General features: G+C 73.1%; 100 protein-coding genes and 2 pseudogenes. 64 read left to right on the forward strand and 38 right to left on the reverse strand.

Translation table 11 applies throughout. The features are described 5' to 3' along the window. Window positions 1-232: 232 nt before the first annotated feature. The 11 genes from IEV65_RS15485 to IEV65_RS00055 form a co-directional block, all read right to left on the reverse strand. Window positions 233-1,114 carry a M56 family metallopeptidase gene (locus tag IEV65_RS15485; protein ID WP_229734742.1) on the reverse strand — a complete coding sequence of 294 codons (882 nt, stop codon included), beginning with the start codon at window positions 1,112-1,114 and terminating at the stop codon, window positions 233-235. A 7-nt stretch (window positions 1,115-1,121) separates the two neighbouring features. Then, on the reverse strand, window positions 1,122-1,508 hold the full coding sequence (locus IEV65_RS00010) for a BlaI/MecI/CopY family transcriptional regulator (protein ID WP_188427592.1): 387 nt from the start codon (window positions 1,506-1,508) through the stop codon (window positions 1,122-1,124). A 51-nt stretch (window positions 1,509-1,559) separates the two neighbouring features. Beyond that, complete coding sequence (gene galE / locus IEV65_RS00015) at window positions 1,560-2,579, reverse strand: UDP-glucose 4-epimerase GalE (protein WP_188427593.1); 1,020 nt, start codon at window positions 2,577-2,579, stop codon at window positions 1,560-1,562. A gap of 35 nt (window positions 2,580-2,614) precedes the next feature. Then, window positions 2,615-2,914 carry a DivIVA domain-containing protein gene (locus IEV65_RS00020; protein WP_188427594.1) on the reverse strand — a complete coding sequence of 100 codons (300 nt, stop codon included), beginning with the start codon at window positions 2,912-2,914 and terminating at the stop codon, window positions 2,615-2,617. Window positions 2,915-2,961: 47 nt separating this feature from the next. Next, entirely contained in the window at window positions 2,962-3,672 is a 711-nt protein-coding gene (locus IEV65_RS00025; protein WP_188427595.1) for an ABC transporter ATP-binding protein, read from the reverse strand. After that, window positions 3,669-4,679, reverse strand: a complete 1,011-nt coding sequence (locus IEV65_RS00030) for an ABC transporter ATP-binding protein (protein WP_188427596.1) — start codon at window positions 4,677-4,679, stop codon at window positions 3,669-3,671. The genes IEV65_RS00025 and IEV65_RS00030 overlap by 4 nt, the downstream gene beginning before the upstream one ends. Continuing rightward, a complete protein-coding gene (locus IEV65_RS00035) occupies window positions 4,676-7,462 on the reverse strand; it encodes an FtsX-like permease family protein (RefSeq protein ID WP_188427597.1) in 2,787 nt (928 codons plus the stop codon). Before IEV65_RS00035 ends, IEV65_RS00030 begins: the two co-directional genes overlap by 4 nt. After that, complete coding sequence (locus IEV65_RS00040) at window positions 7,459-11,064, reverse strand: FtsX-like permease family protein (protein WP_188427598.1); 3,606 nt, start codon at window positions 11,062-11,064, stop codon at window positions 7,459-7,461. The genes IEV65_RS00035 and IEV65_RS00040 overlap by 4 nt, the downstream gene beginning before the upstream one ends. Before the next feature lie 378 nt (window positions 11,065-11,442). Next, a complete protein-coding gene (gene paaK / locus IEV65_RS00045; protein ID WP_188427599.1) occupies window positions 11,443-12,759 on the reverse strand; it encodes a phenylacetate--CoA ligase PaaK in 1,317 nt (438 codons plus the stop codon). Window positions 12,760-12,931: 172 nt separating this feature from the next. Further along, complete coding sequence (gene paaI / locus IEV65_RS00050; RefSeq protein WP_229734744.1) at window positions 12,932-13,405, reverse strand: hydroxyphenylacetyl-CoA thioesterase PaaI; 474 nt, start codon at window positions 13,403-13,405, stop codon at window positions 12,932-12,934. Beyond that, window positions 13,402-14,661, reverse strand: coding sequence for a 3-hydroxyacyl-CoA dehydrogenase NAD-binding domain-containing protein (locus IEV65_RS00055; protein WP_188427600.1), 1,260 nt, complete (start codon window positions 14,659-14,661; stop codon window positions 13,402-13,404). The genes paaI and IEV65_RS00055 overlap by 4 nt, the downstream gene beginning before the upstream one ends. A gap of 422 nt (window positions 14,662-15,083) precedes the next feature. Here IEV65_RS00055 and IEV65_RS00060 point away from each other — a divergent pair, with 422 nt between their 5' ends. The 8 genes from IEV65_RS00060 (at window position 15,084) to IEV65_RS00095 (ending at window position 26,272) form a co-directional block, all read left to right on the forward strand. After that, window positions 15,084-16,169 carry a hypothetical protein gene (locus tag IEV65_RS00060; RefSeq protein WP_188427601.1) on the forward strand — a complete coding sequence of 362 codons (1,086 nt, stop codon included), beginning with the start codon at window positions 15,084-15,086 and terminating at the stop codon, window positions 16,167-16,169. 261 nt (window positions 16,170-16,430) lie between these two features. After that, window positions 16,431-18,131, forward strand: coding sequence for an ABC-F family ATP-binding cassette domain-containing protein (locus IEV65_RS00065; RefSeq protein WP_188427602.1), 1,701 nt, complete (start codon window positions 16,431-16,433; stop codon window positions 18,129-18,131). Between the two features lie 43 nt (window positions 18,132-18,174). Next, window positions 18,175-19,878, forward strand: coding sequence for a phenylacetic acid degradation protein PaaN (gene paaN / locus IEV65_RS00070; protein ID WP_188427603.1), 1,704 nt, complete (start codon window positions 18,175-18,177; stop codon window positions 19,876-19,878). Between the two features lie 19 nt (window positions 19,879-19,897). Continuing rightward, entirely contained in the window at window positions 19,898-20,737 is an 840-nt protein-coding gene (locus IEV65_RS15490; RefSeq protein ID WP_229734745.1) for an NUDIX hydrolase, read from the forward strand. Between the two features lie 47 nt (window positions 20,738-20,784). Then, complete coding sequence (locus IEV65_RS00080) at window positions 20,785-22,494, forward strand: substrate-binding domain-containing protein (protein ID WP_188427604.1); 1,710 nt, start codon at window positions 20,785-20,787, stop codon at window positions 22,492-22,494. A 56-nt stretch (window positions 22,495-22,550) separates the two neighbouring features. Further along, window positions 22,551-23,273 carry a purine-nucleoside phosphorylase gene (deoD, locus tag IEV65_RS00085; RefSeq protein ID WP_188427605.1) on the forward strand — a complete coding sequence of 241 codons (723 nt, stop codon included), beginning with the start codon at window positions 22,551-22,553 and terminating at the stop codon, window positions 23,271-23,273. Between the two features lie 25 nt (window positions 23,274-23,298). Further along, window positions 23,299-24,327 (forward strand): alpha/beta fold hydrolase, encoded by a 1,029-nt coding sequence (locus tag IEV65_RS00090; protein WP_188427606.1) that lies wholly within the window; start codon window positions 23,299-23,301, stop codon window positions 24,325-24,327. 4 nt (window positions 24,328-24,331) lie between these two features. Next, window positions 24,332-26,272 carry a glycosyltransferase family A protein gene (locus IEV65_RS00095; RefSeq protein ID WP_188427607.1) on the forward strand — a complete coding sequence of 647 codons (1,941 nt, stop codon included), beginning with the start codon at window positions 24,332-24,334 and terminating at the stop codon, window positions 26,270-26,272. Here IEV65_RS00095 and IEV65_RS00100 read toward each other — a convergent pair. Further along, window positions 26,269-27,576, reverse strand: coding sequence for a PQQ-dependent sugar dehydrogenase (locus tag IEV65_RS00100; RefSeq protein ID WP_188427608.1), 1,308 nt, complete (start codon window positions 27,574-27,576; stop codon window positions 26,269-26,271). The genes IEV65_RS00095 and IEV65_RS00100 overlap by 4 nt on opposite strands. A 218-nt stretch (window positions 27,577-27,794) precedes the next feature. Here IEV65_RS00100 and IEV65_RS15985 point away from each other — a divergent pair. Further along, window positions 27,795-28,391 (forward strand): annotated as a pseudogene (locus IEV65_RS15985) (DUF8692 domain-containing protein); the annotation flags it as partial. 38 nt (window positions 28,392-28,429) lie between these two features. On the opposite strand, the gene IEV65_RS15865 reads toward IEV65_RS15985, so the two are convergent. Beyond that, window positions 28,430-30,874: an AAA family ATPase gene (locus IEV65_RS15865; RefSeq protein ID WP_188429305.1), complete on the reverse strand. Its 2,445-nt coding sequence runs from the start codon at window positions 30,872-30,874 to the stop codon at window positions 28,430-28,432. Window positions 30,875-30,981: 107 nt separating this feature from the next. Between IEV65_RS15865 and IEV65_RS00110 the strand changes: the two genes are divergently transcribed. After that, on the forward strand, window positions 30,982-31,512 hold the full coding sequence (locus tag IEV65_RS00110; RefSeq protein ID WP_188427609.1) for an NADPH-dependent FMN reductase: 531 nt from the start codon (window positions 30,982-30,984) through the stop codon (window positions 31,510-31,512). Window positions 31,513-31,543: 31 nt separating this feature from the next. Beyond that, window positions 31,544-32,185 carry an alpha/beta fold hydrolase gene (locus IEV65_RS00115; RefSeq protein ID WP_188427610.1) on the forward strand — a complete coding sequence of 214 codons (642 nt, stop codon included), beginning with the start codon at window positions 31,544-31,546 and terminating at the stop codon, window positions 32,183-32,185. A gap of 124 nt (window positions 32,186-32,309) precedes the next feature. On the opposite strand, the gene IEV65_RS00120 is transcribed toward IEV65_RS00115, so the two are convergent. Next, the gene (locus IEV65_RS00120) at window positions 32,310-33,095 is read right to left on the reverse strand and encodes a crotonase/enoyl-CoA hydratase family protein (protein ID WP_188427611.1); all 786 of its coding nucleotides are present in this window, start codon (window positions 33,093-33,095) and stop codon (window positions 32,310-32,312) included. 47 nt (window positions 33,096-33,142) lie between these two features. Here IEV65_RS00120 and IEV65_RS00125 point away from each other — a divergent pair, with 47 nt between their 5' ends. Further along, entirely contained in the window at window positions 33,143-35,041 is a 1,899-nt protein-coding gene (locus tag IEV65_RS00125; protein ID WP_229734747.1) for a potassium transporter Kup, read from the forward strand. Window positions 35,042-35,072: 31 nt separating this feature from the next. Here IEV65_RS00125 and IEV65_RS00130 read toward each other — a convergent pair whose 3' ends face one another. Further along, a complete protein-coding gene (locus tag IEV65_RS00130) occupies window positions 35,073-36,002 on the reverse strand; it encodes a type IV toxin-antitoxin system AbiEi family antitoxin domain-containing protein (RefSeq protein WP_188427612.1) in 930 nt (309 codons plus the stop codon). 186 nt (window positions 36,003-36,188) lie between these two features. Between IEV65_RS00130 and IEV65_RS00135 the strand changes: the two genes are divergently transcribed. After that, entirely contained in the window at window positions 36,189-38,570 is a 2,382-nt protein-coding gene (locus IEV65_RS00135) for an ATP-binding cassette domain-containing protein (RefSeq protein ID WP_229734748.1), read from the forward strand. Between the two features lie 6 nt (window positions 38,571-38,576). Here IEV65_RS00135 and IEV65_RS00140 read toward each other — a convergent pair whose 3' ends face one another. Beyond that, window positions 38,577-38,930 carry a hypothetical protein gene (locus tag IEV65_RS00140; protein ID WP_188427614.1) on the reverse strand — a complete coding sequence of 118 codons (354 nt, stop codon included), beginning with the start codon at window positions 38,928-38,930 and terminating at the stop codon, window positions 38,577-38,579. Between the two features lie 91 nt (window positions 38,931-39,021). Between IEV65_RS00140 and IEV65_RS00145 the strand changes: the two genes are divergently transcribed. Beyond that, entirely contained in the window at window positions 39,022-39,624 is a 603-nt protein-coding gene (locus IEV65_RS00145; RefSeq protein WP_188427615.1) for a nucleosidase, read from the forward strand. Window positions 39,625-39,640: 16 nt separating this feature from the next. Here the strand turns inward: IEV65_RS00145 and IEV65_RS00150 are convergent, their stop codons facing one another. Beyond that, window positions 39,641-40,126 carry an SRPBCC family protein gene (locus IEV65_RS00150; RefSeq protein WP_188427616.1) on the reverse strand — a complete coding sequence of 162 codons (486 nt, stop codon included), beginning with the start codon at window positions 40,124-40,126 and terminating at the stop codon, window positions 39,641-39,643. Window positions 40,127-40,418: 292 nt separating this feature from the next. Here IEV65_RS00150 and dnaK point away from each other — a divergent pair, with 292 nt between their 5' ends. From dnaK to IEV65_RS00170, 4 genes are all read left to right on the forward strand, one after another. Continuing rightward, window positions 40,419-42,326 carry a molecular chaperone DnaK gene (gene dnaK, locus IEV65_RS00155; protein WP_188427617.1) on the forward strand — a complete coding sequence of 636 codons (1,908 nt, stop codon included), beginning with the start codon at window positions 40,419-40,421 and terminating at the stop codon, window positions 42,324-42,326. Continuing rightward, a complete protein-coding gene (locus IEV65_RS00160) occupies window positions 42,323-43,006 on the forward strand; it encodes a nucleotide exchange factor GrpE (protein WP_188427618.1) in 684 nt (227 codons plus the stop codon). Before dnaK ends, IEV65_RS00160 begins: the two co-directional genes overlap by 4 nt. A 208-nt stretch (window positions 43,007-43,214) precedes the next feature. After that, on the forward strand, window positions 43,215-44,231 hold the full coding sequence (locus IEV65_RS00165) for a DnaJ C-terminal domain-containing protein (protein ID WP_188427619.1): 1,017 nt from the start codon (window positions 43,215-43,217) through the stop codon (window positions 44,229-44,231). A 3-nt stretch (window positions 44,232-44,234) separates the two neighbouring features. Beyond that, the gene (locus tag IEV65_RS00170) at window positions 44,235-44,675 is read left to right on the forward strand and encodes a heat shock protein transcriptional repressor HspR (protein WP_188427620.1); all 441 of its coding nucleotides are present in this window, start codon (window positions 44,235-44,237) and stop codon (window positions 44,673-44,675) included. Between the two features lie 16 nt (window positions 44,676-44,691). On the opposite strand, the gene IEV65_RS00175 is transcribed toward IEV65_RS00170, so the two are convergent. From IEV65_RS00175 to IEV65_RS00185, 3 genes are read right to left on the reverse strand one after another with little or no spacing between them, the layout of a single operon-like run. After that, a complete protein-coding gene (locus IEV65_RS00175) occupies window positions 44,692-45,612 on the reverse strand; it encodes a phosphotransferase family protein (protein ID WP_188427621.1) in 921 nt (306 codons plus the stop codon). Between the two features lie 46 nt (window positions 45,613-45,658). Further along, window positions 45,659-46,480: an ABC transporter permease gene (locus tag IEV65_RS00180; protein ID WP_229734749.1), complete on the reverse strand. Its 822-nt coding sequence runs from the start codon at window positions 46,478-46,480 to the stop codon at window positions 45,659-45,661. Next, window positions 46,477-47,394: an ABC transporter ATP-binding protein gene (locus IEV65_RS00185; RefSeq protein ID WP_188427622.1), complete on the reverse strand. Its 918-nt coding sequence runs from the start codon at window positions 47,392-47,394 to the stop codon at window positions 46,477-46,479. Before IEV65_RS00185 ends, IEV65_RS00180 begins: the two co-directional genes overlap by 4 nt. 134 nt (window positions 47,395-47,528) lie before the next feature. On the opposite strand from IEV65_RS00185, the gene IEV65_RS00190 reads away from it, so the two are divergent. Both IEV65_RS00190 and IEV65_RS00195 read left to right on the forward strand, forming a co-directional pair. After that, complete coding sequence (locus tag IEV65_RS00190; RefSeq protein ID WP_188427623.1) at window positions 47,529-48,818, forward strand: sensor histidine kinase; 1,290 nt, start codon at window positions 47,529-47,531, stop codon at window positions 48,816-48,818. After that, window positions 48,815-49,504, forward strand: coding sequence for a response regulator (locus IEV65_RS00195; RefSeq protein ID WP_188427624.1), 690 nt, complete (start codon window positions 48,815-48,817; stop codon window positions 49,502-49,504). Before IEV65_RS00190 ends, IEV65_RS00195 begins: the two co-directional genes overlap by 4 nt. Before the next feature lie 25 nt (window positions 49,505-49,529). Here the strand turns inward: IEV65_RS00195 and IEV65_RS00200 are convergent, their stop codons facing one another. Beyond that, entirely contained in the window at window positions 49,530-50,516 is a 987-nt protein-coding gene (locus tag IEV65_RS00200; protein WP_188427625.1) for an NAD-dependent epimerase/dehydratase family protein, read from the reverse strand. A 75-nt stretch (window positions 50,517-50,591) separates the two neighbouring features. Here IEV65_RS00200 and IEV65_RS00205 point away from each other — a divergent pair, with 75 nt between their 5' ends. Further along, window positions 50,592-52,040, forward strand: coding sequence for a phytoene desaturase family protein (locus IEV65_RS00205; protein ID WP_229734750.1), 1,449 nt, complete (start codon window positions 50,592-50,594; stop codon window positions 52,038-52,040). A 19-nt stretch (window positions 52,041-52,059) separates the two neighbouring features. Then, window positions 52,060-52,500 carry an SRPBCC family protein gene (locus IEV65_RS00210; protein ID WP_188427627.1) on the forward strand — a complete coding sequence of 147 codons (441 nt, stop codon included), beginning with the start codon at window positions 52,060-52,062 and terminating at the stop codon, window positions 52,498-52,500. On the opposite strand, the gene IEV65_RS00215 is transcribed toward IEV65_RS00210, so the two are convergent. Further along, window positions 52,497-53,066 carry an SDR family NAD(P)-dependent oxidoreductase gene (locus IEV65_RS00215; protein ID WP_188427628.1) on the reverse strand — a complete coding sequence of 190 codons (570 nt, stop codon included), beginning with the start codon at window positions 53,064-53,066 and terminating at the stop codon, window positions 52,497-52,499. The two genes, IEV65_RS00210 and IEV65_RS00215, sit on opposite strands and share 4 nt — an antisense overlap. Then, complete coding sequence (locus IEV65_RS00220; RefSeq protein ID WP_229735023.1) at window positions 53,063-53,884, reverse strand: DUF72 domain-containing protein; 822 nt, start codon at window positions 53,882-53,884, stop codon at window positions 53,063-53,065. Before IEV65_RS00220 ends, IEV65_RS00215 begins: the two co-directional genes overlap by 4 nt. Window positions 53,885-53,977: 93 nt before the next feature. Between IEV65_RS00220 and IEV65_RS00225 the strand changes: the two genes are divergently transcribed. Next, window positions 53,978-55,153: an RtcB family protein gene (locus IEV65_RS00225; protein WP_188427630.1), complete on the forward strand. Its 1,176-nt coding sequence runs from the start codon at window positions 53,978-53,980 to the stop codon at window positions 55,151-55,153. Between the two features lie 86 nt (window positions 55,154-55,239). Here IEV65_RS00225 and IEV65_RS00230 read toward each other — a convergent pair whose 3' ends face one another. Next, the gene (locus IEV65_RS00230; RefSeq protein WP_188427631.1) at window positions 55,240-56,034 is read right to left on the reverse strand and encodes a zinc metalloprotease; all 795 of its coding nucleotides are present in this window, start codon (window positions 56,032-56,034) and stop codon (window positions 55,240-55,242) included. 498 nt (window positions 56,035-56,532) lie between these two features. On the opposite strand from IEV65_RS00230, the gene IEV65_RS00235 reads away from it, so the two are divergent. Further along, window positions 56,533-56,718: a hypothetical protein gene (locus tag IEV65_RS00235; protein ID WP_188427632.1), complete on the forward strand. Its 186-nt coding sequence runs from the start codon at window positions 56,533-56,535 to the stop codon at window positions 56,716-56,718. 99 nt (window positions 56,719-56,817) lie between these two features. Here IEV65_RS00235 and IEV65_RS00240 read toward each other — a convergent pair whose 3' ends face one another. Next, window positions 56,818-58,920 carry a hypothetical protein gene (locus IEV65_RS00240; protein WP_188427633.1) on the reverse strand — a complete coding sequence of 701 codons (2,103 nt, stop codon included), beginning with the start codon at window positions 58,918-58,920 and terminating at the stop codon, window positions 56,818-56,820. 369 nt (window positions 58,921-59,289) lie between these two features. Here IEV65_RS00240 and IEV65_RS00245 point away from each other — a divergent pair, with 369 nt between their 5' ends. The 3 genes from IEV65_RS00245 (at window position 59,290) to IEV65_RS00255 (ending at window position 61,444) form a co-directional block, all read left to right on the forward strand. Continuing rightward, the gene (locus tag IEV65_RS00245; protein WP_188427634.1) at window positions 59,290-59,490 is read left to right on the forward strand and encodes a hypothetical protein; all 201 of its coding nucleotides are present in this window, start codon (window positions 59,290-59,292) and stop codon (window positions 59,488-59,490) included. 69 nt (window positions 59,491-59,559) lie between these two features. Beyond that, the gene (locus IEV65_RS00250) at window positions 59,560-59,868 is read left to right on the forward strand and encodes a ribonuclease E inhibitor RraB (RefSeq protein ID WP_229734751.1); all 309 of its coding nucleotides are present in this window, start codon (window positions 59,560-59,562) and stop codon (window positions 59,866-59,868) included. A 19-nt stretch (window positions 59,869-59,887) separates the two neighbouring features. Beyond that, complete coding sequence (locus IEV65_RS00255; protein ID WP_188427635.1) at window positions 59,888-61,444, forward strand: CYTH and CHAD domain-containing protein; 1,557 nt, start codon at window positions 59,888-59,890, stop codon at window positions 61,442-61,444. 10 nt (window positions 61,445-61,454) lie between these two features. On the opposite strand, the gene IEV65_RS00260 is transcribed toward IEV65_RS00255, so the two are convergent. Continuing rightward, window positions 61,455-61,964, reverse strand: coding sequence for an O-acetyl-ADP-ribose deacetylase (locus tag IEV65_RS00260; RefSeq protein ID WP_188427636.1), 510 nt, complete (start codon window positions 61,962-61,964; stop codon window positions 61,455-61,457). A gap of 10 nt (window positions 61,965-61,974) precedes the next feature. On the opposite strand from IEV65_RS00260, the gene zupT reads away from it, so the two are divergent. The 11 genes from zupT to IEV65_RS00315 all read left to right on the forward strand — a co-directional run bounded on the left by zupT (window position 61,975) and on the right by IEV65_RS00315 (window position 75,606). After that, complete coding sequence (zupT, locus tag IEV65_RS00265) at window positions 61,975-62,898, forward strand: zinc transporter ZupT (RefSeq protein ID WP_188427637.1); 924 nt, start codon at window positions 61,975-61,977, stop codon at window positions 62,896-62,898. 101 nt (window positions 62,899-62,999) lie between these two features. Next, entirely contained in the window at window positions 63,000-65,558 is a 2,559-nt protein-coding gene (gene clpB, locus IEV65_RS00270) for an ATP-dependent chaperone ClpB (RefSeq protein ID WP_188427638.1), read from the forward strand. 213 nt (window positions 65,559-65,771) lie between these two features. Further along, window positions 65,772-66,917 (forward strand): phosphate ABC transporter substrate-binding protein PstS, encoded by a 1,146-nt coding sequence (pstS, locus tag IEV65_RS00275; RefSeq protein ID WP_188427639.1) that lies wholly within the window; start codon window positions 65,772-65,774, stop codon window positions 66,915-66,917. Between the two features lie 103 nt (window positions 66,918-67,020). Next, window positions 67,021-67,965: a phosphate ABC transporter permease subunit PstC gene (pstC, locus tag IEV65_RS00280; protein WP_188427640.1), complete on the forward strand. Its 945-nt coding sequence runs from the start codon at window positions 67,021-67,023 to the stop codon at window positions 67,963-67,965. Further along, the gene (pstA, locus tag IEV65_RS00285; RefSeq protein ID WP_188427641.1) at window positions 67,965-69,113 is read left to right on the forward strand and encodes a phosphate ABC transporter permease PstA; all 1,149 of its coding nucleotides are present in this window, start codon (window positions 67,965-67,967) and stop codon (window positions 69,111-69,113) included. Before pstC ends, pstA begins: the two co-directional genes overlap by 1 nt. Window positions 69,114-69,148: 35 nt before the next feature. Continuing rightward, window positions 69,149-69,928 (forward strand): phosphate ABC transporter ATP-binding protein PstB, encoded by a 780-nt coding sequence (pstB, locus tag IEV65_RS00290; protein WP_188427642.1) that lies wholly within the window; start codon window positions 69,149-69,151, stop codon window positions 69,926-69,928. Between the two features lie 156 nt (window positions 69,929-70,084). Then, window positions 70,085-70,795: an LppX_LprAFG lipoprotein gene (locus tag IEV65_RS00295; protein WP_188427643.1), complete on the forward strand. Its 711-nt coding sequence runs from the start codon at window positions 70,085-70,087 to the stop codon at window positions 70,793-70,795. A gap of 1 nt (window position 70,796) precedes the next feature. Further along, window positions 70,797-72,533 carry an MFS transporter gene (locus IEV65_RS00300; RefSeq protein ID WP_188427644.1) on the forward strand — a complete coding sequence of 579 codons (1,737 nt, stop codon included), beginning with the start codon at window positions 70,797-70,799 and terminating at the stop codon, window positions 72,531-72,533. A 45-nt stretch (window positions 72,534-72,578) separates the two neighbouring features. Beyond that, on the forward strand, window positions 72,579-73,820 hold the full coding sequence (locus IEV65_RS00305) for an MFS transporter (RefSeq protein WP_229734752.1): 1,242 nt from the start codon (window positions 72,579-72,581) through the stop codon (window positions 73,818-73,820). Next, the gene (locus IEV65_RS00310) at window positions 73,817-74,398 is read left to right on the forward strand and encodes an HhH-GPD-type base excision DNA repair protein (RefSeq protein ID WP_188427645.1); all 582 of its coding nucleotides are present in this window, start codon (window positions 73,817-73,819) and stop codon (window positions 74,396-74,398) included. The genes IEV65_RS00305 and IEV65_RS00310 overlap by 4 nt, the downstream gene beginning before the upstream one ends. A 68-nt stretch (window positions 74,399-74,466) precedes the next feature. After that, on the forward strand, window positions 74,467-75,606 hold the full coding sequence (locus IEV65_RS00315; RefSeq protein WP_188427646.1) for an MFS transporter: 1,140 nt from the start codon (window positions 74,467-74,469) through the stop codon (window positions 75,604-75,606). A gap of 261 nt (window positions 75,607-75,867) precedes the next feature. Here IEV65_RS00315 and IEV65_RS00320 read toward each other — a convergent pair whose 3' ends face one another. From IEV65_RS00320 to IEV65_RS00330, 3 genes are all read right to left on the reverse strand, one after another. Further along, window positions 75,868-76,824, reverse strand: a complete 957-nt coding sequence (locus IEV65_RS00320) for a DUF559 domain-containing protein (RefSeq protein ID WP_188427647.1) — start codon at window positions 76,822-76,824, stop codon at window positions 75,868-75,870. Window positions 76,825-77,041: 217 nt separating this feature from the next. After that, the gene (locus tag IEV65_RS00325; protein ID WP_188427648.1) at window positions 77,042-77,836 is read right to left on the reverse strand and encodes an exodeoxyribonuclease III; all 795 of its coding nucleotides are present in this window, start codon (window positions 77,834-77,836) and stop codon (window positions 77,042-77,044) included. Window positions 77,837-77,869: 33 nt separating this feature from the next. Next, entirely contained in the window at window positions 77,870-78,286 is a 417-nt protein-coding gene (locus IEV65_RS00330; protein ID WP_188427649.1) for an SRPBCC family protein, read from the reverse strand. A gap of 52 nt (window positions 78,287-78,338) precedes the next feature. Here IEV65_RS00330 and IEV65_RS00335 point away from each other — a divergent pair, with 52 nt between their 5' ends. From IEV65_RS00335 to pyrE, 3 genes are all read left to right on the forward strand, one after another. Then, window positions 78,339-79,136, forward strand: a complete 798-nt coding sequence (locus IEV65_RS00335) for a deoxyribonuclease IV (RefSeq protein ID WP_188427650.1) — start codon at window positions 78,339-78,341, stop codon at window positions 79,134-79,136. 1 nt (window position 79,137) lies between these two features. After that, complete coding sequence (locus tag IEV65_RS00340; protein ID WP_188427651.1) at window positions 79,138-79,911, forward strand: SDR family NAD(P)-dependent oxidoreductase; 774 nt, start codon at window positions 79,138-79,140, stop codon at window positions 79,909-79,911. Window positions 79,912-79,978: 67 nt separating this feature from the next. Beyond that, on the forward strand, window positions 79,979-80,524 hold the full coding sequence (gene pyrE / locus IEV65_RS00345; RefSeq protein WP_188427652.1) for an orotate phosphoribosyltransferase: 546 nt from the start codon (window positions 79,979-79,981) through the stop codon (window positions 80,522-80,524). Window positions 80,525-80,643: 119 nt separating this feature from the next. Here the strand turns inward: pyrE and IEV65_RS00350 are convergent, their stop codons facing one another. Beyond that, the gene (locus tag IEV65_RS00350) at window positions 80,644-82,035 is read right to left on the reverse strand and encodes a C40 family peptidase (RefSeq protein ID WP_188427653.1); all 1,392 of its coding nucleotides are present in this window, start codon (window positions 82,033-82,035) and stop codon (window positions 80,644-80,646) included. A gap of 366 nt (window positions 82,036-82,401) precedes the next feature. Next, window positions 82,402-83,583 (reverse strand): sunset domain-containing protein, encoded by a 1,182-nt coding sequence (locus IEV65_RS00355; RefSeq protein WP_188427654.1) that lies wholly within the window; start codon window positions 83,581-83,583, stop codon window positions 82,402-82,404. A gap of 218 nt (window positions 83,584-83,801) precedes the next feature. On the opposite strand from IEV65_RS00355, the gene IEV65_RS00360 reads away from it, so the two are divergent. The 7 genes from IEV65_RS00360 (at window position 83,802) to IEV65_RS00390 (ending at window position 89,521) form a co-directional block, all read left to right on the forward strand. Then, on the forward strand, window positions 83,802-84,401 hold the full coding sequence (locus tag IEV65_RS00360) for a DedA family protein (protein ID WP_229735025.1): 600 nt from the start codon (window positions 83,802-83,804) through the stop codon (window positions 84,399-84,401). Beyond that, window positions 84,398-85,021 carry a TrmH family RNA methyltransferase gene (locus tag IEV65_RS00365; protein WP_188427656.1) on the forward strand — a complete coding sequence of 208 codons (624 nt, stop codon included), beginning with the start codon at window positions 84,398-84,400 and terminating at the stop codon, window positions 85,019-85,021. Before IEV65_RS00360 ends, IEV65_RS00365 begins: the two co-directional genes overlap by 4 nt. A gap of 58 nt (window positions 85,022-85,079) precedes the next feature. Then, the gene (gene fbaA / locus IEV65_RS00370; protein ID WP_188427657.1) at window positions 85,080-86,108 is read left to right on the forward strand and encodes a class II fructose-bisphosphate aldolase; all 1,029 of its coding nucleotides are present in this window, start codon (window positions 85,080-85,082) and stop codon (window positions 86,106-86,108) included. Beyond that, the gene (locus tag IEV65_RS00375) at window positions 86,105-86,506 is read left to right on the forward strand and encodes a DUF3151 domain-containing protein (protein WP_188427658.1); all 402 of its coding nucleotides are present in this window, start codon (window positions 86,105-86,107) and stop codon (window positions 86,504-86,506) included. Before fbaA ends, IEV65_RS00375 begins: the two co-directional genes overlap by 4 nt. Window positions 86,507-86,674: 168 nt before the next feature. Continuing rightward, complete coding sequence (locus IEV65_RS00380) at window positions 86,675-87,664, forward strand: helix-turn-helix domain-containing protein (protein WP_188427659.1); 990 nt, start codon at window positions 86,675-86,677, stop codon at window positions 87,662-87,664. Between the two features lie 36 nt (window positions 87,665-87,700). Beyond that, window positions 87,701-88,993 carry an adenylosuccinate synthase gene (locus IEV65_RS00385; protein WP_188427660.1) on the forward strand — a complete coding sequence of 431 codons (1,293 nt, stop codon included), beginning with the start codon at window positions 87,701-87,703 and terminating at the stop codon, window positions 88,991-88,993. 6 nt (window positions 88,994-88,999) lie between these two features. Next, window positions 89,000-89,521: an SRPBCC family protein gene (locus tag IEV65_RS00390; protein ID WP_188427661.1), complete on the forward strand. Its 522-nt coding sequence runs from the start codon at window positions 89,000-89,002 to the stop codon at window positions 89,519-89,521. A gap of 80 nt (window positions 89,522-89,601) precedes the next feature. Here the strand turns inward: IEV65_RS00390 and IEV65_RS15870 are convergent. Both IEV65_RS15870 and IEV65_RS00400 read right to left on the reverse strand, forming a co-directional pair. Continuing rightward, a pseudogene (locus tag IEV65_RS15870) lies at window positions 89,602-89,955 on the reverse strand (YdeI/OmpD-associated family protein); the annotation flags it as partial. Further along, window positions 89,952-90,476, reverse strand: coding sequence for a pyridoxamine 5'-phosphate oxidase family protein (locus tag IEV65_RS00400; RefSeq protein ID WP_188427662.1), 525 nt, complete (start codon window positions 90,474-90,476; stop codon window positions 89,952-89,954). The gene IEV65_RS00400 and the pseudogene IEV65_RS15870, both read right to left, overlap by 4 nt. Before the next feature lie 71 nt (window positions 90,477-90,547). Here IEV65_RS00400 and IEV65_RS00405 point away from each other — a divergent pair, with 71 nt between their 5' ends. The 5 genes from IEV65_RS00405 (at window position 90,548) to IEV65_RS00425 (ending at window position 92,486) form a co-directional block, all read left to right on the forward strand. Next, window positions 90,548-90,781: a ribbon-helix-helix domain-containing protein gene (locus IEV65_RS00405; protein WP_188427663.1), complete on the forward strand. Its 234-nt coding sequence runs from the start codon at window positions 90,548-90,550 to the stop codon at window positions 90,779-90,781. A 2-nt stretch (window positions 90,782-90,783) separates the two neighbouring features. Further along, on the forward strand, window positions 90,784-91,104 hold the full coding sequence (locus IEV65_RS00410) for a type II toxin-antitoxin system PemK/MazF family toxin (protein ID WP_188427664.1): 321 nt from the start codon (window positions 90,784-90,786) through the stop codon (window positions 91,102-91,104). A 74-nt stretch (window positions 91,105-91,178) separates the two neighbouring features. Continuing rightward, a complete protein-coding gene (locus tag IEV65_RS00415) occupies window positions 91,179-91,625 on the forward strand; it encodes a helix-turn-helix transcriptional regulator (RefSeq protein ID WP_188427665.1) in 447 nt (148 codons plus the stop codon). A gap of 10 nt (window positions 91,626-91,635) precedes the next feature. Continuing rightward, on the forward strand, window positions 91,636-92,043 hold the full coding sequence (locus tag IEV65_RS00420; protein ID WP_188427666.1) for a VOC family protein: 408 nt from the start codon (window positions 91,636-91,638) through the stop codon (window positions 92,041-92,043). Window positions 92,044-92,057: 14 nt separating this feature from the next. Continuing rightward, on the forward strand, window positions 92,058-92,486 hold the full coding sequence (locus tag IEV65_RS00425) for an iron chaperone (RefSeq protein WP_188427667.1): 429 nt from the start codon (window positions 92,058-92,060) through the stop codon (window positions 92,484-92,486). 57 nt (window positions 92,487-92,543) lie between these two features. Here IEV65_RS00425 and purL read toward each other — a convergent pair whose 3' ends face one another. Next, a complete protein-coding gene (purL, locus tag IEV65_RS00430) occupies window positions 92,544-96,488 on the reverse strand; it encodes a phosphoribosylformylglycinamidine synthase (protein WP_188427668.1) in 3,945 nt (1,314 codons plus the stop codon). A 12-nt stretch (window positions 96,489-96,500) separates the two neighbouring features. Beyond that, a complete protein-coding gene (gene purD, locus IEV65_RS00435; protein WP_188427669.1) occupies window positions 96,501-98,759 on the reverse strand; it encodes a phosphoribosylamine--glycine ligase in 2,259 nt (752 codons plus the stop codon). Between the two features lie 313 nt (window positions 98,760-99,072). Between purD and IEV65_RS00440 the strand changes: the two genes are divergently transcribed. The 7 genes from IEV65_RS00440 (at window position 99,073) to IEV65_RS00470 (ending at window position 107,325) form a co-directional block, all read left to right on the forward strand. Further along, entirely contained in the window at window positions 99,073-100,113 is a 1,041-nt protein-coding gene (locus IEV65_RS00440) for a helix-turn-helix transcriptional regulator (RefSeq protein ID WP_188427670.1), read from the forward strand. Between the two features lie 147 nt (window positions 100,114-100,260). Further along, entirely contained in the window at window positions 100,261-102,534 is a 2,274-nt protein-coding gene (locus tag IEV65_RS00445) for a HelD family protein (RefSeq protein WP_188427671.1), read from the forward strand. Between the two features lie 60 nt (window positions 102,535-102,594). Further along, the gene (locus IEV65_RS00450; RefSeq protein ID WP_188427672.1) at window positions 102,595-104,751 is read left to right on the forward strand and encodes a DNA polymerase III subunit gamma and tau; all 2,157 of its coding nucleotides are present in this window, start codon (window positions 102,595-102,597) and stop codon (window positions 104,749-104,751) included. A 10-nt stretch (window positions 104,752-104,761) separates the two neighbouring features. Beyond that, entirely contained in the window at window positions 104,762-105,436 is a 675-nt protein-coding gene (locus IEV65_RS00455; RefSeq protein WP_188427673.1) for a lysophospholipid acyltransferase family protein, read from the forward strand. Beyond that, window positions 105,433-106,107 (forward strand): HAD-IA family hydrolase, encoded by a 675-nt coding sequence (locus IEV65_RS00460; protein WP_188427674.1) that lies wholly within the window; start codon window positions 105,433-105,435, stop codon window positions 106,105-106,107. The genes IEV65_RS00455 and IEV65_RS00460 overlap by 4 nt, the downstream gene beginning before the upstream one ends. 11 nt (window positions 106,108-106,118) lie before the next feature. After that, a complete protein-coding gene (gene recR / locus IEV65_RS00465; RefSeq protein ID WP_188427675.1) occupies window positions 106,119-106,739 on the forward strand; it encodes a recombination mediator RecR in 621 nt (206 codons plus the stop codon). 13 nt (window positions 106,740-106,752) lie between these two features. Then, window positions 106,753-107,325 (forward strand): DUF5063 domain-containing protein, encoded by a 573-nt coding sequence (locus tag IEV65_RS00470; RefSeq protein ID WP_188427676.1) that lies wholly within the window; start codon window positions 106,753-106,755, stop codon window positions 107,323-107,325. A gap of 21 nt (window positions 107,326-107,346) precedes the next feature. Here the strand turns inward: IEV65_RS00470 and IEV65_RS00475 are convergent, their stop codons facing one another. From IEV65_RS00475 to IEV65_RS00485, 3 genes are all read right to left on the reverse strand, one after another. Further along, entirely contained in the window at window positions 107,347-108,744 is a 1,398-nt protein-coding gene (locus tag IEV65_RS00475) for a sodium:proton antiporter (protein WP_188427677.1), read from the reverse strand. Window positions 108,745-108,867: 123 nt separating this feature from the next. Next, window positions 108,868-109,494, reverse strand: a complete 627-nt coding sequence (locus IEV65_RS00480) for a superoxide dismutase (protein WP_188427678.1) — start codon at window positions 109,492-109,494, stop codon at window positions 108,868-108,870. A 42-nt stretch (window positions 109,495-109,536) separates the two neighbouring features. Further along, window positions 109,537-110,451 carry a DMT family transporter gene (locus IEV65_RS00485; protein ID WP_188427679.1) on the reverse strand — a complete coding sequence of 305 codons (915 nt, stop codon included), beginning with the start codon at window positions 110,449-110,451 and terminating at the stop codon, window positions 109,537-109,539. A 72-nt stretch (window positions 110,452-110,523) separates the two neighbouring features. Between IEV65_RS00485 and IEV65_RS00490 the strand changes: the two genes are divergently transcribed. From IEV65_RS00490 to IEV65_RS00505, 4 genes are all read left to right on the forward strand, one after another. Beyond that, window positions 110,524-111,444 (forward strand): LysR family transcriptional regulator, encoded by a 921-nt coding sequence (locus tag IEV65_RS00490; RefSeq protein WP_188427680.1) that lies wholly within the window; start codon window positions 110,524-110,526, stop codon window positions 111,442-111,444. Between the two features lie 10 nt (window positions 111,445-111,454). Continuing rightward, complete coding sequence (locus IEV65_RS00495) at window positions 111,455-112,255, forward strand: SDR family NAD(P)-dependent oxidoreductase (protein ID WP_188427681.1); 801 nt, start codon at window positions 111,455-111,457, stop codon at window positions 112,253-112,255. A gap of 65 nt (window positions 112,256-112,320) precedes the next feature. Then, window positions 112,321-113,106: a methyltransferase domain-containing protein gene (locus IEV65_RS00500; protein WP_229734753.1), complete on the forward strand. Its 786-nt coding sequence runs from the start codon at window positions 112,321-112,323 to the stop codon at window positions 113,104-113,106. After that, a complete protein-coding gene (locus tag IEV65_RS00505) occupies window positions 113,103-114,776 on the forward strand; it encodes an FAD-dependent oxidoreductase (RefSeq protein WP_188427682.1) in 1,674 nt (557 codons plus the stop codon). The genes IEV65_RS00500 and IEV65_RS00505 overlap by 4 nt, the downstream gene beginning before the upstream one ends. Window positions 114,777-114,813 lie beyond the last annotated feature (37 nt).

Here is a 114,813-nt window from a genome sequence, read left to right on the forward strand (position 1 = left end):
ACCGCCTGACAACCCCTGCCGAAGGAGCACAGCGCTACACCACTACCCGGGACTTGACCCGCTACCGCCGAACCGGACGGGCGTTAGTGCCAACCGGACAGGCGTTAGTGCCAGAGGGCGGCAACAACGCCTGTCCGGTCGAGAGTGGGCGTGACCGGACAGGCGCTACGGCCGAACCGGACAGGCGTTTGTGCTCACGGAGCGGCAACAACGCCTGTCCGGTTGGGAGGGGTCAGCGCGCGGCGAGGCCCACGGCGGCGAGCGCGAAGGGCAGCGCGAGCGTGCCGGCGGAGACGACCGGCAGCCCGGCCCGCAACCAGAGCGAGGCCTCCGGCGCGGCGAGCGCGTCGAGGCGCCGCCGGACCTGCCGGTGAGTGGTGGGGGTGGCCATCGCGACCAGGGCCCGACCGACCGTGGGGGCACCGACCCGCGCCGCCGCGCCGCGGTCGGCCAGCAGCTCCCCGAGCAGCCGCACCTCCTCCAGCGCGGGCTGGGCCCGCAGCCGGGCGGGCACCGCCTCGTGGAGGACCTGGAAGAGCTCGAGCAGCAGGTCGTGGCGCTGCCGCAGGTGGGCGTGCTCGTGCTCGAGCACCGCGCCCAGCTCGTCGTCGCCGAGCCGCTCCAGGACGGCCCGGCTCACCACGATGCGGTCGTGCCGACCCGGGAGGCAGTATGCCGTGGGGCCCGGCTGGGGGAGCACGCTCACCTTCTCGCGACGCGGGTCGGCACCGGCGTCGGCGGGGCCGGCGCCTCGGCTGTCGACGAGCGTCAGGCGCTCGCCGACGAGGTCGACCCGGGTGCGCAGCTCGGAGCGCAGCCGACGCAGGTCGGTGCCGACGACGTGGCCCGACCACAGCAGGCGGCCCAGCATCAGCCCCGAGAGGCCGAGCGCGGCGAGCAGCAGGCGAGGGTGGTCGGTGCCGACGGTGAGCGCGGCGACGGGCGCGGCGAGCAGCGCGAAGGCGACGCCGGCCAGGCTGACCGACTGCCAGAGGAACAACCCCTGACCAGGGACGACACGCAGCGCCGTCCAGCGCGCGAGCAACTGGGGCGCAGCCAGGGTGAGCAGCAGGGCTCCGACGAGGAACCCGACGGTGACCAGCGCGCCGGTCACGCGGAGGTCAGGAGTGTCGGCGTTCGACCTCGGCCAGGGCGGCCCGCAGGTCGTCGAGCTCGGAGGGTGACGCGTCGTCGAGGAAGTGCATCATGGCCAGCCGACGGTCGGCCTGCACGCTGTCCAGCGTGTTGCGCAGGGCGGTGGCGGCGAGCACCTCGCGGGTCGAGGCCGCCGTGTAGCGCCACGCACGACCGTCGCGGGTGCGCTGGGCGATGCCCTTCTTGGCCAGCCGGTCGAGCACCGTCATGACGGTGGTGTAGGCGAGCTCCTTGTCCCCGTCGGTCTCCAGCTTGGCCATCACGTCGCGGACCGACAGGTCCGGGCCGTGGGACCAGAGGGTTTCCATGACGGCACGCTCGAGGTCGCCGAGAGAGTTGGTCCGCAGTCGCATAGCGTCCTAGTCTACGCTCGCCTGTCGTAGATGGACAAGAACCGGAGGTCGTCACGGGTAGCCGTCGGGGTTGGCCTGCTGCCACCGCCAGGTGTCGGCGCACATGTCGGCGACCGTGCGGGTGGTCCGCCAGCCCAGCTCCTCGGCCGCGAGCGAGGGGTCGGCGTAGGACTCCGCGACGTCGCCGGGGCGGCGCGCGACCACGGCATACGGGACGGACCTGCCGCTGGCCTCCTCGAAGGCCCGGACCAGTTCGAGCACCGAGGTGCCCCGGCCGGAGCCGAGGTTCCACACCGACAGGGGGCGGTCGTGCGTGGCGATCCACTCCAGCGCCGCGAGGTGTCCCGCGGCCAGGTCCTCGACGTGGATGTAGTCGCGCACGCCGGTGCCGTCGACGGTGTCGTAGTCGTCGCCGAAGACCGAGAGGCGCTCGCGACGGCCCACCGCGACCTGCGCGACATACGGCATGAGGTTGTTCGGGACGTCCGAGGGGTCCTCGCCGATCCGCCCGCTGGGGTGCGCCCCGACGGGGTTGAAGTAGCGCAGCAGCGCGACCCGCAGCTGGGGGTGCGCCGCCACGGCGTCGCGGAGGATCTGCTCGCTCATCACCTTGGTCCACCCGTAGGGGTTGGTGGCCGAGGTGGGCAGGTCCTCGGTCATCGGGACCGGGGCGCTCGCCCCGTAGACCGTCGCCGAGGAGGAGAAGACCAGGTGCGGTATGCCGTGGCGCACCATCGCGGCGACCACGGCCAGGGTGGCGTCGAGGTTGTTGCGGTAGTAGTCGACCGGTCGGGCCACGGACTCGCCCACGGCCTTGAACGCGGCGAAGTGGACGACCGCGTCGACCGGCGCGTCGGGCCCCGACAGGATGGCGTCGAGCGCGTCGTCCTGCGTGACGTCGACGGCGTGCACCGTGACCGGGCGGCCGGAGAGCTCCTCCAGCCGGCCGACCACGGACGGCTTGGCGTTGCTGAAGTCGTCGGCCACCACCACGTCGTGCCCCGCGGCGAGCAGCTGCAGCACCGTGTGTGAACCGATGTAGCCGGCGCCGCCGGTCACGAGGACACGCATGAGCGCCAGCCTAGGTCGTCGGTGCGGTCAGCGGGTCACTCGGCCTCGGGCGTCGGCTCCTGGCCGACGGCCTCGGAGAGCTGGTCCAGGTAGGCGTCGACCGGGCCCTCCTCGTAGCCCTTGGTCAGCAGGGTGCCGGTGAAGGTCACCTGGGCGATCTCCGGGGCCGGCTCGCCGGTGCGCACCGCCTCGAACACGTCCTCGATCAGGTCGTCGACCTGGTCGGTGGCATAGCCCCGGTGCACCCGCGTGGTGGGGAACTCCCCGGGGGTCGGCAGGTCGGTCTCGCTCACGCCCTCCGGCACCGGGACGGTGGGGATCTCGTGGTCACTCATGCGTCCATGGTCGCACCACAGCCGCCGGTGCGCCACAAAAGTGCAGGTCAGGCCGGGTCTCGGCGGCGCCCGTCGTGCAGCTCGACGACCTGGTCGGCGCGGCCGGTGAGGACCGGGTCGTGGGTGGAGACCACGGTCGCCACGCCCTGCCCGTGGGTGAGCGTGACGAGCAGGTCCATGATCGTCGCGGCGGTCTCGGAGTCCAGCTGTCCGGTCGGCTCGTCGGCGATGAGGATGTCGGGCCGGGAGACGAGCGCCCGGGCGATGCCGACCCGCTGCTGCTGGCCTCCGGACAGCTCGTAGGGCCGCTGCTTCGCGTGCCTCGCCAGCCCCACCAGCTCCAGCGCCTCCTCCACCCGCCTCGTCCGCTCTGCGGCGCCGACCCGCTGCAGCCTCAGGGGCACCTCGACGTTCTCTGCCGCGGACAGCACCGGCACCAGCCCGAAGCTCTGGAAGACGTAGCCGATCCGCTCCCGTCGCACCGCCAGCACCTCCCGCTCCGGCAGCGCCGACAGCACCCGACCGTCGTCGAGCAGCACCTCTCCGGAGGTGGGGCGGTCGAGCCCGCCGAGCAGGTTGAGCAGCGTGGTCTTGCCGGAGCCGGACGGGCCTCGGACCACCGTGAGCAGCCCGGCCGGGACCTCGAGGTCGACACCGGCCAGCGCGTGCACCTCGGCGGCGCCGGTCCCGAAGGTGCGGTGCAGGTCGCGGGCGGTGAGGACCGCCGTCGTCGTTGGGTATGACGCGTGCTGGCTCATCGTGTCTCCTCACCCTCCGCGCCGGTCAGGTGGTGGTCCTGGTCGTCGGGCCACACCTGCACGTGGCTGCTCTCCTTCGCGATCCGCACGCGGTCGTGCAGCCCGAGCTCCTCGACGTGCTGGCGCGGGAGCTGGATGCGGCCCGCGCGGTCGATCACGGTGTACTCCCTCGCCACCGTGCGCTCGACGCCGTCGGCGCCGACGACCTTCTGCCGCAGCACCTCGGTGGACGTGCGCCCGTCGCGGATCTGGACGGTGCGGCGGACATGGTCGGACACGGTGGGGTCGTGGGTGACGACGAGCACGGTCGTGCCCAGCTCGCCCGCGGCGGCCCGCATCGCCTCCAGGACCTGCTCGGAGGCCGCGTCGTCGAGCTCGCCGGTCGGCTCGTCCGCCAGCAGGACCGCGGGGGAGTTGGCCAGGGCGGTCGCGATCGCCACGCGCTGCTGCTGACCGCCGGAGAGCTGGGCGGGCCGCCGGTCGGCGCAGTCGGCCACGCCGAGCAGCTCCAGGAGCTCGGTGACGCGTCCCGTCCGCTCGCGCCGGCCGGTGATGACCATGGGGAGCGCGACGTTGTCGGCCGCGGAGAGGAACGGGAGCAGGTTGCGGGAGGTCTGCTGCCAGACGAAGCCCACGACGTGCCGCTGGTAGTCGACGCGCTGGGCGCGGCTCATCGTCAGCAGGTCGACGCCGGCGACCCGCGCCCGCCCGCCGGTCGGCCGGTCCAGCCCGGACAGGATGCCGAGCAGCGTGGACTTGCCCGAGCCCGAGGCACCCACGAGGGCGACCACGTCCCCGGGGTCGACGACGAGGTTGAGGCCCTGCAGGGCCTGCACCTCCACACCCTCGGTCGAGTAGATGCGCACGAGGTCCTCGCACCAGATGTCCGGTCCGGCGTGCTCGCGCACGGCACCGGTGAGCGACGACGTCCCTGCGGACGTGGGTGGGGACGTGGGTGCTGACGTGGGTGCCGACGTGGCTGCTGGCGTGGATGCGGTGGTGTTCATCGTTCCTCCCCGACGCGCAGCGCCTGCGCGAGGTTGGTGCGCCCGGCGAGCCAGGCGCTGACGGTGATGGCGAGCAGGACGGTCAGGACCACGGCGCCGAGGACGGCGCCGGTGAGCAGCGGGTCGACGGCCAGCTGCGGCTGGACCCGGCCCCCGGTGAGCCCGGTGAGGTCCAGCCCGCGGCTGAGGACCCACGAGACGGCGAGCCCGAGCAGGCCGCCGACCAGCAGCGACATGACGAGCATCGGCCCAAGCTCCCAGGCGGTGAGCGCGCGGGTCTGGCGGGGCTCCAGGCCGAGCGTCCGGAGCACCGCGAGCAGCCGCCCGCGCGCGTCCGTGCCCATGAGCTGGACCACGACGACGGCCAGCACGGTGAGCAGCCCGGTGAGGAGCGTGGCCCCGACGAACGCCCTGGTGAGCCCGACCACGACCGGTGAGGTGGTGAAGTCGTCCAGCTCGGCCTGGACGGTCGTCACGACGGCAGACCCGACGACCGCCTCCACCGACCGCGCCACCGTCTCCGGGTCCGCCCCCTCGGACACCGACAGGAGCGCGGTCCTGGCCAACGGGGTCGTGCGGCCTGCGGCCTCCCAGCGGGCCGCGTCCATGAGCACCCAGGCCCCGCCGGGGTCGAATCCGGGCACCGTGCGGAGGTGGCCCACCACCTCGACCTGCCCCACCGGGCGGAGGCTGCCCGGGCCGAGGGTCGCGGGAGTCTGGCCACCGGCGACGACGGGGAGGATGCCGGCGTCGGCATACAGGCTCGCAGGGGGTGCCAGGGGGAGGGAACCGGGAGGCAGCACCTGCTGGAGCTCGTGGTCGGCGAGCACGATCCGCACGGAGGTGCGTTCCTCCGCCGTCCCCAGCTCGACCGTGGTGCCGACGTCGCGGAGCCGGGCCACGTCCTCCACCCCGTCCACCTGCTCGAGCTGCGCGACCAGCTCGCCGGTGAAGACCGGCCCGCGCACCCGCACGTCGGCGCCGTTGGTCTCCCACGCGACCGCCTCGGCACCGCGGGTGACGGTCGTCAGCAGCACCGCGCTGACGAGGGCGATCGTGGTGCCGAGCACGACGGCCAGCGTGGGCACGAGGCCGGCGGTGGGGTCACGCAGCGCGCGGGCCGCCCCGAGGAAGGAGGTGAGACCCCGCCGCGACCGCAGCGTCCGGGTCAGCGTCCCCAGCGGCAGCGGGTAGAGGCGCAGCACCACCACGCACGCCGCCAGCGCCAGCAGCACCGGCGCGGCGGCGCCGAGCAGGTCGACGCCCGAGCCGGAGGCCGCGTCGCCGCGGGTGCCGCGGTCGAGCAGCCGCCACGTGGCCAGCGCGGCGAGGACCACGACGCCGACCTCGGCGACCCAGCGCCACCGGCTGCGGCTGCTCGCCGTCAGGTCGCGCCGCTCCTGCAGCAGCGAGGCGTCCTCGAGGGTGACGGCGAGGGCGAGCGCCGGGGCGGCGCCGACCACGGCGGTGACCAGCCACTCCCACCAGCGCGAGCCGCCGGGCAGGACCTGCACGGCCGCGAGGTGCCCGAGCAGCGCCGCCGGCACACCGAGCAGCGCTCCTTCAGCCGCGACGAGCCACCGCAGCTGCGTCGGCGAGGCACCGCGCGCCAGCACCAGGGCCAGCGTCGGGCGACGCCGCTGGACCACGAGCCGGGCCGCGAGCAGCGTGACCGCCACGGCGACCCCCAGCGGGCCGGCGGCCACGACGGCGAGCAGCGACGCGGTCGCTCGCTGCTGCCGGACCGTCTGGTCGAGCACGCCGGTGAGCCCGGTGGTGAAGGAGGGGATCTGGTCGCCCTCGAGGTAGCCGAGCGCCGGGTCGCCCTGTTCGACGAGCACGTGCTGCTCCGCGATCATCCCGGTGAGCTGGCGGCGCAGCAGCGTGGTGTCGAGACCGGCCGCGGAGACGCCTTCGACAGACACGGGGTACCAGACCTCGGTGCGCACCGACGTCGGCTGCCCGATGTAGCCGCGGCTGAGCGGGTTGAGGTAGGCCGTGACCGTGCCCATCTCGCCCTTGTTGGGGTCCGCGAGGACGCCCATCGTCGTGCCGTTGTCGACGTGCTGCCAGCGGGGGTCGTCGGGGTCCTTGGGGCGGTAGAGCCCGCTGATCCGCAGCGAGCCCGCGAGCTCGTCGCCCACCTCCCAGTGCATCTCCTCGGCCGCCTGGTCGAGCACCAGCACCGGGAGGAACTGCCCCATCGGCAGGTCGGGGCCGCGGCGGGCGGGGCTGCCGTCGGTGGCTGTGCCGCCGCCGCCCGGGCCGCCGGGCAGCGCGGAGGCCGGCCACTCGCCCGCGACGACGTCGACGAGGTCCTGGAGGTCCGGGTCGGCGTAGAGGGTGATCTGCGCCTCGTAGTAGCCGCTCTCCACCGACGGCACGTGGCCGAGCCGGGTCGTCCCGCGCGTGAACATCTGGGCCGGCGCGAGCAGCGAGCGCAGCGGCTCGGGCTGGTCGGCCCGGATGCGCTCGGCACCCTCACGGAAGGGGGCCCACGGGTCGTCGACCCGACCGGGGTCCTCCTCGGTCCCGACCGGCAGCTCGACCGTGGTGCCCCAGCCACCCGTGACGTCCCGCTGCTGCGCCGAGAGCTCGGACAGGTCCTGGGACAGCTGCCGGCCGTTGACGTCCTCGAGCGCGCGGGGCGCGGCGGTCAGGAGGAAGGACACCACGGCGACGAGCAGCGCCAGCCCCACGGAGACGACGGGGTCGGTGGCGAGCTGGCGCCACGCCATACCCGCTCCGGTATGCCGCTGCGCACCTCGGTGACGCCCGTTCACCGGATCTCCTCCCGGTAGTCGAGGTCCACGGCCTGCCGCGCGACGCGGGCGGCCTGGAGCAGGACGACGAGCAGGGCCACCACGGCGCCGGCGACCAGCAGGGCCGCCCAGGGGCCGGCCTCGAGGCGCAGCGGGGCCGGCAGCACGACCTGACCCGGCTGGGTCGTGGAGCGGGCCAGCTCGGTCACGACCATCCGGCTGACCAGCCAGCCGGCGCCGAGGCCGAGGGCGGTGGCGGCGAGGACGACGCCCCCGAGCTCGAGCGCGCGGGAACGCGCCTGGGCGCGCGGCGGCATACCGAGGGCGCGCAGGACCGCGACCTCGGCCCGGCGCGAGGACAGGAGGGTGGCGGCGACGGCGGCGACCCCGGTGGCGGCGAGCAGCACCGCTCCCGCCGAGGCGACCCAGAAGACCAGCCGGGCGGCGCTGGTGGCGTCGGTGACGCGGACGGTCCCCGGGCCGGCGACGGCGGAGACGTCCGGGCGGGCCGCGACCGCCTCGACCAGGGCCGCCGCTGGGGTGCCGTCGCCCGGCGTGGCCCAGACCTGCGTGGGGTAGGGCAGAGCGCGGTCCTCCTCCGCGAGGACGGCGGCCACGGCGTCGCGGTCGACCAGGGCGGCCTGAGGCGCGAGGGTGCCGGGCACGGCCGGCACCACGGCGGCCAGCCGGACCGGGAGGGTGAGGCCGAACGCCTTGACCTGGGCCGACTCCCCGACGGTGAGGTCGGCGGCGCGGGCGGCGGCCGGGGTGAGGGCCACCGGGATCTCGTCCTCCGGCTCGGTCCTCTCCGGCGTCCTGCCCTGCTCGCCGCGGGCAGGGAGTCCCTGGGGTTCGGTGTAGCTGAGGTCCGGGGCGACGGTGAGGGCCGGGGGCAGGTTCGTCCCGGAGATGCCCTCCAGGACCCAGGTGCGGCCGGTGACATCCAGCATCGGGGGCACATGGACGGAGCCGTCGAAGGTGAACACGTCACCGGTCCGCGGGTCGAAGACGGACCTGGGCCGGGTGCCGCCCTCGGCGCTGAGCTCGTCGGCCTCCCGCTGGGCCTCCTCGACGACGTCGGGCGGAGCCGCCTCGGTCGAGCCCCAGCCGCGGGTCGGGTCGCCGAAGAGCGCCGTGCCGTCGTCGGTGGTCGCCGCGAGGGTGGCGCGCACGCTCTGACGGACAGGGTCGCCCCGGTCGTCGCGGGCCAGCGGCAGCTCCAGGCGGACGTCCCGGACGACCAGGTCGGTGCCCTCGGGCAGGGTGAAGAGCACGGTGGCCGCGCCGCCCCCGTCCTGCGTCGGTGCCTCGGTGTAGGGGGCGTCGGCGGCCGGCGGCTCGACCGTGGCCCGGTCGACCTCGACGGTGGCGCCGTCGACGGTCTGGCGCTGCCCGGTCCGCGGGTCGACGAGGGTCAGCGAGACCTTCCAGTCCTGGGTAGGACCGCCCTCCTGGGCGTACCGGAGCCGCTCGTCGAGCATGCCGCGCGCTGTCGCCCGCGCCTCGTCCTCCGGCAGCGGCTCCGAGCCGGGGCCCAGCACGAGGTCGCCGGAGCCGTCCCCCGTGCCGGCCAGATCGTCGACCAGCGACTCGTAGGAGGCCTGGAGCTCCTGGAGCGCACTCGGGTCGACGGTGACGTCGATGTCCACGTCGACCTCGATCCGGGTGGTGCCGGGCGGCAGCGCCAGCCCGAGCGAGGCGTCGGGTGCCACGTCCAGGGCCCCGGTGGGGACCAGCGGTGCGGACCCGGCCGGCAGGTCGGGGGTGGTGACGACGCCGGCGAGCTGGTCGACCGGGGCGATCGTCAGCGGGAGGGACAGGTCGGCGAGCCGGGCGTCGTCGACGATCCACACCGGGGAGGTGCGCCCGACGCCGGGGACGTCCTCGAGGGTCTGCGCCGGCGGGCTGGCCGTGCCCGGCTCGGAGCTCTTCAGCGGCTCGACGAGCGTGGCCCGGACCGGTGCACCCTGGGCGACGGTCGCGAGGTTGTCGCGCAGGTGGGCGGAGGTGCCGGCGTAGAGCCCGGACAGGGTCGTGGCGCCGACGGCGAGCACGGTGAGGACGGCGGGCACGGCATACACGGGAAGGCGTCGCGAGACCTGGGCGGAGGCGAGGTGGCCAGCGGCGCTGCGGCCGGGCCGGGTGAGCAGCTCGATCAGCCGGCCCGCGGGGCCGAGCAGGGCCATGGCGAGCACTGCCGCCGCGGCCAGCAGGAGGGCGGGCGCGGCGCCCGCGACGAGGTCGGTGCCGAGGGTGCCGTCGGCGCGGGTGACGAGGGGAGAACCGTTGCGGCGCAGCTGCCACCACGCGACGGCCGCGGCGCCGAGGACGAGCACGACGGTGGCGAGGGCGGTCGCGGCGCGGGTGCGGCCGGACAGGTCGGCTCCGCCGGTGACCCCGCTGGAGACCCGCCTGGCCTGGGCGGCGGCGACGGCCGCGAGGACGAGCAGCACCGCGAGACCGGTCAGCGTGGCGACCCGGAGGACGACCGGTCCCTGGGCGTCGCCGGCCGGGACCGCCTGGAGGACCGCAAAGGCGACGAGGGCGCCGACGACCGTGCCGAGCAGGGTCACCGCCAGCGCCTCGGCCAGCGTGCTCGTCAGGAGCTGGGCGCGGGTGGCGCCGCGTGCCACCAGCAGCTGGGCCTGGGACTCCCGCGTGGTGGCGAGGAGGCGGGCGAGCTGGACGACGGCGAGGAGGGTGACCAGGACCAGCACCGAGAGCGGGATGACGCCCAGGGCCCGGGCGGTCGCGAGGTTGGTGGCGGCGGTGTCGGCCGTCGGGGCCAGGTCCCCGTCGACCGTGACGCCGCGCACGTCGACGGCGGGCACCTTGAGGGAGCCCTGCAGGCTCGCGGCGGCGGACGCCAGGTGGGCGAGGTCGTCGGGCTGGATCCGGCTGGTGTCGGGCTGCACCGTCCACCGCACGAACGGGGCGTCGATCAGCTGCGCGACCGAGCCGGGCCCTACCACGAGCGGACCCCGCTGCTCCTCGTCGGTGCCGGCGACGACGAGCGGGTCGCCGAACCAGTACGGATCGGCGGCGTCCTTCGGCCGCCATGTGCCGACGAGAGCGACCGGGGTGCCGGCCACCTGCAGGGTGTCGCCCACCGCCACGTCCCACGCGCGGGCGGTGCCGGCGTGGAGCATGCCCTCGACGGCGGTGTCGGAGCCGGTCCCGGCGTCGTCCGTCGGCCAGGTCCCCTCGACGACCTCCACGCGCCCCGCCGCCTGCGGGTCCTCCGGCTGGAGCGAGTCGCTGCCCATCACGACCAGACGTCCGTCGAGCGCGTCGCCGTCCGGCCCGGTGACCGGCCGGGGCTCGCTCACCAGGGTGCGCTGCACGCTCACGGGCGCAGGGTCGAAGGCCTGGGCGATCAGCCCGCGGGCGGTGCCGTCCTGCGCCGTCGGGTCGCCCGCGAGCCGGGTCTGCACCCGGATCCCGGCCTCGCTCGGCGGTCCACCGGTGAGCGCCTCGCGCGCGGCCGTGGTCGCCGCGGCGCCGGAGTAGCCCACGGTCCCGGCGAGGATGGCGGTGGTCGCGGTGACCAGAGCGAGCAGCGTCAGCAGCAGCCCCGTCGAGGCACGGGCACGCCGTCGTGCCCAGCCCCACCATGACGTCATGGCGCCGACCCTAGGCATACGGCCGGACACACCTCAACGCCCCGGTCAGGGACGTGACCGGATCGTGACCTCGGGGCTACTCCTGCGCAGCCCCGCGCATCTGCAGCGTGAGGTCTCCCGGCTGACGCCCGGAGCCGGCTGACGCCCTTGCCGGCTGACGCCGAGCCCGTGAGGTGGTCGTGAGACCGTCGGCCGCCGGGCGCTGCGGGAGTCGCTCACCAGAGACGCTACGGATCTGCGTCCTGTGGGGGTGCAGATCCGTAGGAAGCCGAGGGTCCCTCATCCGGCGGCCCACGACCCGGCGGCCCACGACCCGGCGGCCCACGACCGGGCGGCCCACGACCGGACGGCCCACGACAGGTACGTGCGGCGCCCCGGTCAGCCCTTCTCGCGCTGGTCCACGATGCGCCGCGCCTTGCCTACCGAGCGCTCGATCCCGCCCTCGCCGAGGATGACCACCTGGGCGCTCGTCCCGATGCGCGACTTGATCTGGTGCGAGACCTCGCGAGCGATCACGGCATACCTCCCGGGGTCGAGGCCGGGGACGGCCTCGCAGTTGACGGTGAGCTGGTCCATGCGGCCCGGCCGGGTGAGGATGCACTGGAAGTGGGGGGTGAGGCCCTCGACCTTGAGCACGATCTCCTCGATCTGGGTCGGGAAGACGTTGACGCCGCGTACGATCATCAGGTCGTCCGAGCGTCCGGTGATCTTGGCCAGCCGGCGCATCGAGGGGCGGCCCGTGCCGGGGAGCAGGCGCGTGAGGTCGCGGGTGCGGTAGCGCAGCACCGGCATCGCCTCGCGCGTCATCGCCGTGAGGACGAGCTCGCCCTCCTCCCCGTCGGCGACCGGCTCCTCGGTGATCGGGTCGATGATCTCGGGGTAGAAATGGTCCTCCCAGAGCGTGAGGCCGTCCTTGGTCTCCACGCACTCCTGCGCGACGCCCGGCCCCATCATCTCCGAGAGCCCGAAGATGTCGGTCGCGTGCATCTGGCACTCGGCCTCGATCTCCTCGCGCATGGCCTGCGTCCACGGCTCGGCGCCGAAGATGCCGATCTTCAGGGAGGTCTCGGAGGGGTCGAGCCCGAGCTCCTTGACGTGGTCGATCATCGCCAGGAAGTAGGACGGCGTCACCATGATCGCGTCCGGCCTGAAGTCTTGGATGAGCTGGATCTGCTTCTCGGTCTGGCCGCCGCTCATCGGGATGACGGTGCAGCCGAGGCGCTCGATGCCGTAGTGCGCGCCGAGCCCGCCGGTGAACAGGCCGTAGCCGTAGGCGTTGTGGACGATCTGCCCCGGGCGCACGCCGGCGGCGCGCAGCGACCGCGCGACGAGGTCGGCCCAGATCTCGATGTCCTGCCTGGTGTAGCCGACCACGGTGGGGCGGCCGGTGGTGCCGGAGCTCGCGTGGACGCGGACGCACTGCTCCCGTGGGACGGCGAACATCCCGAACGGGTAGTTGTCCCGCAGCGTGGCCTTGGTCGTGAACGGCAGCAGCCGGATGTCGTCGAGGCTGCGGATGTCGTCCGGGTGCACGCCGCGCGCGGCCATGTCGGTGCGGTAGTGCGGCACCCCCTCGTAGGCCCGCCGCACGCACGACTGCAGCCGGGTGAGCTGCTCGGCGCGCAGCTGGTCCACGGACCACCTCTCCGCGTCGTCGAAGAGCTCGGGCGCGGGGTCGATCTGCGGCAGTGACATCGGTGTCTCCTCGGGCATTCCGGCTGTGAGGGCAGGGTATGCCGCGCCGCGCCCGGGGTGCAGGGCGCGGGTCCCACGGCCCCGGTCGACCGCTCCGGTCCGCGTCCGGACTTAGAGCGGGAAGTCGTTCTTGCAGCGGGTTGCTACCCGCGCGAAGAACACGATCCGGCTCTCAGTTGCGACCGGCAGCCGGCAGCGAGCGGCTCTTCCCGCGAAACTCCGCGACCACCGCGCCGTCCGACTCGCGCGTCACGGTGACGTCGGTGATACCGCTGCGGCCGTAGGTGACCCGCTCCCGGGCGTCGGCCACCATGACGTCGTCGAGCCGACCGGCGGTGACGAAGGTGATCTCGCACCCGGCCGCGACCGTCAACCGCCCGGTCGCGTTGCAGGCCAGGGCGAAGGTCGAGTCGGCCAGCGTGAAGATGAAGCCGCCGTGCATGATGTCGTGCCCGTTGACCATCGACCCCACCACCCTCATCCGCGTGCGGGCGTGGCCGAGCGGCTGCGGGCCGGAGGTGTCCACGTCGACCTCGAGCAGCTCGATGCCCAGCCCGGCCGAGGCCCGGTCGTCGGCCCACATGGCGCGGACGTGGGTCAGGTCGGCCCCTTTGCCGGCGACCGTGGCGTCCGGGCCGGTGCTCACAGCGCCTCGCTCGGGCGGTAGCGGCCGCCGGGGTAGGCAGCGTCGAGCTCCTCGAGCTGAGCACGCACCGTCCCGCCGCCGATCTCAGCGAGCCACTCGAAGGGGCCCTTGGGGTAGTTGGTCCCGAGCTTCATCGCGGTGTCCACGTCCTCGGCGGTGGCCTCGCCACGGTGGACGAGGTCGACGCCCTCGTTGACGAGCATCGCGATCGTGCGCGCCACCGGGTCGCTGGCCACCGGGCCACCGACCAGCCGCGCCGCCAGGTCCTCGTCCGGCGTCGCGTCGAGAGGGGTGCCGGAGTCGTCATACCGGAAGACGCCGTGCCCGCTCTTGCGGCCGAGGCGGCCCTCGCGGACGAGGTCGCGCTGGTATGCCGTGGGCTCGTAGCGCGGGTCCTGCCCGGTCTGGTGCCAGACCGACTCGCCGACCGCGTAGTTGACGTCCTGTCCGATGAGATCGGTCAGCTCCATCGGGCCCATCCGGAAGCCGGCGCCGCGCAGGGCCAGGTCGACGGTCGCGGCGTCGACGATGCCGTCGGCGACCATCCGCTGCGCCTCGCCGTAGAAGGGCCGCGCGACGCGGTTGACGATGAAGCCGGGGGTCGAGGTGCAGCGGACCGGCGTCTTGCCCCAGCGGCGCACGAGGTCGGTCGCGGCGGCGAGGATGTCGGGGTCGGAGGCAGCGCCGTTGATCACCTCGACGAGCTTCATCAGGGCCGGCGGGTTGAAGAAGTGCAGGCCGAGGACGCGGCCGGGGTGCGCCAATGCCGGTGAGACCCCTCCGTGGAGCGCCGCGTCGTGCCCGGTGGTGGCCTCGCCGGAGATGGCGTCGATCGACAGGCTCGAGGTGTTGGTCGCGAGGACGGTCGTGGGTGCCTGGGCCTCCTCGAGCTGGCGGAAGATCGCCCGCTTGACGTCGATCTGCTCCACGACCGCCTCGATGACCAGACCGACGGGCGGCACGGTGGTCATGTCGCGGGTGGTGTGCGTGGTGATCCTCGCGAGCGTGGCGTCGGCGTCCTCGCGGGTCACCCTGCCCTTGCTGACGAGGGTGTCGAAGGTGCCGGCGAGCTTGGCCACGGCCCGGTCGGCGGCGCCGTCCTGGCTGTCGACGAGCACGACCGGGTGGCCTGCCTGGGCCGCGACCTGCGCGATCCCCGACCCCATCGCCCCGGCGCCGATGACGGCGACGGGCAGCTGGGCGGGGGCGGCGTCGAGGGCGGTGTGCGCCCCGGGAGTCTGCGTCGACTGCGTCATGCGGCCAACTCTGGCATGTCCCCGCGGGGCCCCCGCGCAGTGCCCGCCCACGGCAACCTGAGCCGCCCCGCCCGCCTGCGAGCCGCCCGCCTGCGAGCCGCTCGCCTGCCTCCCGCCCGCCTGCGAGCCGCTCGCCTGCGTCCCGCCCGCCTGCGAGCCGCCCCGCCCGCCTGCGAGCCGCCCCGCCCGCCTGCGAGCCGCCCGCCTGCGTCCCGCGAAGAGCGTCACGTGGAAGTCGGCACCCCTCCTGACTTCTGCGTGACGATCTCCGCGGGACGCCACGTCAGCGCCCGCCGCCTGTGGACGACGAAAGCGATGCGCCTCTCGGCCGTGCCACCGTGTTCGGGTCGTGCCACCGCGTCCAGGGTGTTCCCGAGTGTGTGGACGCGCGCAAGGCGCATCAGGTTGAGAAGGGGGAGAGTGTGGACGCAGGAGCGGCGGTCGAGGGTTGGCCGGCGGGGGCGGAGAGCGTGGAGGTAGGAGCGACGGTCGAGGGTCGGCAGGCGGGGGCAGAGGTGTCCTCGCCAGCCGAGCTGTCCCGACGAAGGGTGGGCCAACCCGCCTCGCGGGCGCGCCAGGTGCGCCGTCAGCAGATCGGCAGGGAGCTCGCGGACCGCCATGCCGGGATGGCGCGCCGCGCAGACCTGCTCGCTCGTGGCCTCACGGACCACGACATCACCGCCGAGGTCGGTCGCGGGGTCTGGCAGCGCGTGGGCGTGCACAGTCTGTGCATCGACGGACGTGCGCCGACCGGTGAGGGCCGGTTGTGGTGGGCGCTGTGGGAGTCCGGGCCGCGCGCCGTGCTGGACGGCGCCTCCGCCCTCATCGCCGCCGGCCTGCGCTCGTGGACCGAGGACCAGGTCCACGTCACCGTGCCGCGCAACGCGAGCTATCGCCGGCTGGCGGGCGTGCGTCATCACGTGCTCCGCGACGTGGGGGCCACGATCACCGTCGGGCTGAGGCGGACCAGGCCGGAGGTCGCCGCCGTCAGGGCCGCCGAGTGGGCCCGGTCGGACAGGGAGGCGGCGACGCTGCTGGCCATGACCGTCCAGCAGCGGCTGGTGGCGACGGCCGCGCTCCTCACGATGTGGGAGCGGGTCGGGCGCTCGCGCAGACGGACCGTCCTCGACGGGGTGATCAAGGACATCTGCGACGGGGCGCACTCCATCAACGAGCTGGACGTGGGCGGTGTCTGCCGCGCCGCTGGCCTCCCCGAACCCTCGAGGCAGGTCGTCCGCACCGGCCCAGGAGGGCGTGTCTACCTCGACCTGTTCTGGGACGACCTCGAGGTCCACGCGGAGATCCAGGGCGCGCACCACTTCGTCGGGCTCAAGGTGGTCGAGGACGCCGCGCGCCAGAACGACCTCGCCATCGCCAGCCGCGACCTCATCAGCCTGCAGATCCCGGTGATCGGGTGGCGGCTGCACCAGGACCGGTTCCTCCGGCAGATCGGCGCTGCGCTTGAGGAGGGGCGGCGGCGTAGGGCGGCGAGGGAGATGGGCGCATGAAGGATGGCGGCGTGCGGCGGGGGTGTTCGCACCGGGTTGATCAGCGCCCCGCTGGCTGACCGTCCCGCGAAGAGCGTCACGTGGAAGTCGGAACTGTTCCCGATTCTCGCGTGACGATCTTTGCGGGACGCCGGGACGCCGGGACGCCGGGACGCCGGGACGCCGGGACGCCGGGACGCCGGGACGCCCCGACAGGCGAGTCCTCTCCAGGAACACCCAAACTCGCTGGACTCGGCATACCCCTCCTGGCACCCTCACCCCGTGGGCCACGTCAACCTCGACCAGATCTCGTTCGTGCTGCCGGACGGGCGGCCGCTGCTGGACGAGGTCAGCTTCCGCGTCGGCGAGGGGGCGGTCGTCGCGCTCGTCGGCCCCAACGGCACCGGCAAGACGACCCTCCTGCGCATCGTCGCCGGGGACCTGGACCCGCACGGCGGCACCGTGAGCCGCTCCGGCGGCCTCGGCGTGATGCGGCAGTTCGTCGGCTCGGTCCGTGACGACTCCACCGTCCGCGACCTGCTCGTCTCCGTCGCGCCCGAGCGCATCGCCACCGCCGCGCGCGCCCTCGACGCCGCCGAGCTGGCGATGATGGAGGTCGACGACGAGCCGGCGCAGATGGCCTACGCCCAGGCGCTCGCCGACTGGGGCGACGTCGGCGGCTACGAGCAGGAGACCCGCTGGGACGAGGTCACCACCGCCGCGCTCGGTATGCCGTTCGACCGCGCCCAGTGGCGCGCCGTCGCCACCCTCTCCGGCGGCGAGCAGAAGCGGGTGGTCCTCGAGGCGCTGCTGCGCGGCCCCGAGGAGGTGCTCCTGCTCGACGAGCCGGACAACTATCTCGACGTGCCCGGCAAGCGCTGGCTCGAGGAGCAGCTGCGCGCCACGGTCAAGACCGTCCTGCTCGTCAGCCACGACCGCGAGCTCCTGAGCAACGCCGCCACCCGCGTCGTCACCCTCGAGCCGGGGGCGGCGGGCGCGAGCGCCTGGACCCACCCGGGCAGCTTCGCCACCTGGCACGAGGCCCGCGAGGAGCGCAACGCCCGCCTCGACGAGATGCTCAAGCGCTGGGAGGACGAGCACGCCAAGCTGCGCAAGCTCATGCTCATGTACAAGCAGAAGGCCGCCTACAACTCCGACATGGCGGCCCGCTACCAGGCGGCCCAGACCCGGTTGCGCCGCTTCGAGGAGGCCGGCCCGCCGGAGAAGGTCGCCCGCGAGCAGCAGGTCACGATGCGTCTCACGGGCGGCCGGACGGCCAAGCGGGCCGTGATCTGCGAGCGTCTCGAGCTGCTCCCGCCGGAGGAGGGCGACCCGCTCATGCGGCCCTTCGACCTCGAGGTCTGGTATGGCGAGCGCGTCGCCGTGCTCGGGTCCAACGGGTCGGGCAAGTCGCACTTCCTGCGCCTGCTGGCCGCAGGGGGCTCCGACCCGGACGTCGAGCACCAGCCGGTGGGCGACGCGCGACCGCCGGCGGTGCGGCATACCGGAGCGGCTCGACTGGGGTCGCGGGTGCGACCGGGGTGGTTCGCGCAGACCCACGAGGGCCACGGCTTCTCCGGCCGCACGCTGCTGGAGATCCTGCACCGCGGTGACGAGCACCGGCGCGGTCGCACGCGCGACGAGGCGTCCCGGGTGCTGGACCGTTACGAGCTGGCCCGGCAGGCGGAGCAGACCTTCGACACGCTCTCGGGCGGGCAGCAGGCGCGCTTCCAGATCCTCATGCTCGAGCTCTCGGGGGCGACGCTGCTCCTGCTCGACGAGCCGACCGACAACCTCGACCTCGACTCGGCGGAGGCGCTGGAGGAGGGGCTGCGGCGCTTCGAGGGCACGGTGGTCGCCGTCACCCACGACCGGTGGTTCGCCCGCGGCTTCGACAGGTTCCTGGTGTTCGGCGCGGACGGGGAGGTCTACGAGCCGGACGAGCCGGTCTGGGACGAGGAGCGGGTGCGGCGCCGTCGGTGAGCGGCGTGTCGTGAGCACCCCGGCCGCTGGCTAGGCTGGCGTCATGGCTGAGACTGCGACGACGCACCCCCTCCTCGAGACCCACCGCGAGACCCTGGAGGCTGCGACCACCGCGCTGCGTGAGCGCAGCTACTACAGCCGCTACCCCGAGTCGCCCAGCCCGCGCGTCTACGGCGAGGGTTCTTCCGAGCGCGGCCAGGCGGCCCACGAGGCCACGCTCAACAGCGACTTCGCGGCGCTCGCGGACCAGCCCTCCACCGGCCGCACGGTCGGCTCGGAGGTCAGCCCCTACGGTCCGCGGCTCGGCGTGCGCTACCCCGAGCTCGACGTGGCCGCCGCGGTCGCCGCCGCCCAGGCCGCACTCCCGGCCTGGCGCGACGCCGGCGCCGAGGTGCGCGCTGCCGTCTGCACCGAGATCGTCGAGCAGATCAACGCCCGCTCCCACGAGATGGCGCACGCGGTCATGCACACCAGCGGCCAGCCGTTCGTCATGTCCTTCCAGGCCGGCGGCCCGCACGCCCAGGACCGCGCGCTCGAGGCGATCACCGCGGCGCTGGAGGAGCAGCGGCGCATCCCGGCCTCGGTCACCTGGGAGAAGCCGGCCAAGGGCGAGCCCGTCCGGATGCAGAAGGACTACCGCGTGGTCCCGCGCGGCCTCGCGCTCGTCATCGGCTGCAACACCTTCCCCACCTGGAACGCCTACCCGGGCATCTTCGCCAGCCTCGCCACCGGCAACCCGGTCATCGTCAAGCCCCACCCGCGCGCCGTGCTGCCGCTGGCCCTGACCGTCTCGATCGCCCGGGACGTGCTCGCGGAGGCCGGCTTCGACCGGGCGCTGGTCCAGCTCGCGGCGGAGGACGACGGCGGCACCCTCGCCAAGGACCTCGCCCTCGACCCGGCCGTGAAGATCATCGACTACACCGGCGGTCCCGGCTTCGGCCACTGGCTGGAGACCGAGGGCGCCGCCGCCGGCAAGCTCGTCTACACCGAGAAGGCCGGCCTCAACAGCGTCGTCGTCGACTCCACCGACGACCTCAGGGGGATGCTCGGCAACCTGGCCTTCTCCTTCTCCCTCTACTCCGGCCAGATGTGCACCGCCCCGCAGAACGTCTACGTCCCGCAGGAGGGCGTGGAGACGGACGAGGGCCACCTGTCCGCCGACGAGTTCGCGGGCCGGCTCGCGGACGCGATCACCCGCTTCACCGCCGACGACGCGCGCGCGGTGGAGATCCTCGGCGCCACGGTCAACGACGACGTCCGCGGCCGCGCGACGGACGTCCCCGGCCTGGCCTCCCGCCTCGGGGGCGAGGTCGTGCTCGACTCGCGCGCCGTGTCGCACGCCGTCTACCCGGACGCCGTCGTCCGCACCCCCGCCCTCGTGGCGGTCGACGCGGAGAACACCGACGCCTACACCCAGGAGTGCTTCGGGCCGGTCGCCTTCGTCGTGCGCACCGACGACACCGCGGAGTCGCTGAGGGTCTTCGCGCAGACCGTCCGGGAGCACGGCGGCATGACCGCCGCGGTCTACTCCACCGACGAGGACGTCCTCGAGGCCGCCCGCGACGCGGCGGCCGAGGCCGGCGTCGCGCTCTCGGAGAACCTCACCGGACCGGTCTTCGTCAACCAGACCGCCGCGTTCTCCGACCTGCACGGCACCGGCGCCAACCCGGCCGCCAACGCCGCCTACGCCGACGCGGCCTTCGTGGCCAACCGGTTCCGCGTCATCACCAGCCGCCGGCACGTCTGAGGTCGGGCGGAGGTCCGGTATGCCGTCGCGCTCGCCGGGCGGGCCCGGCACCGTCGAGGTGGTGCCGGGTGTCGTCGCGCTCACCGGCCTGGCCGGACTCCCGCCGGAGGAGGCCGAGGCGGTCGCCCGCGTCACGGCCCTCGTGGAGGAGGCCTTTGTCGCTGGTCACCACCGCGTGGAGGCCGAGGTGGAGCCCGACGACCGGCGGCTGCGACGGGTCCTCCAGCGCAGCGGGCTGCGACCGGAGGGCGTCAGCCGGGGGCGCGGCCCGCGGGAGACGGGCGATGGGGGTGGCGGTGGGGGCGGCGCGGCATACCGGGACCTGCTGCGCCTGGCCAGGCTCGTCGACGACCCCGAGCCGGGGACGCCGGCGGCGTTCCTGGCCATGCTCGACGCGACGCTGCCGCTGAAGCGGGTCATCGTCCAGGGCCTGGTCCACGACGGCGTCGGACGGCTGCTGCTCTGCGAGCTGACCTACAAGAAGGAGTGGGACCTCGTCGGCGGCGTCGCCGAGCCCGCCGAGTCCCCGGTCGAGTCGCTGGCGCGCGAGGTGCGGGAGGAGCTGGGTGTCGAGCTGCCGGTCGGCGACCTGATCGGCGTCGACTGGCTGCCGCCCTACCGGCAGTGGCGCGACGCCCTCCTGCTGGTCTTCGACCTCGGCGTGCACCCGGACCTGGCCGAGCGCGCCGTGCTGCAGCGCTCCGAGCTCGCGGACCTGCGGTGGTGCACGGTCGAGGAGGCGGAGGGCCGGGTCGCGCCCTACGTCCACCGGCTGCTCGCCTCCCTCCGCGAGGCGCACGAGACGGCACCTGGGCACGTTCTCTTCCTCGAGGACGGGCTGCCCCGCGCCGCTCGCTGACCGGAACGCGGCTCGGAGATCGCGGCGTCGTGCGCTAGGTTGCCCCCGTGGCAAAGCACGCCGCCCCCTCCACCGTGGGATGGGGCCAGAGGATCCTCATGGGGCTCGTCGCCCTGCTCGTCGTCGTCGCCGGCTACGGCGCCTACACCCTGCTCGCCGGAGACGCGCCCGACGACGGCGCTCCCGGCACGGCCGCCGGCCAGGACGACCAACCCGCCCCCAGCTCCGACGACGGCGCCAAGGCTGAGGGCGACGTCGCCTGCGGCCGCGTGACCGTCTGGTCCGCGCCCGAGCTGCTGCCGGCCGTGTCGGCCGCCGCCGAGCGGGCCCACGACGACTGCTTCACCTACTCGGTGGTGACCCGCGGCACCGCCGTCGCGCAGGCGGCGGTGGAGCGCGGGGAGCTGCCCGATGCCTGGATCCCGAGCTCGTCGGCCTGGCCGACGCTCGCCGCCACCGGCGGCGCGGAGGTGACGGTCGGGGAGGTGCTCGCCTCCTCGCCGGTCATGCTCGCCAGCACCCCGGAGACCGTGCAGGCCATGGCAGGCCTGGGCATCGACGCCGGGTCGACGTGGCCCGAGGTGCTCGAGATCTACCAGGAGCTGCTGGCCTCCGGCGACGCGCCGGTCGACCTGCGGGTGGGTGACCCGCGCGTGGACGCCGCCTCGTTGGCGCTGGTGAACACCGTGTCCGGCGCCGTCGGCGGCGTGGACGACCCCGAGAGCCCCGTGCGTGACCTCCTCGTCGTGCTCGCGCAGAACGCCGTCCAGGGCGACGTCGCCTCCGCGGTGCGCTCGGTCCCGAGCACGCTGGTGCCCCTCACCGAGCAGCAGCTGGCCGACGCCGCCGAGAAGGGGCTGGCGCTGCAGGGTATGCCGCTGGAGTCCGGCGCGGTGCAGGTGCCCTTCGTCCGGGGCCGCGAGGCGGTGTCCTCCGACGCGGTGGACGCGCTCGAGCAGCAGCTGCTCTCCGAGGCCGGGCGGGCCGACCTGGCCGCCCTCGGCCTGCGTCCCGGTGCTGACGGCGCGGCCCCCGGCGTGACCGGCGTCCCGGAGAACCTCACCACCGCCGGCGCCGAGGTCGACCCGGCCGAGATCGCCGCCGTCGCCGAGACGTGGTCGGTCATCGCCCCGGAGTCGCGGATCCTCACCCTCATCGACATCTCCGGGTCGATGGAGGCCGAGATCGGCCGGTCGACCCGCATCGACCTCACGCGTGAGGCCGCCCAGACCGCGCTGTCCGTCATCCCCGGCCAGACCGAGATCGGGCTGTGGTACTTCTCGACCGCCCTGGACCGCAGCAAGGACTACCGCGCGGTGGTGCCCCTGCGGCCGCTCGACGAGGAGATCCGCGGCGTCACCCAGCGCGACCTGCTGATGACCGAGACCGCCAGCCTCGGTCTCGACATCCTCGAGGGCGACACGGGTCTGCACGACTCCCTCTGGGCCGGCTACAAGTACATGCGCGACAACGCCGAGCCCGGCTCGATCAGCTCGGTGCTGCTGCTCACCGACGGGATCAACGACGACTCCACCGGGGGCCTGTCCGCCGACGAGGTCGTCGACCTCCTCGAGAAGGCGCGGGACACCGAGGCCGGCGCCCCGGTGACGGTCGTGCTCATCGGTGTCGGGCCGGACGTGGACGAGGGCGCCCTCCAGCGGCTCGCCGAGGCCGCGGGTGGCGAGGCGATGGTCATCCGTGACCCCCGCGAGCTGCCGCAGGTCTTCGTCGACGTCGTCGCCAGCCGCGCCCAGTAGCGTGCGGTAGCGGGCAGGAGCGGGAGCGGCGCGCGCACGGCATACCCTTGACCTCCGTGAGCACGCACATCGCCGCCGAGCCCGGCCAGATCGCCCCCCGAGTCCTCCTCCCCGGAGACCCCCTGCGCGCCCGGTGGATCGCCGAGAACTTCCTCGAGGGTGCGCAGTGCTACTCCGAGGTGCGCGGCATGCTCGGCTTCACCGGCACCTACCGCGGCGAGCGCGTCTCCGTGCAGGGGACGGGTATGGGGCAGCCGTCCGCCTCGATCTACTGCAACGAGCTGATCCGCGAGTATGACGTGCAGCAGCTCGTGCGGGTGGGCTCCTGCGGCGCGCTGAGCGAGCGCCTGGCGGTGCGCGACGTGGTCATCGCCCAGGCCGCCGCGACCGACAGCTCGATGAACACCATCCGCTTCCAGGGCTACCACTACCCGGCGGTCGCCGACTTCGGGCTGCTGCGCAGCGCCGTCGAGGCCGCCGAGCAGGCGGGTGCCCGGCACCTGGTCGGCACCGTCTTCAGCTCGGACAGCTTCTACCACGCCCGCCCCGAGCTGACCCAGAAGGTCGTGGAGTACGGCGTCGTCGCGGTCGAGATGGAGGCCGCGGAGATCTACACGCTGGCCGCGCTGCACGGGCGGCAGGCGCTCGGCGTCATGACGGTCTCCGACCACATCCTCACCGGCGAGGAGACCACCGCCCAGGAGCGGGAGCAGACCTTCGGCGACATGGTCACGGTCGCGCTCGAGGCGATGCTGGCCACGCCCCTGCCCACCGCCTGAGGCCCCGACCTGGCAGGATCCGGGCATGAGCATCGTGACCCGGCGCGTCCGGACCGCCCGCCTCGACACCTTCGTCCGTGAGGCGGGCGACCCCGCCAGCCCGGTCCTGCTCCTCGTGCACGGCAACGTCAGCTCCTCGGTGTTCTTCGAGGAGCTGATGGAGGACCTGTCGGCTGACTTCCGCCTCGTCGCGCCCGACTACCGCGGCTACGGCGACTCCGAGCGCGCGACGATCGACGCGACGCGGGGGATGGCCGACTTCTCCGACGACCTCGCGGCGCTGCTGGACGCGCTCGGCGTGGAGGGGCCGGTCGACGTCCTCGGCTGGTCCGCCGGCGGCAACATCGCGCTCCAGCTGGCCATCGACCATCCCGACCGGGTCCGGCGCCTGGTGCTGGAGGCGCCGGGCAGCCCCTACGGCTTCGGCGGCACCACCGGCGAGGACGGGCGACCCGTCGCGGACGACTTCGCCGGCTCCGGCGGCGGCACCGCCAACCCGGAGTTCTGCCGGGCGCTCGCCGAGGGCGACCGGGGCGACGGCCCGACCAGCCCGCGGTTCACCCTGCGCACCTTCTACGTGCGGCCCGGCTTCACCTTCCCGGCCGAGGTGGAGGAGAAGTATGTCGACGGCATGCTCGCGATGAAGGTCGGCGACGACGTCTACCCCGGCGACCTCACGTCGTCGCCGAACTGGCCGGGGGTGGCCCCCGGCACGACGGGCACCAACAACGCGCTCTCGCCGAAGTATCTCGACCAGTCCGGCTTCGCCGACCTCGACCCGGTGCCGCCCGTGCTGTGGATCCGCGGCGCGGACGACCAGATCGTCTCCGACACCTCGATGTTCGACCTGGCTCAGCTCGGCCGGCTCGGGGTCGTGCCCGGCTACCCCGGGGAGGACGTCTGCCCGACCCAGCCGATGGTCTCCCAGATGCGGGCCGTGCTGACCGCGGCCGGCGGTGAGGTGACCGAGACCGTCTACGAGGAGTGCGGCCACAGCCCGCACCTGGAGCACCCCGAGCGCTTCGCCGCCGACGTGCGCGCCTTCCTGCGCTGACCGGATGACGCTGCAGCCGACCACGTCGCGACCGACGCCGCCGCCTCCCACGCCGGCCCTGGCGCGCGCCTGCCTCCCGCCGGGCCGCACCGCCGAGCAGCTGCTGGCCGTCGCCCTCCGCAGCCGCCACGACGCGGCGCTCGGGGCGCTCGCGGACGCGGCCGCCGTGGGGCGCGGCCCGGCCCAGCTGGTCCCGCGCCTGGGCGAGGGTCTGGCGCTGCCCGCCCGCGCCTTGGTCCCCGGCGGCACGCTGCCGTTCACCGTCGCCCTCGCGACCGCGTGGGCGGGGGCGGCGCGCTCCGCGGAGGAGCTGGTCGCTGCCGTCGAGGTCTACCGCCAGGTGCTGCAGGCCCACGGCCCCCGCGGGCTGCGACGGCTCGAGCAGCGGCACTACCTGCAGGCCGCCTTCCTGGCCGGACGCCACGACCTCGTGCGCGCGGGGCTGTCCTCCCTCGACGGGGTGAGCGCCGACGTGACCGCGGGGCTGCGCGCGGACCTGGCCGACCCCCATCTCGACGCGGCTCTCCCGGTCACCGACCGGCAGCCCGCGGAGCACGACGCGTGGGTGGGGCTGTTCGGTGCCCGCTTCCGCGCGCGGGGGCTGGCCGGGCCGCTCGTCGACCCGACGGAGGAGACCCCCTTCGACGGGCTGCAGCTGCCGCCCGGCCGCTCGGTGGACGGCCCGCTCGTCACCGTGGTCATGCCGGCCTGGCGCCCGGGCCGCGGCCTGGTCACCTCGGTGCGCTCGGTGCTGGCCCAGACCCACGGCCACCTCGAGGTCCTGCTGGTCGACGACGCGTCGGGCCCGGACTTCGACCCCGTCTTCGAGGAGTGCGCGGCGCTCGACGCGCGGGTGCGCCTGATCCGTCAGCCGGTCAACGGCGGGTCCTACCTCGCTCGCAACACCGCGCTCGGCCACGCTCGCGGATCCCTCGTCACCACCCAGGACGCCGACGACTGGTCGCACCCGGAGCGGATCGCCGAGCAGGTGGCGCTGCTCGCCGAGCACCCCGAGGCGGCCGCGAGCCGCAGCGTCGCGATCCGCTGCCGCCCCGACCTGACCCGCCAGTGGTTCGGCTACCGCCCCGAGCGGATGAACGCCAGCTCGCTCCTCGTCCGCCGCGAGGTCCTCGACCGGACCGGTCCCTTCGACAGCATCCGCAAGGGCGCGGACTCCGAGCTCCACGAGCGGCTGCGCCTCGTCGGCGGTGTGGTGGACGTCGTCAAGCCCCTGGCGGTGACGCGCCTCGCGGGCGGCTCGCTGTCCCGCGCCGACTTCAGCTGGGGCTGGCACCACCCCGACCGGGTCCTCTTCCGCAGCTCCTTCCGCGACTGGCACCGGCGCCTGGCCGAGGGTGAGGACAGCCTGCCGCTGCTCCGGGAGGGCCGTCGCCCGTATGCCGTGCCGCGCTCGTTCGTCCGCGCCCTGCCGGGTGCGGACGAGGCGCCGCGCACGGCATACCCGCTGGTGCTGCTCGCCGACGCGGCCGACCCGCTGCCGGCCGCCGCCGGCGTGACCCTGGAGGCGCTGGCCACCGGGCAGGAACGCCTCGCGGTGCTCGCGCGGGAGGACCTCACGCGGGCGCGGGCCGAGCAGGCCGACCACGCCGCCGAGCTGCTGCGCGCCGCCCGGGAGTCCCGCGTCGACCTGCTCACCGACCCCGACGACGTGCGGGCCGCCACCCTGCTCGTGCTCGAGCCGGGGCTGCTCGCGCTCCCGGCCCGGCCGCTGCCGGCCCTGCGCGCGGACCGGGTCGTGGTGGCCGCCGTGCCGCCCGGTCCGGGGGAGCCGCCGCGCGATCTCGAGGCCGCCGGTGACACCGCCCGGGAGCTGTCGGGGCGGGCGCCGCTGTGGGTCGCGCGGACGCGGGCCGAGCAGGAGGCCTGGCGCTCGGACGGCTGGGAGCTGCCGCTCCTGGCGGACCTGCTCGCCGTGGTCTCCTAGCCGCGCGGCGCCACGCGCAGCAGCACGTCAGCGCCGTCGCCGTTGGACGTCGTCACCCACAGCACGCCGTCGTCGTCGAGCGTCAGCGAGCGCAGCCGACCGTAGCGGCCCTCCAGCTCGGCCACCCTGGCCTCGTCGACCACCCGGGTGCCGTCGAGGGTCAGCACCGTCACCCCGCTGCCCTTGAGCTCGGCCACCGCCAGCGCGCCGTCCCAGGCGCCCCAGGCGGGACCGTCGAGGAAGACCGCCCCGCTCGTGGCGCGGGTCGGCGCACCGCTGGACCACGCCGCCTCCACCGCGTCGGGGAACGCGTCGAGGTCGGTCATCGGCACCGACTCGTCGTAGCCGGGCTCGGGGTCCCACCCGTAGTTGGCCCCCGGCCGGAGCAGGTTGACCTCGTCGTCGACGTCCGGCCCGTGCTCGACCGCCCACACCTCCTCGGTCCCGGGCCGCAGCGCCAGGCCCTGCACGTTGCGGTGGCCGTACGTCAGGATCCGCGGGTCCGCGCCGGCCACGTGCCCGCCCGGTCGCGCAGGCGTGCCGTCCGGGCGCACGGCGAGCACCTTGCCGCCGAGCGAGCCCAGGTCCTGGGGGTTGCCGCCCTGGGCGGCGTCCCCGGTGCCGACGAGGAGGGTGCCGTCGTCGAGGAGGAGCAGCCGGCACCCGCTGTGCCGCCCCGAGCTGAGGGGTACGCCGTCGACCACCACCCTCTCCACCCGTGCCCTCGTCGCCGCCTCGTCGAGCCGGACCGCCACGACGCGCACGTCCGGCGGCTGGTCTGCGGGCCGGGCGGCGTGGCAGGCGTAGACGGTGCCGTCCTGCTCGAAGGCCGGCGACACCGCGAGCCCCATGAGCCCGGCCTCGCTGCCCACGAAGAGGTCAGGCAGGTCCAGGTCCACCTCCCGTACCCTGCCGCGCGCGTCGGGGTCGTCTCCGTCAGGGGGACCGACCGCGAGCAGGCGGCCGCCTCGCTCACCCACCAGCGCGGTGCCGTCCGGCAGCAGCTGCACGTCCCACGGAAGGGACAGGCCCTCGGCGACGACCTCGACGGCGAGGGCCGGGACGTCCTCCGACGGGGGCGTGGTGGGAGGCGCGGTCGTTGGCGGCGCGTCGGTGGAGGCGTCAGCCGGGGCGCTGCGGCTGGCATCGCCGCCCGCATCCCCCGCAGCCCCGCTGCTCGTGCGCACCGGCGACCCGCTGCTCGGGTCGTCCGGAAGGCCAGCCTGGCTGCAGGCCCCGAGCGCCACCGCCGCGGCGATCAGGGCGGTGACCGCGGTGGGACGCAGCGGTGACGAGCGCCTCATACCTGCCACTGTAGGGCGGCCGGCTCGCACGGGCCCCGACGACGCCGAGGCCCGCCCCCCACTGACTGCGGGAAACCGTTCTTCGCGCGGGTAGCAACCCGCTGCAAGAGCAGCTTCCCGCGTCAAGATGAGCGTCCGCTGCGGGAGCGCCCCTCCCGCTTCCGGTGCGGACTGCGCGGCGTTCGGTCGGGGAGCCCGGCAGCACTTACGATCAGCGGATGGTGGTGGACGGTGCGGTTCTCCGCCGGTGGACGACGACGCTGCTCGTCGTCACCGGCGCCCTGGCGGCGATCTCGTTGCTGCTGCAGCTCACGCTGGCCGAGACGCGCTGGGACGACCTCGCCACCTATCTCGACGTCAGCTCCGAGCACGGCCTCGCGGCCTGGTGGAACGCCGGCCTGCTGGCGCTCGTCGGCGCGGCCGCGCTGGTCAGCGCGGGTCTGACCGGCAGCCGCGGCCGCCGCTGGGGGTGGGCGGTGGTGGGTGCGGTCGCCCTCCTGATGAGCCTCGACGAGGCCACCCGGCTGCACGAGCGCACGGCCCACCTCGTGACCAGCAACCCGCTGCCGACCTTCACCTGGCTGATGGTGGGGATCCCCCTGGCGGCCGGTCTCGTGGGCGTGCTGACGCTGGCCACCCGCACGCTGTCGCCGCAGATGCGCCGCTGGCTCGGCCTCGCGCTCGCGGTCTACCTGCTGGGGGCGCTCGGCATGGAGGCGTTGAGCGGCTACTTCTGGCGGCAGGGTGCCGTCGGGACCTTCGAGGTGGTGAGCACCCTCGAGGAGGCCCTCGAGATGGTCGCCTGCGTGTATGCCGTCCACGTCATCGTGAGGTCGTGGCTGCCGCTGCGGGTTCAGGTGCGCGCGCCCGCGGCGACCACCCGACCGCCCGCGCCGCCGGCCCCGGGACCCATCTCCACGACGGTGTCCGCGGTCGACAGCGCCACGGGGTCGTGCTCGGCCAGCACGACCGTGTGACCCGCGTCGACGAGCGCGTGCAGCTGCCGCAGCAGCCGGTGCACGTCGGCCGGGTGCAGCCCGCTCGTCGGCTCGTCCATGACGTAGAGCGTCGGCGCCCGCCGCTCCTTCTGCAGCTCGGTCGCCAGCTTGATCCGCTGCGCCTCACCGCCTGACAGCTCGGTGGCCGGCTGGCCCAGCGTGAGATATCCCAGCCCCAGCGACTCCAGCGCGGCGAGGGCCCGCCGCGGTGCCGGGAGCTCCGCGAGGACCTCCCGCGCCTGGGACACGGTGAGCCGCAGCAGGTCGGCGACCGTCCGGGCCACCCCGTCCGCGCCGGTCCAGCGCACCTCCAGCGTCTCGGGCGCGAAGCGGTCGCCGTGGCAGTCAGGGCACACCGAGTAGGTGCCGGGCAGGAACAGCAGCTCGACCGAGACGGCGCCCTCGCCCTGACAGGTGGGACACCTCCCGGCGGCGGTGTTGAAGCTGAACCGGCCCGCGCCGAACCGGCGCGCACGGGCCTCGGGCGTGGCGGCATACACGGTGCGGACCTGGTCCCAGAGGCCCGTGTAGGTCGCGAGCGTCGAGCGCGGCGAGCGCCCGATCGGCTTCTGCGTGATCCGCACCACCCTGTTCGGTATGCCGTGCCCGCTCGCCTCCGCCCGCGCCGTGCCCACCGGGGCCGTCTCGTCGTCGCCGTCGGCGTCGTCCTCCACCTCCGGCTCGTCCTCGACGGCGGCCAGGCGCTCGCCGACGACGTCGTGGACCGCGTCGAGCAGGCTGGTCTTGCCGGACCCGGACACGCCGGTGACGACGGTGAGCGCGCCGAGGGGCAGGTCGAGGTCGACGTCACGGACCGTGTGCCGGGTCAGCCCGCGCAGCGAGAGGACACCGGTCCCCTCGCGGGGGGAAGCCGACCGCACCTCGTCGACGTGGACGGGCCGGTGGAGGTAGCCCGCAGTGACGGAGTCCTGCGCGGAGGCCAGGCCGTCGAGGTCGCCCGACCACAGCACCCGACCGCCCTCGGAGCCGGCGCCCGGGCCGACGTCGACCACCCAGTCGCAGCCGGCCACGACCGCCATGTCGTGCTCGACGACCACCACGGTGTTGCCCGCGGCGACCAGCCCACGGAGCAGCCGCAGCAGCCGCTCGGTGTCCCGGGGGTGCAGCCCGGCCGACGGCTCGTCGAGCACGTAGACCACGCCGAACAGCCCGGAGCGGAGGGCGGTCGCCAGGCGCAGCCGCTGCAGCTCACCGGAGGAGACGCTCGTCGACGGGCGGCCCAGGGCCAGGTGCCCCAGGCCCAGGTCGGCCATGAGGGAGAGCCGGCCGACGAGGTCCTCCAGCAGGACGCGCTCGGCCTCGGCGCGGGCGTTCGGCCCGCCCGCGTCCTCCGTGGTGGTCAGTGCGGTCAGCGCGGTCAGCCGGGGCCGCATCCGGGTGAGCAGGTCGTCGACGGCCAGGGCCGAGGCCTCGTCGATCGCGAGCCCGTCCCAGGTGACCGCCAGCGCGTCCCGGCCCAGACGCCGGCCGCCGCAGACCTCGCAGGGGTGCGTCTCGACATACCTGAGGGCGCGACGGCGCTGGGTGGCCGACCGCGTCTCGGCGAGGGTGCGCAGGACGTAGCGGGAGGCGGAGGAGAAGGTGCCCTGGTAGGGGCGGTGGATGCGCTCGGGGTCGCGCGTGGGGACGACGGTGACGACGGGCTGCTCCTCGGTGAAGAGGATCCACTCGCGCGTGGCCGCGGGCAGCTCGCGCCAGGGCAGGTCGACGTCGTGGCCCAGCGTGGCGACGATGTCGCGGTAGTTCTTGCCGAGCCACGCCCCGGGCCACGCGGCGACCGCGCCCTCGGCGATCGAGAGCGTGTCGTCCGGCACCATCGAGGCCTCGGTCGGCACGTGCCGCACGCCGAGACCGCCGCACGCGGGGCACGCGCCCACCGCGGTGTTGGGGGAGAAGTGGTCCGAGTCCAGCGGCGTGGCCCCCGGCGGGTAGTCGCCGCACCGGGACCAGAGCATCCGCAGGGTGCTGCCGGCCGTCGTGACGGTGCCGACGGACGAGCGTGACGACAGACCTCCGCCGCGCCCCTGCTCCAGGGCGACGGTCGGCGGGAGCCCGGTGACGTCGCGGACCCGGGGGTCGACGGCGGCGTGGATGAGGCGGCGCGCGAAGGGGGCCACCGAGTCGAGGTAGCGGCGCTGGGCCTCCCCGTGGATCGTGCCGAACGCCAGGCTCGACTTCCCCGAGCCCGAGACGCCGGTCACGGCCACGAGCGCGTCCCGGGGCAGGTCGACGTCGACGTCGCGCAGGTTGTGCAGCCGGGCACCGCGGACGCGGATCATCGGGTCGGTCACCGGTCGAGGTTAGCGGGGCGAGGTGGGCGGGGCGGGGGACTGTGCCGTGCGTCACAGACGGAATAGTTGAATCGTCAATCGTCATTGTCCGTGTCATGAAGATCGGAGTCATCGTCAGCAGCACCCGTCCCCAGCGCATCGGCCCCAAGGTCGCCGAGTGGGTCGTCAGCAACGCCCCCGAGGGGGTGGAGGCCGAGCTCGTGGACCTCGCCGAGGTCGACCTGCCCTTCCTCGCCGACCCGGAGCCGCCGGCCAAGGGCGCCTACTCCGAGCCCACGACGATCGCCTGGGCCGAGACGGTGAGCAGCTACGACGCGCTGATCATGACGGTGCCGGAGTACAACGCCAGCTTCCCGGCCACGCTCAAGAACGCCATCGACACCCTCTACGCCGAGTGGCGGGACAAGCCGATCGGCACCGTGAGCTACGGCTGGGGCGGCGGCGCGCGCTCCGCCGGCCAGCTCGTCGCCGTGCTCGAGCACCTCAAGGCCGCGCCGGTCGAGGGCCCGAAGCTGACCTTCACCGAGCACCTCACCCCCGAGGGCCAGATCCTCGAGGCCGCCGACGAGGCTGAGCTGGAGGCGCTCTACGCCGAGCTCGGCGCCAAGGTCCCCGCCACCGTCTGAGACCGGTCACCGCACGGCATACCCTCACGGGGTGACCGCGACCGCCACGCCCCTCGTCCTGCTCCACGCGCCCGGCCAGGCGCCGATGGCCTGGGAGGACGTGGTCGTGCCGCTCTACGGGAGCCGGCGGCTGCTCACTCCGTGGGTGCCCGGGCTCAAGCCGACCGACCGTCGGCCGCTGCCGCTGCCCGACGCCGCCGCTGCGCTGGACCAGCAGCTCATGCTCGAGGGGCTGCAGGCTGTCGACGTATGCGGTGTCGGGCTGGGCGCGATGGTGGCCGCGCAGCTGGCGGCCGACCACCCGGACCGCGTGCGGAGGCTGGTCCTCGTGGGCGGCCAGGTGCGACCGTCGCGCACGGCCCTTCGGCTGCAGGCCGGCATGGTCCGGCTGATGCCGCAGTCCCGGCTGGCCGACTCGGGCGTCAGCAAGGACCGGCTCCTCGAGGCGCTCGCCGCCGCCCGTGACCTCGACCTGTCGGCCGCGCTGCCCCGGGTGGTCGCGCCCACGCTGGTGGTCGTGGGCGCCCGGGACCGCGCCGGTCAGCTGGGCGCGCGGGCGCTCGAGCAGGCGATCGCCGGCGCCCGGCTGCGCGTGGTCGAGGGAGCCGGCCCCATGGTCAACGAGGACGCGCCCGCGGCGCTCGTGCAGGTCCTGCGCGACTTCCTCGACTGACCGACCGGACAGGCGTTCCTGCCGCACCGGACAGGCGTTCCTGCCGGACCGGACAGGCGTTCCTGACCGACCGGACAGGCGTTCCTGACCGACCGGACAGGCGTTCCTGCCGGGCCGGACAGGCTCAGCGGCCGGGGAGCCCGCTGCGGTCGAGCCGCCGGAGCAGGCCCAGCTGGGCCCGCCGCTCGCGCGCGAAGGCCCGGTGGGCCGAGCCCCGCGCGGCTCCGTCCAGCAGCCGCTTCGCCGAGGCGAGAGCACCCCGGTCATGCGCCACGAGCTGGCTGACGAGCTCGTCCGTGACCCCGTGCGCCGCCGCCAGGTCACCAGCGACGCGCGTCACCAGCCCCAGGCGGTGCGCCTCGGTCCCGTCGACCGTCCGGGCCGTCAGCGTCAGGTCCTTGGCGACGTCCAGGCCCACCACCTCGGTCAGCGTCCGGGTGCCGCTCATGTCCGGGACCAGGCCCCACCGCGCCTCTCGCACCGACCACTGGGCGTCCGCGGTCGACACCCGAAGGTCGGCCCCGAGGGCCAGCTGCAGTCCGGCACCCAGGCAGTGGCCGTGCACGACCGCGATCACCGGCACCGGGAGCCGCCGCCACGCCCAGCCGACCTCCTGGAAGGTGTTGGTCGACGGCCAGGGCCACGGCCGCGGCACGAACCGGGTCGCGATGCCGCGCGGATCGCCGAGCGCCGCGCGCAGGTCGAGCCCGGCGCAGAAGGCGTCGCCCTCGCCCGACAGCACCACCACACGCACCGAACGGTCCCGCCTGACCAGCCGCGCCGCGGAGACCAGCTCGTCGATCATCGCCAGCGTGAGGGCGTTGAGCTTGTCGGGACGGCTCAACCGCACCCGCGCCACCCCCGCGACGACGGAGGTGGTCACGGTCGGGGCGGAGGTGAGCGACGTCATACCGCGTAGGGTCGCACGGCGAGGAAGCGGGCGTACTCTGGACGATCGTGACTTCTGCACGACCGCGTGCCGCGGGCTCGGCGGCACCGCTGGTGCTCGGGGCCCTGGGTGTCGTCTTCGGCGACATCGGCACCAGCCCCCTGTATGCCGTCCAGACCGTCTTCGCCCTCGACGACGGCCTGGTCCGCCCGACCGTCGACAACGTCTACGGCGTGATCTCGATGCTGTTCTGGTCCGTCTGCCTGATCGTGGCCGTCAAGTACCTCAACTTCATCCTCCGCGCCGACAACGAGGGTGAGGGCGGCGTCATGGCGCTCGCCCACCTGACCGCCCGGAGCGTCCGCGCCGGCGGTCGGCGCCACCGGATCGTGCTCATCCTGGGCGTCTTCGGCGGGTCGCTGTTCTTCGGCGACAGCCTGATCACCCCCGCGATCTCGGTCCTGTCCGCCGTCGAGGGCCTGGAGGTCGCGGCGCCGGGCACGAGCGAGGCCGTGGTGCCGATCGCGGCGACCATCATCGCGGCGCTCTTCGCGGTGCAGCGGTTCGGGACCCATCACGTCGGGCGCTTCTTCGGGCCGGTGATGGTGCTGTGGTTCGTGACGCTCGCCACCCTCGGAGTGACCCACATCGTGCAGGAGCCCGCGGTGCTCACGGCGCTCTCGCCGCACCACGGGGCGCTGTTCGTGTGGCAGCACCCGCTGGTGGCCTTCGTCGCGATGGGGGCCATCGTCCTCGCGATCACCGGGGCCGAGGCCATCTATGCCGACATGGGCCACTTCGGGCGGATCCCGATCATGTGGGCCTGGTTCGCGCTGGTCTTCCCCAGCCTCACCCTGAACTACCTGGGCCAGGCGCAGCTCATCCTGCGCGACAGCCACGAGATCGCCAACCCCTTCTTCCACCTCGCCCCCACCTGGGCGCAGCTGCCGCTGGTGATCCTGGCGACGATGGCCACGATCATCGCCAGCCAGGCCGTGATCTCCGGCGCCTACTCGGTCGCTCGCCAGGCCGAGCGCCTGGGCTTCCTGCCGCGGCTCACGGTGCGCCAGACGAGCGAGGAGGAGGGCGGCCAGATCTACATCCCGAGCGTCAACTGGCTGCTCTTCGCCGGCGTCATGCTGCTCCTGCTGACCTTCCGCGCGTCCGAGCGTCTGGCCACGGCCTACGGCGTCGCGGTCACCACCGACCTGCTGCTCACCACCACCCTCTTCTGCGTGTATGCCTTCACTGCCCTCCGGTGGAGGGCGTGGCAGGTGGCGCTGTTCGGGCTGGTCTTCGGGTCGGTGGAGCTCGCGTTCTTCAGCGCCAACATCGCCAAGGTGCTGCACGGCGGCTGGCTCCCGCTCGTCGTCGCGCTGGGGGTTGCCACGGTCATGACCACGTGGGCGCGCGGGCGCGACCTGGTCACGGCGCGTCGGCACAAGCTCGAAGGGCCGCTCTCGGAGTTCCTGGACATGGTGCACAACGACGCCAAGATCCTGCGGGTCCCGGGCACCGCGATATTCCTCCACCCCAACAAGGCCACCACGCCGCTCGCGCTGCGGGAGAACGTGCAGTTCAACCACGTCATCCACGACGAGGTGTTCATCGTCACGACGGAGAGCGTCAACGTGCCGCACGTGTCCGCTGCGGAGCGGGTCGTCGTGGACGACCTCGGCGACCCGTACGACCACGTCACCCACGTCACGCTGCGCTACGGCTTCTCCGACACCCAGGACGTGCCCGCCGGGCTGGCCGTGGCGCGCGACGAGGGTCTGGGCATCGACCTCTCCGGCGCGACGTACTTCCTGTCCCGGATCACCATCCACCGCAGCGAACGTCCGGGCATGGGCCAGCTGCGCAAGAAGCTCTTCGCGATGCTCGCCCGCAACGCGGCTGACCCGACGCAGTACTTCCGCCTGCCCATCGGCCGTACGGTGATCACCGGCGCTCGCGTCAACTTCTGAACCGGTCGTGAGTAGCCCTGAGTGTGCCGTCTCAGCCGGCGAGGCGAGTCGTGAGGGCTGCTGCTCGGATCTTGGCGTGGATGCGTTCCGGCCGGAAGAGGTCTGCCCACTCGATGCGGGCGACGCCGTAGCCGAGAGCGCGGATCTGGTCCTCGCGGCGCTTCTCTGACACCAGGGCCAGCTTGCCGTCCGATCCCTCGTACTTGCAGGCTCCGTCCATCTCGACGACCACCCCGAGCGTGGGGAGGTAGAAATCGACGCGACAGGTCCACCCGTCCAGGTCGATCGGGTGCTGCTCGACGAAGGGCAGTCGCAGGGACAGGAGAGCGAGCCGCAGCAGCGACTCCGCCGGTGACTCGGCCAGGGAGGAGGCGACCTGCACCACATGTCGGGCCCGACCCACGCCGGGCACGTGGGCCAGTCGCATCAGCCACTCGGTGAGCTCGTCACGGGTGGTGAGCCCCTGGTGGAGGGCAGCGTCCGCCGCCATGACCCCCGACCGTGCCCCGGCGAGCAGGGCTGTGCCGAGGACCGCCAGCGCGGGGATGACCGCCGCGATCGACCCGACCTCGCCGAACGCGTCGGGATCAGGAGAACGATGGAGGGTGAACGTCGACCGGCGCCTCGTGTTGGCTCGGGACCGGGTGTGGGACACATGGAGGACGGAGAGCGCCTCACGGAGCACCGGTAGACCGTGAAGGACTGCCGCGCTGTGGTGGCTCGCGGCGACGGAGCCGCCCTTGCCCAGCACCAGGGCTGAGACCCGCAGCTTGTGGGCCTCCTCGGGGGTTGCCTCGGCCAGGAGGGCAGCCTCGAGGTAGACGCCGTTGGCGACGCTCACGAGAGCGCCCCGCGCGACCATCGTCCGGAGGTCGTTGTGGCTCAGTCCGAGCCGTAGGGCGGCCTTGGTCGAGAGCACGCCCTGGTAGCTGTCGAGGTGGCTGCGTACGCGCGGGTCCATGCCCGTCAGTGTGTGGTCCACCCGCGTTCCGCGCGGTCGTGCTGCGGCCACCCTGTGGACAAGCGCGGACTCGCGACCTCTTTTGCTCCTGTGGGTCGGATGCATCCGACGCACATCAGAGAAGCCGGTCGCGAGTCGCGATCCGGACGTGGGGGCCTGTCGGGCGGGGAGGGTATGTTCACGCGGGTGAGCAGCGCACGGCATACCGCAGACAGCCACGACCTCATCCGCGTCCAGGGGGCTCGGGAGAACAACCTCAAGGACGTGAGCGTGGAGCTGCCCAAGCGGCGGCTGACCGCCTTCACCGGGGTGTCGGGGTCCGGCAAGAGCTCGCTGGTCTTCGCCACCATCGCCGCCGAGTCGCAGCGGATGATCAACGAGACCTACTCGACGTTCGTGCAGGGCTTCATGCCGACGCTGGCCCGGCCGGACGTCGACCACCTCGAGGGTCTGACGACCGCGATCATCGTCGACCAGGAGCGGATGGGCGCCAACATCCGCTCCACCGTGGGGACGGCGACCGACGTCAACGCGATGTTGCGGATCCTCTTCAGCCGGCTCGGCGAGCCGCACATCGGCGGCGCCAAGGCGTTCTCGTTCAACGTCGCCTCGATCTCCGGCGCGGGCGCGGTGACCGTGACCAAGCACGGGGAGGAGGTCAAGGAGCGCCGGGAGTTCAGCATCCAGGGCGGCATGTGCCCGCGCTGCGAGGGCACCGGCAACGTCACCGACTTCGACTACACCGCCATCTACGACGAGGAGAAGTCGCTGCGCGAGGGCGCGCTCACGATCCCCGGCTACAGCATGGAGGGCTGGTACGGCCGCATCTTCATGGGCAGCGGCTTCTTCGACCCGGACAAGCCCATCAAGCGCTACACGAAGAAGGAGCGCGCCGACCTGCTCTTCAAGGAGCCGACCAAGATCAAGGTCGACGGGATCAACATCACCTACGAGGGCGTCATACCCCGCATCCAGAAGTCGATGCTGTCCAAGGACCGCGAGGCGATGCAGCCGCACATCCGCGCCTTCGTCGACCGCGCGGTGACCTTCGCGCCCTGCCCGGACTGCGACGGCACCCGGCTGAACGAGGCCGCCCGCTCCTCGAAGATCCGTGGCATCTCCATCGCCGACGCCTGCCGGATGCAGATCAGCGACCTGGCCCAGTGGGTCGCAGGGCTCGACGAGCCCTCGGTGGCGCCCCTGCTGCAGGGCCTGCGGGAGACCCTGGACTCGTTCGTGGAGATCGGGCTGGGCTACCTCTCGCTCGACCGGCCGGCGGGCACGCTGTCCGGCGGCGAGGCGCAGCGCACCAAGATGATCCGGCACCTCGGGTCGTCGCTGACCGACGTCACCTACGTCTTCGACGAGCCCTCGATCGGGCTGCACCCGCACGACATACAGCGCATGAACACCCTGCTGCAGCGGCTGCGCGACAAGGGCAACACGGTCCTCGTCGTCGAGCACAAGCCGGAGATGATCGCGGTGGCCGACCACGTCGTGGACCTCGGCCCCGGCGCCGGAACGGGTGGGGGCGAGGTGGTCTACGAGGGGACGGTCGAGGGGCTGCGCTCCAGCGGCACCCTCACCGGGCGCCACCTCGACGACCGCGCCCGCCTCAAGGAGGAGGTGCGCACGCCCACGGGCGCGCTTGAGATCCGCGGCGCGTCCGCCAACAACCTGCGCGACGTGGACGTCGACGTGCCCACAGGCGTGCTCGTCGCGGTGACCGGGGTCGCTGGCAGCGGCAAGAGCTCGCTCATCCACGGCTCGCTGGCGCGGACCGACGGCGTGGTCGTCATCGACCAGGCCGCGATCAAGGGGTCGCGCCGCTCCAACCCGGCGACCTACACCGGCCTCCTCGAGCCGATCCGCAAGGCCTTCGCCAAGGCCAACGGCGTCAAGCCGGCGCTGTTCAGCCCCAACTCCGAGGGCGCCTGCCCGACCTGCAACGGCGCAGGCGTGGTCTACCTCGACCTGGCGATGATGGCCGGCGTCGCCACCACCTGCGACGAGTGCGAGGGCCGCCGCTTCCAGGCCTCGGTGCTGGAGTACACCTTCGGCGGCAAGGACATCGCCGAGGTCCTGGCCATGCCGGTCGCCGAGGCGGAGGACTTCTTCGCCGAGGGCGAGGCCCGCATCCCCGCGGCGCACAAGATCCTGGTTCGGCTCGAGGACGTCGGGCTCGGCTACGTCACCCTCGGCCAGCCGCTGACGACCCTCTCCGGCGGCGAGCGGCAGCGGCTCAAGCTGGCGGCGCAGATGGGTGAGAAGGGCGAGGTCTACATCCTCGACGAGCCGACCACCGGCCTGCACCTCGCCGACGTCGAGAACCTGCTCGGCCTGCTCGACCGCCTGGTCGACGGCGGCCGGTCCGTCGTCGTCATCGAGCACCACCAGGCCGTCATGGCCCATGCCGACTGGATCATCGACCTCGGCCCCGGGGCCGGCCATGACGGCGGCCGTGTCGTCTTCGAGGGCACCCCCGCCGAGCTGGTGGCGTCGCGCTCCACCCTGACCGGCCAGCACCTCGCGGAGTATGTCGCCGCCGCGCCGGTCGCGCAGGCCTGACCGGTCTCAGCCGGCGGAGGAGACCAGGGTGGCCGAGCCCAACCGCGAGCCGTCCTCGGCGAGACAGGTGATCGTGTAGGTCCCGGTCGAGGTGTCGAACTCGCCCTGACCCACGAAGGGCTCGGCGTCCTCGCGCCCCGGGCCGGTGACCTCCACCGACCCCGGCCCCACGACCGCGATCCCGTGCGTGCCGTTCTCCACCGTGGCGAGGTTGAGCCGGCAGCCGTCCACGACCACTTCGATGGGCGCGACGGAAGGATCGACGGGAAGGTCACCCAGGCATCCGGAGAGGAGGACCGCGGCGCCGACGGCCACCAGGCCCAGCCCTGCCCCGCGGACGCGTCGTCGCAGGTCAGCCATGTTCGGTCCCTCTCTCGTAGGTCCTGGACGAAACCTACTCCTGCGCGAGGTGCTTGTGGGCGCCTGCGCGACCGCGGGATAGCGTCCCGGTATGCAGCTCGCCGGCACCGTGACCCCGTCCTCCACCCTCATCGTGGTAGCCCTCGAGCAGGAGGCGCGTCACTTCGTGGTCGAGCACCCGGTGCTGGTCACGGGCGTGGGCAAGGTCCGTGCGGCTGTCGCGGTGGCGCGCCTTCTGGCGTCCGGGCCCGCACCCGCCCAGATCGTCAACGTCGGCACCGCCGGGGGTCTGCGCGGGGGCGTCGAGGGCACCCACGAGATCTGCCGGGTCGTCCAGCACGACTTCGACCACGAGGGTGTGCTCGCGGTGACCGGCCGCAGCGACGGCCCTCCGGTCGACCTGCCCGTCCGTGCGGAGCCGGGCCTCGTGCTGGCCACGGGCGACAGGTTCGTCGCCGGGGGCGAGGAGCGGGCGCGGGTCGCCCGGGTCGCTGACCTTGTCGACATGGAGGGGTATGCCGTGGCCGCGGCCGCTCGCGCGGCCGGGGTGCCGGTGCGGCTGGTGAAGCACGTGTCGGACACCGCCGACGAGGAGGCGGCCAGGACCTGGGTAGAGGGCGTCGACGCGTGCGCGCGGCTCCTGGCGGAGTGGGTGCACGAGCACCTGCCGGCCGACCGAGACCAGAAGAGGTAGGGCAGCAGGTGCCGGGTCAGCCGGCGTCGCGCTCCACGATCTCCTTGATCACGGCGAGCGTGCTGGGGATGCTGGCATGGGCCGACTCCGTGCGGCGCGCCAGCACCGCGGCGGCCTCGTCGCCGTACTTGTCGGCATACATCCCGTGGAGTGCCGGCAGCACCTCCCACGCGTGGGTGAGCACCGTGCCGGACCCGTCCTCGGCGGGTCGCATCAGGTAGCTCCACCGCACGTAGCTCTGACCGACCTCCCAGGTGAACTCCTCACCCGGTCGCGCGGCCACCACCGTCGACGTGGTCGTCCACTCGCGAGTGCCGTCGTCGTTGTGCCCGAGGAAGCGGGCGCCCTCGCCGGTCCGGGCGGGGTCCTCCCATTCCGCACGACGGCACACCGGGGACCACTCTCCGGTCCGCGTGACGTCACTGACCACGGCATACACCGCCGCAGGGGGAGCGTCTACGACGATGCTGTCGCTGAACGTGAGCTCGTCGCTGGCAACCATGGCCATCACTCTAGGCAGCTGTAGGTTCTTGCTCGACCTGGCGGGGGAGGGGCTCATGACCTGCGAACCGACGTATCGGCAAGACGCCACAGGTCCCGCTAACTCGTCGGATGACAGGCCCAGGTGGAACAGGACGACACGCGTCAACGTTGAGTCTGGTGAACTCAACTTCAGTGAGCCCCAACTTGACAACGTCGGGGTCCGGGCACAGGGTTGAGTGCAGACGTGTCAACCTCACTCACTCGTCCGTCCCGGGCGGGCGAGATGCACCGCATACCAAAGGAGAACCCGCATGGGACGTGCAGTCGGCATCGACCTCGGCACCACCAACTCGGCGGTCGCCGTCCTCACCGGTGGTGAGCCCGAGATCATCGCGAACGCCGAGGGCGGTCGCACCACCCCGTCCGTCGTCAGCTTCGCCAAGAACGGTGAGGTCCTGGTCGGCGAGATCGCCAAGCGCCAGGCCGTCACCAACGTCGACCGGACCATCCGCTCGGTCAAGCGCCACATGGGCACCGACTGGAAGACCCAGGACATCGACGGCAAGACCTACACCTCCCAGGAGATCAGCGCCCGCACGCTGATGAAGCTCAAGCGGGACGCGGAGGCCTACCTGGGCGAGCCGGTGACCGACGCGGTCATCACCGTCCCTGCCTACTTCGACGACGCCGAGCGTCAGGCCACCAAGGACGCCGGCGAGATCGCGGGCCTCAACGTCCTGCGCATCGTCAACGAGCCGACCGCGGCCGCCCTGGCCTACGGCCTGGACAAGGGCAAGGAGGACGAGCTCATCCTCGTCTTCGACCTCGGTGGCGGCACCTTCGACGTCTCCCTGCTCGAGGTCGGCAAAGACCCCGAGGACGGCTTCGCGACCATCCAGGTCCGCGCCACGCACGGCGACAACAAGCTCGGTGGTGACGACTGGGACCAGCGGATCATCGACCACCTGGTCACGACCGTGAAGAACCAGTCCGGCGTCGACCTGGCCAAGGACAAGATCGCCCTGCAGCGCCTCAAGGACGCCGCCGAGCAGGCCAAGAAGGAGCTCAGCTCCTCGACCAGCACCAACATCAACCTGCAGTACCTCTCGATGGGTGAGAACGGTCCCGTCCACCTGGACGAGACCCTGACCCGCGCGCAGTTCGAGCAGATGACCTCCGACCTGCTCGAGCGCACGAAGGCGCCCTTCGACCAGGTCATCAAGGACGCGGGCATCTCCGTCCAGGACATCGACCACGTCGTCCTGGTCGGCGGCTCCACGCGTATGCCGGCCGTCGCCGACCTCGTCAAGAAGATGACCGGTGGCCAGGAGCCCAACAAGGGCGTCAACCCGGACGAGGTCGTCGCCGTCGGCGCGGCCCTGCAGGCCGGTGTCCTCAAGGGTGACCGCAAGGACGTCCTGCTCATCGACGTCACCCCGCTGAGCCTGGGCATCGAGACCCAGGGCGGCATCATGACCCGCCTCATCGAGCGCAACACGGCCATCCCGACCAAGCGTTCGGAGGTCTTCACCACGGCCAGCGACAACCAGCCGTCGGTCGGCATCCAGGTCTACCAGGGTGAGCGCGAGATCGCGGCGCACAACAAGCTGCTCGGCAACTTCGAGCTGACCGGCATCGCCCCGGCTCCTCGCGGCGTCCCGCAGATCGAGGTCACCTTCGACATCGACGCCAACGGCATCGTGCACGTGTCCGCCAAGGACCGTGGCACCGGCAAGGAGCAGTCGATGACGATCTCCGGCGGCTCGGCCCTGCCGAAGGACGAGATCGAGCGGATGATCAAGGACGCCGAGGCGCACGCCGAGGAGGACAAGAAGCGCAAGGAGGAGACGGAGACGCGCAACACCGCGGAGCAGCTGGTCTACTCCACCGAGAAGTTCCTCGCGGACTCCGGCGACCAGGTCCCCGCGGACGCCCGCGGCCCGGTCGACACCGCCCTCGCCGACCTCAAGGACGCGCTGAAGTCCGAGGGCACCTCGCTCGACGACATCAAGGCGAAGATGGAGACCCTCTCCACCGAGTCGCAGAAGATGGGCTCGGCCCTGTATGCCGCGCAGCAGTCGGCGGACGCCGGCGCCGGTGCGGGTGCGGGCTTCGCGGACGGCACCGGGGCGGCCGACATCAACACCGACGGCCCCAGCTCCGGCTCCGCTGACGACGTGGTCGACGCCGAGGTCGTCGACGACGAGGACACCAAGTGACGGACACCCACGCCACCCCCGGCGGCCCCCAGGATCCTCGACGCGAGGAGGAGGCCGCCGGGCGGGGCCCGGTGATCCGCGACAAGCGGGTCATCGACCCCGAGACCGGTGAGGTGCGCAAGCCGGCCGACCACCAGCCCGAGCCCCACGAGGCCTCCGGCGCCGAGTCGGACAGCAGCTTCGGCGGCGACGTCGGTGACGCCCTGCCGGGCGCCGCGGGCGAGCCGCACCCGGACACCGCCCTCGCGGCGGAGCGTCTGGAGGAGATGCGCCGGATGCAGGCGGAGTTCGTCAACTTCCGCAACCGCACCCAGCGCGAGCGGGAGGCGGACCGCGGTCGGGCCACGGGCGCTGTCGTCGAGGCCCTCCTGCCCGTGCTGGACGACATCCACTCGGCCCGCGAGCACGGCGACATCTCCGAGGGCAGCCCTTTCGCCGCCATCGCCGACAAGCTGGAGCAGGCTCTCGGCCGGTTCGGTGTCGAGCGGGTCGGTCACGTCGGCGAGGTCTTCGACCCGACCGTCCACGAGGCGCTCATGCACGTCCCGGCCGACAGCCCGGGCGTCGAGATCCCCGAGGGCGCGACGGAGATGACGATCGTGCAGGTCATGCAGCCGGGCTTCAAGATCGGCGACCAGGTCGTCCGGCCCGCGCGCGTCGCGGTCGCCGACCCCGCCTGACCACGCCCGACCGCGCGTCTGCCCCTCCGCGACCGAGCGTCTCGTGTGGTTGGCTCAGTGAGGACCGGGCGCGTGATGTGGTTGCTCCAGCCACCACATCACGCGTCCGGTGGGCCCCACGGCAACCACTTGAGACGCTCGGTCGGAGGGGGCGGCCGACCGCACACCACAAGACAGCAGACCACCACCCCGAGGAGGTGAGGACCGGATGGTCAGCCAGGACTGGATGGAGAAGGACTTCTACGCGATCCTCGGCGTCCCCAAGGACGTCGACGCCAAGACGCTGAAGAAGACCTACCGCAAGCTCGCGCGCGACTGGCACCCCGACTCCAAGCCGGGGGACAAGGCGGCGGAGCAGAAGTTCAAGGACATCGGCGAGGCGTACGCCGTCCTCTCCGACCCCGAGCAGCGCAAGCAGTACGACGCCATCCGCGCCATGGGCGGCGGTGCGCGCTTCCAGGCGGGCGGCGGCCCCGGCGGGGCCGGCGGCTTCGAGGACGTCTTCGCCCAGATGTTCGGCGGGGGCGGGGGCGCGCAGAACGTGCGCTTCGGCACCGGGGGCGGCGGGATCGACCTCGAGGACCTGCTCGGCGCCTTCGGCGGTGGCGGCGGGTTCCAGCAGGGCGGGCAGGGTTTCCCGGGCGGCTTCGGGGGCGCTCGCGGCGGTATGCCGCGTGGCCAGGACGTGCAGGCCCGCACCACGATCGACTTCACCGCTGCCGCGCACGGCGACACCGTGACGCTGAGCAGCCCCGACGGCGGGCGCATCACCACCCGCATCCCGGCGGGCGTCAAGGACGGCCAGAAGATCCGGCTGCGCGGCAAGGGCATGCCCTCACCGGTGCAGGGCGGGGAGCCCGGCGACATGTTCCTCAACGTCACGGTGACCCCGCACCCGGTCTTCGGCCGCGACGGCGACAACCTCACCGTCGACGTGCCCGTCACCTTCGCCGAGGCCGCCCTCGGCGCCACCGTGCCCGTGCCGACCCTGGACGGTGGCACCGTGAAGGTGCGCGTCGCGCCCGGCACGCCGTCGGGCCGGGTGCTGCGCGTGAAGGGCCGCGGTATCGCGACCAGCAAGGCGACCGGAGACCTGCTCGCGCGGGTCCAGGTGGTCGTCCCGCAGAAGCTGTCGGACAAGGCCCGCGAGGCGGTCGAGGCGCTGCAGGCCGAGGACGAGGGGCACGACCCGCGCGCCGACCTGATGCGCCGCGCGCGGGGGTGACCCATGCTCGACCGTGACACCCCCGTCTACGTCATCTCGGTCGCGGCCGAGCTGGCCGGGATGCACGCGCAGACCCTGCGGCAGTACGACCGGCTCGGTCTCGTGGTGCCCTCGCGCACCCGTGGCGGCGGTCGGCGCTACTCCTCCCACGACGTCGACCGGCTCCGCGAGGTGCAGCGGCTCTCGGGCGAGGGCGTGAGCCTGGCCGGGATCCAGCGCATCCTCGACCTCGAGAACCAGGTGGCGGCCCTGCGCTCGCGGCTCAGCCAGGTCCTCACCGAGAACGAGCAGCTGCGCAACCGCGTCGGCCAGGGGCGTCGTGTCTTCGCCGCCGGGGTCGGCGGCGAGGTCGTCCCCATGCCCGCGGGGCGGCGGCCCGGTCAGCGCCCCGGCAGCACCGCGCTGGCGCTGTGGCGCCCCCCGGGCTGGCCGTTCACCGACTGACCGCGGCGCCTCGCGCTCAGCCGAGCACGCGCTCGAGGAAGGCGCGCGCGGGCGCGGCATACCGCTCGGGGAAGGTCACCGCGCAGCCGAGCGTCCACGCGCCGGCCTCCAGCTCACGCAGCCGCAGCCACGGCGCCAGCTCCTCCGCGGAGGGCTCCGGGCGCCCGCTCGCCCTGCAGTAGGCCCTCAACGCCTGCGCGCCGAGATCCGGCGTGGGACTGCGGGAGAGGACGGCGAGGTCCCACTCGACCGGCCCGCGGCAGGACTCCTCGAGGTCGTTCCAGACCCACCGCCCGTCGCGGTCGCGGAGCAGGTTGCCCCGGTGGGCGTCACCGTGGAGGACCACCTCGTCGGTGCCGCGGCCGACCGTCTGCTCCAGGGCGTCGAGATGCTCGTGCGTCAGGGCGGCGTGCTCCCGTGCGGAGAGCACGCCGCCCCGGCGTGAGTGGTGGAGCGCCTCGGTGATGAGCTCCCGCCCGGCCGGGAGTTGCGGCAGGTCGCTCCCCGCGCCGTCGAGAGCGGCGTGCCACGCCGCCAGGGCGGCGCCCGTCTCCTCGGGACCGGGACGGACGCCCCTGCCGCCGCCCACGTCGGTCCACAGAGACATCCAGAGCCCGTCGACCTCGTGCGGCCCGGCGTCGATCCCGAGGTGGTCGGCCGGGGCCACCACGGGAGCGCCCGCCGCGTGGGCCACCCGACCCACCGCCACCTCCGTGGTCAGCCACAGGCCCGGTGCCCGCCGCTGTGCACCCGTATGGGTCGACACGCGGGCCACGACCCCTGCCCTCGGCAGCCGCACCATGAGGGAACCGCGGTTGGCCAGCACCTCGGGCTCGTCGGGCGGCAGCCCCAGGCGCGTCCACAGCGTGCCGAGGGCGGCCGTGCCGCGGGCGGTGGTACGCAGCGCCGTGGGTGACCGGTCGGTGTCGACTTCCATGTCTGGCTCTCCGGGCAGGGGGCGGGTGACCCGAGTCATTCTCGCGTCACTTCACCTCGCGACGCGCCACCCGCCAGCAGCCGATCGCCAGGGGCAGCCCGATCCACAGCGCGCTGGTGGTGCCGAGCTGGGCCCACTGCTCGCCCGTCATCCACCCGTCCCCGATCAGCGGCAGCTGAGCGGTCCCGAGCTCGAACCACGCGGCGTGCTCGCGCAGCCACGAGGTGGTCACGACGAGCACCGACGCCACGGTCGGGGTGAGGAAGTAGAGCACGATCCCCAGCGGCACGTTGAGCAGCAGGGTGCCGAAGGCCACGCCCATGAGGACGCCGAGCGTCTGCAGGACGACCGCGCCGACCACGAGCGACCAGCCGTGCCACAGGTCGACCTCGCCTCCTGCGCGCGTCATCGAGACCACGTGGGCGACGACGGCGAGCAGGACGGTGACGAGCAGGATCGCCAGGCCGAGCAGGACGACGGCGACCGTCTTGGCGCCCATGACCCGCAGCCGTCGCGGCTCCTGGGTGAAGGTCACCAGAGCCGTCCGCTGGCTCCACTCGTTGGCCGCGGTGATGACGCCCAGGACCGGGAGCAGCACGGCCTGGGGGATGTTGGCCGCGGTGAGCAGCGCGAAAAGCCCGGTGCCGTCCTGCCGTCCGATCCAGAGCGTCACGGCCATGACCGCCGCGGTGAGGAGCAGGATCGTGATCAGCAGCCAGCGTCCGGTGCGGGTGTCGACGAGCTTGCGCAGCTCGACCCCGACCAGGCGGGTGAAGGACAGCGCCGGCACGTCCTCGATCTGCGGGAGGTATGCCGTCGCGCCCGTCCCTGGTGCGCCCGGCCGGGTGAGCTCGGAGGTGGCGCTCATGCCGAGACCTCCTCGGTGCGCTCCTGGCGGGCCTGGTCGGCGGTGAGCTGGAGGAACATCTCCTCCAGCCGGCCCGCGGAGCTCTCCGCCAGGTGGGTCACGGGGACCCCGGCCGTGAGGGCGATCCGGGCCACCTGCGCCCTGGTGGCGTTGGTGACCAGATCCTCGCCGCGCAGGTCGACCTGGTGGCCCGCCCCGCGCAGCTCGGCAGCCAGGCGGGCACGCTCACCCTCGGGGGTGCCCACGACGGTCTGGCCGTGGCCCGCGAGCAGCTCCTCCTGGGTGCCCTCGGCCACGATCCGTCCGCCGCCGATCATCACGATGTCGTGGGCCACCTGCTCCACCTCGTGCAGCAGGTGCGAGCTGAGCAGCACCGTTCCGCCCTGGTCCGCGAAGTCGCGCAGCAGCCCGCGCATCCACCGGATCCCGGCGGGGTCGAGCCCGTTGGCGGGCTCGTCGAGCACGAGCACCTGGGGCTCGCCGATCAGCGCGCCGGCCAGGCCGAGGCGCTGCCGCATCCCGAGCGAGTAGTTGCCGACGCGACGCTCGGCCTCGCGGCTCGTGAGCCCCACCCGCTCGAGCGCGCGGTCGACGGCGTGGCGGGGCATCCCGGCCATCGCCGCCGCGAGGACGAGCGTCTCGCGTCCGGTCCGGCCGGCGTGCTGCGCCGCGGCATCGAGCATGACCCCCACGTGGCGGGCGGGCGTCGGCAGAGAACGGTAGGGCCGGCCCAGCACGAGGGCGGAGCCCGAGCTGGGCACGGTCAGCCCGACCAGCATCCGCATCGCGGTGGACTTGCCCGCCCCGTTGGGGCCGAGGAAGCCGGTGACCCGGCCGGGGCGTGCGGTGAAGGTGATGTCGTCGACGGCGGTGAAGGAGCCGTAGCGTTTCGTGAGGTTCTCGATCTGGATCATGGACCCAGCCTCGTCCCGCCGGACCTGCCCCCACATCGGTCGTCGGTCGGCGCCGCGGGTGTCCTTGGTCTGCGGCTCGGGGCGCGACGGCATACCGAAGTAGGGGGTGCCGGGGCCGATGGGCGGTGGGTGCCGTGCAGCCTCTGCACGTCCCTCCCCGTGAGGAGTTCGAGCGGCTGCCCCTGTGGAAGAACGCCTGGCGGCTCGCGATGGCCTGGGTCCTCGGCCTGATCCTCTTCCTCATCTACATCGCGCCGGTGGTGATGGCGTCCGAGACGGGGTCGGCGCCGGAGACGGACGCCGTCCTCGGGCTGATCCTGCTCGACCTCCTCGTGGGCCACGTGATCCTCGTCCTGGCGGCGTTCCGGCGGCGGGCGCCCGTGGCGATCGCCGTGGTCACGATGGCGCTGACGACCGTCTCTGCGTGGGGTGTGCCGGCGGCCTTCCTCGTGGTGTTCTCCCTGGCCACCCGGCGCCGGCTCCTGCCTCTGGTCTGGCTCGGCCTGCTCAACGTCGCAGCGGGTCTGGTCCACGAGCACACCGTCGCCAAGGTCACGGTGCCGGCACAGTTCCGGGACAGCATCACCGGCCAGGGCGCGCTCCTCGACGGGCTGGTCTACGCGGTCCTCGTGTCGCTCTTCTACGTCGTCGTCGTGCTGATCGGCTGGAACATCGGCTCGCGTCGCGAGCTGGTCGCGAGCTGGCGGCAGCAGGCCGAGACCGCCAACCGGGAACAGGCCGCGCGGGTGGCGCAGGCCCAGCTGGCGGAGCGCGCCCGGATCGCCCGGGAGATGCACGACGTGCTGGCGCACCGGCTCTCCCTCGTCGCGATGCACGCCGGCGTCCTGGCCCACCGACCCGACCTGTCGGAGGAGGAGCGCGCGGAGGCCACCGAGGTGGTGCGCGCCGGCACGCACCAGGCGCTGGAGGAGCTGCGCGAGGTGCTGGGGGTCCTGCGGACGGACGGTGACGCCGACGGGGGAGGCGTCGTCGGCGCCGTCGAGGCGCCCCAGCCGGGCCTGAGCGGCATACCCTCCCTCGTGGCGGAGGTGACCAGCAGCGGGCAGGAGGTGCGCCTGCTGGCGGACGCCGACCTGTGGCAGCGCTCGGTGTCGCTGCCGACGACGGTGGGGCGGCACGCCTACCGGGTCGTGCAGGAGGCGCTGACCAACGCGCGCAAGCACGCACCGGAACAGCCGGTGACGGTGCAGATCCACGGCGCGCCCGGGCAGGGACTGTCGGTGGAGATCCGCAACAGGGTGGTCCCTGACCGCGTCGGCACGCTTCCGGAGAGCGGCCGTGGGCTGACCGGGATGGCCGAGCGGGCCCAGCTGGCCGGCGGCACCTTCCGGGCCGGGGTCGAGGTCACCGAGTTCGTCGTGCTGGTCCGGCTGCCGTGGCCGGTGACAGGGGAGGACGCATGAGCACAGGCAGGCCCAGGGTGGTCATCGTCGACGACGACCCGCTGGTGCGAGCGGGTCTACGGATGATGCTCGGCGGGCCCGACGGCGTCGACGTCGTGGCCGAGGGTGACGACGGCGACACGGCCGTCGAGCTCGTCGGGCGGCACCGGCCCGACGTCGTGCTCATGGACATCCGGATGGCCAGGATGGACGGGCTCGCCGCCACGCGAGCGGTGCTGGAGACCTACCCCTCGACCAAGGTGCTCGTGCTGACCACCTTCGACGCCGACGACCACGTGGTGGAGGCGCTGCGCTCGGGCGCCCGGGGGTTCGTGCTCAAGGACACCCCGCCGCCCCGGCTGGTCGCCGCGGTCCACGAGGTGGCCGCGGGGGACCATGCGCTCTCACCGTCGGTGACGGCCCTGCTCGTCGACCGGGTCTCCGGGGCGATGCCAGCGGCGGGGGACCGCCGGGAGGACCGGGCACGCCTGGCCAGGGACCGCCTCGCCGTCCTCACCGAGCGTGAGCTCGAGGTGGCCAGGGCCGTGGCGGGCGGAGGTTCGAACGCGGACATCTCCCGTCAGCTCTACCTCGGCGTGCCCACGGTCAAGGCGCACGTCTCGAGCATCCTCGCCAAGCTGGGGCTCTCCAACCGCGTCCAGGTCGCCCTGCTCGTCCACGACGCGGGGGAGGGGACGGCGAGCTAGAGGCGTCGCCCGGGGCAGCGTTGCTCTACGGGAGGACGTCCGTCGCGGTGATCGTCTGGCGCAGGCCGTCCCTCAGGTCCCGGGACCGCCAGCCCAGCTCGCCGCGCGCCTTCTCCGCCGTCCCGACGTAGGACGCCAGCGCCGCGCGCATCGTCTCGGGGTGGTACTGGCCGGACAGCGGCACGCGCCCCTCCAGCGGCCCGAGCACCCGGCCGACGAGCCGCAGCACCGTCTCGGGCACCAGCACCGGGCCCTTCGTCCCGGCCAGGTCGGCGACCGTCCCGAGCAGCTCGGCCAGGGTGGCCGGCTCCCCGGCGAGCATGTAGGACTCGCCCACCCGCCCCCGCTCCATCGCGAGCAGGTGTCCGGCAGCGACGTCCTCGACGTGCGCCCACATCAGCGTGCCCCCGTGCCGCGGCACCAGCGGACGCCGGCCCGAGGCGACCTGCGCGACATACCCGCCGACCTGTGAGGTGTCGCCCGGCCCGTAGATGCCGCCCGGCATGACGATGACCAGAGGCAGCCCCTGGGCCACCAGCTCGTCGGCGATGTGGTGGGCCTGCGCCTTCGTCCGGTCGTAGACGCTCAGGTGCTCGCCGTGGTGGCGGTAGGTCTCGTCGCGCACGGCGCCGCCGGTGTCGGAGTTGACCGCCAGCGTGCTGGTGTGGACGACCTTGCGTGTCCCTGCCCGCAACGCCGCGGTGAGCACGTTGCGCGTGCCGACCACATTGACCTGGTGCCCGAGCTCGGGCGTCGGGGAGCCGATCTGGTACCAGCCGGCCACGTGGAAGAGCCCGTCGACGCCACCGCCGTCCTCACCCCCGGTCAGCAGCGCGTCCAGCGCCCCGACGTCGTCGAGGTCGCCCTGGACGAGCGCGACCCCGAGGCGCTCGAGGCTCCCGGCCCGCTGCCGGGAGCGCACCAGGGCGACGACGTCGTGACCGGCCTCGCGGAGCTGACGGGCCAGGACGCCCCCGACGAAGCCGGTGGCTCCGGTGATCGCATAACGCATGGGCCCATGGTGCCGTGCGGAGCGCGCCGCCGGTTCACCGCGAGGGCCCGGGGCGCCCTTGCCATACTCGGGGACGTGGGCAGCCCGAGCGCAGTGGTGGTCGGGGCCGGGCCGAACGGCCTGGCCGCGGCCGTGACGCTCGCCCGCGCGGGGGTGGCCGTCACCGTGCTCGAGCGCAACGACACGATCGGCGGCGGCGCACGGACCGCGGAGGACACGCTGCCGGGCTTCCGGCACGACATCTGCTCGGCCGTGCACCCCAGCGCCTACGCCTCGCCCTTCTTCACCCGGTTCGGGCTGCGCGACCGGATCCCGTTCGTGGACCCCGACGTCCCCTACGCCCACGGGCTCGACGCGGGGCGGGCGGTGCTCGCCTGGCGCGACCTGGAGCGCACGGCGGACGGTCTCGGGCCGGACGGGCCGGCGTGGCGGTCGCTCTTCGCACCGTTCGTGGACGACCCCGAGCTGGCCGCCGCGCTCCTGTCGGACTCACCGCTGCGCCCGCCGGCGCGGCCGGTGGGCCTGACCCGGCTCGCGCTGCGGGTCCTTGACCAGGGCACGGTGCTGTGGGACAGGCGGTGGCAGACCGAAGAGGCTCCGGCGCTGCTGACCGGCGTCCTCGCGCACCCGATCCAGCCGATGCCGGGTCTGGGCACGGCGGCGGCCGGGCTGGTCCTGGCGGCGCTGGCCCACCTCGAGGGGTGGCCGCTGCCGGTGGGCGGCAGCCAGGCGATCGTCGACGCCCTCGCCGCGGACGCCGTCGCGCACGGGGCCCGGACCGTCACCGGTCACGAGGTCACCTCCCTGGGCGAGCTCGAGGACGCCGACGTCGCCATGCTCGACGTGAGCCCCCGCGCCCTGCTCGCCCTGGGCGGAGACCGTCTGCCGAGCCGGTATGCCGCGTGGCTGCGCCGCTACCGCTACGGCGGCGGGGCCGCGAAGGTGGACTACGCGCTCTCCGGGCCGGTGCCCTGGGCCGACCCCGGCCTCGGACGGGCCGGCACGGTGCACCTGGGCGGGTCGCGCGGGCAGATGGCGGCGGCCGAAGCGGCGGTGGCGCACGGTCGTCAGCCGGTCCGGCCCTACGTGCTGGCCTCGCAGCCCACCACCTTCGACCCGACGCGAGCCCCGGAGGGCCAGCACGTGCTGTGGGCCTACACGCACGTGCCGGCAGGCTCCTCCCTCGACCCGACCGAGACGGTGACCCGGCGTATCGAGGAGTTTGCGCCGGGGTTCCGCGACGTGGTGCTCGCCTCGTCCGCGCGCTCGGCCGAGGACCTGGAGCGCTACAACCCCAACTACGTCGGCGGCGACATCGCGGTGGGCAGCGTGGGGCTGCCCCAGCTGCTGGCCCGGCCGGTGCCCTCGCCGGCGCCCTGGCGGACCCCGCTCGCGGGCGTCTACCTCTGCTCCTCCGCGACACCTCCGGGGCCGGGGGTCCACGGGGTGTGCGGGTGGCGGGCCGCCCTCGCCGCTCTTCGACACGACCTCGACGTCCGGCAGGAGCCGGACCTCTCACCGTGACCCCGCAGGAGGCGCCCTCATGTCCGTCAACACCAGGCTCATCTCGGCCCCTCCGGAGGCCGTCTTCGCGGTGCTCTCCAACGGCTGGCTCTACCCGGTGTGGGTCGTCGGCGCCTCGCGGATGCGCGCCGTCGACGACAAGTGGCCAGCCGTCGGGGCGCGCATCCACCACTCGGTCGGGGTCTGGCCGGCCCTCATCGACGACTCGACCAGCGTCCTGGAGTGGGACCCGCCGCGGCGGGCGGTCCTCCAGGCGCGCCTGTGGCCGGTCGGGGAGGCGACCGTGTCGCTCGACGTCGAGCGTTCGGGCGAGCAGGCGTGCACCGTGACGATGACCGAGACACCGTCCAGCGGACCGCTGGCCTGGCTGCCCGGACCCGCGGCGGAGGTGCCCATCAAGGTCCGCAACGTCGAGGCGCTGCGGCGGCTCGCCTACCTCGCCGAGGGCAGGGCCGACTAGCTCTCAGGCTCGCGCATCGTCAGGTAACGCCGCAGGAAGAAGGCGCTGACGCGGCGTCCCACCCCCGGCACGAGGCGCTCGCCGAGCACCGCGACCTGGGCGATGGGTCGGGGCGCGAGGATCAGCTCCGGGTCTCGAGGCAGCGCGCGCACGATCCGGCTCGCCAGGGCGTCGGGATCCATGGGGCGCCCCTGCAGCTGGCGGACCAGGCGCACGCCGACCCGGTTGGCGCGGGTCGCGGGCAGCCCGGGGTTGATGTGGTCCAGGAGCGGGGTGTCGACGAAGGCGGGCGCCACGACGGTGACGCGCACGTCATACCGGCGCGCCTCGACGCGCAGCGCCGTGCCGAGGGTGACGACGGCGGACTTGACGGCGGAGTACGGCACCATGGCGGGCACCGGCAGGATGCCCGCGAGCGAGCCCATGAGGACCAGGTGACCGGCGCGCTGCTGCCGGAGCTGGGGGTAGACCGCCTCGACGCAGTGGACGACCCCGCGCGCCCGGTGAGCGCGGACCAGCGCGGCGCCGATGCCGCGCGCGCCGCCCGTCACCACGACGACGCTCACGGACCCACCCTGAGCAGGTGCTCCAGTCGCAACGCGTCGAACGGCGCGTGCACCTTGACGTCGTTGTCGAAGTAGACGTAGACGTCGGCCTCCTGGCGCCACCGGCGCACGCGTTCGGCCCAGCGCCCCAGCGCCTCGTCGCCGTAGCCGCTGACGTAGAGCTCGGTGTCGCCGTGGAGGCGCACGTAGACGACGGGCGCGGTCACGTCCTGGAGCATCGGCCAGCGGCCCGCGGTGTCTGCGACGACGTTGCCGATGCCGTGGCGCCGCAGCTGCTGGAGGTAGCGCGGCTCGTCCGCGAAGCCGGCGCCCCTGACCTCGAGGACGTGCCGGAGCGGACGATCCTCGACCGGTTCCAGCCAGGTCCGACCCGCCACCTTGTCGTCGTGCTCGCGGGCCAGCTCGGCTGCGGCGCCCGTGGAGCGGGGCAGCTCGGCGAAGAACCCCTCGAGCTGCTCCTCGTCAAAGGCCTGCCGCTCGGGCAGCTGCCAGAGGACCGGCCCGAGCGTGCGACCCAGCGCGAGCACGCCCGAGGCGAAGAAATTGGCCAGCGCCGTGCGCGCACCGCGCAGCCGCAGCATGTGCGTGATGTAGCGCGGGCCCTTGACCGAGAAGACGAAGTCCTCCGGCGTCTCGGCCGCCCACCGCTCATAGCTCGAGGGCCGCTGCAGGCTGTAGAAGGAGCCGTTGATCTCGATGGTCGAGAGCAGCCGGGAGGCATGCTCCAGCTCTCGCCGTTGCGGCAACCCGGGCGGGTAGAAGACACCGCGCCACGGGCGGTAGCGCCAGCCGGAGATGCCGATGCGCACCGGGTGCAGGCCCACCCCTGGACGGTATGCCGTGCCCGCGCACCCGGGCGCGGCGAAAAGGCATGGCGGGCGGCGGCATACCCGACCTAGCCTCGACGGATCATGGAGAAGATCACGCCGAGGCTCCTCAGCTGGGCCTCGATCCTGGACCCGCAGACCCGCGAGCAGGCGGAGCGGACGGCGCAGATGCCGTTCATCCACCCGCACCTCGCGCTGATGCCCGACGCCCACCTGGGCCGGGGCGCCACCGTCGGGTCGGTCATCCCCACCGAGGGGGCGATCATGCCGGCCGCGGTCGGCGTCGACATCGGCTGCGGCATGGTCGCCGTGCGCACCCAGCTGCGCGGGGAGGACCTGCCCGAGGACCGTGGCGAGGTGCGTCGGCAGATCGCGCGCAGCGTGCCGCTGTCCGCCGGGGCGCAGAACCGCACGATCGCTCGCGAGCACACGCAGCGGCGGCTGGCCGACCTCGAGGAGCGCGCTGCGGCGATCGACCTCGACCCCGGGAGCTACGCCAAGGCGTGGCGGCACCAGCTGGGGACGCTCGGCTCGGGCAACCACTTCCTCGAGGTGACGCTCGACGAGTCAGGGACGGTGTGGCTGTTCCTGCACTCCGGCAGCCGCGGTGTCGGCAACCGGATCGCGACCCACCACACGAAGGTGGCCCAGGACTACTGCCGTGCGCACTGGATCAGCCTCCCGGGCGACGACCGCGACCTGGCCTACCTCGTCGAGGGCACCGAGCAGTTCGACCACTACGTCCGCGAGATGCAGTGGGCGCAGCACTACGCCCTGCTCAACCGCGAGGAGATGATGGACCGGATGGTCGAGCAGCTCCGGCGCTGGGCCGGGGCCGAGGTGGAGCGCCTCGAGGAGATCAACTGCCATCACAACTACACCGAGCCGGAGCGGCACTTCGGCCGGCAGGTGTGGCTCTCGCGCAAGGGCGCCATCTCGGCGCGCGAGGGCGAGGCGGGGCTGATCCCGGGGTCGATGGGCACCGCGTCCTACGTCGTCGAGGGTCTGGGCAACCCGGTCGCGCTGCACTCGGCGCCGCACGGCGCCGGCCGGGTCTACTCACGGAGCCGGGCGCGCAAGGAGTTCACCCTGGAGCAGCTCGCGGAGGCGATGAGCGGCATCGAGTACGAGCACTCGGCGGCCTTCCTCGACGAGATCCCCGCGGCCTACAAGGACATCGACCAGGTGATGGCGGACGCCGCGGACCTGGTGCGGGTGCGGCATACCCTCCGCCAGGTGGTCAACGTCAAGGGCACCTGAGCGCCCCGCGGTGTCCGGGTATGCCGCCGCCCCCGACCCGTGCACCGGGTCGGGGGCGGCGTCGTGCCCGGTCTGGTGACCTGGGGTCAGTTGCCGTACAGGGCCTGGATGCCCTGACGGTCCTCGTTGGTCATCGACAGGTCGGAGCTGGAGCCGTTGCACTGCGGGTAGTGCATGATCGACGCGCTGTCGTAGGGGGTCAGCGCGCGCCAGTTGTTGTCCTCGAAGCAGGTGCCGGCCTCGGGGCGGGTGTGCTCGTGGCGCAGGCCGAGGGTGTGGCCCAGCTCGTGACCCATGATGTTGCCCGGCGTCCAGGAGCCCGAGCTCATGAGCGAGCGGGCGTTGACCAGGATGTTGCGGCCCGACTTGCTGGTGCTCGGGAAGAACGCGCGGGCGATGTACTGCGTCGTCTTGGTCGGCTCGACCGAGAAGACCACCGAGCTGTTGCGGGTCGTGCAGGAGCCGTCCTGGGACGAGACGTAGGCGTAGTTGATCCTGGACGAGGCGCCCTCCCACAGGGCGGTGCCCTGGGCCATGGCGTTGACGACGTCGGCCTTGTCCTTGCCGAAGCGGTCGGAGACGCAATAGGTCAGGTTGGCGACCTGGGTGGCGCTCCAGACGTCGTCGCGGCCGTTGACCCGGTTGACGACGAGGCTGTCGGTGGGCGTCGAGGACCCGACGAGCGAGTCGTAGAACTGGTGCAGCTCGCCGTTGCTGTCGACCGGCTCGTCGCCGTTGACGATGTAGGTGCCGTCGGCGTCCTGGAAGGTCGCGGCCTTGAACTCCTTGTAGGTCGGGATCGTCGCGGCGGCTGCTGTGGTCGCGGTGAAGGCGACGGCCGCGAGAGCGGCCAGGGCCGTGCGGCTGGTGGTGCGGAACAACAGGGTCTCCCCTCGAGTGGTGGATCCGACCGGGACAGGTCGGTGACGGGGACGCTAGGGACCTGGAGCGCCGTGCTAGCACCCGGTATCACATTCGTGCTGGTCAGCGCCGTCGGTTCCGGATCCTCTCCCCGGAGCGGGTCTCTGCGAAAACCCGTTGCGGCACGGCATACCCCTCCGGCACGCTGGTCGGCATGACAACGAGCACGGTGATGGGGACCGTGTCTGTCGACGGAGCCTGCTGACCCGTCCTTGAGAGGACGTCGGGTGCCGTCGTCGGCACGGGCTCCCCGGTCCTGAGCGTCTCGCGACGCCAGATCTGATCCTTACCCAGCGGCATCGAGCCGCCTCTCCCCGGGCCGGCGCTCGCCTGCCCGCCACCGATGCACCGACGGAGGACATCCATGTCTCGCCCCCACCCGTTCACGCCCGACAGCACGTCCGGCGTGGCCACCGACCCGACCGACGGAACCGACCGCGAGAGAGGAGGACACCCCCATGAACGCCTACCTGGACACCCTGGTCGCGCAGAGCATCGCCCATGAGCGCGAGCACCAGCTGCAGCAGGCGCTGCGCCACCGCGAGATCCGCGACGCTCGGCGTCTCCGCGGCCGCCACCTCGCGGTCGCGCACCAGCACGGGCTGCGCGCCCGCGTGGCCAGCATGCTGGCGCTGTCGCACTGAGCTGGCGTGTCGGCGACGGTGGCCGACCGTGAAGATCACCGCCGAGACGGGCCGTGGGTGAGCACGACTCACCCACGGCCCGTTCTTCGTGCGCGGACGTCAGGCCACGTCGTCCGTCCCGGTCGGCTCATGGGCGTCCGAGCGGTCCTTGGTGCGGACGGGGCCCTCCCCGGTGCTGACGTCGTCCTTCTCGTCGAGCCCGAGGAGATCAACGAGGGTGGGGTGGGCCCGTCCGGAGGCGGGCGGGTCGAGGTCGACGCAGGTCTGGCCTGTCCGTGCTCGGTAGCGGTTGGCGGGATGGTCGGCGAGAGCCGCGTGGATGAGCTGCCCGGCCCGGTCGCGTCGGGCCTCGCGTGCCGCCGGGCCCGCGGCCGCGCCGCCGCCGCGCGCGGGGCCGTGGAGGTAGGTGCGGTAGTCATGGGTCCGAGTGGTGACGACCTGCCCGAGCAGCGTGGTCACCGTGAGGTCGCGGCGCGTGTCGAGACTGAGGTGCCACAGACCCTCGGTCTTGAAGCGGTGGGGGCGCTTGGCCAGGAGCGCGAGATTGAGCTCGCTGGTCGACCCGCCGGCCCACCCGTACGGGGTGACGTGGTCGAGCTCGCCGGCGTGGGCACCGGTGCGGGGCCCCGGTGCTCGCGACAGCTGATCGGCGGCGATGACCTGTCTGCGCATGTCTGTGTCGGGACGGTACGTCGCGATGCTCCGTTCGACCAGCCGCCCGTCGAGGGGATCGGTGACCAGACGATGGAGCGTGGTGCCCGGGAAGAGCGCGAGCTCGCGGGCGTGGTGGTCGGTGATGAAGAACGGGTTCGGGCCAAGGACCTGGGCCACTCGCCCCCGAAGCCTCGACCGGGCGGCCGGACGGCCGTCGGGTGGAGGGCCGTCGGGTGGAGGGCCGTCGGCTCGGGGTCCGTCGGGTGGAGGGCCGTCGGGTGGATGATCGCCCAGTTCGCTGGTGTGCCCGCAGCGGACACAGACGGCGAAGCCCCCGGCCAGCGCGGCGTAGGGGACGACGACCTGCAGCGTCACGGTGGGCAGAGCATTGAGGACACGGAGCATGTGCTGGATGTCGTCCGGGGCCAGGGCATCGTCGAAGAGTGCGTCCTGGTCTCGCTCGTCGCCCTGAGACTCGCTGCCGTCACCCCCACTGCCGTCACCCCCACTGCCGTCGTCCCCACCGCCGTCGTCCCCACCGCACTCACCCCCGGAGCCTTCACGCCCGCTGCCCTTGACGCCCTGCTCCTCATCTCCGTGTGCGTCGGTCGCGTCGCCTGTCGTCGGGGTGTCCGCGCTCGTCGTGGTGTGGGGGGTCGACGTCCCCCCAGTCGCCGTGTCGGTGTCCGTGTCGGCGTCCGCGCCCGTCCCGGGCAGCGGGACGGTGCCGTACATGAGCAGGGTCTGTGCGGTGTCGGCGCGGAGCTGGTCCAGGGTGCGCGGGTCGCCCTGACGGCGCAGCGTCCGGGCGGCGCGGTCGAGGCGTTGGCCGCCGGCGACGATCGACGCTGAGGGGCCGGTCACGCGCAGGGTGGCGGTGCCGTCGTCGTGGACACGGACACTGACCCGTCGTCGTTCGTAGGCCCGGGCCCGCCGGTTGCGTTCGTCCTCGGGATCGGCGGCACGGGCCGCGGTGACCTCTGACTCGAGCGCGGCGCTGAACGCCTGGTAGCCCCAGGGGCGGCCGTGCAGGTCTCCGTCGGGGTCGAGCCGGTCGGCCGCGGCGAGTGCGGGATCCGGGCCGAACAGCGACTGGGCCACGAGCAGACGCTGGGCTGGACCGAGCCCTGCGGTGGCCTCGTGGAAGGCGCGGACCAGCGGCCAGGAGCTCTCGCCGCGGCGGAGGGCGTCCTCGACCAGTCGCGCGAGGTCGCCCGGTGCGGAAGCGGCCTTGATGAGGGTGCGTGCCTCGCCGACGCCGAACCCGGCCGCCAGCTCGAGCTCCGCCGCGGCCAGCGAGCGGGCCGCCGAGGCCACGGTGGCCTGCTGGGTCTTCGTCAGCTCGATCCCGACCAGGTCGCGCTGGGCCAGGACCCGCTCCTGGACCCGTGCAAGCAGGGCTCGCGAGGCGGCGATGAGCTCGGCGTCGGCGACCGCACGGCTGGCCGCGATCGACCGCAGGGCCAGCACCGTCTCGTCGACGTCCGTCTCGCCCGCCCAGCCGTCCGGCTCGCCCGCCCGGGCACCCTGCTCTCCCGTCGAGGTCACGTTGTTCACCTCCCCTCAGCCGATGTCCCTCACCCTTCCTCCCCGGGTGTTGACCTGGAACCAGGCTAGAACGTCTGTACGAAGAAGCAAGGCGTGCGGGCGACCCTGTGGACAACTCCCAACCGTCTTCGGGGGATGTGGATCAACCGACGGTTCAGCCCGGCCGGTACCGGAGCGGAGGCCGCCTCGCTCAAGCCCCCAGGTCCCGGGTCGCCGCAGGTCAGGAGGTGGTGATACCAGGCTGTGACCAGCTCAGCACTGTCCCGATACCGCGCGCCCCCATGGTGGTTCGACGGCCGGCGGGTCATACCGACAGCGTGACCTCGCCACCAGCCTCACCACCCAGCCACACCCTCGAAGGGAACCACCATGTACCAGCACATCGACCTCATGGCCGCCCAGAGCATGGCGCACGAGCGGGAGCGCACCCTCCAGCGCGACCTGGCGCAGCGGGGCTCGCGGCCCGGCCAGGCCCACGGTCACGCCGTGACCCGCGCCGAGCTCGCCCGGCACGTCTGGATCGGCCGGATGCTCGTCCGCGCGCACCTGCGCCCCGCTCCCGTCCAGTGACCTCGGACGCGGTATGCCGTGCGTCGCGCCTTCCTCGGACGGGGGGCGTGCACGGCATACCGTGAGGGCGTGAGCACCAACGACCTGCACCCGGGCAGCGAGCACCTGATCATCCTTCCCGACCGTGACGTCGCCGAGGAGATCGCCGAGGAGCTGCGGGAGGAGGGCTTCCTCTGGGTCAAGGTCCTGCGGGAGGCCGCCCGGACCGAGGAGGACGACGAGGACCACGAGTGGGCCGTGCACGTCGTCGACACCCGGCTCCCGGACGCGGAGGGCGGCGGCGCCTACGAGGGCCTGCGCGAGCGGTTCACCGAGCTCGCGCGCGAGCACGACGGCTGGTACGACGAGCCCGGGGACCCGCGGCCTCCCGCCCGTTGACCCCGGACACAATAGGGGTATGAGGCAGGTCGAGTCCGAGCGGAAGTTCGACATCGCCGAGGGGGAGCCGCTGCCCACCCTCGAGGGGATCGTCGGCGTGGGTCAGGCGCGGGAGCACCGGATGCGCGCGGTCTACGTCGACACGGTCGACCTCCTGCTGGTCCGCAACCGGATCACCTTGCGACGCAGGGAGGGCGGCTCCGACGCCGGCTGGCACCTCAAGCTGCCGCGGCCGGACGGGACCCGCCTCGAGGTGCACGCGCCTCTCACCGACGGTCCTGGACGGTATGCCGTGCCCGCGCCCCTGCTCGCCGAGGTCGCCGCAGTCCTCGGCGCGGCCTGGCCGACCGGCGTCGAGGCGGCGCTCCTGCCGGCGGCGACGCTGACGACAGACCGGGCCGAGATCGACCTCGTCGACCAGGAGGGGCGCGTGGTCGCCCAGCTGTGCGACGACATGGCGAGTGCTCTGCCCGCAGGTCGCACGTGGCGCGAGCTCGAGGTCGAGCTGGTGGGCAGCGACAACGGCAGTGACAGCGACAGCGACAGCGACGGGGGCAGCGGCAGCGACGACGACGAGCTGCTGGACCGGGTCACGGAGGCCTTCGAGGAGCAGGGCGTGGCGCTGGCCGACTCGCCCTCCAAGCTGGCCCGCGCCCTCGGCGACCGGCCCGAGCGCGCCGCCGCGGGCCGGGGCCCGCGCCGCAAGGGACCGGCCGGTGACGTCGTCCTCGCCTACCTCTCCGCGCAGGTCGGCGGGATCGTCGGACGCGAGGCGGACGTGCGGGTGGACGCCCCGGACGCGGTCCACAAGGCGCGGGTGGCGACCCGCCGGCTGCGCAGCGCGCTGCGGACCTTCCGGCGACTGCTCGACCGCGACGTGACCGACCCCCTGCGCGACGAGGTGCGCTGGCTCGCGACCGCCCTGGGCGGACCCCGTGACGCCGAGGTGATGAAGGCGCGGATCCTCGCCGCGCTGGACGCACTGCCGCAGGACCAGGTGGTCGGGCCGGTCCGCGAGCGGGTCGCCACCGAGCTCGACCGGCGGCACGCCGACGCGCACCAGGCTCTGGTCGAGACCCTCGACAGCGACCGCTACCGCGAGCTCCTGGACCGGCTCGTCGAGCTCCTGGCAGACCCACCGTGGCGTGGCCGCGCCCGGCCGTCCGCGGCCAAGGCCCTCCCTGATCTGGTCCGCGCCGCGGTCGACCGCGTCGCGGCCGAGCACGCCGCGTCCGCCGCGACGACCGACGAGGAGGAGCGGCTCCACCTGCTCCACGAGACGCGCAAGCGCGCCAAGGCCGCGCGCTACGCCTGCGAGGCGCTCGCCCCCAGCTTCGGCGCCCGGGCCACGGACGCCGCCGTGGTGTGGGAGGGGGTGACCGAGGCCCTCGGCGGCCTCCAGGACTCCGTCGTCGCCACGACCTGGCTGCGCGAGATCGCCGAGGCGGCGGAGGTGGCCGGCGAGCCGACCTTCACCTACGGCCGGCTCGTGGGCGCCGAGTCGGCCGAGGGCGAGCGGTCCCGCGCTGCGGGCGAGGAAGCCGTCCGGGAGGCGCTCGAGCACCCCTGGCCGTGACGGCTGCGGGTCACTCCTGGAGGGCCTGCTCGAACGCCGCGAGCACCTCCGGCCCGAACAGCACGAAGCGCACCTCGTCGACCTCCACCGTGCTCGCGCGGGTGGCTGCCACCGCGACCCGGGCCACCTCGTCGGCGTCCCAGCCGTAGACCCCGGCGCTGATCGCCGGGAACGCCACGCTCCGGGCGCCCACGCTCTCGGCCACCTCCAGCGACCGCGTGAAGCAGGACGCGAGCAGCGCGGGGTCGGTCTGCCCACGGTGCCGGTCGGGTCCGACCGTATGGATCACCCAGCGTGCGGGCAGCTGCCCCGCGCCCGTCGCGACCGCCTCACCGACCGGCAGCCCGTCGTGCCAGCGCGCGGCGCGCCAACGCCGGCACTCCTCGAGCAGCTCCGGTCCTGCCGCGCGGTGGATCGCCCCGTCCACGCCGCCCCCGCCCATCAGCGTGGAGTTGGCCGCGTTGACGACCGCGTCGACCTCCTCGACGGTGATGTCGCCCTGGTGGCACGTGATCCGCATACCTCCCAGCGTGGCACCGGGCTGGGCGGACCGCCTCGTCTGGGGCACAATCGCCTCCTACGCCCGCGGCGCCCGCCCGGCGGCGACGAGGAGGTATGCCGTGACGCTCGCCCTCGTGGTCGCACTGCTCGCCGGGCTGTCGACGGTGCTCGGCGGCTGGCTGGGGACGCGGCAGGAGCTCCTGCGGCGCCAGGTGCTGGCCGCCGCGCTGGCCTTCGCCGCCGGGCTGATGATCGCGATCTCGGTGGTCGAGATCGCCCCGCAGTCGGCCATCGCGCTGCGCGAGGTGGTCGGCCCGACGCGCAGCCTCCTCTGGGTCGGCGCCGTGATGGTGGTCGGCTGGCTGCTCGTGGTCCTGATCGACCTCGTGATCCCGCACGACGTCAACCCCTCCGAGATCGAGGGCGACGAGGGCCACCTCCACCGCGGGCACGACCACGGGCTGCCGTTCGTCCCGGGGGTCGACGACGAGGACCGGGGGCTGCTCCGCAGCGGCATGCTGCTCGCCGCCGTGGTGGGGCTGCACAACCTGCCCGAGGGCCTGGCGACCTTCATGTCCACGCTGCAGGACCCCACCGCCGGCATCACCCTCGCGGTCGCGATCGCCATCCACAACGTCCCCGAGGGCGTCGCCGTCGCGGCGCCGATCTTCGCCGCGACGGCCAGCCGGGCCCGGGCGCTGACGTGGGCCACGCTCTCCGGCCTGGCGGAGCCGGTCGGCGCCGTCGTCGGCTACCTGCTGCTCCGGGCGATCCTGCCCGAGGAGTGGCTGATCCTCTCCCTCACCCTCGTCGCCGGGATGATGCTGGCGGTGAGCTTCAAGGAGCTCCTCCCGGCAGCGCGGCGCTACGAGACGCACTACTCCCAGTCGCTCGTCGGCTTCTTCCTCGGCGCCGTCGTGATGGTGCTGTCGCTGGTGCTCCTCACCCTCTGACGTCGGTGTAGCGATCTCGAAGTTGAGCGGAATAGGCTCAACTTTGATCGGGTTGGACCTGACAGACTGACACCGTCACGACATACCCGAAGGGGAGACGTATGGACATGACCACCAAGGCGCAGGAGGCCCTGTCGACCGCCGTGCGCGACGCCGCCGCCGCGGGGCACGCGCAGGTCGAGCCCGCCCACCTGCTCGCCGCCCTCGCCCAGCAGACCGACACCACCACCGGGCCGCTGCTCGACGCCACGGGCGCCTCTGCCGCGTCGGCGCTGGAGGCCGCCCGCACGGCGCTGGCGGCGCTGCCCAGCGCCACCGGCTCGACCATGGGCAACCCGCAGCTGTCCCGGGCGATGCACGCCGTGCTCAAGGACGCCGAGACGTCCATGACCAGGATGGGCGACAGCTTCATCTCCACCGACCACCTGCTCCTGGGGCTGGCCCGCAGCGGGCAGTTCGCCGTGCTCGACGCCGCGGCGATCGAGGAGCGGATCCCGGCTCTGCGCGGCGGCAAGACCGTCGACTCCGCCGACCCGGAGTCCACCTTCGACGCCCTCGGCAAGTACGGCACCGACCTGACCGCTGCCGCGCGGGAGGGCAAGCTCGACCCGGTGATCGGCCGCGACGCCGAGATCCGTCGCGTCGTCCAGGTCCTGTCCCGCCGGACCAAGAACAACCCCGTCCTCATCGGCGAGCCCGGCGTCGGCAAGACCGCCGTCGTCGAGGGCCTGGCGCAGCGCATCGTCGCCGGCGACGTGCCGGAGTCGCTGCGCGACAAGACGCTCGTCGCGCTCGACCTGGGAGCGATGGTCGCCGGGGCCAAGTACCGCGGCGAGTTCGAGGAGCGCCTCAAGGCCGTCCTCGGCGAGATCAAGGCGTCCAACGGCAAGGTCGTCACCTTCATCGACGAGCTGCACACGGTCGTGGGTGCCGGCGCGACCGGCGACTCCTCGATGGACGCCGGCAACATGCTCAAGCCGCTCCTCGCCCGTGGTGAGCTGCGGATGGTCGGCGCCACGACCCTCGACGAGTACCGCGAGAACATCGAGAAGGACCCCGCCCTGGAGCGCCGCTTCCAGCAGGTCTTCGTCGGCGAGCCCTCGGTCGAGGACACGATCGCGATCCTGCGCGGACTCAAGGAGCGCTACGAGGCGCACCACAAGGTCGCCATCGCCGACTCCGCGCTCGTCGCGGCGGCGAGCCTGTCCGACCGCTACATCTCCGGGCGCCAGCTGCCCGACAAGGCGATCGACCTCGTGGACGAGGCCGCGAGCCGGCTCCGCATGGAGATCGACTCGAGCCCGGTCGAGATCGACCAGCTCCAGCGCCAGGTCGACCGCCTCCGCATGGAGGAGATGCACCTGGCCCGGGAGAAGGACGAGGCGAGCCAGGAGCGGCTGAGCCGGCTGCGCGCCGAGATGGCCGACAAGCAGGAGGAGCTCTCCGCGCTCAACGCCCGCTGGGAGGCGGAGAAGTCCGGCCTCAACAAGGTCGGCGAGCTCAAGGCGCGCCTGGACGATCTGCGCACGCAGGCCGACCGTGCCCAGCGTGAGGGTGACTACGAGGCGGCCTCGCGACTGCTCTACGGCGAGATCCCGGCGGCCGAGCGCGAGGTCGAGGCGGCCCAGCGCGAGGAGGAGCGGGCGCTGCATACCTCCGCGCCCATGGTGAAGGACGAGGTCGGCGCCGACGACATCGCCGACGTCATCTCCGCCTGGACCGGCATCCCCGCCGGTCGTCTCCTCGAGGGCGAGACCGAAAAGCTGCTGCGCATGGAGGACGTCATCGGCGAGCGGCTCATCGGCCAGCAGGACGCCGTGCGCGCAGTGAGCGACGCCGTCCGCCGCGCCAGGTCGGGCATCTCCGACCCGGACCGCCCGACCGGCTCGTTCCTCTTCCTCGGGCCCACGGGCGTCGGCAAGACCGAGCTCGCCAAGGCGCTCGCCGACTTCCTCTTCGACGACGAGCGCGCCATGGTGCGCATCGACATGTCGGAGTACTCCGAGCGCCACGCGGTCGCGCGCCTCATCGGCGCACCCCCGGGGTATGTCGGGTACGAGTCGGGCGGTCAGCTCACCGAGGCGGTCCGCAGGCGCCCGTACTCCGTCGTGCTGCTCGACGAGGTGGAGAAGGCGCACCCAGAAACGTTCGACCTTCTCCTCCAGGTGCTCGACGACGGTCGGCTGACCGACGGTCAGGGGCGGACAGTCGACTTCCGCAACGTCATCCTGGTGATGACCTCCAACCTGGGCAGCCAGTACCTCGTCGACCTCACGACCGACCCCGCGGCCCGGCGCGAGCAGGTCATGGGCGTCGTGCGGGCGACCTTCAAGCCGGAGTTCCTCAACCGCCTGGACGAGGTCGTGGTCTTCGAGGCCCTCACCCAGGAGGAGCTGGCGACGATCGTCGGGCTGCAGGTCGCCGAGCTGGCCGAGCGCCTCACGGACCGGCGGATCACGCTCGAGGTGACCGACGCGGCGGCCGGCTGGCTCGCCGAGCGCGGCTACGACCCGGCCTACGGCGCGCGGCCGCTGCGCCGCCTGGTGCAGACCCAGATCGGCGACCGGCTGGCGCGGGCGCTGCTCGCCGGCCAGGTCCGTGACGGCCAGCAGGTCGCGGTCGATCTCGATGCGCAGAACGACGAGCTCACGCTGCGCTGAGCGCCATTAGTTCACCGCGGGCCGGGGCGCAATGCCCCGGCCTGCGGTGTCTCCGGAGATTCGCGCGCAGTTCACCAGTGGTTCACCTTCGACGCCATTTCGGGTCACGTCCTCTCCCTACCTTCACTGACGTCGGCCGCAGCGCCGACGTCACGCCCGACGGATGAGCCGGGGCGTGCCCGACGTGTTACCCCGCTCAGAGAGGTTCACCCCGTGAAGCTTCACCGCTTTGGTTCTGCCGCCGCCGTCGTCCTGGCGTCCGGCCTCGTCCTGACCGCCTGTGGCAACGACGACCCGACGGCCACCACCGAGGAGACCTCCTCCGAGGCCGACAACAACGCCGCCGAGACCGAGGCCGCGACCTCCGAGGAGGCTGCCGCTGCGCTCTCCGGCGACATCAAGGCCGCCGGCGCGTCCTCGCAGGAGTCCGCGATGAGCGCCTGGATCGCCGGCTACCAGGGCGTGCAGGCCGACGTCACCGTCGCCTACGACCCGATCGGCTCCGGCGGCGGCCGTGAGAACCTCATCGCCGGCGCCGTGGACTTCGCCGGCTCCGACGCCTACCTGGACGAGGAGGAGCGCGAGGCCGTCAAGGACGTCTGCGGCGACGATGGCGCGATCCACATCCCCGTCTACATCTCCCCGGTCGCCATCCCCTACAACCTCGAGGGTGTCGACACGCTCAACCTGCGTCCCGAGGTCCTCGCCCAGATCTTCGACCAGAAGATCACGAAGTGGAACGACCCGGCCATCGTCGCGGACAACCCCGACGTCGAGCTGCCCGATCTGGACATCACTGTCGTCAACCGCGCCGACGAGTCCGGCACCACCGAGAACTTCATGGAGTACCTCTCGGCCGCGGCTCCCGAGCAGTGGACCTACGAGGCCGACAAGGCGTGGCCGGTCGCGGGTGGCGAGGCCGCCCCGCAGACCACCGGTGTCATCGACGTCGTGACGAGCACCCCGGGTGCCATCGGCTACGCCGACGCCTCTGCCGTCACCGGCACCGCCGCCTCCATCGGGGTCGGCGAGGAGTTCGTCGAGTTCTCCCCGGAGGCCGCGGCCAAGGTCGTCGACGCCTCGTCGCCGGCCGACACCGGCATCGAGGGCGACCTCGCCCTGGACCTGGCCCGCGACACCACCGAGTCGGGCGCCTACCCGATCGTCCTGGTCTCCTACCACATCGCCTGCACCTCCTACGACGACGCCGAGCGCGCGAACCTCGTCAAGGACTTCCTGCACTACGTCGTCTCCGAGGACGGCCAGGCGGCCGCCTCCGAGGCCGCCGGCTCGGCTCCCCTCTCCGCGGAGCTCAGCGCCAAGGCCGACGCCCTGATCGACACCATCCAGGGTGGCTGACGCTCCACGCGACGCGTGACACCATGGACCGGCGGTCGTCGACGATGACGACGACCGCCGGTCACGTCATACCCGACCTCCCCCCTTGCTCCGAAGGAAGCCCATGAACGACTCGGTAGCCACCGAGCAGCGACCCGCACGCACCAAGCCCGTCCGTCGGGTGGGTGACATCGTCTTCGGGGGCGCGTCTCTCGGGTCGGCCGTGCTCATCCTGCTCACGCTCGTCGGCGTGGCCGTCTTCCTGGTCATCAAGGCGATGCCGGCGCTCACCGCCGATCCCGCCGAGATCAGCGGTGGGAAGGGCTTCTTCTCGTACGTCTGGCCGCTGGTGTTCGGCACGGTGGTCTGCTCGCTCATCGCCATGGTGCTCGCGACCCCGGTCGCCGTCGGCATCGCGCTGTTCGTCTCCCACTACTCCCCTCGACGGCTGGGCGCGGGGATCGGCTTCGTGATCGACCTGCTGGCCGCCGTCCCCTCCGTCGTCTTCGGCATGTGGGGTATGGCGGTCTTCGCGCCGAAGCTCTTCCCCCTCTACGGCTGGCTGGAGGACAACCTCGGCTTCATCCCCCTCTTCGGTGAGGCCTCGGCCTCGGGGCGGACGATCCTGACCGCCTCGATCGTGCTCGCGGTGATGATCCTGCCGATCATCACCTCGGTCTCGCGCGAGGTCTTCCTGCAGACGCCGCGGCTGCACGAGGAGGCGGCCCTCGCCCTCGGTGCCACCCGGTGGGAGATGATCCGCACCGCCGTCCTGCCCTTCGGGATGCCGGGCGTCGTCGGCGGCACCATGCTGGGTCTGGGCAGGGCGCTCGGGGAGACGATGGCTGTCGCGATCATCCTCTCGCCCAACGTCTTCACCTGGAACTTCATCGGCTCGGGCAACCAGACCATCCCGGCCGAGATCGCGCTCCACTTCCCCGAGGCGTCCGGCCTGCGGCTGGCCGAGCTGATCGCCGCCGGGCTCGTCCTCTTCGTGATCACCCTGGCCGTCAACCTCTTCGCGCGGTGGATCGTCGACCGTCGCGCCGAGTTCTCCGGAGCCAACTGATGAGCATCCAGACCGACCCGCACCAGGGCGACATCCACCACGCCCGGTTGGACGACTACAGCGGCGTGGTGCCCTCCCCGGTCCGGCCCACCACCGGCCGCCCGGCGCAGCTCCTCGGCCTGGGGGCCCTGGCCCTCGCGGTCGTGGGCTGGCAGATCTTCGACCTGCACCTCGGAGCGGCGCTCGCTGGCGCCTTCGTCCTCTACCTGGTCGCGGTCTACCTCGTGTACCGCTCGCTCGGCGGCCCTCGCGTGGCCGTCGACCAGCTGATGCGGGCGCTGGTCTACTTCGCCTTCGTCTGCGCCGTCCTGCCGCTGATCTCGCTGCTGTGGACCGTCCTGGCGGAGGGCGCCGCCAAGATCGTCTCGCCGGCCTTCCTCACCCAGACCATGAACGGCGTCACGGGCCTGCACGACCAGGCCTACGTGGAGGGCACCGGACCGTTCATCGGCGGCGCCTACCACGCCATCATCGGCACGCTCATCGTGACCGGCCTGGCGACACTCATCTCCGTCCCGATCGGCATGTTCACCGCCATCTACCTCGTCGAGTACGGCAACAAGGGCCGGCTGGCCCGCTGGATCCGGTTCTTCGTCGACGTGATGACCGGCATCCCCTCCATCGTGGCAGGCCTCTTCGCGTTCGCGCTGTTCAGCCAGATCTTCGGGATCCGCGACGCCAAGATGGGCCTGGCGGGCGCGGTCGCGCTGGCGGTCCTGATGATCCCCACGGTCGTCCGCAACAGCGAGGAGATGCTCCGCATCGTGCCCAACGAGCTGCGCGAGGCCGCGCTGGCGCTCGGGGTGCCGAAGTGGCGCACCGTCGTCAAGGTGGTCCTCCCGACCGCCGCCTCGGGCCTGGCCTCCGGGATCACGCTGGCGATCGCGCGCGTCATCGGCGAGACGGCGCCGCTGCTGGTCGCCATCGGCTACGCGCGGGGCCTGAACTGGAACGCCTTCGAGAACGCCATGACCACGCTCGCCGTCTACGCCTACTCGATGTTCACCAAGCCGCTCAGCCCGGCGGTGCGCGAGCCCAGCCTCGAGCGCGCGTGGGCGGCTGCGCTCATGCTCGTCCTGATCGTCGTGGCGCTCAACCTGCTCGCGCGCCTCATTGCCAAGATGTTCGCGCCGAAGACCGGCCGCTGACCGCTCGACCTCTCCAAGAAAGAGACGCACACACGATGTCCAAGCGAATCGACGTCAAGGACCTTGACATCTTCTACGGCAACTTCCAGGCCGTGAAGGGCGTCAGCATGTCGATCGAGCCCCGGTCGGTCACCGCGTTCATCGGCCCGTCGGGCTGCGGCAAGTCGACCTTCCTGCGCACCCTCAACCGCATGCACGAGGTCATCCCCGGTGCGCGCGTCGAGGGTGAGGTGCTCATCGACGGGCAGAACCTCTACGGCAAGGACGTCGACCCGGTCGACGTGCGCCGCCAGGTCGGCATGGTCTTCCAGCGCCCCAACCCCTTCCCGACGATGTCCATCAAGGAGAACGTCCTCGCGGGTGTCCGGCTCAACTCCAAGCGCCTGTCCTCCAAGGCCGGCGACGAGCTCGCCGAGAAGGCCCTGCGCGGCGCCAACCTGTGGAACGAGGTCAAGGACCGCCTCGACAAGCCCGGCTCCGGCCTCTCCGGCGGTCAGCAGCAGCGCCTGTGCATCGCCCGGGCGATCGCGATCCAGCCCGAGGTCATCCTCATGGACGAGCCCTGTTCGGCCCTCGACCCGATCTCGACCCTGGCCATCGAGGACCTCATCAACGACCTGAAGACCGACTACACCGTCGTGATCGTCACCCACAACATGCAGCAGGCCGCGCGCGTCTCCGACAAGACCGGCTTCTTCAACCTCGAGGCCACCGGCAAGCCGGGCGAGCTCGTCGAGTACGACACCACCCAGACGATCTTCAACAACCCGGCCAAGAAGGCCACCGAGGACTACATCTCCGGCCGCTTCGGCTGATCCGCATCCCGGGGCGTGCCGGAGCCACTCACCTGAGTGGGACCTGCCCGGCATACCCGCGAGCGGCGTGCCGAAGCCACTCACCGGAGTGGGACCTGCCCGGCACCCGTGGTCCGGCGCGCGCCGGGGCGGCCGGAGCGGCGGCATACTGACCACATGAGTCGTCGCTCGCGGTCCGTGGTCGCCCTCGCACTGGGTGCGAGCCTCGCCCTGGCTGCGTGCAGCGACGGAGAGGACGACACCACGACGACGAGCGCGCCTACCGCCGCGGACCGGCTGGCCCAGGCGCACGACGTGCTCGTCGATGCCGGTACCGTGCACCTCGCCATGACCGGGACAGAGCTCCCGGAGGACGAGAACAGCTACATCATCAGTGCCGTCGGCGACGGGACGATGGAGCCGCCCGCGTTCACCGGCACGATCACCGCCAAGCTCGCGGGGATCCAGGCCGACGTGCCGACGGTCGCCCTCGACGGGGACCTGTGGGTCAAGCTGCCGTTCGCGCCGGCCTACGTCAACACCGACCCGGCCACCCTCAACGTGCCCGACCCGGCCACCCTGTTCGACCCGGAGAGCGGGCTCGTGGGCCTTCTCCCGCAGACGCAGGACCCGCAGTTCGGGGAGCAGGCCCGCGCCGGCGCCGAGGTGGTCCAGGAGGTCACCGGCACGCTGCCCGGCGAGGCGGTGACCGAGCTGCTCATGGTCGGGGACGCGGCGTCGCCCTTCGACGTGACCTACGGCCTGGTCGAGGAGAGCTGGCAGGTGCGCACGGTCGAGATCACCGGGCCGTTCTACCCGCCGGCGACGTCGACCTACACGCTGACGCTCGACGCCTACGGCGCGCCGGTCACCGTGACGAAGCCCTGACGTGCTGCGGGGGGCGCACGCGCTGCTGACGGTGGCCGCGCTGGCCGTCGCGCTGGCCGCAGCCGACACCTACGTGGTCGTGCTGGCGCTGACCGACATGATGGCCGGGGTGGGGGTCGGCATCGAATCCCTGCAGAAGGGGACGCCGATCATCTCCGGCTTCCTGCTCGGCTACGTCGCGGTGCTCCCGCTCATCGGCCGGGTGTCCGACCTGATGGACCGGCGCCGCATCCTCACCTGGTGCCTGGTGGTCTTCGTGCTCGGCTCGGCGGTCACGGCCGTCGCGGTCGAGCTGCCCGTCATGGTGGGTGGCCGCCTCCTGCAGGGGCTCGGCGGAGGCGGTCTCGTGCCCGCGACCCTGGCGCTCGTGGCGGACCTGTGGCCCCCCGGCCGCCGAGGTATGCCGCTCGGCATCGTCGGCGCCGTCCAGGAGCTGGGCTCGGTGCTGGGTCCCCTGCTCGGCGCGCTGGTGCTGGCCGTCGCCGGCTGGCGCGAGATCTTCTGGCTCAACGTGCTCCTCGGCCTCCTGTGCCTCGGCGCCCTCCACCTCATGACCCGGCGCCCCACCCCCGCCCCACCTCCCACCCCCGCCCCACCTTCCACCCCCACCGGGCGCGCGGAGTGGTGGCGCCGGGCGACGGCATACCTCGTGGGAATCCTTGCCCTGACCCTGACGGCGCTCACGCTCTGGGCTCCCGAGCTGCTCACCTCCTCGATCGCGCTCGGTGGACCGTTCGTGCCCTTCGACCCGGCCAGCGGGTCACGGGCGCTGACCCCGATCGGGGCGGTAGCCGCGGGTGCGTGGCTGCTGCTCGGGGTCCTCACCCTCGGACGCTGGCTGCCGCTCCTGCTGCGCGCCGACCTGCTGGGGGCCACGCTGCTCGCCGTGGCGCTGGGGTCGCTCGTGCTGACCTTCTCCACCGCGGACCCCGAGTCGGAGGTCCTGGGGCCTTGGGGCGCCTGGCTGCTGCCGGTCGGTGGCCTCGCAGCCCTGGCCTTCCTGCTGCGGCAGCGGCTGGCGGCCGATCCGCTCATCCCGCACGGCGTGGTCCGCGGTCGCGTCTGGCCGGCGCTGCTTGTCAGCGTGCTCGTCGGCGCGGCGATCGTCGCGGTGGTGGTCGACGTCCCCCTCCTCTCGCGCCTCACGCAGGGCACCGACGAGACCGACGCGGCGCTGGTGCTGGTCCGGTTCCTCGTCGCCGTGCCGGTCGGCGCGGTGCTCGGCGGCTGGTTGCTGCGGCGGGTCGGCCCCGCGCTCGTCGCCGCACCCGGCCTCGCGGTCACCGCGGTGTCGGTGCTGGCGATGGCCCGCTGGGAGCGTTCGTCGCTCGACGAGCTCGTGGCCACCACCGTTCCGCTCGTCGGAGCCGGCCTCGGTGTCGGCCTGGCGATCGCACCGGTCAACGACGCGGCTCTCGCCGACGCCCGCGACGACGGCCACGGCACCGTCAGCTCGCTCGTCGTGGTCGCCAGGATGGTCGGGATGGTCGTGGGCCTGGCGCTCCTGACCTCCGTCGGGCTGCGACGCTTCCACGACGAGGTCGGCCGGCTCCCCGACCCCACGGACACGGAGGCCCTCCTCGACGCGGCGGTCGTCCAGGTCCAGACGGTCCTCACCGGTGCCGGGTATGCCGCGGCCCTCGCCGCGGTCCTCGCGCTCGCCCTCGGCCTGCGGCCGGTCGGGCACGGGAGGGCGGTCCGCCACGGTCAGGACGACGGGGCTCGCACTCACGCCTAAAATCTTGACGTCAAGACACCTGGCACCCTGCGGCTGAGGAGGACGATGTACCGCCAGCTCTTCTGGCCCGTCCTCGCACCGTCGATGCTCTTCTCCACCGGCGCTGGTGCCACGGTGCCGGTGATGGTGCTCGCTGCCGTGGAAGCGGGAGCCTCGACGGCCTTCGCCAGCCTCATCGTCGCCCTCGTCGGGGTCGTGGCCCTGCTGACCACGGTCTCCGCGGGTCAGCTCATCGACCGGCTGGGCGACCGTCGTGCGATGGCGCTCGCGACGGCCTGGGCCGCGGTGTCGATCGGCGGCACGGTGGTGGCCCTGGTCGGTGAGGCGCGGTGGTCCCTCGGTCTTTTCGTCCTGTCCGCCGTGCTCCGGGCCCCTGCCGTCAACGTCTGGAACCTCGCCCGACAGGCTCTGGTGGCCGACACCATGCCCACCGAGCAGCTCGGCCGGGCGATGACCGCGCTGGGCGGCACGATGCGCGTCGGCTCCCTCGTGGGTCCCCTGTGCGGCGCGCTGCTGCTCCTGCGGCTGCCGCTCTGGTCGGTCTACGTTTTCAGCCTGGTGTGCGCGCTGCTCTCCCTGGCGATCCTCTACAGCCCGCGCGGTGCCACGCTCGAAGGACATCGTCACCCGGTGGTCCCGCAGGAGGACGGCGACGCTGGCGCACCGGCCTCGGGTCGGGGCATCCGCTCCCTCCAGGTGCGCTGGCCCGCGGTGATCCTCGCCGGCGCCGCGATCTCGGCGCTCTCGCTGGTGAGGGTCTCCCACCCCGTGGTGCTGCAGGTCTGGGGCGTCCACCTCGGCCTGACCGCCTCCACCATCTCCCTGCTCGTCGCGCTGATCGCCACCATCGAGCTCGTCCTGATGTTCCCGGGCGGCTACCTCAAGGACCGGCTGGGGCGCGCACCCGTCCTCATCGCCTGCCTCACCCTGCTCGGGGCCAGCTTCGTGCTGATGCCGCTGCTGCCCAACGTGCCCGGGCTCGTCGGCGCGGTCGTCGTCGCCGCCGTCGGCAACGGCCTCGGTGCCGGGATCAACATGACGATCGGGGCCGACCTGAGCCCGCCCGTGGGCCGCGGCCGCTTCCTCGGCGTCTGGGCGGTGTTCAGCAACGTCGGCGTCGTCGCGGGGCCCGGCCTCGTGGCAGCCGTGCTCGTCGTGGCCAGCGTCCAGGCAGCCCTGCTCGGCATCGCGGCAGTAGCCCTGGGCGGAGCCCTGTGGATGGCCGCCTGGGCCAGGACGGTGGACCTGCCCCGGGGCACCGGGCGCGGCATACCATCAGGACCATGACGGACACCCTGCACCTGGTCGGAGACCCCGAGGCGGACCGGATCCTCGCCGAGCACCCGTTCGCCCTGCTCACCGGCATGCTGCTCGACCAGCAGATCCCGATGGAGGTGGCCTTCGACGGTCCGCGCAAGATCGTGGAGCGGCTGGGCTCCGTCGACCCGGACCGGATCGCCGCCACCGACCCCGACGACTTCATCGCCCTCTGCGCGACTCCTCCTGCGGTGCACCGGTTCCCGAAGTCCATGGGCCAGCGCGTCCACGACCTGGCCGGTGCCGTGGTGCGCGACTACGGCGGCGACACGGCTGCGATCTGGACGCAGGGCGACCCTGACGGCAAGGAGATCCTCAGGCGGCTCAAGGCGCTGCCGGGCTTCGGTGACCAGAAGGCCCGCATCTTCCTTGCCCTGCTCGGCAAGCAGCGCGGCCTCCAGGCACCCGGGTGGCGCGAGGCCGCCGGCGACTACGGTCGCGACGGCGCCCGGATGTCGATCGCCGACGTCACCGATGCCGAGACCCTGCAGCAGGTGCGTGCCTACAAGAAGGAGAAGAAGGCGGCCGCCAAGGCTGCCAAGGCGTGAGGCGCCCCAGCCCGGGCGAGAGCACTCCCGGCGGGAGTCCTGACGCGAGCATCTGGACCGTGCCGGGCATGCCCGCACTCGCCTTCCTCTCGTTCATGGGCTTCTCCGGGTATGCCGCTCTCCTGCCCGTCGCCCCGCTGTGGGCGGTGCACGGCGGCGCGGATTCCGCCGGCGCCGGGCTGGTCAACTTCGTGCTGCTGGCGACGACGGTCGCCACGCAGTTCCTCGTGCCGGCGCTGGTGCGTCGCATCGGTTGGGGCGCCACCCTCACGCTGTCGCTGGTGCTGCTCGGCCTACCCGCCCTCCTGCACGTGCTCTCCGATGGACTGGGCGTCGTCCTCCTGCTCTCGGGCGTCCGGGGCGTCGGCTTCGGCATCCTGACGGTGGCCGCCAGCGCGGCAGCCGTCCTGCTCGTCGACCCGGCTCGGCGCGGTGCGGCGGTCGGGGCCTACTCCCTCGCCCTCGCCACCCCGAACGTGCTGCTCATGCCGGTCGGCGGCTGGATCGCCGAGGCGTGGGCCTTCTGGCCGGTGTTCGTGCTGAGCGCGCTGCCGCTGGTGGGGCTCCCCGCGAGCTGGGCCCTGGCCCGTCATCTGCCCGTGCGAGCGACCCACGACAGCCGGCACCCCGAGCCGGACGGGGCGCCCGCCGGGCTCGCCACCTATCTCGTGATCCTGCCGCCCAGCCTGGTCCTCATGGCCATCACGCTGGCGGGCGGGGCGCTCATCACCTTCGCGCCGCAGATGGTGGCCGTGCCCTGGTTGTCCGCAGCAGGGCTGTTCGCCTTCGGGCTGGTGTCCACGGTTGTGAGGTGGCGGGTGGGCGGGCTGGCCGACCGGTGGGGCTCAGGCCGCCTGGCATGGCCCTTCGTGCTGCTGGCCGTGCTGGGGCTGCTCGCCGTGTCCCGGCTCGTCGACCAGCAGGTCGTGGCGGACCGGCTGCTGGCCTGGCTGGCGGCCTGCGGGCTGGTCGGGGCGGCCTACGGTGCTCTGCAGAGCCTGACGATGATCCGTGCCTTCGAGGCCGCGGGGCCGCGCCGCGTGGGCGCGGCGAGCGCCGTCTGGAACGCCGGCTTCGACACCGGCACCGCCACCGGGTCGGTCCTCGTCGGCGCGCTCGCCGTCGGCTGGGGGTTCGGTGCGGGTATGGCGATCACGGCCGGTCTGGTCCTGTTGACGCTGCCGCTCGCTCTCCCGGCGCGCCGCTGAGCACGCGGACGAGGGCGTGAGGTGTCGACGGCCCACCGAGTGCGGTCACGCTGCCCTGACCTTCATCGCCTTGCAGCGTGATGAAGGTCCTCCTGACCTGACCGCACTTCCGGGCCCCGGAACCTGACCGACCGTCCACGACGGGCATCGTGCCCGGGCATCTCGCACTGGCACCCCGCACTGGCATCGTGCGCTGGCACCTCGCACTGGCATCTCGCACTGGCTCGTCGGTCCTGCGCGCAGGGGCCGCTGAGCCGGACCTCACGCTCGGGACGTGTCAGCGGCGAGGGCCGCCTCGAGCATCGCCCTCACCTTTGCCGGCGAGGAGAGGTCGGCCCACACGAGCCGGACGACGGTGTACCCGGCCCGCTGCAGCCCCATCTCCCTGCGCTTCTCCAGGAGCAGAGCCTCACGGTCGGTGTACTTGACCATGCCGTCGATCTCCACGATCACCCGCGTGCCTCGCAGGAGAAAGTCCACCCGACCCAGAAACTCACCCGCGTCGTCACGGATGACGACCTGCGGCACCGGGTCGAAGCCCAGAGCCTGGAGCAACAACCTGCTCCGGGTCTCGGCGGCCGACTCGGACCGCGCGTCCATGAGCTCGACGGCGCGCGCGAAGGTCGCGTGCACGGGGTGGTGCCTGTGCGTGTCGGCCGTTCGGCGGAGGTCGTCGACGGTCACGAGCTGCTGGTGGAGAGCGGCATCACCGACCACGACCGCCTCGTCGCGTCCGTGCAGCTCGGCGACCCCCATCACGGCCAGGCGGGGCTCGACCACCTGCACGCCGTTCAGGACGGTGGGGTCGGCATCGACATACCCGGTGTGGATCGTGTAGCCCGTCCGCTTCCTGTGCTGGCCGGCACCGAGGCGGCAGCCGTGCACCCTGTCCGGCTCGAGGGTCAGCGGCAGCCCGTGCATGAGGGCGGCTGTGGTGTGGCTCACCAGGACGCGGGGCGGCCAGGTCCGGGCGATCGCGGTGGCAGCCAGCACATGGCGCCCGGCCGCGTCGGCCGCCTGGTAGCGATCGAGGTCCACGAAGGCCGCCCGACCCACGCGCAGGAGCACCTTGCCGGCCAGCAGCTGGCGGGTCGGACCCCCGCCCGCGCCGAAGGCCGACAGGTCGGCCGCGGTGAGGGTGCCGGCGTGAGCGTCGAGCCCTGAGCGCACGAGCGTGAGGAGTCCGGGCGCGAGGGCGGGAGGTGGGGTCTGCGGCATGAGACCACTGTGCCGATGCTGATCGAGGCATGGCCCGGGTTATCCACAGGGAGGCGACCGACATCACCGTCCGGACCTCGCCGGCTCGGTCGCCTGGCAGGTGCGGTCACCCCTCCCGGACCTACCTCACGCTCTGGTGCGATGAAGGTCGCCCTGACGTGACCGCAGCTGCCGAGGTGGTCGGACATCGTCGTGCTGGGTAGCCGAGGTGGGGCGGCTAGACGTCGGCCACGTCCACCACGACCGGCGCGTGGTCCGAGGCGCCCTTGCCCTTGCGCTCGTCGCGGTCGATGAACGCCTGCTCGACCCTCGCCGCGAGCGCGGGGGAGCCGAGGCAGAAGTCGATCCGCATGCCGCGGCGCTTGGGGAAGGCCAGCTGCGTGTAGTCCCAGTAGGTGAAGGTCCCCGGCCCGGGAGTGTGCTCGCGCGTCACGTCGGCGAACCCGGCCTCGACGACCCCGGCGAAGGCAGCGCGCTCCTGCGGCGAGGTGTGCGTCTTGCCTGCGTAGTACTCGACCGACCACACGTCGTCGTCGGTGGGAGCGATGTTCCAGTCACCCATCAGCGCGACGGCCGCGCCGGGGTCGTCGGCCAGCCACCCGCGGCCGGCGTCCCGGAGCGCCGCGAGCCAGTCCAGCTTGTAGAGCAGGTGCGGGTCGGCCAGCGAGCGGCCGTTGGGCACGTAGAGCGACCACACGCGCACGCCGCCGCAGGTCGCCCCGAGCGCCCTGGCCTCGGCCTCGGCAGGCTCGCCCCACCCCGGCTGGCCCGGGAAGCCGACCTCGACGTCCTCCAGGCCCACCCGGCTCACGACCGCGACGCCGTTCCACTGGCTGTACCCGACGTGCGCGACGTCATACCCGGCTGCCTGGAACGGCATCATCGGGAACTGGTCGTCGCGGCACTTGGTCTCCTGCAGCGCGAGGACGTCCACGTCGTGCCGCTCGAGGAAGGCGACCGCCCGGTCGACGCGGGAGCGGATGCTGTTGCAGTTCCAGGTGGCGATGCGCACCCGGCCAGCCTAGGCGCCGCTGGGTGGCTGGCCTCAGGGGCGGGTGATCCTGCGCAGTGCCAGGAGGTATGCCGCGCGCACGGCCGGGCGCGCCAGCGCCACCAGGCGGTCGGGGAGTCCCGTGACCTCGTAGCGCTGCCTCCAGCGCAACCGGGTCCCACCCGGCGCCGGCTCGAGGGTGGCCTCGATGCGACCGCCGAGCGGCCGGCCGACCTTCTCCACCACGCACCGGTGAGGCGGCTCCCACTCACGCACGACCATCACGTCGTCGACGTGGAGCGGCCCCAGCCGGGTCCGGCCGACGAAGCGTGCGCCCCGGTCCAGCGGCCCGCCGCTCACCACGGTGAGGGGGACGGCGTCGGTATGCCGGTCCAGGTCCCACAACCTCTCCCAGACCTCGGCCGGAGACCCGGAGACGGACAGGTCGATCGCGAAGGCGGGCAGCGGCATACCCCGAGCGTAGGGGCGAGGGCACGTCGGTGCGCCCGCCTACGATGAGGGCATGAGCGCACTGCCCCTGGGAGCCCACGTCGAGCAGACCGATCCTGTCGCCGAGGCGGTGGCCCGGCAGGTGCCGCTGGTGCAGTTCTTCCTGGGTGACCCGCAGAGCTACAAGGGCCCGAAGGTGCTCTTCGAAGGCGGGGCGCCGGCGCTGCGGGCCGCGGCGGAGGAGGCCGGCGTCGACCTCTACGTCCACGCGCCCTACCTCGTCAACGTGGCCACGTTGAACAACCGCATCCGCATCCCGTCCCGCAAGCTGCTCCAGCAGCACATGGATGCGGCTGCGGAGATCGGCGCCAAGGGCCTCATCGTGCACGGCGGGCACGTCAACGTCGAGGACGACCCGGCGAAGGGGTTCGACAACTGGCGCAAGGCGATCGAGGCGACGGACATCAAGGTCCCGCTCCTCATCGAGAACACTGCGGGCGGCGACAACGCGATGGCACGCCACCTCGACCGCATCGCGATGCTCTGGGACGCGGTGGGACGCGCCGAGGGCGCCGACCAGGTGGGCTTCTGCCTCGACACCTGCCACGCCTGGGCAGGCGGGATCGAGCTGGGCGACGCGGTCGAGCGCATCCGTGCGATCACGGGTCGCATCGACCTGCTGCACTGCAACGACTCGCGGGACGGGGCGGGCTCGGGCGCGGACCGGCACACCAACCTCGGCTCCGGCCAGGTGCCGCCCGACGAGCTCGCGGACGTCGTGCGGGCCGCCGGTGCGCCGGTCGTCCTGGAGACCCCGGGTGGTGCGGTCGAGCACCTCGCGGACCTCGACTGGCTGCGCGAGCGTCTCTGACGTGGCCACCGCACTCGTCACCGGAGCGACGGCCGGTCTGGGCCGAGAGTTCGCCGAGCAGCTGGCCGCACGCGGCGACGACCTCGTGCTGGTCGCCCGCGACGCGCAGCGTCTCGAGCAGGTGGCCGCCGACCTCCGGGCGGCTCACGGGGTCCAGGTGCGCGTGCTGCCTGCGGACCTTACCCACCGCGCGCAGCTGCACGCCGTCGCCGAGGTGCTCGCTGACCGCTCCGCGCCCGTCGACCTGCTGGTCAACAACGCCGGCTTCGGCTCGCGCCGGGGGTTCGTGTCCAACGCGCTGGAGGAGGAGGAGGCGGCGGTCGACCTCATGGTCCGTGCCGTCATGGTGCTCAGCCACGCCGCGGCCGGGGCGATGCGCGAGCGTGGTCGAGGCTCGATCCTCAACGTCTCGTCGGTCGCGTCGTTCGCGGCGATGGGCCACTACTCGGCGATCAAGTCCTACGTCACGGTCTTCTCCGAGGCCCTGGCCACCGAGCTGGGCCCGCACGGCGTGAGGGTGTCGGCACTGTGCCCCGGGTTCACCCGCACGGAGTTCCACGACCGGGCCGAGATGAACATGTCCCGGCTGCCCGAGGCGCTCTGGCTCGACGCGCCCTCCGTGGTCCGTGACGGCCTGGCGTCGGTGGCGGCCGGCCAGGTCGTGAGCGTGCCCGGTCCGCAGTACAAGGTCCTCGTCGGTCTGCTGCGCGTCGTGCCCCGCCGGATCACCCGACGGGTCGCCGGCGAGCTCGCCGCCCGGAGGCGGCGTCGGTGAGCGTCGATGCTGACGTGCGGACGCTGACGTTGCGGCCCTGAAGGGGGCGGCGACTACGCTGCCTGCCATGACTGGCACCCGCGAGCGTCTGCGCGAGCTCATCACCGACAAGGCCATCGTCCACGGCAGGGTCACCCTGTCCTCGGGCAAGGAGGCCGACTACTACGTCGACCTGCGCCGGATCACGCTGGACGGGGAGGCGGCACCGCTCGTCGGCGACGTCATGCTCGACCTGGTCGAGGACCTGAGGGTCGAGGCCGTCGGCGGCCTCACGATGGGCGCCGACCCCGTCGCCACCGCGATGCTGCACGCGGCCCACCGGCGCGGTGAGCGGCTCGACGCCTTCGTGGTCCGCAAGGCCGAGAAGGCGCACGGGCTCCAGCGACGCATCGAGGGCCCGGACATCACCGGACGCCGGGTGCTCGTCGTCGAGGACACCTCCACCACGGGCGGCTCGCCGCTGACCGCCGTCGAGGCCTGCCGGGAGGCCGGTGCCGAGGTCGTGGCGGTGGCCGTCATCGCCGACCGCAGCAGCGGCGCCGAGGAGAAGATCCGGGAGGCCGGCGTCGACTACCGCGCCGCCTACACCCTGGCCGACCTCGGTCTCGCCTGACGGGCCCCCAGCAACGAGCCTGGGAAGCCTCCGAGCCGACGACGAGGCCCCCGCACCTTCCCCGGGTGCGGGGGCCTCGCCGTGCCAGAGGGGCGGCCGACGCTCGGCCGGGGGACAGGTCACATCCCGGGCACGCGGCCGTACCAGATCTCCGTGGTCACCGGGTCGCCGAAACGGACCCCGGCGCTGGGGTTGAGCGCCTCGTAGGTCTTGCCGTCACCGGCGTAGATGCCCACGTGGTAGAAGTTGTCGTAGAAGATCAGGTCGCCCGGCTGGGGGTCGGTGACCCGCGTCACCATCGCCTTCTGGTCGCGCACCGTCCGGGGGATCGTGATGCCGTTCTGCTTGTAGACCCACCAGGTGTAGGACGAGCAGTCGAAGGCCTCGGGCGGCGTGCCGTACAGGACGTAGGGGTAGCCGACGTAGGACGCCGCCGTGGCCAGGATCGCCTGGCGGAGCGCGGTCGTGTCCTCCGTGGGCGGGGGCGGGACGACGGGGTTCGGGTCGCTCGGCGGCGTGAGCGCTGGCGCCTGGTCGGAGAGCACCGTCGGCGACATCCACTGGCTGGAGGAGATGCGCAGCCAGCCGTTGGTGCTGATGGTGCCGGACACCTGGGCGCCGAGCGTCTTGGTGCCGGACACGGCATACGACGTCGACGGACCGGAGCGCACGTTGGCGACGGCGACGTCGACCCACCGGGTCACGGTCTCAGGTGCCGGCGCCGGGGCCGGGGTGCCGCCCGGGTCCTGGGACGTCAGCACGCCGGGTGACATGAACTGCCGGTCGGCGATCTTGAGCCAGCCGTTGGAGGTGAGCTGGCCGGTGACCTTCGCCCCTGCCTGACGGGAGCCGACGATCGCGTAGGTGGTCGACGGACCCGACCGGACATTGGCGTTGACCGTCACCCAGCGGGTCACGCTCTCCGCGGTCTCGCCGCCACCGCCGGGGGCGTCCGAGGTGAGGATGGTGCCGCTCATGTAGCGGCCGTCGCCCATCTTCAGCCAGCCGTTGACCCACGTGCCGCGGACCTGGGTGCCGCCGGTCAGGGTGCCGACGATCCGGTGCTCCAGACCTGGGCCGGAGCGCACGTTGCCCACGGAGGCGGTGACGTACTGGGTGACCGTGCCCGTCGAGGGGGTGGTGAGCACGGACGGCGCCATGAACTGCCGGTCGGAGATCTTGAGCCACCCGTTGGAGGTCACGGTCCCCTGGACCGTGGTCCCCTGCGTCTTGGTCCCGACGACGGAGTATGCCGTGGACGGCCCGGAGCGCACGTTGGCGACCGCGACGGAGACGACGCGCGTGACGCTGGTCTCGACGGTCGGCAGCACCGGGGTGGCCGGCAGCGCCGGCGTGGCCGGCAGGGCGGAGCCATGACCGAGCGGGGTGCGTGGCAGCGGGGCCTGAGGTGCCGGCGCGGCGTGGGCGGTCGGGGCGAGGACGATCACCGGGGCGGCCGCGGCGGCGGTCGCCACGAGGTGCTTGGTGATGCGGCGCGTACGTGTGGGCATGGGAGCGAGCTCCATCGATCACGATCAGGATGGGACATGCCCGGAGGGGGCCGGGCAAGAGCAGTGAACCCCCGTTCCGACGGGCGCGCAACCCCCGCTGACCTGCGAGAGTGTGGTTTTGCCGGGAACTACAACTCTGTAAGTATGTGATCTTCATCACGTCGCGGGGGGCAATGCGCAGGTCAGCCCGGATATCACATCGGTGTCATTTGGGCGGGAGCAGAATCTTGCGAAATCACAGGCGTTTTCTCAGGCCACACGCGCACCGTGCCGGGAGGTGCGGACGTTGGCTCGCGTGACCGGTGGGAACGTGCGGGAGGCCCCGCCGACGGGGTCGGCGGGGCCTCTTCGCGGGACGGGACCGGGTCAGCGGCGACGGCGGTCCCAGTGGGCGAAGCCGGCGTTGCGGGCCGCGTCCTCGCTCTCGAACCACACCTCGGCGCGCACAGCGTCATACGAGGGCGAGTCCGGGGTGTGGAAGAGCATCGACCCGGCGTTGCCCTTGACCTGCCACCCCGCCGGACCCGTGCCGTCCTCGAGGGGCTCCGCCGAGCCGGCGCCGAAGGAGCTCTCGACGAAGCCGGTCGTGGTGGCCGGCTCCTGGGCGGACAGGAGCTCGTCCTGGGTGTAGGTCGGCGACGCCGTCGTCTGCTCGGTGTCGGTCGGCGTGGCGAGGGGCTCCTCGACCGCCACGGCCTCGCCGGCCTCGACCCGATAGGTGGCGTCGTCACCGACGGGATACTCGGGCGCGGAGTCCGCGGCGTCGGCCTGCTCCACGACCGCGTCGGCGGTCAGCGGCTCCGTGCTCGCGCCCGCGTCGATGTCCTGGTCGGTCAGCGGGTGGACGTCGGCGACCTCCTCCGCGGCACCCTCGGTCACCGTGGGGCGGGACGTCTCGTCGACGTAGGTGGTGTCGGGCTCGTGCGCACCGGCGTCCGGCGCATAGCCCGTCTCCTCCGCCGTGGGGGCCGTGGCGCCGGCCGCCGCACCCGCCACTCCCGCCGCTCCTGCGGCGCCGAGCGCGCCGATCTCGGCGGAACGGCTGATGCGCTCCTGGCGGTCGGCCTCGGGCTCGTCGTAGGCGGGGGCCTCGGCGACCGGCTCGTCGTAGGTCGGCTCGTCGTCGGCGGGGAGCGGGGTGTCCCGGAACTCGGGCTCGGCGTAGGTGGTCTCGTCGTCGGCGGGGAGCGGGGTGTCCCGGAACTCGGGCTCGTCGTAGGTGGTCTCGGCGACCGGCTCGTCGTAGACGGGGGTCTCGGCGACCGGCTCGTCGTAGACCGGCTCGGCGACCGGTGCCTCGGCATACGTGCCGGCGGGGGTCTGGTCGACCGCAGCCTGGTCGAAGACCTCGCGGTCCGGGCGGGACGTCTCGACCGGGGCGACCGGTGCGGCGTCGGTGTCCGCGAGGCCGTCACGGTCCCGGTCGACGTCGGTCACGGCGCGGTCGTCGCCGTTGTCCTTGCCGGGCGAGCGGAGCAGCATGAACACCGCTGCGCCGATGAGCAGGAGCAGCAGGATGATCATGATCCACTTGGTGGTGTCGTTCATGAGGCGTTCCTCCTAGTGGCGACCGGGCAGGCCGCGTCCGAGGCACCCGCAGATGTTGCGGCGCTCCTCCCACCGTAGTGCGAGATCGCAGGTCGGGCCACGGATTCGGGCCCGGCGCGCGTCGGATGGGACAATCGGGCGACCGCATCGATGAGGAGAACCTTCGCGTGAGCACGCAGACCGACCTGACCGGGGTGGCCGGGTGGGCCGTCGACCTGATGGAGCGACTGGGGGGCCCGGGCGCGGCCCTGGCCATCGCCTCGGAGAACCTCTTCCCCCCGATCCCGAGCGAGATCATCCTGCCCCTGGCCGGCTTCACCGCCAGCCAGGGCACCTTCACGCTGGCGGGTGCCATCGCCTGGACCACCGCGGGCTCGGTGGTCGGCGCGCTCCTTCTCTACACCCTCGGCGCGTTGCTCGGCCGCACCCGCTTCCGGGCGCTGTGGGCCAGGTTGCCGCTCGTCGACCTCGCCGACCTGGACCGCACCGAGGCATGGTTCGACCGGCACGGACGCAAGGCGATCTTCTTCGGCCGGATGATCCCGATCTTCCGCAGCCTCATCTCCATCCCCGCCGGTATCGAGCGGATGTCGGTCGTGGTCTTCACGCTGCTCACCCTGGCTGGCAGCCTGCTGTGGAACTCCGTCTTCGTCATCGCCGGCTACCAGCTCGGCGAGAACTGGCACCGCGTCGAGCCCTACGCCGACACCTTCCAGAAGGTGGTCATCGGCGTGGTCGCGGTGGCGATGCTGTGGTTCGTCGTCCAGCGGGTGCGCCGCAACCGCGCCCGGGCGCGCGCCTCCACCCCGTCGGTATGACGTCGCGCCCCGCGGTCGGGGTCGGCCCGTGGCCGGGGGAGTGGCCGACGGACGCGAGCGGGGAGCTGCCCGCGCACCTGGACCCGGAGCTGCTCCGCGAGGGTGATGCCCGCAACGTCGTCGACGGCTACCGCTACTGGCGCCACGAGGCGATCGTCGCGGACCTCGACACCCGACGGCACGGCTTCCACGTGGCGGTCGAGAACTGGGAGCACGACTTCAACATCGGTTCGGTCATCCGCACGGCCAACGCCTTCAACGCCGCCGCCTTCCACATCGTCGGACGGCGGCGCTGGAACCGTCGGGGCGCGATGGTCACCGACCGCTACCAGCACGAGCACCACCACCCGGACGTCGCGAGCCTGGCGGCCTGGGCCGCAGCCCGGGGCCTGCCGCTCCTCGGCGTCGACAACGTCCCCGGGTCCCGCCCGCTGGAGGGGTATGCCGTGCCGCGCCACTGCATACTCCTCCTCGGTCAGGAGGGTCCGGGGCTGAGCGAGGAGGCGCTGGCGGCCTGCCAGGAGGTGCTGGCGATCACCCAGCACGGCTCCACGCGCTCGATCAACGCAGGCGCGGCGGCGGCGATCGTCATGTACCACTGGGCCCTGCAGCACGCGTGACGGCGCTGTGGAAGCATGGGGGTCAGCCCCGCGCCGACGCCGTCCGAGGAGGACTCACATGCCCATCGCCACCCCCGAGGTCTATGCCGACATGATCGACCGGGCCAAGGCAGGAAACTTCGCCTACCCGGCCATCAACGTCTCCTCCAGCCAGACCCTCAACGCCGCCATCAAGGGCTTCGCGGACGCGGGCTCGGACGGCATCATCCAGGTCTCGACCGGTGGGGCGGAGTACTTCTCCGGCCAGGGGGTCAAGGACATGGTCACCGGGTCGCTGGCCTTCAGCGCCTTCGCCCACGAGGTCGCCAAGAAGTACGACGTCAACATCGCCCTCCACACCGACCACTGCCCCAAGGACAAGCTCGACGGCTTCGTCCGGCCGCTGCTCGCCGCCTCCATCGAGCGGGTGAAGCAGGGCGGTCTGCCCTACTTCCAGTCGCACATGTGGGACGGCTCGGCCGTGGCGCTGGAGGAGAACCTCGTCATCGCCGAGGAGCTGCTCGAGCTCTCGGCCCAGGCGCGGACGATCCTCGAGGTCGAGATCGGCGTCGTCGGCGGCGAGGAGGACGGTGTCGCCAACGAGATCAACGAGCAGCTCTACACCACGCCGGAGGACGCGATCGCGACGGTCAAGGCCCTCGGCGCCGGCGAGCGGGGTCGCTACCTCACCGCGCTGACGTTCGGCAACGTGCACGGCGTCTACAAGCCGGGCAACGTCAAGCTGCGTCCGGAGATCCTGCAGACCGCGCAGTCCGCCGCGGCCAAGGAGCTGGGCCTCGCCGAGGACGCTCGCCCCTTCGACCTGGTCTTCCACGGCGGCTCCGGATCCTCGGCGCAGGAGATCTCCGACGCGGTCGACTACGGCGTGGTGAAGATGAACATCGACACCGACACGCAGTACGCCTTCACGCGGCCGGTCGCCGCCTTCATGTTCGGCAACTACGACGGCGTCCTCAAGGTCGACGGCGAGGTCGGCGACAAGAAGATGTACGACCCGCGCGCCTGGGGCAAGCAGGCGGAGGCCGGCATGGCCGCGCGCGTCGTCGAGGCGTGCGAGCACCTGCGCTCGGCGGGCACGCACGCGTGAGCGGACCCGACCTGCTGGGCGTCCCGCCCACGCATCTGCCGGACGACCCCGCCGCCGCGCGGGGCGACGCGGACCCGCGCGAGGTCGCTGCGGCATACCCGGCCTCGAGCCTGGCCTGGGCCAGGCTGGCCGAGGAGGCGCTGGGGCGGGACGACGCCGTGGGTGCGTACGCCTTCGCGCGCACCGGCTACCACCGCGGCCTGGACGCGCTGCGGCGCGCCGGGTGGCGGGGTCAGGGGCCGGTCCCGTGGGAGCACGAGCCCAACCGCGGATTCCTGCGCGCGCTCGCGGCGCTCGCGAGGGCGGCCGGCCGGATCGGCGAGACCGACGAGCAGGTGCGGTGCACCGAGTTCCTCCGGGCCTCGTCCGCGGAGGCCGCCCGCGAGCTCGGGCTGTAGACAGGACCCCTAGCGTGGCGGGGGCCGGGTCGCTCGACCCGGCGCCCGCCACGCCCCCTTGTGGTCAGACGGCTCGCGTCCCCTGACGTCTCGTCCGACCTGGCTATGTAATCAGAGGACCGTCGTGCCAGGTGGCCCAAGTGTGCCAGTGGCCTTAACCTGCCATACGTGAAGTCTCAACCACGACGTCTCGCCCTCGAGCCGGAGGTGGAGCACTTCTACCGCCACCTCCTCCGCTCCGCGCCGGGCACCCTCGAGGAGCACGCCGACCGGCTCGGCTGGCCGCTGCACCGCGCCCTGGTGTCGCTCCGGCACCTGGAGGCCCTCCAGCTCGCCGCCCGGGGAACCGAGGGCCAGGTGCGTGTCGACGACCCGCGGTCCACGGTCGGGCGTCTGCTGGACCAGGAGGAGGCCCGGCTGGACGCCCGGCGCGACGAGCTGCTGGGTCTGCGGGCCTCCCTCGAGAGCTTCGAGTTCGACTACCGACGGGGCCTGCAGCTCTCCGGGCCGCGGCTGCCGGCCTTCGAGGAGGTGGCCCCCAGCCAGGCACCGGCCGTCGTCGACCACCTGGTCCGCACCTCGCGCGGTGACCTCCTGCAGGTCGCGAGCGGGGTCGACACCGGACCCGGTCACGACGAGGCCGTGCGCCGGCAGTTCGAGGAGGTCGTCGCCTCCGGCCGCGTCGTCCGCAGCATCTTCCCGCTCTCGATCCTCGCCGATCCCCACTGGCACCTCTTCGCCGAGGCCCGCGCGTCCGCGGGCGAGCAGCAGCGCTACCTGCCCGACGACGCGATCCGGTCCGAGTTCGCGGTCTTCGGCCGGGGCGGCGTGCTGCTCGCCGAGGGCGGTGGCGAGGAGGGCGACTTCCTGCTGCTCCGACCGGCGGCGGTGGTGGACGTCTTCGTGAGCCTCTTCGAGGAGCTGTGGCGTCGCGCGGAGCCGATGTTCGGTCAGGACGCCTCGGCCCGCGACGTCAAGCTGCTCGAGCTGCTCGCCCTGGGCTTCAAGGACGAGGCGCTGGCACGCCAGCTCGGGCTGAGCCTGCGCACCGTCCGTCGCCGGATCGCGGCCCTCATGGACGAGCACGGCGTCGACACGCGGTTCCAGCTGGGGATGGCGATCGCCGGGCGCGGCCTGCTGGACGGCGACCGACGATAGGATCAGGCTCCAGTCCACAACCCGAAAGGCGGGCATATGCCGGCGATCGTCCTGGTGGGCGCCCAGTGGGGCGACGAGGGCAAGGGCAAGGCCACCGACCTGCTCGGCTCCGAGATCGACTACGTCGTGAAGTTCAACGGCGGCAACAACGCCGGTCACACGGTGGTCATCGGGGACCAGAAGTACGCCCTCCACCTGTTGCCCTCCGGGATCCTCTCGCCCGGCTGCACCCCGGTCATCGCCAACGGCGTCGTCATCGACCTCGGCGTGCTCATCGAGGAGCTCGACGCGCTCGAGGCGCGCGGCGTGGACACCTCCACGCTGCGGATCAGCGCCAACGCCCACGTCATACCCGCCTATAACCGGGTGCTCGACAAGGTGACGGAACGCTTCCTGGGCAAGCGCCGCATCGGCACGACCGGACGCGGCATCGGCCCGACGTACGCCGACAAGATGAACCGCATCGGCGTGCGCGTCCAGGACCTCTACGACACCTCGATCCTGCGGCAGAAGGTCGAGGCCGCGCTCCAGGTCAAGAACCAGCTGCTGCTCAAGATCTACAACCGCCGCGCCATCGAGGTCGACGAGGTGGTGGAGGAGCTGCTGCGGCACGCGGAGCGCATCCGCCCGATGGTCACCGACACCGTGCTCGAGCTCGGGGAGGCCCTCGACCGGGGTGAGACCGTGCTCTTCGAGGCGGGCCAGGCGACGCTGCTCGACGTCGACCACGGCACCTACCCGTTCGTGACGTCCTCCAACGCGACCGCCGGGGGAGCCTGCACCGGCTCCGGCGTGCCGCCGACCCGCATCGAGAGGGTCATCGGTGTCTTCAAGGCCTACACCACGCGCGTCGGCGAGGGTCCGTTCCCGACCGAGCTGGACGACGAGCTCGGCCAGCGGCTGCGCGACGTCGGCGCGGAGTACGGCACGACGACCGGCCGTCCCCGCCGGTGCGGCTGGGCGGACGTCGTCATCGGCCGTTACGCCCAGCGGGTCAACGGGATCACCGACTTCGTCGTCACCAAGCTCGACGTGCTCACGGGGCTCGAGACGATCCCGGTCTGCGTCGCCTACGACGTGCAGGGTCAGCGCTTCGAGGAGATGCCGGTCAACCAGTCCGACTTCCACCACGCCACGCCGGTCTACGAGGAGCTGCCCGGCTGGAGCGAGGACATCACCGGCTGCCGCAGCTTCGAGGAGCTGCCCGAGGCCGCCCAGCGCTACGTCCTGCGGCTCGAGGAGCTCATGGGGGCCAGGGTGTCCGTCATCGGCGTCGGGCCGGGTCGCGACGAGGTCGTGGTCCGCCACGACCTGCTCGGGCGCGACTGACCTCCCGTGGGCACGGTCGACGTCACCGTCCGGGGCATCATCGCGGCGCCGCGCGCGCGGGTGGCGTCCTTCGCGGGCGACCCGAGCAACGCGCCCGCCTGGTACTCCAACATCCGCTCCGTGCGCTGGCACGGCGAGGACCGGTCGGTACGGGTGGGCGCCCTGCTGGACTTCGTCGCCCGCTTCCTCGGCCGCGAGCTCTCCTACACCTACGAGATCGTCGAGCTCGTCCCTGACCGGCGGCTCGTGATGCGGACGGCCTCCGGCCCGTTCCCGATGGAGACCACCTACGAGTGGTGGGACGAGGGCGAGGACACCGGTATGTCGTTGCGCAACCACGGCGCACCGCGCGGGTTCGCCTCGCTCGGCTCGGGCGCGATGTCGGTGGCGATGCGGCGTGCCATGACGCAGGACCTCCGCCGCCTCGACGAGGTCCTGCGCGGGGAGACCGGCGCGGGCCTGAGGGACGCCCCTGCGGCGCGCGCGGCGTCCGCCGCCCGCTCGAGCCACCGCGGCACCTCACCGTAGCGCTGCGGTGGCACCAGCCGTCCGGCTGCCGAGTCGTCGACCAGCTGGCGCAGGCGTCGGTCGCGGGTCGACTGCTGCCTGGCGTCGACGAGCCACGCCGCCACCGCCCTGCGATAGCCCGGCGGTGCCTGCGCCCAGAACGCCGCAGCCGCCGGGTCGGCGGTGATCGCCGCCAGCTGCTCGTCGGTCGGTTCGGTGGGACGTTCGTAGGAGTAGGTGCCCGTGCGGTCCGGGTCCCGGGCCTCGAAGGCCGCCAGGCCTGCGGGACGCATGAGCCCGGCTGCCGCGGTCGGCGACATGCCTCTTGGACAGGCCCATCCACAGCTCGTCGGCGGTCGCGTGGTGCTCCTCCAGCCAGGCGCGGAAGTCCTCCGGCCCGTCGAAGTACACCGCGGGCCGCTCCGGCGTCCCACCCTCCCGCCAGCCCACGTCATACCCCCTCGCCACGACCCGCGAAGGTGAACCGCGTGCAGTCGGTCGGGAAGGCGAACCACGCCATCGCGCGGGTCGGCGTGATGACCCGCAGGCCGCCGCCGTCCGCGCCCGCCCAGGCGTCGGGGCCGGGACGGTAGCCGGCGTCGTGGTACTTCCCGAACGCCTCGGCCAGCCGCGCCCCCAGCCCCTCGGGGTCCGCGCGCGTCGCGTGCGACTCGCCCTCGACGATCACCACCTCGGTGCCGCTCTCGAGCGTCAGGGTGACGGCAGGGTTGGTCTCGACGTTGCGGGTATGCCGTGTGGTGGGCGCGCCGTCGTACCAGAACCGCCCGTCCACCCACACGCCCCAGCGCGGCACCGAGTGCGGCCGCCCGTCCGGTCGCACGCTGCTCAGCCAGTAGTGCCGGGCCTCCCGCAGCCGCGGCTCGACCTGGTCCCAGCTGAGCAGGCCTTCGCTGCTCTCCGGTATGCCGTACCCGTCCGGGAAGGTGGGTCGGGAGGCTCGCGGGATCGTCTCCATAGCACGACGGTAGACCCTGGGTGGCAGAGTAGTGCATCCCATTGTGGGATTCTGTCTGGTATGCTCACGGCGTGACGACACAGATCGCGGTACGGCTCCCTGACGAGATGGTTCGCTTCCTGGACCGGAGCGTGGCCAGTGGCAAGGCACCCAGCCGAGCCGCCCTGGTGGCCGCAGCCCTGGAGCGCGAGATGCGCCTGCACGCCGCGCAGCAGGACGCCCAGACCCTGAAGAAGAAGGGCACGGCCGATGACCTCGACGAGCTCGTCACCTGGTCCGTGGCCCACCCGACACTGGACGACTGACGTTGCGTGAGATCTGCCTCGCGCGGCTCGACAAGACCCGCCCCGTCCTGGTGCTCACCCGCGACACTGCCCGCGCCGTGATGACCAAGGTGACCGTGGCTCCCATCACGTCGACCGTCAAGGGGCTGTCCAGCGAAGTGCCGGTAGGACGTGCAAACGGGCTGGACCACGACAGCGCTGTCTCGATGGACAACGTCCTGACCATCCCCGCCGACCTCCTGGGACGGAGGCTGGGTTTCCTCACGCCCGAGCAGGAGCGCCACCTCGCAAGAGCCATCGTGCTGGCGTACGACCTCGAGGTGCCGTTACTTGAAGGGCCGTGATCGTCCCTCCCGGCACGTCGCCGGGACAGATGCCCGACGACGCTGCGCAGGCACGTCGGTGACACACTGGCCCCATGGGTGACCCGGGGTCCGGCTCCGCGCGCGAGGCCAGGCTGCGCGAGCTGCGCCTGCTGCGGCAGGTGCGCGACCGGATGGACCGCGAGTACGCCCGGCCGCTCGACGTCGAGGCTCTTGCCCGCGGGGTCCACCTGTCCGCCGGCCACCTGTCGCGACGCTTCCGGGAAGCGTACGGCGAGTCGCCCTACTCCTACCTGATGACCCGACGGGTCGAGCGCGCGATGACGCTGCTGCGGCGCGGCGACCTGAGCGTGACCGAGGTGTGCTTCCAGGTCGGCTTCTCCTCCCTCGGCACGTTCAGCACCCGCTTCGCCGAGCTGGTGGGCAGGCCCCCGAGCGCCTACCGACGGGAGGCGGGCGTGCCCGCCATACCCCCGTGCGTGACGCGCGCGGTGACGAGACCGATCAGGAATCGAGAAGCCCCGCTGTCGACCGCGCCGTAGCGTGGCGCTCATGGACATCACGATCTCCTCCAGCTTCCTCCCCGTCGACGACCCCGAGGCCTCTCTCGCGTTCTACCGCGACGTCCTCGGCTTCGAGGTCCGCGGCGACGTGGGCCAGGGCACGATGCGCTGGATCACCGTCGGCCCGCCCGGGCAGCCCACCACCTCGATCGTGCTGCACCCGCCGGCCGTCGACCCGGGCATCACCGACGACGAACGCGCCGTCATCGCCGAGATGATGGCCAAGGGCACCTTCGCCGGCATCAACCTCGCGGCCGCCGACCTCGACGCCGCCTTCGAGCGGGTCCAGGCCAGCGGGGTCGACGTCGTCCAAGAGCCGATGGACCAGGCGTGGGGCGCGCGCGACTTCGCCGTTCGCGACCCTGCAGGCAACTCCGTCCGCGTCAGCCAGGCCTGAGGGAGGACACCGAGGTGGCAGCCAAGGACGACGGCTTCAGCGCCGGCGAGAAGAGGGCCATGCGCGAGCGGGCCAAGGAGCTCAAGGCCGCGCAGAAGAAGGAGGAGCTCGAGCAGAACCTCCTCGACAAGATCGCCGAGATGCCCGAGGCCGAGGGCCGGATCGCGACGAGGATCCACGACATCGTCAGGCGCGTCGCCCCGCACCTCGTGGCCAAGACCTGGTACGGCATGCCCGCGTGGTCCACGCCGGAGGGCAAGGTGGTGGTCTTCTTCAAGCCTGCGGGCAAGTTCGAGTCGCGCTACAGCACGCTCGGCTTCGAGGACGCCGCCAGGCTGGACGAGGGCGCCATGTGGCCGACGAGCTACGCCCTGACCGAGCTGACCGCCCAGGACGCCACGCTCGTCGAGGCGCTCGTGGCCAAGGCGGCGGGCTCTGGATGAGCGACGTGAGGCCGTCCAGGGCTGGCGTCGCGCTGGATGCTCATCGAGGAGCGCTGATCAGCCCACCCAGACCCGCGCGTTGCGGAACATCCGCAGCCACGGGCTCGCGTCCTCGACCGGCCCCGAGGTCCACGACATCTGGACGTTGCGCTGGACCCGCTCGGGGTGCGGCATCATCGCGGTGAACCGGCCGTCCGGCGTCGTCACCGCGGTGAGGCCGTCCGGCGATCCGTTGGGGTTGGCCGGGTAGGTGGTCGCCACCTCGCCGCGGTTGTCCACGTAGCGCGCCGCGCGCAGCACGGTCGCCTCGTCGCCGCGGGCGGTGAAGTTGGCCAGGCCCTCGCCGTGCGCCACGGCGATCGGCAGCCGCGAGCCGGCCATGCCGGTGAAGAAGATCGACGGGCTGTCCAGCACCTCGACCATCGACAGGCGCGCCTCGTACTGCTCCGACCGGTTGCGGGTGAACCGCGGCCACGCCTCGGCACCGGGGATCAGCTCGGCGAGAGCGGCGAACATCTGGGCGCCGTTGCAGATGCCGAGCCCGAAGGTGTCCTCGCGCGCGAAGAACGCCGAGAAGCTCTCGAGCAGCGCCTCGTTGTAGAGCACGGAGCGCGCCCAGCCCTCACCGGCGCCGAGCGTGTCGCCGTAGGAGAAGCCACCGGCCGCGACGAGCCCCTTCACCCCGGCGTCGCTGAGGTTGAAGCGTCCCGCCTGCAGGTCGGTCATGTGCACGTCGTAGGTGTCGAAGCCCGCCCGGTCGAAGGCGAAGGCCGTCTCCACGTGGCTGTTGACGCCCTGCTCGCGCAGGACGGCGACCTTGGGCCGCGCGCCGAGGTTGAGGTAGGGCGCGGCGACGTCCTCACCGGGGTCGAAGCTCGGCTCGACCCGCAGTCCGGGGTCGTCGTCGGCCCCGAAGGCCGCGTGCTCCTCGTCCGCGCACGCCGGGTTGTCGCGCAGGCCCGCGATGCGCCAGGACACCTCGTCCCACGCCTGGGCCAGCTCGCGCACCGGCTCGTCGAGCACGACCTCGCCGGAGCGGACCTTGACGCGGCGGTCGCTGATCGCCTCGCCGATCTCGTGGGTCAGCTCGCCGAGCCCGTGCGCGGAGAGCACCGCCACGGCCTCGTCGACGCGGTCGCCGGGGACGCCCAGGATGACGCCCAGCTCCTCGGTGAAGACGGCGGCCAGCCCGCCCGCCAGCGGGTCGGCGTACGACATACCCTCCGGGGCGAAGACGCTCACCCCCACGCCGCCGGCGAAGGCCATCTCGCACAGCGCGGCCCACAGGCCGCCGTCGCTGCGGTCGTGGTATGCCGTCACGAGCCCCTGCGCGCGCAGCTCGGTGAGCGCCTCGGCGAGGGCCTGGAGGTGGGCCGGCTCGTCGAGGTCGGGCACGGTGCCGCCGAAGGCGCCGCGGACCTGGGCGAGCATCGACCCGCCGAGCCGGTCGCGCCCGGCGCCGAGGTCGACGAGCACGAGCGCGTCGCCGGCGCTGACCTGGGGCGTCAGGGTGCCGCGCACGTCGGCCAGCGAGGCGAAGGCGGAGACGACCAGGGAGACGGGCGAGACGACCTGCTTGGTCTGCCCGTCCTCGGACCAGGTGGTGCGCATCGACAGCGAGTCCTTGCCGACGGGCACGCCGATGCCCAGGGCCGGGCACAGCTCCATCGCGACGGCCTGGACGGTGTCGTAGAGGGCGGCGTCCTCGCCGGCCTCGCCCGCCGCGGCCATCCAGTTGAGCGAGAGCTTGACGTCGCGCAGCGAGGCGACCGGCGCGGCCAGCAGGTTGGTCAGCGCCTCGCCGACCGCCATCCGGCCCGACGCGGGCGCGTCGACCGAGGCCAGCGGCGTGCGCTCGCCGGAGGACATCGCCTGGCCGGCGAGCCCGAAGTGGTCCGAGAGCGTCACGGCGACGTCGGCCACCGGCACCTGCCACGGGCCGACCATCTGGTCGCGGTGGCTCAGGCCACCGACGGTGCGGTCACCGATGGTGACCAGGAAGCGCTTGGACGCCACGCTCGGGTGGCGCAGGACGGCGTAGGCCGCGTCCCGCACCTCCTCCTCGGTGAGGTCCTCCAGGGCGAGGTCGTCGCCACGCCGGGTGGTGCGCTGCACGTCGCGGGTCATCCGCGGCGGCTTGCCGAGCAGCACCTCCATCGGCATGTCGACGGCGCTGAGTTCGTCCTCGCCGAGCACGAGCTGGCCGTCGGCCTGCGCGACGCCCACGACCGCGAAGGGGCAGCGCTCACGCTCGCACAGCGCGCGGAACGCCGGCAGCGACTCCGGCGCGAGGGCTAGGACGTAGCGCTCCTGGCTCTCGTTGGACCAGATCTCCTTGGGCGCGAGGCCGGACTCTTCCAGCGGGACGGCGCCGAGGTCGAAGCGGGCGCCGAGGCCCGCGTCGTCGACGAGCTCGGGGAAGGCGTTGGACAGACCGCCGGCACCGACGTCGTGGATCGCCAGGATCGGGTTGGCCTCGCCGAGGTTGGCGCAGTGGTTGATGACCTCCTGGGCGCGGCGCTGCATCTCGGGGTTGCCGCGCTGCACCGAGTCGAAGTCGAGCTCGGCCGCGTTGACGCCCGAGGCCATCGAGGAGGCGGCGCCGCCGCCCATGCCGATGCGCATGCCGGGCCCGCCGAGCTGCACGAGCAGCGTCCCGGCCGGGAAGCGGACCTTCTCGGTCTGGGAGGCGCTGATGGCGCCCAGGCCGCCGGCGCTCATGATCGGCTTGTGGTAGCCGCGGCGCACGCCGTCGACGGTCTGCTCGAAGACGCGGAAGAAGCCGCCCAGCGCCGGTCGGCCGAACTCGTTGTTGAAGGCGGCCGCCCCGATCGGTCCCTCCACCATGATCTCCAGCGGGCTGGCCAGGTGCGCGGGCGCGCCATACTCCTCCGCCTCCCAGGGCTCGGAGGTGCCGGGCAGCCGCAGGTTGGAGACGACGAAGCCGGACAGGCCCGCCTTGGGGGCCGAGCCGCGGCCCGTCGCGCCCTCGTCGCGGATCTCGCCGCCCGCGCCTGTCGCCGCGCCCGGGAAGGGCGAGATCGCGGTCGGGTGGTTGTGGGTCTCGACCTTCATGAGGACGTGGACGTCCTCCTCGCGGGGGGCGTAGCGGCTCGGGCCGGCCAGGCCCTCGGGCCCTTCGGCGCCGCCCTCCGGCGCCCACCGCGTGACGCGGCCGCCGGTCATGATCGAGGCGTTGTCCTTGTAGGCGACGACCGTGCCCTGCGGGCTGACCTGCTCGGTGTGGCGGATCATCCCGAACAGCGACCGGTCCTGGACCTCGCCGTCGATGACGAAGTCGGCGTTGAAGATCTTGTGGCGGCAGTGCTCGGAGTTGGCCTGCGCGAACATCGTCAGCTCGACGTCGCTGGGGTTGCGGCCCAGCCCGGTGAAGGCGTCCACCAGGTAGTCGACCTCGTCCTCGGCGAGCGCCAGACCCCAGGCCCGGTCGGCCTCGACGAGCGCGTCGCGACCCCGGCCGAGGACGTCGACGTGCTCCATCGGCGCCGCGTCCTGCTCGGTGAACAGCGCCGCCGCGGCCTCGCGGTCCGGGAGCACCGTCTCGGTCATGCGGTCGTGCAGGACGGCCGCGCAGCCCGCCAGCTCCTCCTCGGACAGGTCGCCCTCGGCGAGGCCGAGGTGCACCTCGGTGACCCGCTCGACGCGGTGGATCGGTATGCCGCAGTTGTGCACGATGTCGGTGGCCTTGCTCGCCCAGGGAGAGATCGTGCCGAGGCGGGGGGCGACGACGAGGACGCGTCCGTCGGTCGCGGGGTCGGTCCACGGCTCGCCGTAGGTCAGGATCGCGGCGAGCGACTGGTGCTCGGCCGGGGTGAGCTCGGCGTCCGAGGCGACCCAGTGGACGAAGCGGGCGGAGACGGAGGCCACCTGCGGGGCGACCGCCTGCAGCCGACGCAGCAGGGCGGCGGCGCGGAAGTCGGACAGGGCGCTGCCGCCGGGGAACGCGGTGAGCACGTGCTCGGGGTGACGGTCGGTTGCCATGGGGCGGTCTCCTCAGGCGGGGGTGCCGGCGGTGAACGGCCGGCCGGTCAGGGTCTCGTAGGCCTCGACGTAGCGGGCGCGGGTCAGCTCCACCACGTCGTCGGGCAGGGTGGGGGGCGGGGTGTCGGAGGCCTTGTCCCACCCGCTCGCCGGGGAGGTCAGCCAGTCGCGCAGCACCTGCTTGTCGTATGACGTCTGCGTGCGCCCGGGTGCCCACTCGCTCGCGCGCCAGAAGCGGGAGGAGTCGGGCGTGAGCACCTCGTCGGCGAGGACCACGTCGACGACGTCCGGGTCCACCGAGGCCCAGTCGATCTCCTCGTCGGCCCCGTCGCCGAGCCCGAGCTGCGCCGGGTCGATGCCGAACTCGACCTTGGTGTCGGCGATGAGGATGCCGCGGTCGGCGGCGATCTCGTTGCCGCGCTGGAGGATGGCGACCGTGAGGTCACGCACCCGTGCCGCCAGCCGGGGCCCGACGAGCTCCTCGACCTCGGCGAAGGAGATCGGCTGGTCGTGCTCGCCCATCGGGGCCTTCGTGCTCGGCGTGAAGACCGGCTCGGGCAGCCGCGACCCGTCGACCAGCCCCTCCGGCAGCGGGACGCCGGAGACGGTGCCGGTCGCGGCATACTCCGCCAGGCCGCCGCCGGTGAGGAAGGCGCGGGCGACGCACTCGACGGGCAGCATCCGCAACCGTCGGACGTAGACCGCGCGACCCGCGACCTGCTCCGGGACGTCGGTGGAGATCACGTGGTGCGGGGCGAGGTCGGCGAGCTGGTCGAACCACCACAGCGACATCTGGGTGAGCACGCTGCCCTTGTCCGGGATCGGGGTGTCGAGCACGTGGTCGTAGGCGCTGATGCGGTCCGAGGCGACGAGCAGGAGCCGCTCCTGGTCGCGCTGACCCGTCGCCGGGTCGAGCGGGGCGTAGAGCCCGCGCACCTTGCCGGAGTAGAGGAGCTCGTGGCCGGGCAGCTGCGGGGCGGCCTCCGGGGTGTGGGCGGTGGGCACGTGGACCCGTCCTTCCTGCGCGGCGAGCGCGATGTCCGTGCGGTGGTGGGAGCCGGGCAGACCGATCCGCCCCGCGGCGGCGTAGGCGCGGGCCCGGGCGTCGGCGAGGTCGTCCCCGAGGCTGACGACCGAGAGGACGCGCCCGCCGGCCGAGACGACAGCGTCACCCTCCTGGCGCGTCCCCGCGTGGAGGATGTGGACACCCTCGACGGCGCTCGCGTCGTCGAGCCCGGTGATGACGCCTCCGGTGACGGGTGCGGCCGGGTAGCCGTCGGCGGCGACCACGACGGTGACGCTGCTGCGCGGGGACCAGCTCAGCGGCGGCAGCTCGGCCAGCCGGCCCTGCGCCGCGGCCATCAGGACGCCGGCGAGCGGCGTCTCGAGGCGGGCCAGCACGGACTGGGTCTCCGGGTCGCCGAAGCGGGCGTTGAACTCCACGACGCGCGGGCCCGCGGACGTCATGGCGAGCCCGACGTAGAGGACGCCCGTGAACGGGGTGCCGCGCCTGGCCATCTCCTGCACCGTGGGCAGGGCGACGGTGCGCACGACCTCGTCCACGAGTCCGGCGGGGACCCACGGCAGGGGGGTGTAGGCGCCCATGCCGCCGGTGTTGGGACCGACGTCGCCGTCACCGACCCGCTTGAAGTCCTGCGCGGGCTCGAGCGGGACGACGGTGGAGCCGTCGGCCAGGCAGAAGAGCGAGACCTCCGGTCCGTCGAGGTAGTCCTCGACGACGACGCGGCCACCCTCCTTGGCGAGGCAGGCGGCCGCGTGCTGCAGCGCCGCCTCCCGATCCTCGGTCACGACCACGCCCTTGCCGGCGGCGAGCCCGTCCTCCTTGACGACGTATGGCGCGCCCGTCGCCGTGAGAGCCGCCTCCACCTCCGTCGCCGTGGAGCAGGTGCGGCTGGCGGCGGTGGGCACCCCGGCGGCAGCCATGACCTCCTTGGCGAAGGCCTTGCTGCCCTCGAGGCGCGCAGCCGCGGCCGTCGGGCCGAAGCACGGGATCCCTGCCTGCAGCAGTGCGTCGGCGACCCCGGCGACCAGCGGCGCCTCGGGTCCGACGACGACGAGGTCGACGTGCTCGTCGCGGGCCAGCGCGACCACGGCGGTCACGTCGGTCGGGTCGCCCGGCCGGCACTGCGCCACCTCCGCGATCCCGGGGTTGCCCGGCAGGGCCAGGAGGGTGTCGACGGCCGGGTCGGCGGACAGGGAGCGGGCGAGGGCGTGCTCACGGGCGCCGGAGCCGAGCAGGAGGAGCTTCACGGATTCCCAGCCTACTTGGACGGGAGGAGGAGACGGAATCTGGCGCAGTGCGGGCAGGGGAAGGAGGCGATGGGGAGAAAAGTGCTGAGGAGAAAAGTGTGGCCCCCCTGGAAGGCAGGGGGGGTATCTCCCAGGAGGGCCACGTACACAGGGCAGGGTCAGCCAGGTTGATGGGGGGGGCATTGACCCGGCGACGCACACTTCCCTGCGACCGACCGAAGTCGGTAAGCACCAATATGGCACACGAGATCCGTGTTGTCACGTCGAGGGTGTCGGCTTGGCGTCACTGTCGGGGATCCGTCACCATCGGCCTATGACACGCACGACCGCCAGGCGCGGCGGGACCCGCGCACCAGCTCCCGCGCGGCTCCACGGGGAGGCCTACGAGGAGTCCGTCAGCCGCCTCTGGCTGACCGCCGTGCGGCTCGGGCGTCCCACGCTCGACGCCCTGCGGAAGCAGGGGTGGGACGACGCCGAGATCGAGGACATCACCGCAGAGCTCACCGCGCGCGGCATGCTCGTCCCGAACGTCGAGGGGGACGCCTGGCAGGTGGTGCCGCCGGCGGAGGCGGTCCTGCGCCACATCGAGAGGTGGGAACGCCGCATCTCCCTGGCCCGGGCCACCGCCTCCGAGCTGGACCAGATCTGGCGTGCCGCCGTCGGCGACGGCCGGGAGCTGCAGCCGGCCGGTATGGAGCTGCTCAAGAGCGTCGCGGACATCGCCCAGCGCGTCCGCGGGATGCACCGCCTCGCCACCGAGCGGCTCTGGTGGGCGCTGGACGCGTCGGCCGCCTCGCTCGCCCTGCTCGAGGAGTCCGCGACCGAGGAAGGCGTCCTGCCGGTGCGGTCGGGCGTCGACGTGCGGATCGTGGTGGACACCGCGCTCCTGGACACCCCGCACGCCATGAGCTTCGTGGAGCGTGCGCAAGCCGCCGGGCATCCCGTCCGGGTGGCCGCGGGGCTGCCGTTCTCGTTGCTGCTGTGCGACGCGCGCGCCGCGATCCTCGACCTCAGCCGGCACGACCCCGTCGGCGACGGCTCGCTCGAGGCGCGCCGCACCGGCCCGCTCAAGGGCGTGGAGGCCCTGCTGCAGGAGATCTGGGTGCTCTCCACGCCGCTCGCCGTGGTGGTGGACACCGGCACGGGGACCGTGCTCGACGGGGTGCCCCTCGACGACCGCGACCGCCGCGTGCTGGCCCTGCTGGCCACCGGCGCCAGCGATCAGCTCATCGCGCGCCAGAGCGGGATCTCGGTGCGCACGGTGGAGCGACGGGTCCGCTACCTCATGGACCACCTCGGCGCCGCCACGCGCTTCCAGGCCGGGGTGCAGGCGGCCCGGCGCGGCTGGCTCTGATCCTGACGGTCCCGCTCCGGCTCCCCGGGCCGACGCCCTGCGGGCTGGGAGCCGGCGACGCCCTCGGTAGACTGTCTGCTTTGTCAGGGGACGGCGGGTGCCGCGCGGACGTGCCACGGCGTCCCCCGTGCAGGAGAGAGGGAGCGTGTGAGCGCTACGACCAACGACGTCGTCGCCGGCGAGATCGAGGCTGAGCAGCGGCACGTGGACCGCGTCTACGCCGAGCTGGCCAAGGCGGCGGCCCGCACCGAGCTCGTGCACGCCGAGGGGATGGCGCGGGGTCAGACCGACCGCAGGGGCACCGGTGACCCGCGGGAGGAAGAGCTGGCGGGACTCTTCGAGCGCGACGCGCTCGTCTTCTCCGCGACGAAGAGGCGTGCGTCGCTGGAGACCCAGCACGAGGGCCTGGTCTTCGGCCGTCTCGACCTCGACCACGGCGACGGTGGCCCGGAGGGCGTGGGGGACCCGGACGGTGGGGACGGTGGTGACCGGGAGGTCCGCTACGTCGGTCGCCTGGGGGTGCGCGACGACGACTACGAGCCGCTCGTGGTCGACTGGCGGGCTCCCGCGGCGGCCCCGTTCTACCGCGCCACCCCGGTCGACCCGCAGGGTGTCGTGCGGCGGCGGGTGCTGCGCTGCCAGGGCGAGACCGTCGTCGGGATCGAGGACGACCTGATGGTCGCCGAGGCCCCCGAGGACATGGTCGTCGTGGGCGACGGCGCGCTCATGGCGGCGCTGAGCCGCAGCCGCGGTGCCCGGATGCGCGACATCGTCGCCACCATCCAGCAGCACCAGGACGAGGCCATCCGCGCCCCCGCCCGCGGCGTCACCGAGATCACGGGTGGCCCGGGCACGGGCAAGACGGTGGTCGCCCTGCACCGCGCTGCCTACCTGCTCTACTCCGACCGTCGCCGCTTCGAGAGCGGCGGGGTGCTCGTGGTGGGCCCCTCGGCCGCGTACACGGCATACATCGAGCGCGTCCTGCCCTCCCTCGGGGAGGACAGCGTCGTGCTGCGCTCGGTGGGCGACGTGGTCGCGGGCATGACCGCCCAGCGGCTCGACCCGCCCGCGACCGCCGCCGTCAAGGGGTCCCTGCGGATCCGCCAGCTCCTCTCGCGCCTGTCCCGGCTGGCGATCCCCGGCAGCCCTGACCTGCTGCGGGTCTTCGTCATGGGCCACGCGATCCGCCTCGAGAAGAGCGACCTCGACCGCGTGCGCGCGCAGGTGCTGCGCCACCACCACCGCAACAGCTCCTTCGACGCGGCCGCCCAGGCCCTCGCCGAGGCGGCGTGGGCGCAGGTGCAGGTGCCGGGTGAGAAGCAGGAGTTCGTCGACCGGTTCGTCGACTCCGGCGACGTCGAGGCCTTCCTGCGGGAGTGGTGGCGCCCCGTCGACCCGCGGGAGATGCTGCTCTGGCTCGCCGACGAGGCGCTGGTCCTGCGGCTGGGCGTGCTCCCGGGCGCGGAGGCCGCGCTGCTCGCCGAGTCCTACCGGCTCGCGCTCCGCGAGGGCACCTGGTCCGCCTCCGACGTGGCGCTCGTGGACGACCTGCACGCCCGGGTGGGCACGGTCGTCGACCTGCCGAGCGAGGAGCGGGGCTTCTACGAGATCGAGGAGCTCGAGGACGCCTCGCAGTATGGCGTTGCCGCCCTGCGGAGCGGCCGTGACCAGGCCCCGCCGCGAGCCTCGCTCGAGCCGGACGAGGACGGCTTCGTGCGGGCCGTGGAGGCCACCGCCTCCGAGCGGATCAGCCACGACCCGAGGACCCGGCTGCTGGCCGGGCGCATCGGGTCGGTGGAGGAGTACGCCCACGTCCTCGTCGACGAGGCCCAGGACCTCTCCCCGATGCAGTGGCGGATGCTCGGCCGCCGGGGTCGGTGGGCGTCGTGGACGGTCGTGGGGGACCTGGCCCAGGCGTCGTGGTCCGACCTGGAGGAGGCCGCGCAGGCCCGCGAGGAGGCCTTCGGCAGCAGCGTGCGGCGCTCCTTCCACATGGACACCAACTACCGCAACGCGCGCGAGATCTTCGCGCTCGCGGCCCGGATGATCCGCGAGCACGTGCCGGACGCCGACATCCCGGAGGCGGTGCGCGAGACGGGTCACGAGCCGGTGGAGCTGTCCGTGCCCCGGGCGGCCCTGCCCGAGGAGGCGCGCGAGGCGGTCGTCGCGCTGCTGGGCCAGGTCGACGGCTCGGTCGCCGTCATCCTGCCCGAGGCGTGGCGCCACGCCCTGGAGCCTCTGTCACGTCTCGACGACCGGGTGCTGGTGATCGACCCCCTCTCGACCAAGGGTCTGGAGTATGACGCCACGCTCGTCGTCGACCCCGACGCGATCGTGGCGGAGTCCCCGGGTGGCGCGCGCGTCCTCTACGTCGCGCTGACCCGGGCCGCGCACCGGCTGACGGTGCTGCGCCCGGCGTGACGCCGGTGGCTGTGGATCACGAGGTCGGGGTGGTGGGTGGCGGCGGCTAGTGTCAGTGCCGTGAGCACCGCCCTGTACCGCCGCTACCGGCCCGAGTCCTTCGCCGACGTCATAGGCCAGGAGCACGTCACCGAGCCGCTCATGCAGGCGCTGCGCTCCGGCCGGGTCAACCACGCCTACCTCTTCTCCGGCCCGCGCGGCTGCGGCAAGACCACGAGCGCCCGGATCCTGGCGCGCTGCCTCAACTGCGAGCAGGGCCCGACGCCCGAGCCGTGCGGGGTGTGCGAGAGCTGCGTGGCCCTGGCCCGGGACGGTGCGGGCACGATCGACGTCATCGAGATCGACGCGGCCAGCCACGGAGGCGTCGACGACGCCCGTGACCTGCGGGAGCGGGCCGCCTTCGGCCCGGCGCAGTCGCGCTTCAAGGTCTACATCATCGACGAGGCGCACATGGTGACGCCCAACGGCTTCAACGCCCTGCTCAAGGTCGTCGAGGAGCCGCCGCCCCACGTCAAGTTCATCTTCGCCACGACGGAGCCGGAGAAGGTCCTGGCGACCATCCGCTCCCGGACGCACCACTACCCCTTCCACCTCGTCCCTCCCCAGCGGCTCACGTCCTACCTCGAGCAGGTGTGCGCCCAGGAGGGCGTCGCCCTGGAGCCGGGCGTGCTCTCCTTCGTCACCCGGGCCGGCGCCGGCTCGGTGCGCGACTCGCTGTCGGTCCTCGACCAGCTCATCTCGGGGGCGGGGTCCGAGGGGCTGACCTACGAGCGCACCGCCGCCCTGCTCGGCTTCACCGACGTCGAGCTGCTCGACGCGGTCGTCGACGCCGTGGCAGCCGGCGACGCGGCGACCGTCTTCGAGCAGGTCGACAAGGTGATGGAGTCCGGTCACGACCCGCGCCGGTTCGTCGAGGACCTGCTGGAGCGCTACCGCGACCTCATCGTGCTCGCCGCGGTCGGCGACCGCCCCGCCGGTGGGTTGCTGCCCGGGCTGCCGCCGGACCAGGTCGAGCGGATGCGCCACCAGGCCGCGGTGCAGGGGCCCGAGACGCTGTCCAGGGCCGCGGACGTGGTCAGCCGGGGCCTGTCGGAGATGACCGGCGCCGTGTCCTTCCGCCTCATGCTCGAGCTGCTGGTCGCCCGCCTCCTGCTGCCCGGCCCCGCCGGGGAGGAGGGGTATGGCGCGCGCCTGGACCGCATCGAGCGGCGCCTCAGCGCGGCCTCGGACGGCGTGGCTCCCGCCCGCCCCGAGCAGGGTCTCTCGCCACAGCCCGCGATGCCCACGCAGCAGCCGCGCCCGGTCGTCCAGGAGCCGCGACAGGCCCAGCCGGCGCCCCAGGTGGAGCAGGTCCGCCCGCCCCAGCAGCACCCGGTGCCCACGGAGGAGCCGTCTGCCGAGGTGGGCGTGCTGGACACCGCTGCGATGCGCCGGCAGTGGCCCGAGATCCTCGAGTCGGTCCGCAGCCTGAGCCGACAGACCTGGAGCGGCCTGCAGACCGCCCAGCTGCTGGACTTCGACGGGCGGACGGTCCGCCTCGGCAAGCCGGACCACTGGTGGGTCGACAAGTTCATGGGCACGCGGCACGAGGAGACCCTCAAGCACGCCATAGACCAGCTGCTGGGGCTGAAGGTCGTCATCGACGCGGTCGTCATCGGCCAGGACCAGCCGGAGCAGCGCCAGCCTCAGCAGCCCGAGCCTCAGCAGCCGGAGCCTCAGCAGCCCGAGCCTCAGGCACCGCCGGTCGAGGAGCGGCCCCAGGTGGGTCGTCTCCGCACGCGCGGTGGGGATCCGGCGCCCGCCGCGGCAGCGCCCGGGCCGACACCCTCGCCGGCCTCCCACGGCTCGGCCCCCCACGGCTCGGCCCCCCAGCAGCCGTCCATGGCCGAGCAGCTGGGCGCCACGTCGTCACGCCCCGCCGCCCCGTCCGGTCCCGACTGGGCCGAGCAGGCCCGCTCCTCCGCGGCGCCCGACTGGGCCACCGGGACGGGTGAGGGAGACGGCATACCCCAGCGTCCTGCCCCGGTGCGCACTCGCACCCCGGCGCCGGCCGCAGCTCCGGCGCCGGCCCCGACGCCGGCCCGCACGGACGACCTCGGGGACGACCCCAGCGACGACGACGAGGACCTCGCCTCCTCCGGTGCGGTGGGGCAGCCTGTCGTGGAGTCGGTCCTGGGCGGTACCGTCATCGCCATCAACGACGAACCTGTGGCGTGAGAAGGATCTGATGCTCTACGAGGTGCTCCACCCGATCGTGACCCCGCTCGCCACCGCGATCTGGCGACCCGACGTGGTCGGCACCGAGCACGTGCCGGCCACCGGGCCGGTGATCCTGGCGAGCAACCACCTGTCGTTCGTCGACAGCCTCGTCATCCCGCTCACCTCGCCCCGCCAGGTGGCCTTCCTCGCCAAGGCCGAGTACTTCACCGGCACGGGCGTCAAGGGCTGGATCAGCCGCGAGTGGTTCACCGGGGTCGGCTCCATCCCCGTCAACCGCGACGACGCGCGGGCGGCCCAGGAGTCGCTCGACCTCGCCCTGGCACACCTCAGGGCAGGCGGGGCGTTCGGCATCTACCCCGAGGGCACCCGGTCCCGCGACGGGCGCCTCTACCGCGGCCGCACCGGCGTGGCCTGGCTGGCGCTCGAGGCCGGCTGCCCGATCGTGCCGGTGGCGCTGACCGGCACGGACAAGATCCAGCCGGTCGGCTCGCGCATCCCGCGCCGCGCCAAGGTGCGCGTCGAGTTCGGCACCCCGATCCAGGTGGCGGGACGCTTCGACGGCGTGCCGCAGGGCAGGGCGCGCCGTCAGATCACCGACGAGGTGATGGCCTCGATCCTCGCCATGAGCGGGCAGGAGTGGGCGGGGGAGTACAACCAGCGCGCTCCTCAGGGCAGCGCGTGACCGGTCGGATCACCGGGCTCCTCTTCGACTTCGACGGGACCCTGGCCGACACGATCCCGCTCATCCTCGCCTCCTTCCGGCACACGTTCAGCGAGCTCGAGCCCGACCTGGACGAGGCGACCTTCCGCTCGTGGATCGGCCGTCCGCTCATCGACCCGCTGGAGGAGCGGCATCCCGGGCGCGGGCAGGAGCTCGTCGCCCGCTACCGCGAGCACAACCTCGCCCATCACGACGCCCTCGTCGAGGCCGTGCCGGGCATCGACGCGGTGGTCGCCGGCCTCGTCGGCGCCGGCGTGCCGGTCGGCGTGGTCTCCTCCAAGCGCGCCGAGACGGTCCGGCGCGGGATGCGCATCGTCGGGCTCCCCGACCTGGACGTCGTCGGCCTGGAGGAGGTCTCGCGTCACAAGCCCCACCCCGAGCCCCTGCTCGAGGGCGCGCGGCGCCTCGGCCTGGACCCGTCCGGGTGCGCCTACGTCGGCGACGCCGTCGTCGACGTCCAGGCCGCGCGAGCGGCCGGTATGACCGCGGTGGCGGTGACCTGGGGTGCGTCCGGTCGTGCCGACCTGGAGGCCGCCGGCGCGGACGCGGTCGTGGCCGACGCCGCGCAGCTGGGCGAGCTGCTGCATCGGCTCACCGGGGTCGATCCCGCCCCTGTGGGTGCGAACACCTAGAGTCCTGCCTTGTGTATGAGGGCGTGGTCCAGGACCTGATCGACGAGCTCGGCCGGCTCCCCGGTGTGGGGCCCAAGGGCGCGCAGCGCATCGCCTTCCACCTGCTGACGGCCGACCCCGAGGACATCACCCGCCTCGCCCACGCGCTGCTGCAGATCAAGGAGAAGGTGCGTTTCTGCGAGATCTGCGGCAACGTCGCCGAGGCCGAGCAGTGCCGGATCTGCCTCGACCCCCGACGCGACCTCAGCCTGATCTGCGTGGTCGAGCAGAGCCAGGACGTGGCCGCCATCGAGCGGACGCGCGAGTTCCGTGGTCGCTACCACGTGCTGGGCGGCGCCATCAACCCGATCGGTGGCATCGGTCCCGAGGACCTGCGTGTGCGCGAGCTCGTCGCCCGGCTCGCCGACGGTCAGGTCAGCGAGGTCATCATCGCCACCGACCCCAACCTCGAGGGCGAGGCCACCGCCACCTACCTGGCCCGGATGCTGCAGGCCTTCGAGGGCGTCCGGGTCAGCCGGCTCGCCTCCGGCCTGCCCGTCGGCGGGGACCTGGAGTATGCCGACGAGGTGACCCTCGGTCGCGCCTTCGAGGGTCGGCGACTGCTGTCCGGAGGCCCCTCGACCGCCTCCTGAGTAGGCTGAGCTCATGAGCCAGGCTGAGGACGACGGCTGGGACCTGCTCGCGCAGGAGATGCACCTCGAGGTGGCTGCCTACCTGGCGGCCCTGCAGGAGGTGACGTCCGGGGAGGCCCCCGACGCGGCGCTGCCGGTGCTCCTCCTCGCCGTCGGTCAGCTGTGCGGCGCGGGAGCCCGCATCGGCGCCCTGGTCGACGTCGTCCCGGAGGAGCGCTTCGAGCCCGACGCCGGCCCCGACCCCGACCTGGACGGACTGCGGGAGCGGCTGCACACCCTGCTCGGCGGCGTCGACACCTACTGCGACCTCGAGGACCCGGTGCTGTCGGGCGAGGTGACCAGCGGCTCGCTCTCGGCCGACCTCGTCTCGATCGCGGCCGACCTGCAGCACGGCAAGGTCCACTACGACGCGGGCCGGCCCACCGAGGCGATGTGGTGGTGGCAGTTCAGCTACCTGTCGTCCTGGGGCGAGCGCGGTGCCGCGGCCCTGCGCGTGCTGCTCACGCTGCTCGCGCACGTGCGGCTCGACGCCGACGACGAGGACGTCATGGAGGCGGAGATGGCCGCCCTCCACGCGGTGGACTGAGTCGTCCTCGTCGACCCGGGCCTAGTGCTCGGGGGAGAGCGCGTGCTTGCGCATCACGAGCGGCCGCAACGCCCTGGCCAGCAGGGCGACCGCGAGGACGACGCCCAGCACCTGCGCCCACAGCACGCCCGTGAGGAAGATGCACATCATCGCCAGGAGCACCGGAACGAGGTAGCGGAAGGCCAGCACGACATACCCGCCGAAGGACGGCATGGCCACGCCGTGCCCGTCCGCGACGGCCTTGGTCATGAAGTTGGGCCCGTTGCCGATGTAGGTGATCGCGCCGCAGAAGACGGCACCAAGGCTGATGGAGACGAGGTAGGTCTCCAGGACGCCGGCCACGGCGGGATCGCCGCCGAGCTCGCGGGCCATCTCGAAGAAGGTCACGTAGGTGGGGGCGTTGTCCAGCACGGCAGACAGCCCGCCCGTGAAGAGGAAGAAGGTGACCCGGTTGAGCGGCAGGTCGGGAGCGACCTGCGCCAGGAAGCGCAGCGCGGGCATCATCGTCAGGAAGATGCCGATGAAGAGGGCGGCAACTTCCTGGATCGGCCCCCACTTGAAGTTGTTGTCCACCCAGCGGGCGGTCCTGTCGCCCGTGCGCAGCGAGAGCAGGGCCATGCTGATCATGACGATCTCGCGCCAGGGCACCCACTGCCACCAGTGCGCGTGCCCCTCCTCGATCGCGTGGAGGTCCACGCTCGGGGCGAAGGCGACAGCCAGCACGATGAGGCCCAGGTAGATGAAGTGAATGCCGCCCTTGATCCGCAGCGGCGTGATCTCGGAGGCATCATCTGCGCGCGCCTGCGGGGGTTCGCTGGCGTAGAGGCGGCGATCCAGGCCGTAGTAGGTGACCAGCAGCAGGATGTTGACGAAGAGCCACTCCGGCCACAGCGAGAAGGTCCAGGTGAACGGCACGCCCCGCAGCATCCCCAGGAACAGGGGCGGGTCGCCGAGCGGCGTGAGCAGGCCGCCGGTGTTGGCGACGATGAAGATGGTGAACACCACGGTGTGCACGCGGTGCACGCGCTGGGCGTTGGTGTTGAGCAGCGGCCGGATGAGCAGCATCGCGGCGCCGGTGGTCCCGATGAAGCTGGCCAGCACCGCCCCGACCGCGAGGAAGAGGGTGTTCACCCGTGGCGTCGCCCGGATGTCGCCGGCCAGGTAGATGCCGCCGGAGACGACGAAGAGCGCCAGCAGGAGGGCGATGAACTGGCCGTACTCGACGAGGGCGTGCACGACGGTCGTCAGCTCGCCACCGGCCAGGAACCAGATGGCCACCGGCAGGCCGAGCACGAGGGCGACGAGCAGCTGCACGCGCTGCTGCTCCCAGTAGTGCGCGACCGCCGGGACGAGCGGGGCCACCGCGATCGTGCCGAGCATCAGCACGAAGGGGATCATCCCCCACCACTGCACCTGCATGGTCGGACCTCCTTGGCCAGGGCCGGATCGGTGGGGACACTCTAGGGCAGAGACGACGGGGCGGAGCGGGGGTGCCCCGCTCCGCCCCGTCGAGGACGTGCTCTCGGTATGCCGTTCCGTGGCTCAGGCGGGCACGATCAGACCGGCGGTCTGGGTGCGCGCGGCCGCGAGGCGAGCCTCGACGTCGGCCCAGTTGACGACGTTCCACCAGGCGGTGACGTAGTCGGCCTTGACGTTCTTGTACTGCAGGTAGAAGGCGTGCTCCCACATGTCGAGCATCAGCAGCGGGGTCAGGCCGAGGGGCACGTTGCCCTGCTGGTCCCACAGCTGGAAGATGCGCGGGGCCTGGCTGATGGCGTCCCAGGCGAGCACGGCCCAGCCGGAGCCCTGGATGGTGGTGCCGGCGGCCTCGAACTGGCCCTTGAAGGCGTCGAAGGAGCCGAAGTGCTCGTCGATCAGCGCCGCGACCTCGCCCTCGGGCCGGTCGCCACCGTCGGGGGACATGTTGTTCCAGAACACCGAGTGGTTGGTGTGACCACCGAGGTTGAAGGCGAGGTTCTTCTCCAGCATCGGCACGGTGCCGAAGTCACCCGACTCGCGGGCCGCCGCTAGCTTCTCCAGGGCGGCGTTCGCGCCGTCGACGTAGGCCTTGTGGTGCTTGCTGTGGTGCAGCTCCATGATCTCGCCGCTGATGTGCGGCTCGAGGGCGGCGTAGTCGTACGGGAGGTCGGGAAGGGTGTAGGTGCTCACGGCAAATCTCTCCTCTGACGTGGGGTTTGCGGGCTCCTCGCACTATAGACGGGCGGCCTCCACGCTGCTCGACGAGGCCGGGGGGACGGGCGCGGACGCGGGGGACCGGCGCCGGACCTGCAGGAGGGTGACGGCGAACAGGACGACGGCGCCACCGATCACCTGAGCGACGGTCGGCGTCTGCTGCAGCAGGGCCGCGGCGAGGACCGCGGTGACGACCGGCTCGGCCATCGACAGGATCGACGCGGTAGAGGGGCCGGTGCGCGCCATAGCGGCGAAGAAGGCGACCATGCCGAGCACGGTGGAGACGACGGCGATGCCCGCGAGCCAGAGCCAGCCGACCGGCTGGAAGGTGAGGTCGGGCCCGCCCGCGAGGGCGGACCTCACCGCGAGCGTCGCGGCGGCGCCGGTGAAGACCAGGGCCGCGAGTGGGAGCGGCTCGAGCGCGCCGCTCACCCGGTCGCAGACCAGGACGTAGACGGTGTAGGACAGGGCGCACGTCAGCCCCAGGAGGACCCCCAGGGGACGCACGCTCCCGACACCACCGCCGAGGACGACCATGACGAGTCCGCCGGTCGCGACGACGAGTGCGGCGAGCCGGGCGGGCGTCAGCCGCTCGCGGCCGAGCAGGGCGGCGGCGACGGCCACCATCGCGGGGTAGGTGTAGTAGATGATCGTCAGCACCGAGGCGTCCGTGAACTGCAGCGCCTCGAAGTAGGCCGTGGACTGCACGGCGTAGAGCACCGCCCCCAGCCCCAGCAGAGCCACGAGGGGGGCCGGCCCCCTCCCGACCCTCGCTCCCTGCGCGCGGACGAGCCCCCAGAGCAGCACCGCGGCGAGCGAGAAGCGCACCAGCAGCAGCGACTCCGGGGAGACGCCGGCCTCGTAGGCGAAGGTGGCGAAGATGGCCATGACGCCGAAGGCGGCGGCCGAGAGCAGGACGAGAGCGACACCCATGCGTCCATGGTGACGGGTTCAACTCACGAGCACCAGCGCATGATTCTGGAGTCAAATCGTTAGAATTCATGCATGGTTGACCTCGACCTGCGCCGTCTCCGCCTGCTGCGCGAGCTGGAGGAGCGGGGCACGCTCGCCGCCGTCGCCGCGGCGCTCGGCTACAGCCCGTCGGCGATCAGCCAGCAGCTTGCCGTCCTCGAGCGCGAGGCCGGGGTCCGGTTGCTCGAGCGCGCCGGCCGCGGTGTGCGCCTGACGGAGGCGGGACAGCTCCTGGCCGGCCACGCCGCCACGATCCTGACGGCTGTGGACGCGGCCCGTGCCGACCTGTCGGCGCTGAGCGAGGGGGTGCGTGGTCGGGTCCGGGCCGTGGGCCTGCAGTCGGCGCTGCGGCGGCTGCTCATCCCGGCGCTGGCGAGCCTGGGGGGACGCCACCCCGAGGTGCGCGTGGAGCTGACCGAGCTGGAGCTGGAGGCGGCCCTGCCCGAGCTGCGGCTGGGGCGCGTCGAGCTGGTCGTCGTCGACGAGTACCACGGCCAGCCCCGCCCCCGCCCGACCGGTCTGCGCTTCGAACCGCTGCTCGCGGAGGCGGTCCGCCTCGTGCTGCCCGCGGGTCATCCGCTCGCCGGCGGGATCGGGCCGGTCGCGCTCGAGGAGCTGCGCGAGGCGGTCTGGGTGGCCTCCGCCCGCGACACCGGCCACCACGCCATGGTGGTCTCGGTCTGCCGCGAGCACGGCGGCTTCGACCCCGACCTGCGCCACCTCACCAGCGACGCCCCCGCGCAGCTGGAGGTGGTGCGGCACGCGGGCGCGGTGGCGCTGCTGTCGGACCTGTCGCTGCCCGCGGAGGACCCGGAGATCGTGGTGCGCGACGTCGCCGGCGCTGACCTGGGGCGGCATCTCTTCATGGTCACCCGCACCGGGACCCGACCGCCTGCGCTGCGCGAGTTTGTCGCCGACTTGCGCGCGGTGGCCGGTGCGCTGGGCAGCTCCTAGAGTGACGCCCATGACGAGCGGCGGACGCGGTGTGCTGGTGACGGGTGCGTCCCGAGGGGTGGGCGCGGCCACGGCTCGCGCCTTCGCCGAGCGCGGCGACCGGGTGGCCGTGCACTACCGCGGGGCCGAGGAGCTGGCCCGCGAGGTGCTGGAGAGCCTGCCCGGCGAGGGGCACGCCATACTCCGGGCCGACCTCGCCGACCCGGGCGAGACGCAGGCGCTCGCCGAGGGGGCGGTCGAGGCGCTGGGCCGGGTGGACATCCTGGTGAACAACGCGGCACTCTTCCTCGACGCGGCCGCGGGCAGCCGCCGGGGCGACCACCGGCTGACCGACACGGACTACGACCACTGGGTGCAGGCCTGGCGGCAGACGCTGGCGACCAACCTGATGGGACCGGCCAACCTGACGTTCTGCATCGCCCGCCACATGGTCGAGGTGCCGGCCGCGGCGGGTCTGCCGACCGGTCGGGTCGTCAACGTCGGCTCCCGGGGCGCCTACCGCGGGGAGCCGGACGTGCCGGCCTACGGCGCGAGCAAGGCCGGGCTGCACGCCTTCGGCCAGTCGATGGCGGTGGCCCTGGCGCCCCACGGCATCGCGGTCACCTCCATCGCCCCGGGCTTCATCGCGACCGACATGGCCGCCTCGCTGCTGGACGGACCGGCGGGTGACGGCATCCGCGCGCAGAGCCCGTTCGGTCGCGTCGCGACGCCCGAGGAGGTCGCGGCAGCCATCGTCACGCTGGCCAGCCCCGGCGCCGAGTGGGCCTCCGGCGCGGTCCTCGACTTCAACGGCGCCAGCCACCTGCGCTGAGGAGGCGAGCGACGGGCGCGCGCGCACCCACCGCCGTCACCCTCCCCACGCCGTAGGGTGAACACGTGCTCCGCAGACGTCTGGCCACCCCGGGTCCCACCGCGCAGCACGGTCAGCAGCTCGCCGACGAGTTCGACCGTGCCGCCGACCGCTATGACCTGCTGACCCGGCTCAACCCGGGCTACCACCGTGCCCTGCGGACGGCGGCGCGCGAGCTGGTCTCGCTCCTGCCGCCCGGCGCTGACGGGCGGCCCCTCGTGCTGTGGGACCTCGGCTGCGGCTCCGGCCTGTCCACCCGTGCCCTGGTCGACGCGGCGGGCGAGGATGCCCGCGTCGTGGCGCTCGACGCCTCCGAGGGGATGCTGCGCCAGGCCCGGGCCAAGACCTGGCCGGCCGGGGTCCGCTTCGTGCGGGCCTTCGCCCAGGACCTGCCCGAGGTGGCCAGCGAGCACGAGGTGGGCGAGAGCGACGGTGCGTTCGCGGCATACCTGCTCCGCAACGTCCCGGAGGAGCAGCGCGACGAGGTGGTGGCCGCGATCCGCGACCAGGTGCGCCCCGGCGGCTGGGTGGCGCTGCAGGACTACCACGTCAAGGGCGACCGCGTCGCGACCGCCGTCTGGACGGCCGTCTGCTGGGGCGTGGTGACGCCGCTCGCGGTCCTCGTGCGGGGCAACCCGACGATCTACCGCTACCTGTGGCGCAGCGTGCTCGACAACGACAGCACCGCCCAGCTGGAGGACCGCCTGAGGCGGGCCGGCCTCACCGACATCCGCAGGCGCACTGGCCCCGGCTGGCAGCGCGGCATCCTGCACACGGTCCTGGCCCGCCGACCCGAGAGCGACCCGACATGAGCCGACCCACCTCACCCGCCTCGCCCGGCCGGGACCGCGCCGCGGTCCTGCATCGGGCCGAGCCAGGAGCCGAGCGTGCGGCTGGTCAGCACGCGGTCGTCGTCGGTGGCGGCATCGCCGGCCTGGCTGCGGCGACGATCCTCGCCGAGCGGGGGGTGCGCGTCACTCTCCTGGAGGCCTGCGACCAGCTGGGCGGCCGGGTCCGCGCGTGGCCGGTCGGGGGTGACGGTGACGGCCGCACGATGAGCCGCGGCTTCCACGCCTTCTTCCGGCAGTACTACACGCTGCGCGCCCTGCTCCGCCGCACCGACCCGCAGCTCCGGCACCTCGTGCCCGTGCCCGACTACCCCCTGCGCCGGGGCGACGGCCTGACCGACAGCTTCGCGGCCCTGCCCCTCACCCCGCCGGTCAACCTCGCGGCCTTCGTCGTGCGCAGCCCCACCTTCCCGGTCTCGGCGCTCCCGCAGGTGCACCTGCCCAGCGCCATCGAGCTCGTCTCGGTCTCCTACCCCGAGAGCCACGAGCGCTACGACGGCGAGTCGGCCCAGGACTTCCTGGACCGGCTCCGCTTTCCCGACGGCGCCCGGCACCTCGCGCTGGAGGTCTTCGCGCGGTCCTTCTTCGCCCACCCGACCGAGTTCGGCGCCGGTGAGCTCGTCGGCATGTTCCACACCTACTTCGCCGGCTCGTCCGAGGGGCTGCTCTTCGACGTGCCCGACGACGACTACGACACGGTGCTGTGGGCACCGCTCGGCCGCTACCTCCAGGGCCTCGGGGTCGACGTCCGCACCGGCACGCGGGCGGACGCGCTCTCCCGCTCCGCGGACGGGGTATGGCGCGTCCGCGCCGGCGCCGAGGAGCTCACCTGTGACGCTGTCGTCGTCGCCACCGACCCGCGGGTCACCCGCGAGTTGCTGCCTCCGCTGGCGCAGGCCGACATCGCCGAGACGGACGACGCTGCCCGCCGCGACTGGCACCGGCGGCTGGCCGCCGGCCGCAACGCGCCGCCCTTCGCCGTGCTCCGGCTGTGGCTGGACGGATTGGTCGAGCCGGGGCGGGAGGCCTTCCTGGGCACCAGCGGCTACGACCTGCTCGACAACGTCACCGTCCTGGAGCGCTTCGAGCAGGGGGCGGCCGACTGGGCGCGCGAGCACGGAGGCTCGGTGGTGGAGCTGCACGCCTACGCCACCGACCCGCAACGGGACGCCGACCTGGCGGGCGACGGACCGCGGGGTCTGGACACCGGCCGGCTGCGCACCCGCCTCCTGGACGCGCTGCACGACGTCTACCCCGAGACGCGGGGGCTGGGGACGCTGCACGAGGAGCTGCTCGTCGAGGACGACTGCGGGCTGGTCGGCACCGGGCCGTGGCGCGACCGGCTCACCGTGGACACCCCCTACCCTGGCCTGGCTCTCGCCGGCGACGGCCTGCGGGTGGACTGGCCGATCGCGCTCATGGAGCGGGCCGCGGTCACCGGCGTGCTGGCCGCCAACCACCTGCTTCGCGCATGGGGCGTCCGAGGTGAGGACGTCTGGACCGTGCCGCTTCAGGGTGTGCTGAGACGCCGGCCCGACGTGCTGCGACATGGGCCGGACGTGCGCGCCGCAGGAGCGGCCGTGGCGCGCACCGCGCGCGCCGTGCGCCACCGCATACCCCTCCCGCGACGATGACCGCCAGGCGGCGAGCGGTCCGACCCGGTGAACCGAG

It is taken from the genome of Ornithinimicrobium tianjinense (assembly GCF_014636495.1).
In the GTDB taxonomy this organism is placed as follows: domain Bacteria; phylum Actinomycetota; class Actinomycetes; order Actinomycetales; family Dermatophilaceae; genus Ornithinicoccus; species Ornithinicoccus tianjinensis.

Coding starts and splice junctions, on each gene's coding strand:
- IEV65_RS00010 (WP_188427592.1), bottom strand. CDS start 1,508: ATGCGACTGCGGACCAACTCTCTCGGCGACCTCGAGCGTGCCGTCATG.
- galE (WP_188427593.1), bottom strand. CDS start 2,579: ATGCGTGTCCTCGTGACCGGCGGCGCCGGCTACATCGGTTCACACACG.
- IEV65_RS00020 (WP_188427594.1), bottom strand. CDS start 2,914: ATGAGTGACCACGAGATCCCCACCGTCCCGGTGCCGGAGGGCGTGAGC.
- IEV65_RS00025 (WP_188427595.1), bottom strand. CDS start 3,672: ATGAGCCAGCACGCGTCATACCCAACGACGACGGCGGTCCTCACCGCC.
- IEV65_RS00030 (WP_188427596.1), bottom strand. CDS start 4,679: ATGAACACCACCGCATCCACGCCAGCAGCCACGTCGGCACCCACGTCA.
- IEV65_RS00040 (WP_188427598.1), bottom strand. CDS start 11,064: ATGACGTCATGGTGGGGCTGGGCACGACGGCGTGCCCGTGCCTCGACG.
- paaK (WP_188427599.1), bottom strand. CDS start 12,759: ATGTCACTGCCGCAGATCGACCCCGCGCCCGAGCTCTTCGACGACGCG.
- IEV65_RS00055 (WP_188427600.1), bottom strand. CDS start 14,661: ATGACGCAGTCGACGCAGACTCCCGGGGCGCACACCGCCCTCGACGCC.
- paaN (WP_188427603.1), top strand. CDS start 18,175: ATGGCTGAGACTGCGACGACGCACCCCCTCCTCGAGACCCACCGCGAG.
- IEV65_RS15490 (WP_229734745.1), top strand. CDS start 19,898: ATGCCGTCGCGCTCGCCGGGCGGGCCCGGCACCGTCGAGGTGGTGCCG.
- IEV65_RS00090 (WP_188427606.1), top strand. CDS start 23,299: ATGAGCATCGTGACCCGGCGCGTCCGGACCGCCCGCCTCGACACCTTC.
- IEV65_RS00095 (WP_188427607.1), top strand. CDS start 24,332: ATGACGCTGCAGCCGACCACGTCGCGACCGACGCCGCCGCCTCCCACG.
- IEV65_RS00100 (WP_188427608.1), bottom strand. CDS start 27,576: ATGAGGCGCTCGTCACCGCTGCGTCCCACCGCGGTCACCGCCCTGATC.
- IEV65_RS15865 (WP_188429305.1), bottom strand. CDS start 30,874: ATGATCCGCGTCCGCGGTGCCCGGCTGCACAACCTGCGCGACGTCGAC.
- IEV65_RS00110 (WP_188427609.1), top strand. CDS start 30,982: ATGAAGATCGGAGTCATCGTCAGCAGCACCCGTCCCCAGCGCATCGGC.
- IEV65_RS00120 (WP_188427611.1), bottom strand. CDS start 33,095: ATGACGTCGCTCACCTCCGCCCCGACCGTGACCACCTCCGTCGTCGCG.
- IEV65_RS00130 (WP_188427612.1), bottom strand. CDS start 36,002: ATGGACCCGCGCGTACGCAGCCACCTCGACAGCTACCAGGGCGTGCTC.
- IEV65_RS00140 (WP_188427614.1), bottom strand. CDS start 38,930: ATGGCTGACCTGCGACGACGCGTCCGCGGGGCAGGGCTGGGCCTGGTG.
- IEV65_RS00145 (WP_188427615.1), top strand. CDS start 39,022: ATGCAGCTCGCCGGCACCGTGACCCCGTCCTCCACCCTCATCGTGGTA.
- IEV65_RS00150 (WP_188427616.1), bottom strand. CDS start 40,126: ATGGTTGCCAGCGACGAGCTCACGTTCAGCGACAGCATCGTCGTAGAC.
- dnaK (WP_188427617.1), top strand. CDS start 40,419: ATGGGACGTGCAGTCGGCATCGACCTCGGCACCACCAACTCGGCGGTC.
- IEV65_RS00165 (WP_188427619.1), top strand. CDS start 43,215: ATGGTCAGCCAGGACTGGATGGAGAAGGACTTCTACGCGATCCTCGGC.
- IEV65_RS00170 (WP_188427620.1), top strand. CDS start 44,235: ATGCTCGACCGTGACACCCCCGTCTACGTCATCTCGGTCGCGGCCGAG.
- IEV65_RS00175 (WP_188427621.1), bottom strand. CDS start 45,612: ATGGAAGTCGACACCGACCGGTCACCCACGGCGCTGCGTACCACCGCC.
- IEV65_RS00180 (WP_229734749.1), bottom strand. CDS start 46,480: ATGAGCGCCACCTCCGAGCTCACCCGGCCGGGCGCACCAGGGACGGGC.
- IEV65_RS00185 (WP_188427622.1), bottom strand. CDS start 47,394: ATGATCCAGATCGAGAACCTCACGAAACGCTACGGCTCCTTCACCGCC.
- IEV65_RS00195 (WP_188427624.1), top strand. CDS start 48,815: ATGAGCACAGGCAGGCCCAGGGTGGTCATCGTCGACGACGACCCGCTG.
- IEV65_RS00200 (WP_188427625.1), bottom strand. CDS start 50,516: ATGCGTTATGCGATCACCGGAGCCACCGGCTTCGTCGGGGGCGTCCTG.
- IEV65_RS00210 (WP_188427627.1), top strand. CDS start 52,060: ATGTCCGTCAACACCAGGCTCATCTCGGCCCCTCCGGAGGCCGTCTTC.
- IEV65_RS00225 (WP_188427630.1), top strand. CDS start 53,978: ATGGAGAAGATCACGCCGAGGCTCCTCAGCTGGGCCTCGATCCTGGAC.
- IEV65_RS00235 (WP_188427632.1), top strand. CDS start 56,533: ATGAACGCCTACCTGGACACCCTGGTCGCGCAGAGCATCGCCCATGAG.
- IEV65_RS00245 (WP_188427634.1), top strand. CDS start 59,290: ATGTACCAGCACATCGACCTCATGGCCGCCCAGAGCATGGCGCACGAG.
- IEV65_RS00255 (WP_188427635.1), top strand. CDS start 59,888: ATGAGGCAGGTCGAGTCCGAGCGGAAGTTCGACATCGCCGAGGGGGAG.
- IEV65_RS00260 (WP_188427636.1), bottom strand. CDS start 61,964: ATGCGGATCACGTGCCACCAGGGCGACATCACCGTCGAGGAGGTCGAC.
- clpB (WP_188427638.1), top strand. CDS start 63,000: ATGGACATGACCACCAAGGCGCAGGAGGCCCTGTCGACCGCCGTGCGC.
- pstC (WP_188427640.1), top strand. CDS start 67,021: ATGAACGACTCGGTAGCCACCGAGCAGCGACCCGCACGCACCAAGCCC.
- pstA (WP_188427641.1), top strand. CDS start 67,965: ATGAGCATCCAGACCGACCCGCACCAGGGCGACATCCACCACGCCCGG.
- pstB (WP_188427642.1), top strand. CDS start 69,149: ATGTCCAAGCGAATCGACGTCAAGGACCTTGACATCTTCTACGGCAAC.
- IEV65_RS00295 (WP_188427643.1), top strand. CDS start 70,085: ATGAGTCGTCGCTCGCGGTCCGTGGTCGCCCTCGCACTGGGTGCGAGC.
- IEV65_RS00305 (WP_229734752.1), top strand. CDS start 72,579: ATGTACCGCCAGCTCTTCTGGCCCGTCCTCGCACCGTCGATGCTCTTC.
- IEV65_RS00310 (WP_188427645.1), top strand. CDS start 73,817: ATGACGGACACCCTGCACCTGGTCGGAGACCCCGAGGCGGACCGGATC.
- IEV65_RS00315 (WP_188427646.1), top strand. CDS start 74,467: ATGCCCGCACTCGCCTTCCTCTCGTTCATGGGCTTCTCCGGGTATGCC.
- IEV65_RS00320 (WP_188427647.1), bottom strand. CDS start 76,824: ATGCCGCAGACCCCACCTCCCGCCCTCGCGCCCGGACTCCTCACGCTC.
- IEV65_RS00330 (WP_188427649.1), bottom strand. CDS start 78,286: ATGCCGCTGCCCGCCTTCGCGATCGACCTGTCCGTCTCCGGGTCTCCG.
- IEV65_RS00335 (WP_188427650.1), top strand. CDS start 78,339: ATGAGCGCACTGCCCCTGGGAGCCCACGTCGAGCAGACCGATCCTGTC.
- pyrE (WP_188427652.1), top strand. CDS start 79,979: ATGACTGGCACCCGCGAGCGTCTGCGCGAGCTCATCACCGACAAGGCC.
- IEV65_RS00350 (WP_188427653.1), bottom strand. CDS start 82,035: ATGCCCACACGTACGCGCCGCATCACCAAGCACCTCGTGGCGACCGCC.
- IEV65_RS00355 (WP_188427654.1), bottom strand. CDS start 83,583: ATGAACGACACCACCAAGTGGATCATGATCATCCTGCTGCTCCTGCTC.
- IEV65_RS00360 (WP_229735025.1), top strand. CDS start 83,802: ATGGAGCGACTGGGGGGCCCGGGCGCGGCCCTGGCCATCGCCTCGGAG.
- IEV65_RS00365 (WP_188427656.1), top strand. CDS start 84,398: ATGACGTCGCGCCCCGCGGTCGGGGTCGGCCCGTGGCCGGGGGAGTGG.
- fbaA (WP_188427657.1), top strand. CDS start 85,080: ATGCCCATCGCCACCCCCGAGGTCTATGCCGACATGATCGACCGGGCC.
- IEV65_RS00385 (WP_188427660.1), top strand. CDS start 87,701: ATGCCGGCGATCGTCCTGGTGGGCGCCCAGTGGGGCGACGAGGGCAAG.
- IEV65_RS00400 (WP_188427662.1), bottom strand. CDS start 90,476: ATGGAGACGATCCCGCGAGCCTCCCGACCCACCTTCCCGGACGGGTAC.
- IEV65_RS00415 (WP_188427665.1), top strand. CDS start 91,179: ATGGGTGACCCGGGGTCCGGCTCCGCGCGCGAGGCCAGGCTGCGCGAG.
- IEV65_RS00420 (WP_188427666.1), top strand. CDS start 91,636: ATGGACATCACGATCTCCTCCAGCTTCCTCCCCGTCGACGACCCCGAG.
- purL (WP_188427668.1), bottom strand. CDS start 96,488: ATGGCAACCGACCGTCACCCCGAGCACGTGCTCACCGCGTTCCCCGGC.
- IEV65_RS00440 (WP_188427670.1), top strand. CDS start 99,073: ATGACACGCACGACCGCCAGGCGCGGCGGGACCCGCGCACCAGCTCCC.
- IEV65_RS00455 (WP_188427673.1), top strand. CDS start 104,762: ATGCTCTACGAGGTGCTCCACCCGATCGTGACCCCGCTCGCCACCGCG.
- IEV65_RS00470 (WP_188427676.1), top strand. CDS start 106,753: ATGAGCCAGGCTGAGGACGACGGCTGGGACCTGCTCGCGCAGGAGATG.
- IEV65_RS00475 (WP_188427677.1), bottom strand. CDS start 108,744: ATGCAGGTGCAGTGGTGGGGGATGATCCCCTTCGTGCTGATGCTCGGC.
- IEV65_RS00485 (WP_188427679.1), bottom strand. CDS start 110,451: ATGGGTGTCGCTCTCGTCCTGCTCTCGGCCGCCGCCTTCGGCGTCATG.
- IEV65_RS00490 (WP_188427680.1), top strand. CDS start 110,524: ATGGTTGACCTCGACCTGCGCCGTCTCCGCCTGCTGCGCGAGCTGGAG.
- IEV65_RS00495 (WP_188427681.1), top strand. CDS start 111,455: ATGACGAGCGGCGGACGCGGTGTGCTGGTGACGGGTGCGTCCCGAGGG.
- IEV65_RS00505 (WP_188427682.1), top strand. CDS start 113,103: ATGAGCCGACCCACCTCACCCGCCTCGCCCGGCCGGGACCGCGCCGCG.